We start from the raw sequence: 115343 nt of genomic DNA on the forward strand, positions 1-115343 counted from the left end.
TGTGGATGAATATGTGTTTGTTCCCGTGCACCCCTGGCAGTGGGAGCGAATAATATCGGTGGCGTGTGCGGAGCAACTCCGAACAGGAGAGATGATGTATCTGGGCCAGGCAGGTGACACCTACCGTCCTCAACAATCGATTCGTACATTGACGAATGTGAGTCATTGCGATAAACCGTATGTCAAACTGCCGCTGAATATGGTGAATACGTCTTCCGGACGAATTCTGGCACAGCACACAATCATGAATGCGGCCCGTATCTCGGACTGGCTTGGTCGTGTGGTGGAGGAAGATTCGTTTCTGCAGGATGAGCTTGGTCTGATTGTGCTGAAGGAGATTGCGGGGGTATCGTACCATCACCAGAAACTGCCTAATGTGCTTGAGCAAAAAATATACGGATCACTTGGAGCCATCTGGCGGGAAAGTTTGCATCCGCGCTTGCGGACAGGAGAAGAGGCGTTGCCATTCAATGCTCTGTGCCATCTCGATCAGCAGGGCACTCCGGTTATTAAACCGTGGGTAAGCGAATATGGCCTGGAGCGCTGGGCCCGGCAATTATTGAATGTTGCGGTGGTACCGCTGATACATCTGCTGTACGCACATGGAGCTGCGCTGGAATCGCATGCGCAGAATATGATCATCGTGCTGAAGCAGGGCTGGCCCAGCCGAATCGCGCTTAAGGATTTCCATGACGGTATCCGGTACTGCCCATCCATTCCTCACCCGCTTGGATACCCGGATATTGAATACCCGCCTGCCAACCATCAGCGGGTGAATCGCAATTCGTTTGTGGAGAAGGAAGATCCTTCCGAGGTGAAGGACTTTATGTTGGATGCAGTACTCTTTATCAACCTGACCGAAGTGGCATTTTTCCTGGAGAAGCACTTTGGCTTGGGCGAAAAGCAATGGTGGCGCATGGCTGCCGAAGTGATTTTGAATTACCAGAAGCGTTTCCCGGAGTTACAGGCACGATTTGAACAGTTTGACGTTTTTGCACCCGAGATCGAAGTAGAACAACTGACCAGACGGCGAATTCATGAAGGGCCTGGGGATTGTGTGCACCGGGTAAGTAATCCACTGCATGTCTACAGGCCAGTACGGCAGAATTAATCAGGAAGGGAGAGAGCGTATGCGCACGGAAAGCACGATAATATCTGAATATCAGAGCCATGACGAGGAACAGGATAGGCAAACGTTGTGCTTAAAGGAATCCTCTAACCACTCAGGAAATGGTGTTGCAAGCACTGGACTTGGAGTGGAGAATGAGCACAGGCAAGAGCAGCATAGAAAACGGTACACTTCAGCCCTGTCTTCATACCACTATACCGAAGCACGCAGGCGCGTATTCAGGCAATTGGTTGAATCTTTGATGTACGAAGGTGTTATAGAATATAGCTCAAGGGAGGAGCAGGGGTTCAACGTTTGGGAAATGGAGGGTGTTGGTCTGAACGGCGAACGGGTCATCTACACATGCAAGGGAACAAGGCATCTTACCTTTGGTCGTCTGAGGCTGAACCATGAACCGATGATAAGACGTGTCTGTGTGAATGGGACTCCAGCTTCGGAATGTAGCAGCATCCCAAAGGGAGAACGAATTCAGCCCGGAACTACGGCCGAACAAGAAGCGGAGTCGATTTCTCTATTTTTACTGGAAGTAGGGTCAGCTATAGGCGCGGATGAAGGGAAACTGCTGCATTTTATTAAAGAACTGGAGCAGACGCTGATCAATGACACAATGGCGCGATATGTACGAGCTGAGCGGCAGACCGATCTCCATGCTCTTCCCGATGAGGATTGGGAAAGCGGAATTATCGAAGGTCATCCGTACCATCCGAGTTATAAATCCCGTATCGGTTTTCGAATCGAAGATCAGCTTGAATATGGACCCGAGTTTGGCGGATGGATTAGACCGATATGGGTCGGAGTTCATAAGCAAAACGCACGTATAAGTCATGGCGCGAATGAACATGGACCGACTACAAGGGAATGGCTTCAGGATCAACTTGGCGAACAAGTGTTGGGGCGCTTCCTCACCACTCTACGGGAAATGGGTGCTGATCCGGCAGAGTATGTGCTGCTGCCAGTCCATCCGTGGCAATGGCGAACCACGATCAGTTCTGTTCTTGCGGAGGATATTCATAACAGGAGCCTCGTACTGCTTGGCAGCAGCGAAGACCGATATACTGCTCAACAGTCGATCCGCACTCTGGCTAACCGATCACATCCGAATTCACCCTGCTTGAAGCTGTCGCTTAGTATGATCAACACATCAACAGGGAGGGTGATCGCCCCGCATACGGTGGAGAATGCCCCTTTCATTACCGACTGGCTGCAGGGAATTAACAAGCAAGATCCTTACATGAGGGATGAGCTGCGTGTCATTCTTCTGGGAGAGATTGCAGGCGTTGCATACGACAATCATCAGATACCGGATGCGTTGAAGCCCCTTTCGTATGGTGTGCTGTCCTGCATTTGGAGGGAAAGTGTACATTCCCGGTTGGAGCCGGGCGAATCAGCGATTCCGTTTAATGCATTGGCTACACTGGACCATGCAGGGCGACCGGTGATTGATCCTTGGGTAAAAAGGCTGGGTTCTGATGAATGGCTGTCCGAGCTGTTGAAGACTTCGGTACGACCGCTCATTCACTGGTTATTCGCTCATGGAATTGCGTTGGAGTCTCATGCACAGAATATGCTGCTTATTCACCGGGAAGGACGGCCTTCGCGCATTGCACTAAAGGATTTTCACGATGGAATTCGATTTACAAGAGAGGCACTTGCCGATCCAAAGCTTTGTCCAACGCTTGTCGAGGTGCCCGAATATCATCGTCGTGTGAACCGCAATTCATTCCTAGAAACGGACAAACCGGCAGAAGTGCGGGATTTTATACACGATGCCTTTTTCTTTATCAATCTTGGAGAACTGGCTTTGTTCATGCAGGAGCATTACCAGATCAGAGAGCAGACGTTCTGGCACAGTGTGCGTAAGATCATTACCGACTACCAACAGCGATTCCCTGAATTTCACGAACGTTATGAGCTGTATTCCTTGTTTGATTCAGAGATCGGAGTAGAACAATTGACGAAGCGTCGCTTGTTTCTGGATGATGAATTGAGGATTCATCAGGTTACCAATCCACTGTCTCATACGTTTATGGATAATTATGGGCCAGATGAGGATGAATTAAAAAATAGTATATGAGATCAAAAGAATATTGCATGGACAGAAACGGGAATTGTGGGATATTGTTTTAATAATGATAATCATTATTGATTAGATTGTTAAAAAGAATCAGGGGGTTGGATGGAATGCAAACAGAGAGAAAGAGCATTGGACTTAAACCATGGATACATTTGGTTATGCTGGTGGTACTGATGCTGGTGCTTGCGGGATGCGGAAATTCCGGATCGGGTGCCGCTAACGGATCAGCATCGGAAACAGATCCGACGGAACCAAAGCAGGAAGAAACCGCAGCCAATACTGGAGATACACGTACCGTCAAGGATGCATATGGTGAGGTTCAGGTTCCGGCAAATGCGAGTCGAATTGTTGTACTGGACATCGGGGCCTTGGATAATTTGCTGGAGTTGGGCATTAAACCTGTAGGCGCACCTTCCATCCTGGCGGCAGGAGATCCGTACCCGGCTTATCTGAAAGGCACAGAAGGCATTGAGAATATCGGATCGGTGAATGAACCAAGCCTGGAGGCTATCGATGCACTGAAGCCGGACTTGATCATTGGTAATAAAGATACACATGATGCCATCCATGATCAGTTAAAACAAATCGCTCCTACGGTGTTTGTCGAAACGCTCGGGGTTACCTGGAAAGAAAATCTGCAGCTACATGCCGATGCGGTAAACAAGCTGGAAGAGGGCAAGAAGCTGTTGGATGCATATCAGCAGCGCATTGAGGAATTGAAGTCCACGCTTGGAGGCAAGGATGCCAAGGAAGTATCCCTGTTCCGTCCCCGTGAAGACAAAATTCAGGTCTATCTGAAAGAAACCTTTGCAGGTACGATTATGGAAGATGCCGGAATTGTTCGTCCTTCAGCACAGCAGGATGCAGGCTTCTCCAAGGATATTACGGAAGAACAGATTGCTGATCTCGATGGCGACGTAATCTTCTGGTTTAATCGTGAGCCGGATGCGTTCGCCAAGCTGGAGAAAAGTAAATTGTGGGCGACGTTAAAAGGAGTCCAAAATCAAGCTGTGCACCCGGTAGACTGGGAGTACTGGATGAGCGGACTGGGTATTCAGGCTGTAAACAAGGTCGTAGATGACCTGAACACGTATGTAGCCAGCTAAAGGCAAAACATGCTGCATTCTGCATTTTTCTCGGAAAGAATGGAATGGGAAATTAGAACATTAACCATTGCAATGATGCTTTCATGTGGTTATAGCTTAACTGTAAAATTGGGTCGTCGAATGTGACGATCCAATTTTTCTGATTTTTCTGCATATAGCTCGTACCACGTTGTATTCATGCCCCTATTCGTTACCTATTATAATAGAAGGAAAAATTTCTACAGGATCGAAATACTTCTGTACGTCTACATTTTGTACCCAGGGGCGAGTTGAATGGGGAATTATTAAACATGCTGAAGTACATCAATCAAGCAGCATGCAGGTCGGAGGCGTAAAAATGAACACAAACACCAGGTTTAAATTCACTGGTTTGGCAATAATCATCGTGTTAACAATTCTCGCGTTTCTATTCAGCATCATGTATGGCATCGTACAGATCCCACTGCGTTCTGTTGTCGATACGTTCTATGCCTTTGACGGATCGCGTGAACACCTTATTATTCAAACAGTCAGGCTACCAAGAGCGGTTATTGCCGCTGTGGTCGGCAGTTCGCTAGCTGTGGCAGGGTGTCTGATGCAGGCGATTAGCCGCAACGCCCTGGCAGGTCCTGAAATGTTCGGCATTAATTATGGCGCTGCGCTTACGGCGGTGCTGGCTTCCTTTTGGCTGGGAACGACATCTCTGCAATTATTTGCATGGTCTGCTCTGTTAGGGGCGGCGGTAGCAGGCGTACTTGTTTTTCTTCTCAGTTCCACGGGCAGACACCCCTTATCTTCAGTCAAATTGGTCCTGGCAGGAGCTACATTAAATTTGCTGTTTGCATCATTGACACAAGGTATTCTCATATTGAACGAGCAATCTCTGGATACGATGCGCTTCTGGTTGGCGGGTTCATTAACAGGAAGGGATCTGGATCTGTTTATTCAAATCCTGCCTTATCTGCTCATTGGAATCATCTGTGCGTTTGCAGTAAGCAGCCAGTTGAACATTTTTGGCTTAGGAGATGAAGTCGCTCAGGGGTTGGGTCAGCGCATGATGATGATCAGGATCATCTGTATTATTGCCATTGTACTGCTGGCTGGCAGTGCCGTGGCGCTTGCCGGACCGATTGGATTTATCGGCTTGGCCGTTCCGCATATTGCGAGATTAATAACAGGCAGTGACTATCGCTGGGTAGTTCCGTATTCTGCTGTTCTCGGGGCACTACTACTGCTCACAGCAGATATTGGGGCGAGATTTGTGCTGCCTGGGCAGGAAATTCCTGTTGGGGTGGTTACAGCCTTCTTCGGTGCGCCGTTCCTCATCTATTTGGCCCAAAGAAAGGAGAGATCGATATGATTTCTTCTATTATAAAGAGACGTGCATTCACCATTATTTTAATCCTTTTGCTGCTGAATGTGGGGGCGCTTGTGCTTAATGTGATGTTGGGAGATCGCTCCATCCCTCCGGGAGAAGTATTGCGCAGTCTGGTGGGCAGGGGAGACCCGGAATATCACTTCACCATTCATCAGTTAAGGCTGCCCCGGGTACTGACCGGTTTTCTGGTCGGCTCCGGTCTGGCCTTGGCGGGGACAATTCTACAGGTCATTACGAGGAATCCTCTGGCATCACCAGGTGTGATCGGGCTAAATTCGGGTGCGGCTGCGGCGGTGGTTGCCGTCATGGTGCTGGTTCCTGCTTTTCCGATGCGGCATATGCCTTGGATTGCCTTCATGGGAGCCTTTCTCGCGGCCACGGTAATCTATGGATTGTCATGGAGAAAAGGAGAGGCGAGTTCCACGGTACGCATGCTGCTGATTGGGGTGGGCATATCTGCAATGGCAGGTGCGTTAATTACATATTTGCTGACGGTAGGTAAAATATTTCGAGTCTCCCAGGCCTCCGTGTGGATGGCAGGCAGTCTATATGGGCGAACTTGGGAACACTTCTGGCCTTTATTACCGTGGTTGTTCATCCTGTTTCTACTATTAATATGGATGTCCAGAAGGCTGGATATGTTCTTGCTGGATGTCCAGTCGGCTGCTGGTTTGGGTCTGCGGGTAGAGACCATGCGGATTCTGTTCATTTTAATGAGTGTAGGACTTGCCGGGTCTGCGGTGTCGATGGCTGGCACGATTGGGTTTGTTGGCTTAATGGCTCCGCACATGGCTAAACACCTGGTTGGCACCCGGAGTCTGGTTCGCTTGCCGGTAGCGGCGCTGCTTGGAGGGCTGATCGTCATGCTTGCAGATCTTGCCGGACGGACATGGTTCGCTCCTTATGAGATCCCAGCGGGATTAATAACGGCAATGATCGGGGCTCCGTATATGATGTATTTGCTGTTGAGACGCAGAGAGATATAATGAAGAGAAGGATTCAGAATGGAAGAAGGGCTGGTGCATCTTTTCATGCCATCATATGTGAATGAAGCCAATCTAATCTATCTTTTATCTTCAGTTCGCAAACGAAAGTTTCCAATGACCCGACAAGCCAAACATGTTCGGGTTCCTGTATACATATTATGCTTTATTACAGAGGGCGAAGGTGTTGTTGTACTGGATGGTACGCTACAGAAGGTTCGTCCCCTACAGTTATATTTGCTTGTACCCGGCATGATTGTGGAATTCCCGGAACAAGGCAGTACATTTGAATATTATGGCATATGGTTTGAACCGATCCGGCTAACCAAAACCAGAGGTAGATATGAAGCATTGCCATCCCTGTCCTTATCCGGTGCGCTTTCACCAGGGCCTATTCCCGTGCATCATCCGCAACAGATCCTTCAACAGATCATGCAGCTGTATCATCACAGTCGGAAGGAACGAAACCGGGATTCGCTGAAGTTGAGAATTCAATTGGAGGAATTAATTCAGGTTATTGTGCAAAATGAACCGGAACAACCAGCAACAATAATGGATGAACGGGTTGAGCGGAGCATCCAATATATGGAGCAGCGCTATATGGATAAAGTAAGCATTGAACAGCTGGCTGAAGCAGCAGGTGGCATGCCGCCGGTTGCTTTTTCACGTTTGTTCCGAAATGAAACAGGTCTGCCGCCAGTGGAGTATCTGAGCAATGTGCGCATGAACCGGGCGAAGCAAATGCTGAACATGAAAAATAGCCGGGTGAAGGAAGTGGCAGCTGCGGTCGGTTTTCGGAGTGAATTTTACTTTAGCCGCATGTTTCAGCGCATGGTGGGCGTATCCCCTACATTATATATGAAGCGAGGCAAATTAAAGGTGGCTGTAGCATCCTCGCTGGGATTCGACGACCATCTAAAATCAGTTGGAATTGAGCCAGTCTGTGTAGTGGATTTGTTCCAGTACCCAGGTCAGAGTAATGGGCAGTATGAAGAACAATTGCACAGCCAACTGCTCGAATTGGAGCAGTCTAACCCGGATATGATTATCGCCGACCATTATCATACAGCGTTCAGAGAGCAGTTCAAACAAACGGCTGCGCCTGTATTTCTGGATTTCTCTGTGTGGGATTGGAAAGGGAATTTTGAGAAAATTGCCGAGTTGGTGAACCGGGAACGTGAAGCTTCGGAGATGTTGGCGCGCCTGGCAGTGCAGATTGAGACCACAGGACAGACATTGCGCCGCATACTGGGTCAGGAACGAATCACCATCATGCAAGTGAGCCACCGGACGATTGGCATTCAGGGCACGGTGAATCACCCGCTCAATGAGCTGGTGTACGGTGAACTCGGTTTGCGCCCTGGCAATCAGTCTCCAGCAGAACTGTGGCGGATGGAGCTGCAACCGGAGGCCATGCCTGTATTGGAGACGGAACATTTGTTAATTCATCATCATCATGTTATTGCCGGTAGTGACAACATGTATGACGAGTTGACGAGAACGCCCGTATGGCCCCAGATTCCGGCGGTGAAGGATGGAAAAGTCCAGCGCATTCCCAATTGGTTTGTGATGAGCTGGACTCCGCTGGGCAGACAGCGGATTATGAATGAATTGATGGCAGCCGTGGGTGAACATCAGCAGCGCTAACCAGCGCTGAGCTGCAGCGTTTCAATAAGGGATTGCACATTAATTAGGAAGTGTACTCATATCAGGGGGAATGAACAATGAGACGGATTGGGCAAGGAAGAACGGCTGAGATCTATGAGTACCCATCGAAACAGATTATGAAGTTATATCATGCGGATTTTCCAGCCGAAGCGGTTCAGAATGAGTTTCGAATTACCGAAGCGGTATACCGGAAGGGCCTGCCTGTGCCGCAGGCAAGGTTGTTTATGGATGATGTAACGCGCAAAGGGATTATATTTGAACGGATTGAAGGCAACACAATGTTATCCCTCATGATCCAGGAACCCGTGCTAATCGAAGAACTATCGCGTCAAATGGCAGTCTGTCATCATAGGCTTCACGCCCAGCAGGATGATGGAGGAGCACTCCCCTTACAAAAACAGGTTCTTAATGGAGCCATTCGGAATACCTCTCTATTGTCGGAAGAGGATAAAGCACTGGTAATTGCATATTTGTCGACTCTTCCAGAGCGAAAGCAAATTTGTCACGGTGACTTTCATCCCGATAATGTCATGTTGAATGAAACAAAAGATCAATATTGGGTTATAGACTGGATGACAGGCATGTCGGGTGATCCGGCGGGTGATGTGGCACGCAGCTGGGTAATTTTAATGAGCGGTACGTTGCCAGAGGATACGGACCCGGCTGTTCACAGGGGATTTGAATTGGCTCGCAATGTAATGTTGGATCATTATATCCAGCATTATATACAGATTTCCGGGATATCCCGTCAGGAGTTGGATGCCTGGATTCTACCTGTTGCTGCTGCACGTCTTGACGAAAGGTTACCTGCAATAGAAGCGGATCAGTTAATTAAGCTTGTGCAGGATCGTATTCGACTACTGTAATGACATATTTTAACTTAACTAACAAGGATAACGAGGTGAAGAGAGCAATGCTGCACTCATTAAAGGCCATACAATCGTACAACTCAGGTCATCTCAAGGAGGCGGAGCAGCCCGTTTGGTTGCAGCTACTGACCGCTGCGGAGCAGCCGAATATTAACCTGGAGCGAATTCATTCCATAGCAGAGCTGGAAGGAACGAATCCGGTACTGGATTATGTAGAACGCACACTTCAGGTGCTGGAGCAGCTTCAAGTTTCTTTTTGGGTGCGAGAAATTCTGGAGGACGTGCTGGTCTGGTCAGAAACGGCAAAGGCTGGATCACTGAAACAGCGGCGAATATGGCAGAAACAGGGGGTAAACCTGTTTGTGCACAATGTGGGTTCAGCACAGCTATACGACATGTATGGAAGTGTTGGGAATTTGCACGGCAATCAAGTCAATCTTGACGAGATACATTCATCTCGATCGGAATCTCTTTGTGACTTTTCAAGTGAGCATGCAAGTTCAAGTATTAGTAGACCAACTGCGTATACTGTATCTGGATCACCCACACCTCGGCAAGAGATCGTTCGAACGCTAGTTGCTACACACGGACTTATCGGTCAGTACATAAGAGGAGAAATCCCATTTGCTGAAAATGCCCCGCTGTATTCGTTTATAACGCTAGGGTGGCTGACCGCAGATGAATTGCAGGCCATCCTGATGGCGCTGAATGAATGCATCATTGCAGGCGTGGATTCAGCGCTGTGGAAGCAGGTTCAGGCTGAAGTGCAGCATATCGTAGGCTGGATCATCACAGAACCGAATCATACGGACTGGACTGTGAGAGAACGGCTTTCCCGTTTGCGGAGTTCGTCCATTCGTCAAGGAGAGGCGCTGAATGAATCATATACCAAACTTCAAGCCGAGCTAGAGCTGGAAAAGGCACTCGATCCTCTGTCTCATCGGACGTTATGGTATGTGGAGTCAGCGATGCACGACTTTTCGTTGCAGGAGATGGTTAAGATCTTCCTGTTAACACTGAATAGCGAAGCATTGATGCAGGCTGTTGATGATTCGATGACGGAGATCACAGGCAGAGCAACCGAAGAAGCGGACCGGAATTCGGCTTCGCAGGAGCAACAAATGGATGTGGTGAGACATATCAGCTTCGAGCCCTTAATGAACACGATGTATTATGACTACAAAGGTGTCAAGAAACTGAATATTTACAAGAAACGAATGATTGAAAAGTATTTGGAGCAATATTCATGGGTGCAGATTGAAGAAGGTGAGTCGATCACATACCCCCATCTGACACATCGGATTGAACGGCATCCGGATTTGCAGGATACGGTATTTGTGACATTTGAATTTTCCCCGGCCGCGGAGAAGCTGATTGCGTTCTGTATTGAGGCAGAAAAGTCTCCGTTATACGAGAAGGCTGTGCTGTTGTTATTTGACTTGTTTGGATTGCGCCGGGATGCCTATGATCGGTTCCATAATGAAGAGACGTATCTGGCCGATATGAACAGTTCAGGTGACTACAAAAAAGTACTGCTGGATTATATGGTTGGCAAACGTGTGCTGGATATCGGTCCCGGTGGCGGGATCTTGCTCGATCTCATTGAGCAGGAGCGGCCTGATATGGAGCCAATCGGTATTGATATCTCAGCAAATGTCATTGAGGCGCTGGAGCGCAAAAAGCAGCGGGAGGCACATCGCTGGCAAGTATTGAAGGGAGATGCTCTTCAATTGGATCAATACGTACAGCCGGGCACGGTGGATACGGTTATTTTTTCATCCATTCTACATGAACTGTATTCGTATATTGAACGTGACGGACGGAGATTTAACAGGGATACCGTCGTTGCTGCGCTGAGAAGTTCGTTTAATGTGTTGTCCCCCGGTGGCCGAATTCTGATCCGGGATGGCATTATGACTGAACCCGAAGCGCAAAAGCGCCGAATTCGTTTCCTTGAACCAGATGGGATGCTTTGGCTGGAGCGGTACGCACAGGATTTCCAGGGACGCAGCATTGAATTCGAGCGGATTTCTGAGAATGAGGCGGTGCTGGATATCAACGATGCCATGGAATTTCTGTACACCTATACGTGGGGCGAAGAAGCATATGTACATGAGATTCAGGAGCAATTCGGCATATTTACCCCGTCGGCATATGAGGACTGTATTCGCGAAGCACTGGGAGATCGGGCCGAGATTTTAACGTTTCAGCACTTTCTTCAGGAAGGATATACGGAGGCGCTTGGAGAACGAATACTATTTATGGAGGAACATGGTCAACCTGCACCTTTGCCAGACAGCACCTGCCTGATTGTTATTGAAAAAAAGAAAGGAATGGCGTACAGATGACGAATGAAGCCAATACGGCTTTATATTTTGTAAGACACGCGGAGTCTGAGTACATGGAGGGGCGGGAACGCGAGAGAGGTTTGACGGAACAAGGCAAAAGGGATGCTGCAACCGTTGCGGGCCTGCTCCATCGGGAGCAAATCCAGTTGTTTTATTCCAGCCCCTACAGACGGGCCGTGGATACCATTCATGGATTGGCCGAAGTGTCAGGCAGCATTGTGGTCACTGAAGAAGATCTGCGTGAGCGGGAGCTGTCAGGTTCTGAAGTGAAGCATGAACATTTTCGGGAAGCCAAAAAAAGACTCTACGATGATCCGGCGTTTGCTTATTCAGGTGGTGAATCCGGTGAAGCCGCCAGGGCACGAGCAATTGCTGTTATACAGCGAATCATGGATAGGCATCCTGGTCAAAAAATAGTGATTGGCACGCATGGAGATATCATGACCCTGATTTTCAATTATTATGATCCTTCCTATGGTTATGACTTCTGGGCAAATACAACGATGCCGGACATCTACAAGCTGGAGTTTGATCGTGAAGGCAAGCCGGTTCAGATAACAAGATTGTGGGATGAACACGGGGAGTTTCTGTGAGATATGCGTTCTACCGACGATAGGAGGCGATCATGTTGAACCTCAAGTTGATAGGGTCCATTTTGGAGCAACAAATCCGTTTTAATGACAATAAAAGTTTATTTTATAATGGGGGCAAGTCTGCATTAGGGCCATCTCCGCGAACGTTGTGCTGGCTTTTGGAATATCGCCCTCAAGTAGCAAAAACATTGGAACGTATTTTTGCAGATGGATTATTGAATCATTTTACAAATAAACTAGCAGAGCAAGGAATCAGCCATTTTATCCAGGTGAACCAGTTTATGCAGTTTACGAGCAAAGACAAGTTGCAATTGGCAGAATTATATAAAGATCAATTTATGCGGATCTGGTCTCTTTTGCAGAACGAGGGGGCAGGAGAAGAGGTAGTACAGCAATTTTTCCAAAAGCATTATCAACAGTTAAGAACATTTCTAATACAGACCAACGGCGAGGAATTGTTTAAGAAATATACGATGGACCCACATCTGTTCTGGGTGCCTTGTGAGCAGTATTCGGCGAATTTGCAGGTAGCTTGGCTCGGTTTGGATGTAGAGCATCTGCATCCGCCTGTGCTGGATCTTGGCTGCGGTCCGCAGGCCAATTTGGTCCAATTTTTACGTGAAAAGAAGATAGAAGCTTATGGGATGGACAGACATGTGGAGGAGTCGGAAGATCGGCCGTTTTTGCGATGCATGGGTTGGATGGAAGCTTCATTTGAACAGGAACAGTGGGGGACGATAATATCCCATTTGGCATTCTCCAACCATTTTACACATCATCATCTCAAGGCAGACGGCGAACCGGAAGCATACGCTCAGAAATATATGGAGTTGTTGAGAGCGCTAAAACCAGGAGGTTCATTCTTCTATGCGCCGAGTGTTGCTTTCATAGAGTCATTCGTAGATCAACTCCCCCAGTACTTTGTACGTCGAACCTGGATAACACCAACACAGCAAATGACGCGAATTACACGACTTACTAAATGAAAGGGGGAAACGACGAATGAAGATTACGTTTATGCCGGATACATACATTGTTGAAGAGCTGGAAGTTCCTCACTTGCACGATAGAACGTATTGCATATTAAGTGAATTCTTTTCGTTTGTATAAAAAAATAGCCTCGAATGTGTATTGTGGATTTTACACAGCATAAGGTACAATTCATCTAAGCATTGAGTGAGAATGATAATCATTATTTATAAAAGCTGTTCTCACCGATACAACAACAGATTACATAGGGGTGAAGGGTACCATGGTAAGATTCAGTAAAGGGTTTAAAGGGTGGACGATCATATTGTTACTCATGGTTGTAGTTATAACGGGCTGTAGTGCAAGTTCGGAGTCGAAGGTAGAGCAGGATCCTGCATCCGGAGCTGGAGCTTCAGGTGAGAGTACATCTGAAACAACAGAAAAAGAAGCAGAGACGCGTGTTGTTCAGGATGAATTCGGCGATGTTACGATCCCGGTGCATCCGCAGCGGATTGCTGGTATCTATGTGGAAGATTATCTCAAGGCTCTTGATATCACGCCTGTAGTACAGTGGTATAATCCGATGTGGGGCGTACAGGAATATCTGGATCTGGATGTGCCACGGTTCGATTTGACCGGGAGTATTGAAGCGTTGCTTCAATATGATCCGGATCTAATCATTGTGGATGGAGTGGATGCAGCGACATATGAGATGTACTCCAAGGTAGCACCGACGTATCGTTTGCCTGAGGAAATTTTGCAGGATTCCAATCAGATCTTGACAACCATTGCCGATGTTGTCGGTAAACCTGAAAAGGGTGCAGAAGTTGTGGCTGAATTTGAAGGCAAGATTGCAGATGCCAAGTCAAAGCTGCAAGAAGCGATTGGAAATGAGACAGTAGCCGTTGTACGCCTGAATGTGACTGAGAAGACGTTAGCTTTGTTTGGCGTGAAGAATCGTCTTGCAGGATTTATCTATTCAGATGTTGGATTAACACCTCATCCGTTGGCAGCTAACATGAAGGAATATCAGGAGTTACTGTCAGAAGAGGCGATTCCGGAGCTGGATGCAGACCACATTATTGTGTTCCCTTCCAATGGGAATTGGTCTTCCAAAGAGAACGAGGCGGCCATCAAAGTATTGGACGGAAAGTTGTGGCAGTCGCTCCCGGCCGTTAAAAACAAACATGTGTACATGATGGAAAGATCACACTGGCAATCGGGAGCCGTCATAGCGAATTCAATGAAGATTGATGATCTCTTGCAAAAAATGGTTCCATAAGCATACTCCTATAAGAAAGTTCTTCCCATAGGGTTGAAGAGCTTTCTTTTTTCGTTTACACTATTTTAAATGATAACAATTCTCAATTAAGGAAGATGAACATGTGGCCCACGATAAAACAATGGATTCCCAAGCCTTGGTTATGCTCACTTCGACATATAGAATATGTAGATCGCAATAAGCCCAATGTAGCGAAACGGCTCGCATACCCGATGTCTGACTCACAATCTCTATTCGTTGTAACGTGTGGAAATGGTTCAATGGCCTGCTTGGACAGGGAAGTCCGTATGGAAAAAGGAATGATTATTTTTGTTCCCGTTGGAAAATCCATTGTAATTGAAGATTCTACTGGGACAGAAAATGAATTGCAATTTTATAAACTGGATCTGACGGTGGCTGAGGTGAAAGAGGATACTTCGAACCGTATGAATATGAGAGACACGACTGAGCACCATAGATTTCTTAAAGGGATAGATATCCAAGGATCATTATCTCTTATCGAGCTAAATTACAGTCCGTGGAGTTCCTGTTTGGAACCCTTGGCACAGATATTACGCCAACAGACAGCTTGTGATTGGCTGGAACAGTGGGAGGTACAACTACGCTTCCAGGAATGGTTCAGGATCTTGCTTCGGCAAAGTGATCCCGAGACCGAGGAACCGAATGACCGCGTACGGCTTCAAAGTTCCATTCGTTATATTCACGAACACTATAATCAGGCCATAACGGTTGACGATTTAGCGGCTGATATCCGGCTTACCAGGGCCAGTTATACTCGGCAATTCAAAGAAAGTACGGGTAAGCTTCCGCTTGACTATGTGAATGCTGTTCGATTGGAACGCTCCAAACAGCTATTGCAACTGACGGATGATCGTCTGCATGATATTGCTCAGAATGTGGGATTTAATAACGAGTATTATTTCGGCCGTCGCTTTAAGCAGTATGCTGGCATTTCACCAGGATTGTATCGGCGTCATCATCGTCAAGACGCGCGTGTATTTGCACCTTATCTGGAAGACTTCGTACTGGCCCTTGGAGTAAGGCCGATGTTGCAATATTCCCATCGTTCCTGGGGCAGACAACACTATTTGGGATTGGATGATGTACCTGAATTCGATGTTACTCAGTTGGATGCAGGGATTAATGAGACGAATGTCCCCGAGTTTATTATGCTGAACGGCGGATACGAACGCTGGAACTTGGAGCGGTTTGAACAAGTAGCACCTACGTTTTATGTGGATCATCAGGGTGAGGACTGGCGTTCCATTTTGAAATCCACAGCGGATGTGCTTGGTAAAGTAAGCCGGGTGCAGGATGTAATAGGTGACTATGAGGAAAAGGCGCAGGAAGCCAAGAAACGATTGGCCCGTGTTATGCGTGGACAAACGGTTGCTTTTTTGCGAATTTCAGTATCGGAAATTATACTTTACGGAAACCAATATGGTTTCGTGGGGCCAGTACTTTATCAGGATCTCGGATTAACCCCGCATGTTCGAGTTCAGCAATGGGTGAGTCAAAACCGAAGAGTCGTCATTGGGCTAAAGCAGGTATGTCAACTTGAGGCGGATCATCTCTTTATTACATTTGACAAGGCGGATTCTGGCCATCCCGGAGAGGAGCGAAAGCTCTTGCAAAGAGAAGGGTGGAAACGGCTTCCAGCCGTGAAAAGCGGTCACGTATATGAGGTGGATTTTATGACTTGGATGAACTATGGTGTCCTATCTCATGGGAAAAAGATCGACGATATACTGCGGTTTATGGCTTGAAGGATGAAAAGTTAAGAGTCATTCATTTTATTGAAAATTACATTACCTGCAAAGGTACAATGAGATGATGTCTGAGAAATGTATTTTATTTTTTCATTTGCGTGTTTTTCATCAGCGGTAGCGTAATCCCTCCGCATGACAAAATCCCCCGGTAAAACTCGGCCGGGGTGATTAGCTGTACGCTTCAAACTTTGATTTTACGATGGTCCCTTAATCCGAGTATGCAACAGCATTAAAACTCTCAATACCTATTCGAGTCGCATCTGCTGTAGAAAAAAGATATAAGGTATAAACCAATTCATTTGATGGTGGTAGTGGGACATTAAAATCGGATGCATTAATGGTGACAACTTGTACAGCGTTCGGGTTTGCTTCAGAGACACTCACCGAATAGAGGGCGTAGGCAACAAGCGAATCAGTACCTCGTACAATAGAAAATGCAATCACGGAGTCAAATGGAGGAGTAGTAGGGAACGCGAGCTCAGCTATCCCTGATAATTGTACACGTATGTTTCCATTTGCGTCAGTTGCATCAAGGCCAACCTCCCCGATTGCAACAGGGGTATTAGCGGGCAAGGGAATTGAGATTGTGTTACCATAGCTTGCATTTTGAGAGGTTCGAGCATCCAGCAGTTTTGCCATAAAGTGCATACCCCCAATAGTTTTTGTGATATGGTATGCAGTTTTTTTGTAAGGTTCGTCCGCAGAATGGCAATTCATTTGATTGACTGGCACTTACTCCACGTATCGAATCCGGCTGCCGCATCGACAACATCAAAATAGTCGGTTTCTGAAAGGAACCGCGCTTGTGGAGCAAGGATCTGTTCAGACGGGACTTTGAACATGAAGAGTGGAACTAGGCAAGCATATTAACATGAAATATATAGAAAAAAGCCTGTTCACTACTGAACAGGCTTTTTAGAGTGGTATTAAGCTCAGCTGAGCAAGAAGTTTTACTTTTTCTCCATGACAGCGAAGTAATTGTTCTCAGTATCTGCAAAGTTAAATACTCTTCCGCCAGGCATCGTTACAATCTCGCCAACAGTAACTTCTTTATCCGATAAGTGAGTGTAAAGTTGATCCAGGTTATCTGTGAAAAGCATAAGAGAAGGTGTGCCCAGATTCAATTCAGGGGACATTTTGGCGACAAATTCCTTGTCGTGCAGGATGATAGTGGTTTGGGCACCCTTCACAGGAGCAATCTCGAACCAGCGCATGCCATCCCCATTAACTTCGGAAACAACATGAAAACCTGCTTTTTCCGTCCAAAATTGAAGAGCCTTGTCCTGATCGTTTACATACAACATAATTTGGCCGACTTGAGTAAACATTGATTTACACTCCTTATATACGTAATTGATCGTGGTTGAAGCAGTTATGGCTTTGGATGTAGCTTTTTAGATGGAGTCAAGCTATATATTACCATATATGAGCACCCGCTATACAACTTCAATTCAAGCACAAAAAGAGGGAAGCAAATGTCCTTGACTGCCGCATTGCGACATACCATTAGATAAAGGACAATTCAAGCGATCGAATTGCCTTTTAAGCACAGCCATGTAATGGCAGATGGGAGCGCTGTAATGACGAAACGGGTAGTTCTATTGGAAGAAGGTACAGCAGAGATGAAAGGGCTGATAGGTAGTAAAGGGGCTGGACTTGCAGCGTTGCTACAGGCAGGTTGGCCCGTTCCGGCCGGGTTCATTGTAACAAAGGAAGGCTGTCGCGGCTTCTGTACCCGTCTTGCACATCTTTCAACTGAAGGAGCCCAAGAGATTAACAGCGCAATTCAGCATCTTGAGAAGCAATCCGGCAAATTTTTCGGCGATTCTTTAGAACCACTGCTGCTTTCCGTCCGGTCAAGTGAAACGTGTTCCCGTGATATGGCTTCCCATGCTTTGCTTCATGTTGGACTGAATGATGTAACGGTGGAGGGACTCGCCAGGCAAACGAATGATCGTCAGTATGCCCTTAATTGTTATCGAATTTTATTGGAGGATTATGGTCAGCTGGTACACGACATTCCGTATGCCCTGTTTGAAGAAAAATTGGGAGACATCTCGATACTCGATGAAGCGAAGCTAGAATTCGCCATCGCGGAATATAAACGCTTAATAGAAGAAAGAGGACATCATCCTTTCCCCCAGGATGTACAGTTACAGTTAAAAGAAGCGATGCGTGTAGTTTCTGATTCACAGTGTGTGCTACACGCCAACTCCCGACAAGAGCTTCTTCGCAAATCTTCTCATTTCTCCGATGAAACTCAAGGAGCAGCTGTTCTTATACAGGTGACGGTCAATGGAGAGCGTGGTGAACACAGCGGGATCGGCACCGTATATTCCCGTCATCCGGGTACCGGGGAACGAGGCATGACAGGTGATTATATTTCATCTGCTATTTCCGGGGGTTCGAATGAAGGACTGGATCAGTTGCGGAGAGGAGACCCTGAACTGTATGGTCTTCTGCAGGATGCTTGCAGTTATCTGGAGTCCCGCACGAAAGAGATACAGGAAATCCAGTTTGTTGTGGATTCAGGGACCCTGTATCTTGTTGAAATCAGTCAAACGAGGTTAACCTCACAGGCGACGCTGAGGAGTACTGTAGATCTCGTGGATGAAGGGGTACTCACCAAAGAGGATGCAATATTGCGTATCCAGCCTTGTCATGTGACGGAAATGCTGCAGGTCTCTTCAACTTTATCACCGGAGCTGCAGCTTCTGCTCGAATGGGCTGATGAAATGAAGGGGCTTACAATCCTGTCGAATGTAGATCATCCCAAGGACGCCATGAAGGCACGCTCATTCGGGGCCGAGGGCATTGGCTTGTGTCGGACAGAACAGCTGTTGTTGTCTGCTTCAAGATTTCCTTTTGTACAGAAAATGATTCTGGCAGACAGTGAAGCTGAGCGCAAACGTGGACTGGAACGTCTGCTGCCGATGCAACAGGCTGATTTTGAACAACTCTTCGAATCGATGGATGGTTATCCGGTAACAATTCGATTGCTCGATCCACCGCTCCATGAGCTGCTGCCAGATATTGAAGGATTAAGAGAACAGCGTGAACAGTGGTCTCTCCGGAATTGGGAGGAAGAGAACACCGCCGAAGTGCAGGAGCTTGATCGTGTAATCCGCAGAGTGCTGGAATTGCATGAACAATATCCGTTGCTAGGACAACGGGATTGTCGACTGGGAACCGTGTTCCCGGAAATATATGATATGCAGCTTGAAGCAATCTTCCGTGCAGCGGTGAAAGGCATTCGTCAAGGGCTATGGGTGCGGCCCGAGATTATGATTCCTTTGGTGGGGCATGCCAGTGAACTTCAGGATATGAGAGATCTGGTGGATCATGTAGCGGACCAGGTGCTTGGAGAGGAGAAGCGTCACTGTCTTTACAGAGTGGGGGCGCGAATAGAAGTTCCACGAGCAGCACTGACCGCAGCGCAGATCGCCCGTCATGCCGACTTCTTCTCATTTGGCACCGATGACCTGACACAGATGACGTTTGGTTACAGTCGTCACAATACGGAGAAGTCATCCCTTCATTTTGCCGAGCAGCAACGCTTACTGCCCAGCAATCCATTTCAGGTACTGGATATTGACGGCGTGGGGCAATTAGTGGAGATGGCCCTCGTTCAGGGCCGAGTTCGGAAACCGCATCTAAAAGCAGGCATCTGTGGTGAGAATGCAGCCGATCTGGCTTCCATTGCTTTTTGCCACCGTATTGGTCTGGATTATGTAAGCTGTCTGCCAGAACAGGTGCCGCTTGCCCGTATCGCTGCCGCACAGGCGGCACTCCTCGCCCAGAAGCAGGATCACTACAAAAACAGACAGGGCAGAAATATATCGACGATTGCGTAATGCTCCTGGTTAACGATTAAAGGGGTAATTGGATCGGCAGCTGGTATAATACGGAAATGATAGAGAGGCATAATCTTTCGTGGACATAACTTGATTATGGTGTTCACTTGTCTGCTGCATCTCCTCATGGAATACAAACCTTAAAACTGTTATACTGAAATATGCGTTTTGTAAAAGAAACGTAAAAATTTCAGATAAGGGTTGAAAGCGACCATGTTTAATTCCAAAAATGAGCGGACCACTTCACGGACCTTATTTGCCGTGTTATTTATTCTTATGCTGCTGAAGCTGTCGCTTTTGCGGTATTTCTTTTTCCAGGGTCTGTCCGGCATCGGTTTCGTTACTGACGCACTCGGGGCTCTGACCGTGGTATGCATCCTCGATCTCATCGTGCCCAAAGGCTGGAAGCGTGCAGTGTACGCAGGTTTTAATGTGTTGTTCTCGCTGGTATTATTTGCGGCGACACTCTATAACGTACATTTCAGTTCGGTTCCAACATATACGGCACTCAGCGAACTGGGCCAAGTCGCCCAAGTGAGGGGAAGTATCGGACCATTGGTAAGACCTGCGCACTTCCTGTTTTTTGTGGATATCGTACTGGCTCTGCCGGTATGGTTTATCTTGCGCAGTCGTCGTGCCTCATCTCGTAACAGCAGGTATAGCGACACTGGACTTCATTTTGGCAGAAGTCGGAGACGATATTGGGGTAAGTTGGGTGTAGCTCTTACGGCTGCATTTTGCATCGTGCTGTCAGGCAGCTTCATTGTCAAAGGGGAAACGATTGATAATGAACTGGTTCGTGCCGAAAATCTCGGTTTCCTGAATTATCAGGTGTCATCGGCGATTCTGACGAGTAAAGAGAATGAAGCCATTGCGAATGGCAATATTAACGAAACCATCGACAAGATTAATCAACTGGTTAGCAAGTATCCGTATCAGGATAAATCGAGTCAGGGCACGTCTATCAAAGCCAAATATTTCGGTCAGGCCAAAGGAAGCAATTTGATTGTCCTCCAACTGGAGTCATTTCAAAACTTCCCGATGAATGCTTCACTGGATGGTCAGGTATTAACCCCGGTTCTGAATGATCTGGCCAAAGAAAGCTATTATTTCTCTCATTTTTTCCAACAGATCGGACAGGGAAACACGTCGGATGCCGAGTTTATGTCGAACACATCCATCTATCCAACCGGAGTTGTCCCCATGTCAGCAGGGTATAGTGACCGTGATCTGCCAAGTCTTCCAAAACTGCTTGGCAAAAAAGGATATGAGTCAGAGACGTTCCACGTCAATGACGTCACCTTCTGGAACCGGAACAAAATGTATCCGGCGCTTGGATTCAACCGGTACTTCGACAAGCCTAGCTTCGAGAATGACAAGTTCAATGATTTTGGACCATCGGATGAGGAATTATATCGTGTAGGTGTGGAGAAAATGGCTGCACATCAGGCTGCGAATCAACCGTTCTATGCTCAGTTCATCACGGCATCCAGCCATTCTCCGTTTACGATTCCTGCGGATCGCGCGAGAATTACCATACCGGCCACAATCACCAACACGTTGCTGCATGATTATTTGCAAGCGATCAATTATACAGATTATGCGGTAGGTCAGCTCATCAATGAACTCAAGGCAAACGGGTTATGGGATAAAACTACACTCGTTATATATGGCGACCATTTCGGTCTGCCGGCAAATGATGAGATTACTCAGCAGATCCAGACGAATCTCAATGTTCCTTATGACGGTAATGTTAGTCGTTTCAACATCCCGCTCTTGATCCACACGCCGAAACAGACGAAAGGTCAAGTCATTGAACAGCCTGGCGGTCAGTTGGATATTCTGCCAACGGTGATGAACCTGATGGGGGTATCTTTGAAGGAAGAGAAATTCACAGCCTTTGGACACGATTTGCTTAACATGGACCACAATGCGTTCGGTATTCGGTATTACTTGCCGACAGGCTCATTTGTGAATAATGACATTATGTTTATTCCGGGTGCAGGCTTTGATGATGGAACAGCCTACTCGTTAAAAACGTATGAACCCGTCACGGATTTGGAGCCGTACCGTTCGGATTACGAGCACGTGCTCAGCTTGATGAAGCTGTCTGATGAGTATGTGAAGCTGCTGCCCAAACGGGCACCGTAACTGAATTTTTTCATGTATGAACCACCATAACGCCATTAGCTCAAGAGCTGGTGGCGTTATTTGTTTATTCATCGTACATCTAAACGTGTAATGAAAAAGAGATATCCTTTGAAACTGTAATTAATAATGTTACAATGGAAGCTGCAACCATTCACGCAGATGACGAAAGGAATGAATATAGATGAAACTTAGTGTACTTGAACATGGACATATTAATGAAGGACGGACGGTACAGGATACTCTTCAGGAAACCGTAACGCTTGCCAAACATGCAGATGAGCTGGGCTTCTCCCGCTTCTGGATGTCGGAGCATCACGGCAGCGGGGCACTGTCATTTTCCAGTCCGGAAGTTATGATAGCGCACGTTGCAGCACATACAGATCGGATTCGGGTAGGTTCAGGCGGCGTGATGCTGCCTCATTACAGTGCATATAAAGTCGCCGAGAATTTCCGTTTGCTGGAGGCGCTGCACCCTGGACGGATTGACCTTGGAATTGGCAGAGCACCGGGTGGTATGCCGATTGCCAGCAGGGCTCTGAATGAAGGAAAGTCATCGAATGTGCAATTTTTCCCGCAGCAAATTGCCGATTTGGGAGGGTATTTTCATGAGCAGCTGCCGGAGGATCATCGGTTTGCTTCTCTGGTCGCCGGACCATCCGTACCCACCGTTCCGGAAGTTTGGCTGCTCGGTTCCAGTTCCGAAGGTGCGCGAATTGCGGCGGCACAAGGGACCGCTTATGCGTTTGCCCAATTTTTCGGAACGCCGGGTGGGGAGGAAGCGATGAAGCATTATCGCAGACATTTCAAGCCATCCATCCTGAATGATAAACCTCATTCCATGATTGCGGTGTCGGCATTCTGTGCAGAGACCGAGGAGGCGGCCGCTGAACTGGCTCGCAGCAATGAGTTATTCTTCCTGCGGCTTGGCCGGGGACTGGAGCAGAACTCATTCCCATCCCTGGAAACGGTGAACAACTATCCATTTACGGCCATGGAGATGGAGCAGATCCGTCAACGCCGTTCTTTTTCCATCGTGGGTACACCGGATCAGGTGAAGGACAAAATTACGGCAATGGCTGAACGCTATGAAGCGGATGAAGTTATTATTGCATCAGCAATTCACTCATTTGATGATCGTTTGCGTTCATTCAGTCTGATAGCGGAAGCCTTTGGTTTAAAGCAGGATTAATCGATATTAAACTGGAATTAGTATTCTGAAATGGCTGGAGCCTTGCCTTGCAAGGTTCCGATTATACTCTTGCGTGATCAGGGAGAGGAGAGATTCACATCCGCAGATGTGTCATTAGTGATATTCATGGCTGTTACGACGAATTCAATGCTCTGCTTGAGCAGGCAGGATACGATCCGAAGCAAGACGAGCTGATTTTGTTAGGTGATTATGTCGACCGCGGGCCGAAGAGCAAAGAGGTCGTGGAACAGATTATGCAGATGCATGAGCAGTACAACATTATTGTGATCAAAGGAAATCATGATGCGATGATGGTCAACGCGCTGAACCATGATGTCGAGGAATATGACAAACACTGGATTCGTAATGGAGGCTTACAGACGCTGGCCAGCTATGTAGAGGTCTCTTTGGACGATGAGCAGTTGGACTGGGATGTTTATACTGAAGCCAAACAGTGGCTCCGCACACACTATGAGCATCATCTTCGTTTTTTGGGACAGCTTCCCCTTGTATATGAAATTCCTGGTTATATCTTTGTACATGCCGGGATTAATCCGGATGTGGAGGATTGGCGGACCCAGTCAGAGCGTGACTTCATTTGGATTCGGGAGCCGTTCTATTCAAGACCAACTTCGCTCAAAGAGACAGTGGTATTCGGTCATACGCCAGTCAAAAATTTGCATCACGAGCCAGGTGTCTGGTTTGACCCAAGTGGGGACAAGATTGGCATCGATGGTGGATGTGCTTATGGTGCTCGATTGAACTTGCTGGAAATTAGCGAAGATGGAAGGGTACAGTCCTTTTTTGTGGAAAGGGGAGAGACCCGCGAGGGTCCCGAGGTTTAATCCACGCGGCGAATTTCAAATAAATCATTGGGTGTGATATCGAAGTATACACAGAGTTTAACAATGAGGGATGCAGAAATCTTTTTCTTATCCATATTGGTGTTGTGCAACAGTTCCATAATGGTTGTTCGGCGATGTCCAATTTCTTCTGACAACTTGAGGACAGACATATTGTTGTGCTTTTTCAAAATCTCATCGAGTTTGCAGTGTAGTGTGACTTTATCGAAATCCATAGTGATCCTCCAGCAAGAATTATTTAAAAGTTTTAGTTGGAGATAGGTTACCTTTAAACAAAAGTATAAATTAAATCCGATTGAAGCTCTAACCTTTTACTTTCTGGAGAATGTGGATTGGTTTACATACCGGCAATGGATCGAAGCTGGGGGAACAGCAGAATTGTGCATTCGTTTACGGAATGATAATCCATATATAAGCCTAACTGAAGCTATCGAAAAGGCGGAACAGAATTTATGCTCACTGTGAGTATAAAGGCAAAACCCTGACACGATTTTGTAATTAATTCGCTGTAAAGGGATTGGAATTAAGCCTTATTAACGCTATAATCAGTAAGGGTATGATTGAAATAGTACATTTTATTCATCTAAATCAGAATTGACGGAGGGCTATTAATATGGAAAAAGCATTAATCTTCGGTCACAAAAATCCCGATACGGATACGATCTGCTCGGCCATTGCCTATGCAGACTTGAAAACAAAATTGGGTCAGGACGTTGAAGCTGTTCGTCTCGGCGAAGTAAACGGCGAAACTCAATTTGCACTGGATCAATTCAAAGTGGCAGCGCCACGTCTGATCAAAACAGCAGCCAATGAAGTAAACAAGGTCATCCTGGTTGACCACAACGAGCGTCAGCAAAGTGTGAGCGATATTGAGGAAGTGACTGTTGTTGAAGTTATCGACCATCACCGGATCGCGAACTTTGAGACAAGCCAGCCTCTGTATTTCCGTGCAGAACCTGTAGGTTGTACAGCAACCATTTTGAATAAAATGTACAAGGAAAACGGCGTGGAGATCAGCGCACCGATTGCTGGTCTGATGCTGTCCGCGATTATCTCCGACTCCCTGTTGTTCAAATCACCAACATGCACAGAGCAGGATGTAGCAGCAGCACGTGAACTGGCTGCCATTGCTGGTGTTGATGCAGACAGCTATGGTCTGGATATGCTGAAAGCAGGCGCGGATCTGAGCCAGAAAACAATCGCTGAACTGATTTCCCTGGATGCGAAAGAATTCGCAATGGGCCAAGCAAAAGTGGAGATTGCACAAGTGAACGCGGTTGACGTGAATGATGTGCTTGTGAAGCAACCTGAGCTTGAAGCAGCGATTGAAGCGATTATTTCCAGCAAAGGTCTCGATCTGTTCGTATTTGTCGTAACCGACATCCTGAACAACGATTCCGTTGCACTGGCTTACGGTGCCTCCACCAAAGCTGTTGAAAAAGCATACAATGTGACATTGTCCGATAGCAGAGCGCTGCTCAAAGGTGTAGTATCCCGCAAATCGCAGATTGTTCCGGTTCTGACCGAAGCGTTCAACTCATTGTAAGATGCTGTAAACGGACGTATAACCATTACGTTCGGATACACGATGAATATTCAGTGACAACATCAAGCCTGCTCTGATCTGTTCATAGGTCAGGACAGGCTTTTGTTGTGAAGGAGGAGGACACACGATGATCAAAAATGAAAAGATTAAGGCAACCGAGGTCGAGCTAACGGGTCTGAACGGTGAAGATCTGGGCATCATGTCCACACGTGAAGCACTTGCTCTTGCCAAGCAGTACAAAGTGGATCTGGTATGCATGTCTCTGATGACCAGCCCGCCGCCATGTAAACTGATTGGAGCTGGAGCAGCCAGAGAGGAAAAGCAGCAAGAGAAGAAGAAGGCCGCAAAATCACCGGATAAACGTAAAGTGAAGGAGATTCGACTGAACCTCCAGATGGAAGATCATGACCGGGAGACGAAGCAATCTCAGGCCCAGCGCATCTTGACGAAGGGTGACTCGGTGAAGCTCGTCATCCAGGTCCATGGAGCGAAGGAAGGAACAGCAGGCAAGGAATGGGCAGAGCAGCTGTGCAAGTCTCTGGCTGAGTATGGCAGTAAAACGACCGGTATTCAGGTAAGCGGCAAACAGGTCGTTGTACAGCTGGACCCTATTGGATAATAACATAACGATAGAACGAAATTAGCCCTGTGAAGCAACATTTATTTGCTGCTCTACGGGGCTTTTGGCATCGAGACTCTTTAATGTATTTTCCAACTTTCGATCTGGGTTCACCTCACCGGTTCATGTCCGCAAATAGCGGCTGCCTCCAATACGTACATATAACTGTCCTGGCAAGACCGGAGTGGAAGAAGCAGCATGTGCGTTGATGTTACTGTTCTTGGCGTAGCGGGATAGATATAAAAAGTCCGGATAAATGACCGTATCCATTAAATAGGCTGACACGGTACTTCCGGGAATGCGGTTCTGATTCAGTGAACGAATCATTTCTTCTCCGCTTGCAACGCCAATTCCATGTCCATAGTATAAGTCCTCACGCAGCATAATGGTGTTTTCTCCTTGCCACTCTGGTGTTTCTGGTGATACGTCTGGGTTTTTGAAGTACAGTACATCTCCTGGAAGGGCAGAATGGCTTCCATTCTTTTCCGTTAATCGCAAATCGCTGTCATAATGCCAGTCATAGAGCAGCAGGTTGTGAAATAGTGAGTTGAAGTCATCCTCACGGATGCTCCCTAATACGCCACCATATAGCACGATTACTGTAGCAGTGGCACATTCAAAGGCATACAAATGACCGTTCTTCCAGATGTCCCGAATTCCATTTGCAGGGGTCACATCGGATCTTAATTCAAAGCCTCCTTCAGCATTTCGATTCCAAAAATCCGGATTACATCTGGATTTCTCGAATGAGGCAAAGCTGACCCCGCTTCGATCCAATGCTTCCGCTGCATCAACAAGCGATTTTCGCAAATCCCATTCAAAGTGAAGATGATCCATGGATTGATACGTATAAACTGTTGGACCTGGTTGCAGCTGCTGCAACCAGTGCCATTCAAATGCAGACCAATCCGAGCTCACCAGTTCAATGGGCTGATTCGCAACAATGATCATAATCCATTACCTCCAGTACTATTTGGATGTTCAGCCTTGTTTAAAAGGGTATGCACGCGTATTCTGTAGTATATGACCCCAGTTGTGCGGTTTTGTTTATATTTGTTTATATACAAAAGGAGCCAGTGTGGACATATGGTAAAACGTGTCGATTATTGCCCAGAATTTCGCTGATATCGTTTATACCTCATCACATTTGGGGTAGTACTCTTATAGATGAAGTTATGTTCAGGTCGATCTGTTCATACGGAATATATTCAGATTCCCGGTAAAGGAGGATATGCGGTGTCGAATTCACTTGCAGAGAATCGTTCTCTGTTCGAACAACTATACACACATGCACCAATCGGCATTGCTGTAGCGTCGCATGTGAACGGACGTTGGCTCCAGCTTAACCCGGCATTTTGCGAGATGTTGGGATTTATTGAAGATGAATTAATGAATTCTCCGATTGTACATATGATCTATGAGGAAGATGTGGACATGGAGGAATTTCGATCCGGGTTATTGGATATGACTAATGGGCTAAGTCTGATGTATGAAACCGAGTTGCGGCTTAAGCGCAAGGATGATTCTTTATTGTGGGCGACGGTAAGAGCCTGCATTGTTAGGGATGAGGTCAGCGGTGAGCCCCTTTACTTACTAGTACAGGCAAAGGATATTACGAAGCAGAAGGATGCTGAAAATCGACTGATTATCCAGCGTAAACAGCTGGAGGAGAGCAGCCAAATCTCCAGATTGCTGGCCGAATCTTCGCTTGACCTGATTGCCATACATCATGCTGATCCGGAGCGGACGTTCAAGTATGTATCTCCAGCCAGCAAAAGCATGTTGGGTTATGAGCCGGAAGAAATGATTGGTCAATCTGGCTTGTTCTGCATTTATCCCGACGATTTGCCTCTCGTCGAGGCTTACGTGGCTGGTCAAATTCAGGGTCTTGCTCCTGATCGTATGAGCTATCGGCTCCAGCATAAGGACGGTTCTGTTGTGTGGGCGGATACCATCTCTCATTATGTTTATGACAAACAGGGGAATCTTCAGGAAATGATCGCAGTGACACGTGATATTACAGCGAGCAAGCAGCAGCAGTTAAGTCTTCAGGAATATACATCGTTGTTTGACTGTAACCCGTTGGGAGTGACTTCACTCGATCTGGAGGGGAACTTGTTGAAGGCTAATGCAGGCCAGGAACAATTAACAGGTCATTCCAAAGATGAGCTGCTTAGCAGGCCCTTTGATCACCTCATTGATCCGGTAGATCTGGATAAGACGAGGTATCATTTTGAACAAACCGTGAAGGGAAAGGCACAGAGCTATGAGATCGGGCTGATTCACAAAGACGGACAGCGTATTGAAACGAGTGTCATTAATGTTCCGATTTTGCTTGAAGATCGAGTCGTCGGCGTTTATGGAATAACCAGTGATATTACAGAGTCCAAAAGATATGTAGAGGAAATTGAAAATCTCAGTTACGAAAGAGCGTTGATCCTTAATGCTATGTCAGAGGGGGTCATTGGCCTCGATCAGAATGGAAACGTGATATTTGCCAATCCCATTGCAGCGGAGATGATGAGTTTCTGCCCATCTGAAATAAATGGCAAGCCGCTTGATCAGATTATGTTACAAATGCAAAGCGAAGGTATTCCTTATCCGTCGAATGGCACTCCAATTCTTCAAGCGGTACGTGAGGGGCGAACCCTGCCGCGATCAGAGTCAGTATTTTGGAGGCAGGATGGCTCCAGCTTCCTGGCGGAGTTCCAGTTGAAACCGATGATGGATCTGGGTCACAACCGTGGTGCTGTACTCGTTTTCCGCGATATGACATCAGTGAATGACATCATTCGTGCCAAGGAATTAGCAGAACATGCGGACCGAGCGAAATCCGAGTTCCTGGCGATTATGAGCCACGAGCTTCGTACACCTCTGAATGGAATTATGGGAATGGCACATTTGTTAAAGGAAACAGAGCTGGATGAGGAGCAGAATGGCTTCGCTGATATCATCATTGACAGTGGTGAATCACTGTTGTATATCTTGAACGAAATCCTGGATTTCAGCAAGATTGAGGCAGGGAAAATGGACCTGGAACGCCAGCCCGTTGACATCCAAGCCGTTCTTGGCGGGGTCATGGAACTATTTGCGCTTAAAGCTTCGGAAAAAAATATTGAACTATACTGCGAGATGTCAGAACAAATTCCTGAGCGTGTAAGAGGCGATGAAACACGGATTCGCCAGATTCTTATAAATCTGGTAGGCAATGCTGTGAAATTCACGGAAAAGGGAAGCATTCAGGTTCAGGTAAACGTCGAACCTGCGGAGTGTTATGATGAGAATCACCTTATCATGTCATTTTCGGTCAAAGATACGGGGATTGGCATTCCATTCAATAAGCAGCATCAACTGTTCCAGTCCTTTTCACAGCTCGACCCGTCTATTAATCGCAAATACGGAGGCACAGGTCTGGGGCTCGCCATCAGCAAGAAATTGGTAGAACTCATGGGCGGTGCCATTGGTGTAGAAAGTGAGACTGGAGAGGGGGCAGATTTTCACTTCACTCTGCTACTTGAACGATGGCAAGATGAATCCACTGATCCGATTGAGAAGGTTCCTGACAACGACCTGAATCTGGATCGAACAAGCCTTGCATCAGGCATCAAAATTCTTGTGGCGGAGGATCAGGCACTGAACAGTCATTTGCTGGAGGAAATGCTACGTAAACTTGGTGGTGTATGTGACATTGTGGAGAACGGGGAAGAAGCGGTCAAAGCCATGGAAAGGGAGACATACGATCTAATATTTATGGATATTAAAATGCCTATTATGGACGGGATAGAAGCAACAGGCGAAATCAGGAAAACCCACCCTGAGATCCCCGTCATTGCTGCCATAACAGCCTTTGCAGGTCCGAATGACCGTGAAGCCTGTCTGAAATGCGGAATGCAGGATTTTATCAGCAAACCGTTTAGTTCCACGGAAATAAGTCGTGTACTCAACACCTGGGTCCCCTATATTCGATCCCATCATAATCCATGAAATCAATAAAAAATAACCTGTCCATGGAATCCAGGGGCAGGTTATTTTGACATACCATTCGTATTTGACCCTGACAGATGTCAGGACCATCCACCAATTAACCCCGAAAGGGTTACACACTCGTCATCTTCCAGTTCTGCGATCAGAGTGAGTTCTTCGTTGTCACTCGGGTCCACCGAGAACAATTCACGGCGTCCGTCTTCGTGGACAATAATGACCAGCTGATTGCCGCTTTTTGTATCAAACTGGTACTTTACTCCGATACCAGGCAATGGGCATTCCCGGATATTCATGAAACCTGTCACCTCTTTAACTTTTCCATAATTAAATTTAACCGTTCACACAGTACGGATGTATTCTACTATCCATAACACCATTTGGCAAGTCGGAAAAGAAAGAGCAGTTTTCTTATCCAAACTTGTTGAGCTGTGGATAGTTATATATTCCGACCCTGTAAGGTTCGTCTGCGACGGACGATGAACCAGATAAGTAATGCAATGATCAGCGCCAAGGCAATGCCCCCCGTAATAATGATGTTCCGAATATTCGGGACCTGTACGGTCAAATTCAGTTTATTCGGATTCATTGGGGAGACGTGCCAAATTAGCGTTTTTCCATGATCTTCGACCAGATCTGCGTTAGAATCCTGCGCTTTGATCGGCAGGGTCAGCTTGAAGTCAAAGTTTACATCTTTGAGTAACAAGTTTTTGAGAAAACGAGGCACATTGTTAATCTGGTCCTTGACCTCGCCATCAGGTATGGTTTCCATCAGGTCTGCTTCCGCTGCAATATGCAATTTGGATGTGAAGAAGCCGGGTGTAGTCGACTGCTCCACTTGAATTCCATCGGGTAAATCCAGCGTGCTAAAGGTAGAGACCGTGTTACTTTTCTCATAATGGGTTGTTGCTTTCAGCTGCTTCCGGTCGCCCTGATCCAAGACTTCGGCCTGGAAATGGTTACGTTGTAACGTATCTGCAAGCAGGGTCATGAGATTATCTTGTCCAATCTTGCCCAGAGCCGAGTCGGTTACGCTGAGATTCAGATCCAGATCGGATGATCCGTCCATATTAACCGTAACATGGGCCTCTCCATCTGCGCAGGCGGAAAGTATGGACAGCATAACAGTTAGTAAAATGGCAAGTAATAGCTGACGATAATAGGGTATTCGAGTCGACATTCATTTCAACCTTTCTGCTTATAATCCAATTCCATTTCATAGAAGTATAGTATACACCGTAAGTATGACGGATGAAACTTTGTTCATTCAAGAGCGGATGAATCTTACGATATGATTATGGACACAATTTGTAGTGTAAATTTGAAGATTTCGTATTTTTGTCAATGTTCAGTCAATTCAAAAGGGGCTTCACCGTGTAAACTGGTAGTAGTGTGAAGAAATACGGAGCAGGGGGGTTACATTCATGACATATATTATTATTATGGCTATCATCATGGTTGTGGGAATGGTCGGAATGGGCTGGTTCTACAAGATTATGGACAACGATCAACATTAGGGTGTATTGAAAAGAAACATGAAAAGACAAGCCTATAAGCTGGCTTCGCGATAGATGCGAGGCGAGCTTATTTGTATATAGCTTCCAAAAAGTCTAAAAATAGCATGAAATAATGTCGGATTTAAGTGGTATGCTTGGATATGGAAATGTTTTACACTTATATCTGTAAGCGTTTACATTAAATTACGGGAGGCTAACATTATGGGTTTGAAGATGAAAATGAGATCAGGAAAGAAAGCATGGATGCTGTTGGTCATGTCATTACTGATTGCCGCCGTTCCAATTACAGCCAGCGCAGCATCGGATTCCACAGCGTATGCCAAACTCAATTTCAGCAATAATAAGTACTACATATTTAATAATAGCTGGGGCAGTTCAAGTGTCAGTGGATGGTCCCAATCGGTGTACGTGAACAGCAATACCAATCTGGGTTACGTCTGGAACTGGCCGACAACTGCGGGTGGAGTCAAAGCTTATCCGTCTCTTGTCAGCGGATGGCATTGGACAGAGGGCTATACGCCGGGCAGCGGCCTGCCAACGCGATTGTCTGCCAACAAAAATATAAACACCGGTGTTAGCTATTCGAAGGCAGCAAGCACCAATGGGGAATATAATAACGCGTATGATATCTGGCTGCATGACATCGGCAATGCGACTTGGTCAAGCACACCTACTGAGGAGATCATGATCTGGAATGAATGGACCTCCGGTGTAGGTCCTATTGGTTCCAAAGTATTCTCGGATGTATCCATCGGTGGACTAACCTATGATCTGTATCGCGGTGAGATTACCGATAACGGTATTCATCAATGGTGGGTATATTCGTTCCTGAAAAAGTCAAAATCCCCTAACAATTTTAGCATCAACGTCAAAAACTTCACCGATTACTTGATTTCCAAAAATTACTTTACCAACAGCAAATATGTCAGCAGTGTTGAATATGGAACCGAAATTACCAAAGGCAGTGGCCAGATTAATTACTCCAATTGGTACGTGAATGTGCAGTAGCTGCTTTATTGATAACGAATACAACTGATTCTGATCCAGTGAGATGCTGCTTGGAGGGAAACCCGTTCCCTGCTGATGCAGCATCTTTTTACTTGCATGTTGTATCTAACATTATTACGTAACAAATGTAACGAGCAATGTTGGCTCCATTTGACCGATGGACAAATATTTTTCATAAAGTTGGGATTTTTAGGCTGCTCTTTTGTATAATAGGGTTTAGTTCAACTCGGGGAATCCCGAAATATGCCTAACAGGAAAGGGTGTACATAAATGAAATTTAGTGAGTATACGTATACACGTCCCGATCTGGAACATATCAAAACGTCATTTCGTCAGCTTCTGAGTGGTTTTGAAGCTGCGGCTACAGTTGAAGAGCAAAGCGGTTACATGGATAAAATTAACGCTTTGCGCAGTGATTTTGAGACGCAGGCACAATTGGTTTACATCCGTCATTCCATTGACACCAATGATACATTCTACAAGACAGAAAACGAATTTCTGGATGAAAGCTCCCCGATCATTCAAGAATACATCACCGATTATTATCGGGCATTGGTGAACTCTAAATTCCGTGCAGAGTTGGAACAAAAATGGGGTTCACAGCTGTTCCAGCTGGCGGATCTGTCCCTGAAAACATTTAGCCCGGAAATTATCGAGGATCTTCAAAAAGAGAACAAACTTTCCACGGAATACAACCAGCTCATTGCTTCGGCCAAAATTCCGTTTGAAGGTGAAGAACGCACCTTGCCGCAGTTGCATCCTTTTGAGTTGTCCACGGATCGCTCCATGCGGGAGCGCGCCTCAGAAGCCAGATATACGTTCATGGCTGAACATGAGGCCGAATTCGATCGTATTTACGACGAGCTGGTTAAAGTGCGTACACAAATCGCGAAGAAGCTGGGATATCCTTCATACGTTGAACTTGGTTATGATCGCATGAACCGTACGGATTATAACGCAGAGATGGTATCGAATTTCAGAGCACAAGTTCGTGATTATATCGTGCCTGTAGCAACGAAGCTTAGAGAACGTCAGCGCAGCCGGATTGATGTGGATACCCTCTATTATTACGATCAGGGTTTCAGCTTCAAAACGGGTAACCCGACACCGAAGGGTGACGCGGACTGGATTATTGACAATGGTAAAAAAATGTACGCTGAATTGTCACCGGAAACGGATACGTTTTTCCAGATGATGACCGACAATGAACTGATGGATCTGGTGAGCAAAAAAGGCAAACAGGGCGGAGGGTATTGCACCTTCCTGAATGATTATAAAGTGCCGTTTATTTTCTCTAACTTCAACGGTACATCCGGCGATATCGATGTATTGACTCATGAAGCAGGCCATGCTTTCCAGGTATATGAGAGCCGTGACTTTGCAGTGCCTGAGTATAACTGGCCTACGTATGAATCCGCGGAGATCCATTCCATGAGTATGGAGTTCTTCACATGGCCGTGGATGGAATTGTTCTTCAAGGAAGATACGGACAAATACAAGTTTGATCACCTGTCTTCCGGGCTGCTCTTTATTCCTTACGGTGTAGCAGTCGATGAATTCCAGCATTTCGTCTATGCCAACCCGGATGCAACACCAGCGGAACGCAAGCAGGCATGGCGCAACATTGAGAAGACGTATCTGCCACACATCAACTACAAGGATAACGCCTATCTGGAGCAGGGCGGATTCTGGCATAAACAGGGTCATATTTTCTCCTCGCCATTCTATTATATTGACTATACGCTTGCACAAATCTGTGCATTCCAGTTCTGGAAACGCAGCAATCAGGATATGAAGTCCGCATGGGCTGACTATCTGGCATTGTGCAAAGCCGGAGGAAGCCTGTCCTTCACAGGATTGGTAGAACTGGCAGGTTTGAATTCTCCATTTGAAGACGGCTGCGTGTCCTCCGTCATCGGCGATATCGAAGCCTGGTTGGACGCAGTAGACGATAAAGCACTGTAAGCGAGAAATAAAAAATAAAGGTCGAAGAGGTGAAAGGGAACGAGGAATAAACCTGACGTTACAGCATTCTGAGGCAGGGCGGATTTGAATGTATTCATTTACCTACCCTATACAAAGAATGTGAGGTTATACCATGTTGGTTTTATTGGATCAACTGTCCCAAAGGAAACAATTGGCGCCCTTCATCTCGGGTACGAACGGGCATGTGGTCATGGGTGGTGTGCTTGCAGGACTTCAATGCGGACGTGTCTATGCAGACCGGCTTCATGCTCCGGCAAGCGCACTGATCTGGGCAAAAAACGAAATGTTTTATCTGATCGGAAGTTCGGATAATGATCAGTTCAACAGGCGTGTCAGAGAAGTGCTTGTTCAGGAGCTTTTACCTGAAGCGTTAGATGCTGGCGAAGACATGCTGAATCTTGAGGTTTATCCTGAGCCAGGCTCGGACTGGTCTCCAGTCCTGCATCACATGTTCAATGGACGTCTGCGCGAAGGGTTGCGAGTTCCTTTTCAATTCAATCTTGCGAAGTATGAAAAGTGGCTGGAGAGCAGTTCCAATTCCTTATCTATTTTCCCGGGATATGCGCTTCAAGTTATTGATCGAGCTGTAATCGTGGAAGACAAAAGTCGTATCATTGAGCATGAGATCTTGAAGTTTTGGCATTCGGTGGACGACTTCATCCGGTATGGGGTTGGCACTTGCGCGGTATATAAGGGTAAAGTTGTAGGTACGTGCATCTCGGTGTTTGTCAGTGGCGTTCACCATGAAGCAGGTATTCATACCTACGATCTAATACACCGTGGCAAAGGTCTGGCTACAGCCATAGCAAGCAGCTATGTCCGCTTATTATTGGAACAGGGATGTGTTCCACATTGGACGACAGAGGATTTCCGTCATGATTCCATTGTGATTGCGGGTAAGCTTGGTTTTGAACAAGGCAGAGCCTATCCCGTCTATTATATGCCGATTCAGGAGCTTCTGCCTTAACGAATCGATGACACCTTATAGCGGGGATTAGCGCGGAATGAAAAGGCTAACGAACTCCAGACTCGTTATTCTGCGGAAAACCTGCATAAAGATTGGCGGAGTGAGCAAATAGAGGGTCTAAAATTCGTTAAATCGCCGAAGTTATAAAGTTTGACCGAATAACGCGTGCCAGGTTCGTTAAACGATCTCGACACGCTGAAGATCTGCAGGGGCTGTCCCAGGAGTCATGAACATGACCAGGGAGAGCCCTGTTTTTCGATTCGATTTGTGCAACCGAGTTCAACTTGTTCTTTTCTTTTCACACGCAGATGAGCAAGTTGCTGAAGAGCATTCATAATCAATTTCATTGAATAATTCCGTCCAAATGAAACATTTATCAATTTGGTTGTGATTTATTTCACTATATCTGAAAACGGATTCAGTTACAATAAAGACAGTAAATCAGGGGTAACAGGAGGCTGGTTCAGATGGCAACACACGCTTATTATGTTCCGCCCGTGAACTTGATGGGCAGAGGATGTTTACACGAAGCAGGCAAGATGATTGAGAAAATGGGTATTCGCAAAGCGCTTGTCGTAAGTGATCGTCGATTGATCTCTTCCGGCGTTGCTGAACAAGTGCTGTCTATACTAAGAAAATCAGGGTTAGACTATGTGATATATGATGAGGTTCAGCCCAATCCAACCTGTCATAATGTACATGACGGACTTCAAGTATTTCAGGATCATGGCTGTGACGCCATTATATCGATAGGCGGAGGTTCACCTCAGGATGCTGCCAAAGCCATTGGCATTGTAGCGACCAACGGTGGACATATCCGTGATTATGAAGGCTTGCATCAATCGAAACACAAATCCGTGCCGTTAGTTGCCATTAACACAACGGCTGGCACGTCGAGTGAGGTGACCATGAACTACGTGATTACAGATGAGGAACGCAAGGTGAAAATGGTGATGGTGGATCGAAACAGTCTTGTTGACCTGTCGGTGAATGATCCGGAACTGATGCTGAGCAAGCCTGCGAGTCTAACTGCCGCCACAGGCATGGATGCATTGACCCATGCGGTGGAAGCGATGGTGACGCCTGGCGGGTTTACTGTGACAAGTGCGACAGCGGCTGCTGCCGTGGAACTGATCTTTGAATACTTGCCCAGAGCCGTCAAGGATGGAAGTGATCTGGAAGCAAGAGAGCATATGACCTATGCATGTTTCCTTGGCGGGATTGCTTTTAATAATGCAGGCTTGGGTTACGTTCATGCGATGGCCCATCAACTTGGTGGAGTCTATGATCTGCCGCATGGGGTATGTAACGCGATGTTGCTCCCCTATGTAGAGGAATTGAATGCAAAGCATGTGCCAGGGAAATTCCGTCATATTGCCAAAGCAATCGGTATGGATGTGAAGGGTAGAAGTGATGAGGAATGCTCGGATTACGTCATTGAGGCCATTCGTCAGCTTTCCAAGGAAGTTGGCATTCCTGAGAAGCTGTCTGAATTAGGTGTGAAAGACCCTGATGTTGAATTGCTGGCCGATAACGCCATGAAAGATGCCTGTGCACCTGGCAATCCGTATCAGCCTTCCAAGGATGAGGTTATGGAGCTGTTCCGCAAAATCATATAAAGTTAATAATAAAGAGAGAGCCAGAATATATTCTGGCTTTTTTGGTGTTGTACGTGCTCCTGAGCAGCATAAATACGGAAGCATTTCCTCCATTGGAAAAATTTAATTTAATCCCGCTGCAACCTTCATTTTTTGTTTGACAGTGTGAATGCTTTAATCCATAATCAATCCATACTAAACACATAAGTTTTATTGGAAGGGGAGAGTCAGACATGTCACAGTTTAAATTATCAACCAGAAAGTCATTATGGATAGGAGCGTTAGCCGTTCTATTATTGGTGCTCGTTAGCGGTTGCTCCGGGTCGACCAATGATCCCGCTCCCAATGCAGCAGCCCAACCAGGGACGAGCCAAGGTACGGATGGGAATTCCAAGACAGACGAGACTGCCACGGGAGGGACTTTTGTATATGGTCGGCCGGCTTCCGTAACCTCGTTTGATTTGCATAATCAAATTACGTCCAATAACGCTTTTGCCATTGATAAAGTATTTGAATCTCTGGTTGCTTTTGATAGCAAGGGCGAGATTGTGGATTGGCTTGCCAAGTCGCATAACATTAGTGATGACGGCCTGACGTATACGTTTGTGCTGCGTGATGGCTTGAAGTTCTCCAACGGTACAGATGTTACGGCAGAGGATGCGGTATTCTCACTTGAGCGGCACTTAAAGGTTGGTGGCCCGCTGGCAATATCCGCGAAGGTGGATACGATCAAAGCCAAAGATAGCCACACCCTGGTGATTACGCTTAAAGAGCCGTATACGCCGTTTATCTCCGAACTTTCCAACTTCTCGAACGGTATTATTCCGAACAATTTTGGCGGAGTTACCGAGGAAGAGTTTTTCAAGAAGCCCGTAGGTACTGGACCGTTTGTGGTTGAGCAGTGGGACCCTGCAGGGGATGTGACCTTTACGAAGAACACTCACTACTGGCAAGAAGGAAAGCCATCGGTTGACAAGCTTGTTTACAAGCTGATAGAAGATGACAGCCAGGCAATCAACCAATTGAAAGCAGGAGAAGTGGATGCCATTGAGTCGTTGGCTCTGCAAAATGCTGATGAAATCAAAAATGGTGCAGATACAACCGTTGCAACCAACGGCAGCTGGGTGACAGAGCAATTGTTCTTTAATACGCTGGATAAGCATTTTTCCGATGTGCATGTTCGTCGGGCATTGGCTCTGGCACTTGATCGTGATGGTCTGACCAAGGCGCTTACCTTTGGTTATGCACAGACCGCTAATTCATTGTTGCCGACAACGATTCCTTACAATTCAAATGATACGCTCAAGGCACTGAATTTTGATGTGAATGCAGCCAAAGCAGAACTGGCCAAATCGGCCTTCCCGGATGGATTTACAACAAAACTGCTTGTAGCTTCAGGCAACAGCACACGAGCGCAAGAAGCGCAAATCATTCAGGCAGCGGGAAAACAAATTGGCATTAACATCGAGATTGAATCGATTGAACTCGCTACCTTCCGTGAACGATTCTTTGCTTATGATTTCGCAGCGATGCTGAACAGTGGGCAAGCCGATTCTCCGGAAGCGAACTCGATCATTGCGTTCCAGACTGACCCTGACGGTTTCAGCAAATCTTACTGGACACATTACACCAATGATGAAGTAACCAAGCTTCTCTATAAAGGCCAACAAACACCGGACGGCGCTGGCCGTGCCGAAATATACTCCAAACTGCTTCAAACGCTTGCCGATGAAGTACCTTACATTCCGCTTTATTATCCGGATATTCTGATTGGCGTTCGTTCTTCAGTAGATGGCATTGTTGTATTGCCTAACGGCAGTGTGCGTTTTGAAGACGCTCGTATTCAGAAATGAAGAAGTTCTGGTTGATCAATACGGTGGGAAGAGCATTGGCAGTGATCCTTTGTGTGATGACAGCAGTCTTTTTTCTCATCAGAATGGTACCAGGAGATCCTGCCAAAATGATTCTTGGCGAGTACAGCACCCCCGAGGCCGTTGAGAGCATGCACCATGCTCTCGGGCTGGATCTGCCGCTGGGGGAACAATTCATGCGGTTTGTGAAGACACTGTTCACTCAGGGGGATACCGGCAATTCCATTATTAACGGAACCTCGACTAGAGAGTTGATTGCTGATCGTGCACCCGTTACCTTGCTGCTCATTGGCATGGCATGTGCCTTGGCAATTATCATTGCACTTGTGCTTGCTACACTGGCCGCTACACACAAGGATAAGCTGCTGGATCATTTGATACGTATTTTTCCTACGGTAACGCTAGGTATGCCAATCTTCTGGGTTGGCATCCTTTTGATTCTGCTGCTGAGTGTTCGTCTTCACTGGTTTCCCGTTGGTGGAGTCGGCGAAGGGTGGTGGGGTACCTTATACAGTTTGACACTTCCCGCCATTACCGTAGCTTTTTCACAGATTCTAACATTGGTTCGTTCATTAAGAGCCCAGATGCTTGAAGTACTGGAATCTGATTTTGTAGTTACATTGAAGGCTGCCAGATTACCGAGCCGGGTCATTCTGTTCAAACATGTCCTGCGCAATGCTGCGCTTCCGACACTGATCCTTCTTGGCGTTAATATTTCTTATCTCATTGGCGGTACATTGGTCGTTGAACAGGTATTTGGTATCAAGGGAATTGGCAGTCTTTTGTTTAGTTCCATTTCCAAACGGGATTTCCCGGTCATTCAAGGCATAGCCCTTTACTGTGCTGTATCTGTCGTGATCATCAGTCTCCTGATAGAGCTTCTGTCCAGGTGGCTTGATCCCAGAACGAAAGGAAAACCATGAAAACGATACAAATAGAACCACAGTTATATGAAGACAGCAAAAACACCAGTCTTATGAATCGCATATTGAAAACTCCTTCCCTGCTTGTGGGAAGTGTGATGTTTGCCGTGCTGATCATCTTGGCTGTGATCATACCCTGGATTAGTCCTTATGACCCTTCGGAGCAAAATTTGAGTGCCTTTTTGCAGCCTCCGTCTGCTGAACATTGGTTGGGTACAGACCAACTGGGACGTGATTTGTTCACTAGACTGATTTATGCCGCGCGAACCGATTTGAGCATTATGGTGCTGGCGGAAATTGTACCTTTTTGCATGGGTGTATTTCTAGGGATGCTTGCAGGGTATTACGGAAAATGGATTGATAAGGTTATATCGTTAGTTACTGATACACTTATCGCTTTCCCTTTTTATCTCATCGTCATTATCGTGGCTTTTGCCAGCGGAGCAGGTGAGCGGGGGATTTATATTACGTTTATGCTCGTTGGCTGGATTGTCTTTGCCCGTGTCGTCAGAGGGCTGAGTGCATCGTACCGCAAGCAGGAATGGATCGCATCCGCACAGACGTTGGGCTTGCCGGGAATACGGATTATCCTTCGTCATCTCCTGCCCAATGTATTGCCTCAGGCGATCGTTGTCCTCATGACAGATATGGTGGGGCTGCTGGTGGCGATTGTTACGCTTGGATATCTGGGCATTGGCATCGCACCACCGACCCCGGATTGGGGCACGATGATCTCGGATGGGCAATCCTTTATCACGACAGCCTGGTGGCTCTCGGCAGTTCCGGGATTTGCAGTCGTTTACACGGGAATTGCTTTGTCGCTTGTCGGTGATGGATTGGCCGATGTATGGAGGAAAAAATAATGTCCACAGAACCGATTCTTGAAGTCAAGGCAATGTCTCTGTCAACCAAGTCAAATCAAACATTAGTGCAAGACGTACATTTCTCGCTCGGCAGAGGGGAGAGCCTGGGATTAGTAGGTGAATCCGGCTCAGGTAAATCACTAACTCTTCGTTCGATTCTGGGACTGTTGCCAAGCGGTGTAGAGCAGACGGGCGGAACCATTCGGAGTGACGTGAACAGCGCCATGGTATTTCAAGACCCGAGAGGTGCGCTTGATCCGCTCTGTCCCGTTGTTAAACAGCTGGCGGAAGTTGTCTATTACAGGCAAAAGTTAAGCAGGAAGGCCTCCAGGGTAGCAGCGCTGGAATTACTTGAACTGTTGGGTCTCCCCGACTCGTTGAAGCGTGAGGACCGATACCCTAGCCAGCTGTCAGGCGGGCAGTGTCAGCGGGTAGTCATTGCACTGGCCCTGGCGTGCAAGCCAGGCATTCTGCTCTGTGATGAGCCAACAACGGCGCTGGACGTTACTGTACAGCGTCAAATTATGGAGACGATCCAACGTTTGCAGCGTGAACTGGGATTCGCCATGGTCTTTGTAACACATAATCTGGCGATTGCAGCGACGCTGTGCTCGAAGCTGTGCGTGATGAAGCAGGGACGAATTGTGGAGCACGGGGATTCGTCGGGCCTTTTGCAGAACCCTCAAGATCCTTACACCCAGATGCTTATTAACTCGGTGCTTCCTTTACCGAAGCTTGAAGGGAGCGAATAACGATGGAACTAGCTTTGCAAGTTCAGAATGTAACGGTTCAATATGGTGACTTTACTGCGCTGGACAGCATCAAACTAAATCTTAAGAAGCATACCACGCTTGGTCTTGTTGGTGAGTCCGGTTCGGGCAAATCTACCCTTGCAAGAGTCATTGCCGGGTTAATTACGCCGGATGAGGGGCAAATTTTGCTGGGGGATCAGCCATTAAAGAAGAAGAGAAGTCGTGAGCAGTATAAAAGCATACAGATGATCTTCCAAAATCCGGATGCTTCACTGAATCCCAAACATTCCATTCGGCAGATTCTTGCTGAAGCGCTGTTGTTTCATCGCATCGTAGACCGTTCACAGGTGGAGAAAAGATCGAGAGAGCTCCTGGCCCGTGTCCAGTTGGAAAGCAGGGCACTGGACAAGTATCCGCATGAATTCTCCGGCGGTCAGCGCCAACGGATCGCCATTGCACGTGCTTTAAGCGTAGAGCCGAGTCTGCTGATTGCGGATGAGCCGACGAGTGCACTCGATGTTTCTGTGCAGCGGAGTGTGCTCGATCTGTTCAATTCACTTAAGCGGGAACTTAATCTTACGCTACTGTTCATTTCCCATGATCTTGGAGTTATCCATGCTATTAGTGATACGGTAGCAGTCATGAGGCAGGGTCAGCTTGTGGAGATTAGCCCGAAAGAGCAATTCTTCACACGACCTGAGACGGCCTACAGCCGGGAGCTGCTGTCCGCAGTTCCTAAGATGCCGAAATCAAGTTCTTTAGGAGGTTTATATGAGCCAACAATATAAAGGAAACATACCCCTTACCCTGTCGGAATACGATACACTTACACAATTGCTCTCCAGGCTCTTGTCTACGAAGTATCCTCCGGTGATCATCCCGGGAGAGGCGATCTTGGGCATAGAGGCCGTGGCAGCTGGAATATCTGCAGCGGGTCGTACGATTGTCAATGTCGTGACAGGGCCTTATGGCAGTTTGTTTGGTCAGTGGCTTGAACGCGGAGGGGCAACGGTGATTGAAGTCAAAGTTCCTTTTGATGAAGTTGTACCTGTAGAGAAGGTAGCTGCTGCGATTGAAAAGTATCAACCGTCCGCACTATCCTTTGTTCAAGCAGAGGTGGTTACAGGCGGGTCGAATCCCGCAGAAGAAATGATAAAGATTGCGCGTGCCCATAACCTGATTACGGTGAGCGACTCTGTCTCAGCGATTGGGGGGGAGCCTCTGCTGGTAGACGAATGGGGTGTTGATTTTGTAGCTGTGGGTGCACAAAAAGCCCTAGCCGGGCCTAACGGCATCAGCGCAGTAAGCATTTCGCCGCGTGGATGGGAATTTCTCGAATCCAATCCACATGCACCGCGCAACTCCATCCTGTCTTTGCTTGATCTGAAGCCATCCGCCGATGGGGCTGCACCCGTCCGCGTTCCTCCCAACATTCCAACGCTGGAAGCCAGAGCACTGATTTTGGCTTTGACAGCTATTGAGTCTGAAGGCTTGGAGCAGGTGATCAAGCGTCATGAACAGGCAGCGTTATCTGCTATAGCGGGAATTCAGGCCTTGGGTCTGGAGCCTTGGCAAAAAGATAACAGAACATATTCGACTCTCACAACGACGGTTCGAATTACAGGGGAGGCGAAGTTGCATATCGATCAGCCAATCGGCATCGTTGCTCCAGGGGATGGAGAACTTTTTGGTCAGCTTCTGCGAATTAATCATTTCGGAGTTAATGCGTCCTTGGCAGGTGTGGAGGAAGCTGTTGCGACCATTGCGGCATTATTGAATCAGGACCATGAGCAAGCAGTCCAGGCTGCTCGCCTCGTTTGGGGGAAATGAATATGACCCAGTTAAAATCGGAAGATCAAAACTTCAAACATATTTTTATAGCAGGCATTGAAGGCAAACGGTTCGATATCTCGATCCAGAATGGCCGGTTTGCATCTGTTACAGAATCCGTGCCGCAGAATGATAACTCATCGCTTCCGGATACAGATTTATGGATAAGTCCCGGAGTGATTGATCTTCATACTCATCTGGCCTGGACAGACTTCGACCACGCGGATCAATTAAAGCGTGATAGCCATGAGATCGAAGTGATGCAGGCGCAAGCTTTTGCAGCTACCCTCAAGACGGGGGTAACCACGGCGCGAGATGCAGGCGGATTGTTGCCAAGCACCGCTCGACATCTCGCTCAGCACTATCAACATCCCTTAAGGGTTGAAACCAGCAGTGAAATGCTGGGAGCGGCAGATGCCCGTGGTGTAAAGCATCTGGAGCAACGGTTGAACGGAATTTTTGATACAGGCGCGGGATGGGTTAAAATCATGGCGACAGGTGGGCTGGGAGCCCCTACGGAACAAGTGCTCGACCCTGTATTTTCGGAGGAAGAGTTTGCGTTCATCGTTCGCTATGCCCATGCTAACCATAAAAAGGTGCTGGTTCATACCTGGGGTGGCGTGACGATAGACTGGTCTATTCAGGCGGGCGTGGAATCGGTGGAACATGGCATGTTCTTATCGGAGGATCAGGCGGGCAGACTTGCGCAGTCACGAACGGCCTTTGTGCCCACCACATCGATCTATCGTATTGCCGCAGATCCAAAAGGTGTGCTGGCGTTGCCCACTGTTATCAGTGATCGTGCTGCGCGCGCTGCTGAAGCTCATTCTACAGCCATCGGATATGCCAAAAGAGCAGGAGTCCGTTTCGGCTTCGGTACCGATTACGCCACACCTTCACTGCACGGCTATAACCTGCAAGAGCTGGATACGCTGATTGACTATGGCTTGACCCGGGCAGAAGCGTGGCAATCTGCGACGATCAATGCTGCTGAGATTCTGGGTCGTGGCAACGAATTGGGGCAGATTGCAGAAGGTTATATTGCGGACGCTATTATTTTCAATGCCGGTCCGTATCAAACGAAAAATGCAGATCAGCTACGGGAGAGTATTGTTTCCGTAATTATTGGGACGCAGAAACCATGAATTGGTTTTTGCGTTTTTTTCTTTACTCGTGAGTGCAGTGAGCGCTATGTTGCTTCGAAGGACCAGGTGTCTGGCGAATGTTGAGCAATAATTAAATCCCCAAAAGTTTTCCAAAAGGATTTTCAAGACCCATCAGCGAATACAATATTTAATAACAGCGGCATAAAGGAAGGAGCGATATCTACTTAAACTTTTGTCGAAGTTTTCCAGCAAGATTCCTCAGCCCGTTTCGTGTTTAATGTTATATAGGAGAAGTGTATTGCATTTTACACGGGGTACACCTTAATTTTTACATCCACCTATCACCTCTACACAACAAGTACAGGCAATTCTGCATGGTTCATCTACTTTCAGACATCACAAAGAACGACGTTTGGCTGCAATTTTAATGTAACACAGTCTGTACAGCATGCTCCTAATCATGACAAAAGTGTCCACACAACAGCATATCGGATTATGGGCTCTGAAATGAATTAGAACGAATGCACATGGAGGAGGCTGTAATGATGGCAAAAAAAGAAGTTGTAGCGATGCTGCTCGCTGGAGGGCAAGGCAAAAGATTAAAGGGATTGACCAAATCACTGGCCAAGCCCGCTGTTTATTTTGGCGGAACCTACCGTATCATAGATTTTCCTCTTAGCAATTGCTCCAATTCAGGCATCGACACAGTCGGTGTGTTAACTCAGTACGAACCTCTGGTGCTGCACTCCTATATCGGCATTGGCAGTGATTGGGATCTGGACCGCAAAAATGGCGGTGTATATGTACTTCCTCCTCATGAACGTGAAGACGGAAGTAACTGGTATCGAGGCACAGCGGATGCGATCTACCGTAACCTGAATTTTATTGAACAATTCGATCCTGAGCATGTGCTCATTTTGTCAGGGGATCATATCTATAAAATGGATTACGAGAAAATGCTTCAATACCATAAAGAAAAGGATGCAGATTGCACCATATCGGTCATTGACGTTCCGCTGGAAGAAGCCAGCCGGTTCGGGTTGCTCAACACCCACGATGATTATCGCATCTATGAATTCGAAGAAAAACCTCCTGAGCCCAAGAGCACACTCGCTTCCATGGGTATCTATCTCTTCAAGTGGGATGTGCTGAAACGCTTCCTGATCCAGGACGAACAGCAGGCATCCACCTCCTATGATTTTGGCAAAGACATCATTCCCTTGCTGCTTGAAAATGAAAAATCATTATATGCTTATCCGTTTGAAGGCTATTGGAAGGATGTCGGTACGATCCGCAGTCTGTGGGAATCCAATATGGACCTGCTGGATGAGGATACGCCGTTTAATCTGAACGACCCGGACTGGCGTATTTACACCCGAAATCCGAATCAGCCTGCGCAATATATTTCACCGTCAGCGAAGGTGCGGAATTGCATCATCAGTGAAGGCAGTGTTGTACATGGCGAGGTTAAGCATTCGGTGTTGTTCTACGGAATCGAGGTAGGGGAGAACAGTTCCGTAACCGATTCAGTAATCATGCCAAAAGTGAAGATCGGACAAAATGTACGCATTCACAAAGCTATTATTGCCGAAGGATTGGTGATCCCGGATGGAGTACATCTGTCACCCGCCCCTGAGGATGAAAGTGATATATTACTAGTCGATCAGGAAGAACTGGAACGTCAGCTTCACGAGGGAATGACAAGCAAAGCCTAATCTAAACCCCAAAGGACGGTGCATGCGATGAAACCATTGATCGGAGTTATTAACCTTGACCATGAGCTTGAGGAATTGAAGGAATTAACGTACTTTCGCTGCGGAGCCGCGGTGCCTTATGCCGGGCGTTACCGTCTGATTGATTTTGTATTATCCAATATGATGAATGCTGGCATTGAGAGTATCGGTGTATTTGTCCGCCGCAAGTACCGTTCACTCATGGATCATCTGGGTGACGGCAAGCCGTGGGATTTGGACCGGAAGCATGGAGGCATGTTTATTTTGCCACCGGACTGGAATGATCCGACCGATACGTCACAAGGGGATTTGCAGCATTTTCACAATAATCTCGATTTTTTCCGCCGGGGTTCCGGACAATATGTCGTTCATGCGGGGAGCCGGCACGTGACCAAAGCGGATCTGCAAGACGTGTACAGGTACCATATAAGCAAGGGAGCGGATGTAACACTGGTCTGCAAAAAAGTGGATCAACTGCTGCCTGAACATGACGCTTGTGTCAAAGTTGAAGATGACGGGAGCGGTAATGTGGTGGACATTCACCAAAGCGCCGATCACCCGAATATATATACAGAAATTTTCATCATGGAAAAAGAACTGTTCCTGCGCCAGGTACAGCGCTGCATCGATCATGGGGAAAGCCATTTCTTCCGTGATGTGATTCAGAAAAACCCGGATGGTTTGAACATTGCGGCGTATGCCTATGATGGCTATCACGCTGTAATCAATTCGGTCGACAGCTATTACCGCAACAGTCTTGAATTGCTGAATACGGGACTGTATGAACAATTGTTCAAGGAACAGCCTGTTCAGACCAAGATCAAGTACGAAGCACCGGCCAAATATCTGGACACCGCCGAGGTGAAACATTCCCTGCTTGCGAACGGCTGCATCGTTGGCGGAGAAGTGGAAGATAGTATCCTCTTCCGGGGTGTGACTGTGGCAAAAGGCGCCAAAATCAAGGGCTCCATCATCATGCAAAAGTGCTACATCGGAGAGGGCGCCGTCCTAGAAAATGTCATTCTCGACAAGGATGTGAAACTGAGCGGTGGCCAGACGCTGATTGGCGATCCATCGAACCCGTATATTCTGGCGAAGAGCACTATTATCTAATATCGACCCTTAACCGATATCATCTATAAAAATATAAAATAAAAATCCTGTAGGATGGATTTAAGGTTCATGGGCGAAAGTTGAAATGCAACTTCGATTGTGCTTGCCAACGTGCAAACGTAGTGGAGGGAACGAAATCGATTCTGGAGAAGCGTAGCGTTCGCCTTTATCACTGTATTTTCACATCTGAATAATAGAATTGAGAAAATACAGGGATAACAGCGATCGAAAGAACGATTCGTGCCCGTAACGGCCACTTTCCTGGATGTTCGAGCACTTAAGTGTATGAACCGCCACGATCCTACAGGATTTCACCGGGAGGAACCTTCTTTTGTTTGACAACAAGGAAACGTTCAAGAGTATTTTTAGGCGGAATCTGGTTAGCAAATTAGGCAAACCGCTTGAAGAGGCAACGCAGGAAGATGTCTATCACGTACTTGGTAGCATGATCCGCGAATATGCGGGTCAGGATTGGGCGGCGTCGAATCAGGGGTTTAAGCAGCGCCAGGATAAACAGGTTTATTACTTCTCGCTGGAATTCCTGATTGGACGTCTGCTCGGCAACAATCTGCTGAATGTGAATGAATTGGAACTCGTTCGTGACAGTCTGGCTGAATTGGGCTTCTCTTTGGAAGAAGTGGAAGAACAGGAGGCGGATGCAGGTCTCGGTAACGGAGGTCTGGGACGACTCGCAGCCTGTTTTCTGGATTCATTGGCATCCCTGGGTTACGCGGGACATGGGTGTGGTATTCGATATAAATATGGTTTGTTTGAGCAAAAAATTATCAACGGCAATCAGGTGGAATTACCCGATAATTGGCTTGATAAGGGTAATGAATGGGAAGTGCGCCGTCCGGAAAAAAAGGTGGAAGTGCAATTCTGGGGCCATGTTGAGGCCTATGAACAGGATGGACAATACCAATTTGTCACAAAGGATGCCGAATCGGTTGTAGCTGTGCCTTATGATGTGCCTGTTATTGGTTATGGTCAGCCGCATGTGAACACATTGCGATTGTGGAGCGCGGAGCCCAAGCGGGGGACCTCGCTGGATACCCCCTCGAACTATTACGGATATCTGGATTACGGTCGTTCCGTAGAATCGATCTCAGAGTTCTTGTACCCGGATGATTCCCAATACGAGGGCAAGCTGCTCCGTCTGAAACAGCAATACTTTATGTGTTCTGCTGGCGTGCAGAGTGCTCTGCGTACTTTTAATAAACTGGAGCTTTCCTATGATCGATTGCCGGATAAAGTAGCGTTCCATATCAATGATACACACCCAACGCTCGTCATTCCCGAGCTGATGCGGATTCTGATTGATGTCAAAGGATATGGATGGGATGAAGCTTGGGATATCACAACCCGCACCGTATCCTATACCAACCATACAACGTTAAGCGAGGCGCTTGAAAAGTGGCCTGTAGCCATGATCAGCAAGCTGCTGCCACGCATTTACATGATTATTGAAGAGATCAACAAACGATTCTGCGGCATGCTGCTCGAGCGTTATCCCGGAGACCCGGATCGAATTCAGCATCTGGCGATTATTGCATACGATCAGGTGCGGATGGCGAATCTGGCCATTGTGGGCAGTCATAGCGTGAATGGTGTCGCGGCATTGCATACTGAAATATTGAAGGAACGGGAAATGGCGCCGTTCTATGCGCTCTATCCAGAGCGCTTTAATAACAAAACCAATGGCATCACCCATCGCCGCTGGTTGATGCATGCCAACCCGAAGCTGTCAAATCTGATCACAGATACGATTGGAAGGGATTGGATTACGGAGCCGGGCAGACTGAATGAGCTGGTAGGTGCTGCGGATGATGCTTCATTCCAGCAGCAATTCCATTCGATCAAACGCCACAATAAAGAGCGGCTGGCTGCGTATATCCTGGATCATACCGGAACAGCCGTCAACCCGGATTCCATTTTTGACGTACAGGTGAAAAGGCTGCATGGCTACAAACGGCAGTTGCTCAACATTCTGCATGTCATGCATCTGTATAACCGACTCAAAAGCGACGCTTCGTTTGATATCGTTCCGCGCACGTTCATTTTTGGAGCAAAGGCGGCGCCGAGTTATTATTTTGCCAAGAAAATCATCAAGCTGATTAACACGGTGGCAGATAGGGTGAATCGCGATGCGGCCGTGAAAGATCGCCTGCAGGTATTTTTCCTGGAAAACTATTCAGTCTCTCTTGCCGAGAAAATTATTCCGGCCGCAGACGTCAGCGAACAGATTTCAACTGCAGGCAAGGAAGCCTCAGGTACGGGCAACATGAAGTTCATGATGAACGGTGCGTTAACCATAGGTACAATGGATGGCGCGAATGTGGAGATGGCTGAGCAGGTCGGTCAGGACAATATGTTCATCTTTGGTCTGAGCGCAGACGAAGTAATGGATTATTACCGCTCCGGCAGTTATCGGCCGAGTGAGATTGTGCAGCAGGATGAACGGATTCGCGAGGTAGTAGAGCAACTGGTACATCCGGGAGCGTTCTGTGAGCGTGATGGTGAATTCTGGGACATCTATGATTCCTTGCTGGCTCATGGTGACGAATACTTTGTGTTACGTGACTTTGCTGCCTATGCGGATGCCCATGATGCCATCGATTTGGCTTATCGTGATATACCGGGCTGGACGCGTAAGGCTGTACTGAATACGGCTCATTCCGGTATTTTCTCCAGTGATCGCACTATCAGTGAATATGCAACAGATATCTGGGGCATTCATCCGGTGTCCGGAAACTGGAAGGGCTAGAACCCTTTTGATCTATTTATAAAACAAAATTGCCTTGTGCACAGGGATAATTTCTGCGAAGTTAACAATCCTTCAAGCGGAGATTTGTCCTTGTTGCGCAAGGTTTTTTTGCATATAGGGACTTGTACAGAGGAACGATGAACGAAGCGAGAAACCGTATTTCGAGGAAACATATGTAGGGGAATCCGAGCCTGAACAGCTGGACATAAAGATCTATATCCCTATAAAATAGACCTTACCGCTCGGCGGAAATAAAGGTCGGAGGATTTCAGGATATGAATAAAGGATCGTGGCTCCGCTCCAGATGGATCCTGGCCATAGTCGCCTGTATGGCGGCACTGTATATGCTGTTCATGGGCAACTTGCTCTTCGTCAGTGGTAGAACGCCTGGCATGAACTATCAATATAATTTGGTACCCTTAGAGACAATCAAGCCGCTTCTTTTTGAAAGGTATCGATATAATACAGAAGCCTGGGTGAAGAATCTGTTTGGCAATATTGTCTTGTTTATTCCGCTTGGCATATGGATACCCTGGTTATTTCGCCGGTGCCGAAAGTTTTTCCCATTCACAGGCACAGTCGTTGTACTTCTGTTTGCAGTCGAGTTCACACAATTCATTACTCGTGTTGGTTCGTTTGATGTCGATGACATTATTTTGAATACGCTGGGAGCCTGGATGGGGTACATAGGGTTTACTTTACTCAAGTTTAAGTACTCACAGAGAGAGGCTCGATATTAGACTGCGATGGGCGGTCAATAGAGGGCCCTTTTTGTGTTCCGTCTTGATTTCTTGTGTTTATAAGGGGACCTTTTCGGATAAAACATATTAACGGGTAATATAGTAAGGTGTAATGTGATGAAAGCGAGGTGGGCAATATCGTTTGGTGGAAAGAGAGTGTAGTGTATCAGATTTACCCCAGCAGTTTCAAAGATTCGGATGGGGATGGTCAGGGTGACTTGCAAGGCATATATGACAAACTTGATTATTTGAGTCAACTGGGTGTGGATGTCATCTGGATCTGTCCGATCTATGATTCCCCCGGACATGATAACGGGTATGACATCCGGGATCACTACGCTATTTTACGAAAGTATGGCACAATGGAGGATTTCGACCGTCTGCTCGACGAGGCACACAAGAAAGGTCTCAAGATCATGATGGATCTGGTTTTGAATCATACGTCCGATGAACATCCATGGTTTGTCGAATCGCGATCATCGTTGGTGAATCCGAAACGGGATTACTACATTTGGCGTTCAGGCAAGAACGGTCAGGTTCCAAACAACTGGGAATCTTACTTCGGGGGCTCCGTATGGAAACATGATCCAGAAACGAATGAATATTATATGCATTTATATTCCGAGCATCAGCCGGATCTCAACTGGAACAATTCACAGATGGCCGAAGAGATGTATGAGATGGTACATTGGTGGCTGCAAAAAGGTGTTGATGGTTTCCGACTCGATGCGGTAGCGCATATTGCCAAGGCGGAGGGTCTGCCGAGTGCTCACAATCCGGACAATTTGCCTGTCGTCCCGGCGTACCAGCTTTTTTCCAATCTGGAGCAGGTACACTCCATCCTGAGCAAACTGAACAATATGATCCTGAAGCCATATGGTCCAATGACGGTTGGAGAGACTTCAGGACTTGGCCCCGAACAGGCGCTGGCCTATGTTGGGACAGACCGGAATGAGCTGAATATGGTGTTCCAGTTTGAACATATGTTTGTGGATGCCAAATCCACTGGAATCGGCAAATGGAACTATCGGGAGTGGAAGCTTCCTGAGCTGAAAGAAATCATGAGCCGCTGGCAAACCGTGCTGCATGGCAGGGGCTGGAATGCCAACTATATGGGCAATCATGATCAGCCGCGTCCGGTATCCCGCTTCGGTGATGATGGCAAGTACAGAGTCCGCTCTGCCCAGATGCTCGCTACCTGGATGCTCACCCTGGAAGGCACACCGTACATCTATCAAGGGGAAGAGATCGGCATGACCAACGTTGCTTTTCCTAATATTGAGGATTATCGGGATATTGAGACGATGAATTATTATCGACAGCATATTGGTCAGGGGCGTTCAAAACATGAAGTGATGCAGGCGATTTGGCTTAAGAGTCGTGATAATGCCCGTACGCCGATGCAGTGGGATGATACGAAACATGCAGGATTTACCAAGGGTGAGCCTTGGATTCAGGTGAATGAGAATTATACTGAGATTAATGTGGCTGATGCCGAACGTGATCCCCAGTCCATTCTGCATTATTACCGCAAACTGATTGCACTTCGCAAACAACATAAAGTACTCATCTACGGGGCCTATGAGCTGCTTTTGCCGGATGATCCTGACATCTATGCTTATACCCGTACGTTGGACGATGAACAAATGCTGGTCATAATGAACTTTCGTGAGCATGAGCCCGAGATGCAATGGCCGGAAGGATGGGGCCCGAAACAGGCCAAACTGCTCATTAGCAACGTAAGCAAACATTATTCCACTGATGAGGGCGCAATTCTTCTTCAGCCTTATGAGGCAAGGGTTTATCAAATGCGTCGGTAAGAGCGTTATTTTGCTCTGGTAAAGAGATTTGAATTATAATATAGGTTGAAAATAAAAATAATGCATAGGTCAGGAGGATGCCAATTTGCTGAATATTACCTACCATGGTCACTCTAGTGTACAACTGGGCACAGAAGAGAAATCTTTGATTATTGATCCTTTTCTTCGTGGGAATGAACTTGCTGTCACCAAACCGGAAGACATTAAGACGGATGCCGTTTTACTGACACATGCACATATGGATCACATTTTGGATGCTGAACCCATTGCCAAGGCCAATCATGCCAAGGTGGTCGCAATTGTGGAACTGGCTACATATATGTCATGGAAGGGTCTGGATACCCTTGGCATGAACATGGGCGGAACGGTGGATCTTGGCTTTGCCCAAGCTAAAATGATTCAGGCTTTCCATACGTCCGGGATCGTGCTGGAAGAGGAGCAACGGATCATGTACGCAGGTGTACCAGCAGGATATATCATTCACATTGGCGGTAAAACCATTTTGCACGCCGGAGATACGAGCCTGTTCGGTGATATGAAAATGATTGGTGATCGCCATGATATCGATGTAGCTTTCCTGCCTATTGGCGGCCATTTCACCATGGGATCGGAAGATGCCCTGCAAGCAGCTGAATGGTTCAACGCCAAGCTGACGATTCCGGTACATTATGATACATTCCCGGTGATTCGTCAGGATGCCGAGAAGTTTGTGGAACAGCTTGCTTCCAAAGGACTGGAGGGCCATGTACTGGCACCGGGAGAGTCTCTCACGCTATAATGACTTCTTAACCACTGTTTAATTACAAAAGCAAATATAAAGCTAAAGACGAATAACACGTCAAGATAACTGACGTGCTATTCGTCTTTTTCGGTTTTGAGTTCAATTTTGAACCATTAAGTTGGTACAAATGACAAAAAGTTCGCAATGCCATTGTTGAACTAGGGGCGATAATGTTATAAAAAGTTACACGGAAGCCATACAGAAATCCAATTTGATCGAAAACTGGGGGATATGTTCATGTCATTTGTGAGATCATTATTTTTTCAGATTATTGTAGCGGTTATTATCGGGATTGGTGTAGGGATTCTGTGGCCTGATCTGGGCAGCCTGCTGCAGCCGCTTGGAACTGGTTTCATCAAGTTGATCAAAATGATCATTGCTCCGTTGATCTTTATGGTCATCGTTACAGGCATTGCCAAAATCGGTGATCTGAAATCGGTTGGACGCATAGGTCTTAAAGCCATCCTATGGTTCGAGATTGCAACGACAATCGCTCTGATCCTTGGACTGGGCACAGCGAATCTGCTTCGTCCCGGTGCAGGAATGAACGTGGACCCTGCCACTATAGACACCAGTGGCATAGAAGCAAAAACGAATGGTTCCGAACTCCCGCACACCGTTGACTTTATTATGAACATTATTCCGACAAGTGTTGTGGATGCTTTTGCACAAAATGCATTACTGCAAGTGCTGCTCGTTGCCTGTTTATTTGGGGTAGCCTTGGCAGCAACGGAAAATAGGGCGAAGGAGAACGTGCTGACGCTGATTGAGAATGTGCTCGGAGTTGTGTTTCGCATTATCGGTTATATCATGAAACTCGCACCCATCGGAGCATTTGGAGCCATGGCGTATACGGTAGGTGCCTATGGGGCTTCAACACTTTCTTCTTTTGGGTTGCTTATTGTTGCCTGTTACGGGGCGGCTCTGCTGTTCCTGGTCATGCTGGCATTGGCTGCCTGGTGGATTACCGGACTGAACTTTTGGCAATTCGTTAAATATACTCGTTCTGAAGTGATGCTGGCGATCGGGACCGGATCATCGGAGGTCGTCATGCCACGTATGATGGATAAGCTAACCAAGGCTGGCTGTGATCGGGCAGTTGTAGGACTTGTGGTACCAACAGGGTATTCGTTTAATCTGGATGGAGCTTCAATTTATTTATCATTAGCGACTGTTTTTGTAGCTCAAGCGGTAGGCATTGATTTGACACTGTGGCAGGAGATTACGATTCTGCTGGTATTGATGTTAAGCTCTAAGGGTATGGCAGGTGTTCCAGGCTCAGCATTTCTGGCTTTGTCCGCTACGGCTGCAGCCGTCAATGCATTCCCGGTAGCAGCAGTTGCTTTACTGCTCGGAGCGGATCGTTTCATGGATACCATGCGTGTATTTACCAACCTGATGGGCAACTGTGTTGCGGCATTTGTAGTGGCCAAATGGGAAGGGTTACTGGATCAAACACGAATGAGGGCAGTGCTCTCCGGCGAGATTAGTACCGAGGATCTGGAGAGAGAGGAGCAGATCGCTGCTACTTCGTTAAAGCCGAATCCACGAGAGCAGGGAAAAGGAATCGTTTCTACTGAGATGCTGTAAGTATAGGTAATAGAAGAGAACAGGGCGTAATGGTAACCTGATCAAGTATAGAATTGAATTCAAACCGTCTGTTTTCCCGAATCAGCGTATCGGGAAAACAGGCGTTTTTTTTCGTCCAAGCTACTTCTATCATGGAGTTATCGAACGCATAAATTGAAAAAAGTGTTACAGAGGCGGCACTTATGGGGAATGTGTAGAAGAGGTAAATTATAGTCATATTGAAGTTTCAACTTGTATATACATGTTTAGTTATGTAATATAGAAATGAAGTTAGTTCGAGATCATCACTTAGGCAATACAATTTATTGGAGGCGTTAACATGAGTTCAACGAATACAACTTCCTCATCGTGGTGGAGAACCTCCACGGTGTATCAGGTATATCCCAAGAGCTTCAATGATACGACCGGTTCGGGCACCGGAGATATTCGAGGTCTGACCGAAAAGCTGGACTACTTGCAGCATCTGGGTATTGATATAGTTTGGCTGCAGCCAGTATATGTATCGCCGCAGCATGATAATGGATATGACGTAGCGGACTATTATCGGATTAATCCTGATTTTGGAACCATGGAGGATTTTGACGAATTGCTTAAAGGGCTAAAGGCTCGTGGTATGAAGTTGATGATTGATATCGTGGTGAATCACTCGTCTACGGATCATGAGTGGTTCCAGCAATCTCGCTCTTCCAAGGATAATCCGTATCGTGATTATTATGTTTGGAGAGATCCTGCTCCAGATGGCGGTGTGCCGAATAACTGGCAATCCAAGTTTGGTGGACCGGCATGGCAGTATGATGAGCAGACAGGGCAGTACTTTCTGACGCTGTTTGACAAGACGCAAGCCGATCTGAATTGGGAGAACGAGCAGGTGCGCAAGGAAATACGTGACATGATCAAGTTCTGGGCGGAAAAAGGCGTTGACGGTTTCCGTATGGACGTCATTAATCTGATCTCGAAGGATCAGCGCTTTCCGGACGATGATGGCAGTGTGTTACCCGGTGATGGACGCAAGTTCTACACTGACGGACCACGTGTGCATGAGTACATTACCGAGATGTATGAAGAGGTCTTTGGACCACATAATATGGTAACCGTAGGGGAGATGTCCTCAACGACGCTGGAGCATTGCATCCGATACTCCAATCCTGCCTCCCGCGAATTCTCAATGACCTTCAACTTTCATCATCTGAAAGTGGATTATCCGAACGGACAAAAATGGGAACTTATTCCATATGATTTTGAAGCACTGAAACAGCTGTTCAGCCAGTGGCAGACAGGTATGCAGGCAGGTGGAGGCTGGAACGCTCTGTTCCTGAACAACCATGATCAGCCGCGGGCATTATCCCGTTTTGCGGATGATGGAGATTACCGTGCCGAGAGTGCCAAAATGCTGGCAACTACGATCCATGGCATGCAAGGTACACCTTACGTTTATCAGGGCGAAGAGATTGGGATGCCTAATCCGGTCTGGAACGATGTAAGCGAATTCCGCGACATTGAGTCGACGAATATGTATCGGTTGCTCCAGGAAGAGCGAGGCAAATCCGCCGAGGAAGCATTCCGTATTGTGAAGGAACGCTCCCGTGACAATTCCCGCACACCCATGCAATGGGATGGAAGTGAAAATGCCGGATTTACAACGGGTACGCCTTGGATCAAAGTGGATGAACGTTATCCGTCGATTCATGTGGCCCAGCAGCTGGCTGACCCGGATTCGATCTACTATCATTACCGCAAACTGATTGCACTTCGCAAACAGCTTAAAGTGCTGACGGACGGATTATATGAACGTCTGGACGACGGACATCCGGATGTATTTGCTTATGCGCGGTCGAATGGAAGCGAAACGCTGCTTGTCGTTTCCAACTTCAGCAAGAGAGACGTGACGTTTACTCTTCCAGGTGCTGTATGGAATGATCACATTGCGGGTAAATCAGCAGAGCTGCTGATTGGCAATACAAAGGCGACGTCTGCACTAAATCAAGAAATATCCCTTAGCCCGTATGCATCCTATATGTGGCTTATACCGCAACAGGACTAATTCACATTATATAAGTGGGAAGTGAAAATATGGCGATCGATAAAAAACAGGTTGAGGAAATTGTACGCGCGGTCGGCGGCAAAGAAAACATTGAAGCTGCAACGCATTGTGTGACACGCCTACGGTTTGCCTTGTACGATGAGAGCAAAGTGGATGCGAAAAGTCTGGATCAGAACGATCTGGTCAAAGGACAGTTCTCCTCCCAAGGACAATTTCAGGTGGTCATCGGACCTGGACTTGTGGACAAAGTCTATGATGAGATGATTGAGATCACTGGAGGTGACCGCGCTTCCAAGGATGACGTAAAGGCAGTGGCTGGTAAAAAGCAAAATCCAATCCAGCGAGCGATCAAGACACTTTCGGACATCTTTATCCCTATTCTGCCAGCCATCATCACGGCCGGTCTCTTGCTAGGTATTAATAACATCCTGACGGGTCCAGGCATATTCTTTGATGGAAAATCACTGGTGGATGTCTATCCGGCATGGAAGGACCTCGCATCTATTATCAATACGATTGCGAGTACCGCCTTTACCTTCCTGCCTGCGTTAATTGGTTGGGCTGCTGTAACCCGGTTCGGCGGCAGTCCGCTGCTCGGGATTGTGCTCGGTCTTATTCTGGTTCATCCCGATCTGCTGAGTGCTTATGGTTACGCCAACGCAGTCAACGAAGGAACTGTGCCTACGTGGAATCTGTTCGGCTGGCATATTGAGAAGATCGGTTATCAGGGGCAGGTTTTGCCGGTACTGGTATCAGCCTATCTGCTCGCCAAGCTGGAGATTTTCCTGAACAAAAGGGTACATGATTCGATCAAACTGCTGGTTGTTGCACCTGTCACGTTATTGATTACCGGATTCCTGGCATTTACGATCATTGGTCCGGTGACATTTGCCATTGCGAATGGAATTACATCCGGCTTGATCTATATTTATGATTCATACGCGGCTCTGGGCGGTCTGATCTACGGTGGACTGTACGCATTGCTTGTTATTACAGGAATGCATCATACGTTCCTGGCGGTAGACGTACAGCTGATTGGTAGTCAGGGCGGAACATTCCTGTGGCCGATGCTGGCACTGTCCAATATCGCTCAAGGTTCTGCCGCCCTTGCCATGATGCTCGTGCTGCGTGAGAAGAAGATGAGAGGACTTGCGGCAACTTCATCCGTCTCGGCCTTCCTCGGAGTAACGGAGCCGGCCATCTTCGGGGTGAATATCCGTTATCGTTATCCGTTTATCTTCGGTATGGTTGGTTCTGCCATCGGCGGTGTGCTACTGACCATGAACAATGTGCAGGCAACCTCCATCGGTGTAGGCGGGGTACCTGGATTCTTGTCCATCTTCCCGAACAAATGGGGAGTGTTCTTTATCGGTATGGCGATTGTATTGATTGTACCTTTCGTTCTGACTGTTATTTTTGGTAAAGCAAAATTGAAAAAAGAAGACCGAAACGCAGATCGCACAGTTGTCACTGGAGGCCAAACGGCAGCAAACGAATCTGACGCAGCCACTACTGCGGCAACTGATGCAGATCTGAATCAGCGCTCGCACAGCGCAGCTCAGGTGGGGAATGACCCTGTTAACACGCTGGAAGTATTGGCACCATTAACAGGTACAGCGGTTCCGCTGGAACAGGTGCCTGATCCGGCGTTCGCAGAGAAGCAAATGGGAGAAGGGGTTGCCATTAAACCTTCGGGCAATCAGGTTGTGGCCCCGTTTGATGCCCAAGTAGCCCATGTGATTAAGAGCAAACATGCTGTCATTCTTGAACACGCGAGTGGCTTGCAGATTCTGATTCATGTCGGAATCAATACGGTTTCACTCAAAGGCGAAGGCTTCAACATGTTTGTGGAAGCTGGAGATAAGGTAAGAGCCGGGCAAACGCTGCTAGAATTCAACCGCAAAGTCATTGAAGCTGCGGGCTATCCGCTTATTACGCCAATTATCATTCCGGACGGTCAGGATATGGTTGAGCGGGTGGAGGTCACGACAGGTGATGTCACATCCAATCAGAACGGCGTGCTTAAGGTTCATTTGAAAGGCTAGGTTATAAAAGTAAAGGAATTCATGTGGGGCTGCGATAATCGCAGCTCCTTTTTCATGCCGAGACCGGGATAAGCTGAAGGCATACCAACTTGTATGAGTGACTCTTTATGCAGTTCGTTTTTTTTCGCTGGTATCATGGTAAACTGTACAATAGGAAGAATCTACAGAGGCTTATGTTCACAGCAATCGGAAAGCAACATCAGGTCCAGGCATGTTCGGCTGGAGATGTTCATATGGTTCAAAAGAGAGTTCCTAGTCGAAGGACGGAGGAGGAGAGCCATGACTCGTGTTGCGGTGATGGTCATTCATGGTCTGGGTATGCAAAAGGAAGATTATGCCGATACGCTCATTTCGCGATTGCATAAGGAATTCGATCAGGTTATGGTGTGGCCGGGAGCAGCCAAGCAGGTGCTGGATATCGAGCCGGTATACTGGGCTGACGTATTTGAGGAGCGCGAAGAGGCACTGTTTCAGCAGCTGGTCAGCTCTCAGGGATTAAATTATCAGGTGCTGCGACGTTTTGTTATCCATTATCTGGCAGACGCCGTAGCTTATCAGCCTGTGGAACATCAGGGCCATAACTACGATGCAGTTCACCGTACACTGAACCGGGCGATGCATGCACTTGCTCAACGGAACGGGCCCGAAGCTCCGCTCTGCATCATTGCTCACAGCCTTGGCGCGGTGATTGCAAGTAATTTTTTCTATGATCTGCAATATCCGTCCAGTCGCATACCCTCCATCGTGGATGTTACGTCCGCATTGGAACGGGGAGATACCTTAACGAACTTTTATTCCTTTGGTACGACGTTGCCGCTGTGGAGCTTGCGTTATCACGACTTCAGTCGTCCGATTCAGGTCCCTTCGCCACTGGCAGGGCAGTATTTCCCTGGGCTGGAAGGGGAATGGGTTAACTTTTATGATCGGGATGATATTCTGGGTTACCCGCTGCGTCCCATTGATCCGGCATATGAGGCGGCGGTCAAGGAAGATATGGAAATTAACTCCGGTGGGTTGATCGGGAGCTGGAATCCGCTAAGCCATGGGGGTTATTTCTCGAATGGAACCATGAATCGGAGAATTGCACAGGGATTGGCTCGAACATGGACGTGGGTGAATCGTGATTTATATTAAATGTTATATGTGGGGAGGAGGATCATTATTATGGAATGCAGGACAGGCTGTGCCGCATGTTGTATCGCGATTTCCATCTCATCGCCCATACCGGGCATGGCTGAGGGCAAGCCCGCAGGTGTGCGCTGTGTACAGCTGACGGAAGACAATCGCTGCGGAATTTTTGGTCAGAAGGAGCGCCCAGCTGTATGCAGCGGATTGCAGGCTTCGGAGGAGATGTGCGGCAGTACGGACCAGGAGGCCTTTGAACGATTAAGCTGGCTGGAGCAGGAGACTGCACCAAGTTCAGCGTAACAGCTTGTGTTGGGTTAAAAGGATAATTATACTTCATATGGAAGGTGATTGAAGTTAGAAAGGGGAGGTTGTGGTTGATGGGACTTGCCAAACGGTTTGTCACGGTGGTCGTGAATATGGTTGGGGAGTTATGGATGGGATTCTACAGGCGAAACTCGGACTTCTACGATGAGCAGACAACAGGGTCAAAGAGCAAACTTGGGTATTTTTCATTTATTATGGCGGCGGCTGCTGTAACCGTAGGCATCGTAAGCTGGATGTACAGTCGGATGTATTCATAATTCAAGTCAGAACATAGAAGAGAGTATCCGCAGTGTGAAAATCAGGCGGATACTCTCTTTGCTGAGTTCATCTACTTCACTTATCTGTTCGCCACGAGAACACGGGCAGAAGGCTTCGGTTCTTTGAACATCATATAGTACATCAGCGATGATATCACGTATAGACTGCCAGTAATACTGAACGTGATTGCATAACCCCAATACGTGCCATAAGTGGTCACGAGGTAAGATTGTACAGGGCCCATGGTAGCCCATCCAATCATAAAGGCGGTCTGCATTAGTGAATTGGCGATTCCACGACGTTTGTCCGATACTCGGTCCACCAGAATGGCGGATTGAATCGGATTGGCTGCATTCATCAAGGCTTGTCTAAATAAGAAACTTACCGAAGCGATGAGCAGCATATTCGTGAAGCCAGTCAACAGCAGGAAGGGCAGTGACATGACCTGGAAAATGACAACTGCCCGAACACTTCCCACCTTGGCCGCGAGTGTAGGTCCGATCAGCATCGATACAATGGTCATGATCTGACCCAATGAAATCAGCAGACTCATGGCGCTCAAGGATACCGAGAATCGGTTGGTAAAGTACAGATTCAGATAAGGGACAACCAGTCCCGAACCAAATCCGATTAATAATTGGGTCACTACAAATTGACCAATCAATCGGGAATCTTTCTTTTGGCTGTAGGTGTCGTTATTCCTGCCTTGTTCCGGGGGTTGATCGACCCCTTGTTCGCCGCCTGTTGCTGATGCTACAGATTTAGAAGCGGATGGCACCGGAGTATCAACTTGAGGTGCCTTCTTATCCTCGGACACAAACAACATCGGGATAAATGCGACAAGTGTAGCAGCGCCGCCCATGAACAATACGGTCTGCAGTCCTGTGACTTTGGCAAGGCCTGCTGTATGAAGCAGGTCTGCAAACACTCCGCCACCCAAGCTGCCTAGTACCTGAGAAGCAAGCACGAGGGAGGAGTAATAGCTGAACATCTTTAGCCGTTGACTTTTCTTCACATTCTCAGCGAGGAAAGGAATGGCCAGCACCTGAAATACACCAGCGAAAAGTCCTGAAAATACAGCAAACCAGATCAGTCCGCTGGCAGAATAATCGAAGGAACGGCCAATCAGGAAGATTCCACTGAACAAAGCGCCGGTAATCAGCAGTCGCTTGCGACTGAAGAAATCGCCGCAAAGTCCAATGGGAACAAACATAATCGCTGTCGCTAATGATTGAATACTTACAATCTGGCCGTTCATTGTATCATTGTAGCCCAGACCCTGAATGTACAGATTGTACAAGACAGAGAACATGCCATTTCCGATCTGATACAAGATGCTTGCCAGAAAAAACAATTGAATATTGCGGGACCAGCCCCGAATTTCAGCATGAATCTGTTGTAGAAGTCTCAAGTGGTTTCCCCCAGTCTGCCTGTACAGTAAATTTAGTTTAACAGGAATGGGGGATTTGCGGAAGAATTGACCACTGTTTATTTTGCGGTGGGGGTTTCCAGCACTCGGGCAATCACGAATCCATCGTAGCCTTTACTGCCTACAGTTTGCAGTGCCGTAGCTTCAAGGCGAGGATTGTCAGCAATTAATTTCAGGAAAGAGCGAACGCCCTGAACTCTGGAGTCTGTGCTTTCTTTATTTATAACTTCACCGTTCCTGACGATGTTGTCACCAATAATAAGACTTCCCGGACGAGCCAGACGAAGCGCCCATCGCAGATAATCAGGATTACTCGGTTTGTCCGCATCGATGAAGATAAAATCAAAGGGTTCCCTGTACTCTTCCTGAACGTCGGGAAGGGTAGTCAATGCAGGGCCAACTCGAAGATCAACCTTGTGAATTAGTCCTGCACGCGTAAGGTTGGTTCGTGCCATGTCTGCATGATGTGGTTCAGCCTCCAACGTGACGATATGTCCATGTTCGGGAAGGGCTCTAGCCATCCAGATTGTGCTGTATCCGCCAAGCGTACCGATTTCCAGCACACGTGTTGCGCCCTGTATTTGAAGCAGGAGTTGCAGCAGTCTCCCTTGATTGGCTGCAACATCATGAGCAGGCAAACCGGCCTCGGCATTGGTACGCAGAGTTTGCTCCAGCAGGGAGTCGGAGGGAATCAGCAGATCATTCAGGTAATCGTCAACTTGACTCCAGGTATGTTGGTTAGAAGCATTTACACTTTTCATAGTCACATGTTCCTTTCCAATTGCATGTATTGGATTTCATGCTTCAACTATAAGATGAACAAATATATAAATAAAATATATATTATGTATGTTAATATAACTTTAGATTATATATGTGTGATATGAAGGAGGCATAACGGTTGAATTTGCACGGATTACGATTGTTTCATGCCATTGTGAGATATGGGGGAGTCACGCGTGCAGCAGAAGAACTCAACATTAGTCAGCCTGCGGTATCCTCCCAGGTGAAGAAATTTGAACGGGAACTGGGCATTCCATTATTCGCTGCGGAGGGGAGGAGACTGGTTCTAACGGATGCTGGGGTACAGTTAACGGGCTATGCGGAACGTTTGTTCATGCTGGAGCAGGATGTCGAGAACTTTGTGCAGGATTTTCGGGCGGGTAAGAAAGGGCTGATTCGTCTTACTGCAACCTATTTGCCCTCGAATTTTTTGCTGCCTGGGTGGATTGCCCGTTTCAAGCAAATGCATGAGGAGGTGGAACTGGTTGTGAGCACAACCAACACCCGGATGGCTTTTGACCAGTTGCTGCGTTATGAGGCAGAGATCGCAGTTTATGGTGGCAGTGGAATAACACATCAAGGCGTCCATTGGGACGAATTGTTTGAAGATGAAATGTGGTTTGTGGTACATCCCGATCATCCTTATGCGGGAAAGGAAATTGAGCTGCATGAGATGGTTGCGGAGCCCTTCATCATGCGCGAAGAAGGCAGCGCTACGCGTGAGCGTCTGGTCTCTCTTTGCACAACCAATAACCTGGCTGCTCCCCGCATTGCCCTTCAGTTCAATGGACTGAACGAGACGATCAGTGCGGTGAAAGCAGGTTATGGGGCTAACTTTATTTCTTCTCTGGTCGTGAAGGAAGATGTACAGCAGGACAGGCTTGCACGAGTATTCGTTCGAGGTGTACAGCTGAAAAACACGGTTGCTGTATGTACACGAGCAGGGGAAGTATTGTCTCCTGCCGCACAGCATCTGGTCGAACTTATCAGACAGGAAGCATCATTGATCAGATAATATAGTTCAATTTTAATAGGGCTAGCTCCCCGTGTTGTTCGTCTCTTCTCTGGCTGCTCCCCAGGAGTATAATCGGGCGTACAGGGTTACTACACCTATGATCAGGACAGGTATCCAGACTGCCATCATTGGCACATGATGGAACAGCAGTGCAGCTAGAATAACGCCGGTCAGATAGATCACAACAGCACCTGCACGGAGGTAGGCATCTGGTGACAGCTCTTTGGCCAGCGAGCGGATATTGGCGTGACGCAGTCGCTGTAGGATGCTAACGGCATCCTCAACCACGGCCGCCAGATTATTAGTGAGCACGGTTGTTGATATGCCGGCAATACCTATTCTGCGTGCGGCTGTCGTCTGCATCCCCATGGCGGCGGCCAGCATGGCAATTAGCAAATAGGATAATTGTTCCGAATACGGACTGATCATGGCAATGGCAAAGAGCAGAAGCAATATGCTTTCTACAGTGAACACGGCTGTGACCCGGGAAGACCAGCCATTTTTTGTTTGCACATGACCAATCATGTGTGCCGCGATGGCATTTCCGGCAATAAAACCAATGAGGGCAAGGAGCGAACGAAGTACGACAAATTCCTGGGCACGGGAAACCGCAATTCCCAGCAACACAATATTGCCCGTCATATTGGCTGTAAGCACATGTCCGAGTCCAAGATATCCGATCACATCGACCATTCCGGCAGACATACAGAGCAGCAGCAGTGCATATTTTTGGAGGGTGTATTGGTTCATAGTGATCTGTCCTTTCAAAAAGAGTAACCCCTCCAGTATACAGCCATATCGCTTGTTCCTTCAAAATGAAGTTCATGTGTAATACGAACTTAATTATAGTAGAACTTTGTTCAATTCGCCCAAGTTGAATTAAGGTCCCGCGAGCCAGTCAAACATATTGTTCACTGCTGCCCTATGCATCCTCTCATGAAAACGATGATCCTGTCCTCCATAAGCGTGAAACGTTACGTTAGCGCCTCTGCGCTTCAACCAATGGTACATCCGGGTTCCATGACTGTAATCCACCTGCGTGTCAGACGTGCCGTGCATGATCAGCACCGGACAGCGAAGTTTATGTGCACTCGACAGGGGGGAACGTGCAAGATAAGCTTCGGGAACTGCATGTGGGGAACCACCGAGCACTCGTTTCAATGTGCGTCTCAGGTCAGTTCGTTCATGATAGGTGCGCTCCACATCGGCGACACCGCTCCAAAGCACGAGCTTATGCACTTGGTCCGGTCCCTCATTGTAGGTGGTTGCTGTATGTACGGCATTAATAGCTCCTCGGGAGAATCCCATTAGGGATATCCGTGTTGGATCGGCAAAAGGCCACCCTTGCACAAGCCGATAAGCGGCATGCACATCCTCGGCATCACTTCCTCCGTACTCGTCACGTCCTTCACCGCCCTCGTTGCCACGATAGGATGGAGCGAACACGATATAACCCTTCTGGACAAATTGCTCAAGCCAAGCGGTATTTACCCCTCCATAGTTACCCAGTCCGCCTCGGCAATAGATCAGAACTGGCCATCGTCTAAGACGATCGTCCACAGTTTGTTTCGTTACAGCAGGATAGCGGCTTGCGAGCGGTTGCAGCTGCATGCATTCTGACATGAAATGCACGTCAGGGAAAGAAGAGAGGGCATGAGAACTTTCATATGCCGGGAAGGTGGATAAGGAGCATCCGTCAGGGAGGCATAAATAGCCTTTTACCCGAAGCGAATCAGACGAATACGTCACTAGATAGAGCAGGGCTATCGACCTCTTTTCTCAGTGATGGCGTGGTAAACGACGGTGATACTTCTTTAGGATGCGCGTAAAACAAGTTCCCATACTCTCCAGGCCGCAACGTCTGTTACGGGTGAGAAATTCGTTTATTGGCTCCATATGATTTATAATGGTTCAGAAGACATGTGGATTGCTCCACAGTACTCTTTACTTATAAAACAATTTTAGTGTGCACGAAGAAAGGAAGAAAGCTATGATGAACGCTCCACATCCGATTGATCAATTCAAGAAATTCAAATATGAAATTACGAGATTTATGATGATCTATAAATTTGCTTTGGATCAAATGGAGACCAAAATCGAGGTGCTGAAGGAAGAGTTTCAGTCCCTGCATGATTACAGCCCGATTGAACATACCAAATCCAGGTTGAAATCACCTGAAAGTATTATGAACAAGATGTTCCGCAAAAATCATGAGTTAACCTTTGACAGCATCAAGAAAAATATTAAGGATATCGCCGGCGTTCGTATTACCTGCTCGTTTATCTCCGATATCTATCGGATTAAGGATATGTTGTGCAATCAAAGTGACCTGCGTGTTCTTGAAGTAAAAGATTATATCGAGAATCCGAAGCCCAACGGCTACCAAAGTCTTCACCTTCTGGTGGAGGTGCCAGTCTACATGTCCAATGGGGAGGAACGGGCATGTGTGGAGATTCAGATTCGTACAATCGCGATGGATTTCTGGGCAAGTCTGGAGCATAAGATCTTTTATAAATATAATAAAGATGTTCCCGAACGTTTGACCAGGGAACTGAAAAGTGCGGCAGATTCTGCCAACGCACTGGATCAACAAATGGAGAGACTTCACCGGGAGATTCAGGAGATCAAGGACGCCGAGAATGAGCGGGACGAAGAAGAACTGCGCCGTATTATTATTAACAATCAACAGTTCACCTTGCCATCCAACCTGCTCAAGTTGTTGGGAGACGGGGAACACTAATTCATATGAAAAGTACACCAGCTTCTTTAAGTACCGATTCTACATCCCGCGTACGTATGGCATTAATTCTGGGGACACTGTCAGCCTTCGGGCCGTTGTCCCTGGATATGTATTTGCCAGCATTGCCTACCCTCGCTGATGAATTCCAGTCATCAACTTCCTATGCCCAGCTTAGTCTTACGGCATGTATGGTCGGACTGGCGGTAGGACAACTGCTTGCCGGACCTTTAAGTGATGTGCGTGGCCGCCGTACGCCGCTTATTGCAGGTCTTGTACTTTATACGATCGCTTCCATACTCTGCCTGGTCAGTCCGACGATGGGTTCTTTTGTAGCCCTGCGCTTTATTCAGGGGGCAGCGGGGGCTGCCGGAATTGTCATCTCGCGTGCGGTTGTAAGGGACGTATATTCCGGGCCGGAGCTGACACGCTTCTTCTCCCTGCTAATGCTGATTAATGGTGTCGCTCCGATTGCTGCACCCATTATTGGTGGACAATTGCTTGTGTATACGTCATGGCGTGGCGTATTTATTTTGCTGAGTATTATCGGCATGTTGACTTTGGTAGCCGTGGTGCTTGGTCTTGGAGAGACGCTGCCTTCAGAACGCAGATCCAGCGGAGGACTCAAGCAGACTCTGACGACATTCCGCAAAATTGCCGGGGATCGTTTATTTATGGGATATGCTTTAACCCAGGGGTTCGTAGCAGCTGGCATGTTTGCCTACATATCGGGTTCACCCTTCGTTTTGCAGAAAATATATGGCATCTCCCCGCAAATGTTCAGTGTCTGCTTCGCCATTAACGGGCTGGGTATCATTCTGGCAAGTCAGATTGCCGGGAGACTTGCAGGTAAAGTATCTGAGACCCGGTTGTTAATCGCCGGCCTGTTAACTGCTGCTCTGGGAGGAACATCGCTGCTCGTTGCGATTTTGGTTGGAGGCAATCTGATCTCGGTTCTGATCCCTTTATTCCTGGTCGTATCCAGTGTAGGGTTGGTCAATACGGCTTCTTTTGCACTGGCGATGGCCAATCAGGAGAAATCGGCAGGCAGTGCTTCTGCACTTATTGGGGTCATGACGTTCCTGTTCGGTGGCATTGTCGCTCCACTCGTAGGTCTGGGAGGAGAAGGAACGGCTGTGCCGATGGGAATGGTTATCGCCTGTGCTGATCTGGGCGCATTGCTGCTGTATGTAGTTATGGTGGGCAAGAGCGGTAGACTTCAGAATAAACAGCGTCTGAATTGAAATGTTGATGCGTTAATGTTCTGGCTAACAAATTAACTCGCTCTTATAAAAAATATCATAAAAAAGCGCTCCAGATGAAGGCTCGTTCTTTCAACTGGGGCGCTTGTTCTATGTCCGATCAGGTTTAGCAGAGAGCGAACAGAATTTGAGTGTTGAGCAGGATACCTGGAGTTAGGAATGGATAGAAGTATCCCACGACAAACCCGAACAAATTAACGGCTGGCCACATCAGGTAAACATCATTGTACGTAAATACAAGAGACCAGCGGTTGTAACAGAAATTTTGCAATACACGCTGCTCTGGATTACGTGGCGTTGCAACACCCGATTGGGCGAATTGAACGGCTTGACTCAGGCTCTGCGGTTGTTGCTGGATAAACAGCGGAAGAAGACCGGGACTGCTTTTGATCAGGTTATACAGAAAAATCATTTCTGCAGGGGGTTGACCTACTGGGCGTGGATAAGCACTGAGCAGAGTGGGCAGATTGCCCTGTGTTAACTGAGCGGGGATACCTGGTGCTGTACTGGGAACGCCCCCAGGAAAGTACGGAAGTTGACCTCCACTGCCTCCGCCTGGAATGAATGGGGGTAATTGAAACGAGCAATCTTCATCATATCCTGAATAGGCGTTATAGACGTAACTCATATACGAACATCCTTCCTGTCGTCGTATTCTGGAATCAGCATATGGCGGCATCCGCCTAGATGTGAATTATAGGAATGAAGAGCCCGTATGATTATAAACGCCACAACCCATTGACAACTTCATTGATAACAATTATCATTGTCAATGGAATTGGACAAAAATACATACAAGTATTTTATGCATGAGCAATGTATAAACGTCTACATTTGTCATAACAACTCAATGAATTGAGTTGTTCATCTTGAAAGGGGACAGTCACGTGTTTAAGAAAAATAAAAAAATGATCTTGCTTCTGATTACCGTCATGTTCATGTCCATTTGGCTGGCAGCATGCGGGTCGAAGCCAGGTACGGCAGCTAGTGAGAACAATGCAGCAACGGAGGCTGAGACACAGACAGAAGCTCCGGCAGAACGTACATTGACAGATGCCATGGGCCACGAAGTGAAAATCCCTGCAAATCCGGAACGTATCATCGCTTCGTATCTGGAAGATAATCTGGTTACACTCGGCGTTAAGCCAGTTGCCCAATGGTCGGTAGCCAACGGAATCCAGGAATATCTGCAAAAAGATCTGGAAGGCATTCCTACCATTGCATTCGATCTTCCGTTCGAAGCGGTAACAAGCTTCAATCCTGATCTGATTATTATCGGTTCGGAAAGTGTGGTAGAAGGCGAGAAATACGCGCAATACAGCAAGATCGCGCCTACGTATGTGCTTGGTGATGAGATCAACAGCGACTGGCGTAAAACATTGCTGAAAATCGGCGAGATTTTGAATAAAGGCAATGAAGCACAAAAAGCGCTGGATGATTACGAAGTTAAAGCTACAGAGATCAAGGAGAAGATCAATACCGTTACAGGTGGAACGAAATCGGCAGCGGCCATTTGGTTGGTTAGCGGCAAGTTCTTCATTGTAAGTGACAACGTATCAAGTGGAGAAGTGATGTACAAAGAACTTGGACTTGCTGAGCCCGAAGTGGTGAAAGAAATCTCTGCCAATGCGACAGGTAACTGGTCTTCCATCTCGCTGGAAAAATTGGCTGAAATGAATGTAGACTACTTGTTCTTTGTAAACAGTGATGAAGGTACTGCCTCAGAAGCACTAAAAGATCCGGTATGGCAAAGCATCCCGGCAGTGAAAAATGGTAACTTGTTTGAATTTACCCGTTCGAGAAGCTGGTTGTATAGCGGAGTTCAAGCGAACCTTCAAATTATGGAAGACATTCAGAGCAGCATCGTTAAATAATGTTCGTGCATTTGAATTGCATGTTCAAACTCCTAGGTGCAATGAGTACCCGGGAGTTTTTTTTTGTTAGTCTAGCATTTTACGATATATAATAAAGAGGCATTGTCGTGCAGGTGAGGTGTTACTTCACGATCAGGAAAGGGGATAGTTGGAAATGTTCACATTGGATCCGCGGGAATTAACAGGCAGAGATAATTACAAACTGATGAGTGGATCGGTGGTACCACGCCCGATCGCTTTTGTTACAACACGTTCTCAAGATGGTAATGTCATTAATGCAGCGCCATTCAGTTTCTTTAATGTGGTCAGCTCTGATCCGCCGCTGTTATCCATTTCGATTGCTCGCAAGGATGGCGTTATGAAGGACACAGCGCGCAATGTGCTTGCCGGGAAGGAACTGGTTGTACATATCTGTGATGAATCGATTGCTCTTGATATGAACGAGACAGCGGCTATGCTGGAACCTCACGAAAGTGAGCTGGAACGGACAAATCTGACGACTGTGCCAAGCACTGTGGTCTCTGTACCGGGTATTCAGGAAGCGCTGATTCGGATGGAGTGCAAGTTGTATCAACATATTCCGATATCGAACGATGAGGGACAACCTGTCAGTGATCTGATTCTGGTTCGTATTGTACAGTATCATTTCAGTGAGAAAGTATATGATCCTGCTACCAAATATATATTAATGGATCAGCTGAAACCGATCAGCAGGCTGGCCGGGAATGACTATGCCAAATTGGGCGAGAGGTTTACGGCGATCCGACCTGTGTAGATTTTTGGACAGGTCCCAGGGCCATTGAGGCGTCTGGATCAAAATATACATAGAATCGTCGTTTGGTTAAGGCGGGCAACATGTGCGTATATTCGCATGTGTTGCCCGCCTTTGCTTGTGTGGTGAACATAAACGGGACTAGCCATGAATAGACTTGTACTATATATCCTGCACATGTGACATGAACCTATTTATATATAAGGAGGTTGGAGCCGATGAACCATCTAGATGGAACAGCAGCGGTAAGTATCATGGGAATAGGAACGGCATTGCCTGTTCATCGCATTGATCAAAAGGATGTGTCTGCCCGGCTTGCACAAGCGCTGGAGCATGAGCCGGATTCCAGACGGTGGGCCAAGCGAATCTTCAACCAGTGCGGGGTGGAGACGCGTTATACGTGTGAACCGAACCTGTTAGAGCCTGTAGATTCCTGCCGTTATCTGCCCTTTACCCAGACGGAGAACGTTCCGACCACTGCCGAACGTATGGCCAAATATAAGGAAGCTGCCGTTCCGCTTGGAATTAAGGCCGCACGTCAGGCGCTTGACGACGCCGCGGTGACGACTTCAGAGATTACACATCTCATTACGGTCAGTTGTACAGGACAATTCCTGCCCGGTCTCGATGTTCGGCTGATTCAGCAGCTTGAACTGTCACCACGTGTAAACCGGATTCCGCTTGTATTTCAAGGTTGTGCTGCGGGTCTGAAAGCAATTCAGTTGGCGAATTCGATGGTAACAAGTGATGAATCCGCCAAGGTTCTTATCGTATGTGTGGAACTGTGCACCCTTCATTTCCAGCCATCCGCCGAGCGGGACGATCTGTTTGCAGCATCCTTTTTTGGGGATGGTGCATCTGCCTGTGTTGTTGGCCTGGCCGAAACGGGACAGAAAGAACTATTCCGACTGGGGAGTGGACACTCGGTGTTGCTGTCAGACTGTGCGGAAGAGATGATCTGGGAAGTGGGCAATACCGGCTTCGATCTGTATCTCTCACCACAGATTCCGAAGCTGCTCGGCCTTCATCTGGGTCCAGAGGTTGAACGATTGCTGGGTAGCCGTGATTTACCGGAAATCTGGGCAATCCACCCTGGAGGCAGAGGTATCGTTGATGCAGTACAGAAGCTGTACCAACTCTCGGATGAGCAGGTCGCTTACAGTCGAAACATTTTAAGGGATTATGGCAATCTGTCTTCTGTGACGATTCTGTTTGTCTTACAAGCGATCCGGAATGATTACTGCCAGAGGGAAGTGGCATCCAGCGGAATTGCACTTGCATTTGGACCAGGTCTGACCGCGGAATTGCTTCCTTTTACGTACGTTCCAGAATTCGTTAAGAAAAGAGAACCTGTGAATTATGGCATGATTTAAGCCGATTCGCCAATAAAACTTCATTTACCATTCTGATACAGAGGAGCTTGGGTATGGGATATCGCAGCCTTGTTGTCCTCATTAGCCGATATCCGCGATTCATCATTCTCTGCTGGGTATTTATCATCGGGATGTCAGCCATCTGGGCGTGGAAATTGCCTGGTATTGTTCAGGACCATGGACTGAACTTGAACCAAGGAGAGGCTCATGCTGTTGAGCTTATTCTTGAGAAAGAGTTCCATGTGCCTACTGATCCGGTAATTCTTTTATTTGAAAAAAAGACAGGCACTACCCCCGCTGAATTCCGAGGCTGGATGAAAGAACGTCTGCAACAGGTTCGAACGATATCAGGTGTAACGGCCATAATCTCTCCACTTGAAGCAGGTGGAAGCCATATGCTGCGTGGGGATGTGGCCTATGCTCTCCTGGGGTTTGATGTACCCTCTCACAAAATGGGCCCGCCGCTGGCACAGCTGCGTTCCATGTTTGCAACACCAGAGGGTCCGGGAACGGTCCAAATCACGGGCAAATCGGTTGTACAGCAGGATGTAAACCGTTTGAGTTTTCGCGATTTGGAGCAGGCAGAGATAGTGGGCTTGCCGCTTTCCTTCGTCATTTTGTGTTTTGCATTCAGAGGCCTATATGCGGCACTGATTGCAGTCATTATGGGAGTATCTGGCGTCATAACGGCAATGGGAGTTACATCCCTGATGGGTTACCATCTGGAACTCTCCAACTTTGTTATCAACGTGATTCCCATGGTGGGAATGGCGCTCAGCATAGATTTTGCACTTATTATTTTGAGCAGGTACAGGGAGGAGCTTCAGCGAGTTCAGAAAAGGGAAGAAGCAGGTGCAGGAGAAGAGGAAGTCTTGCAAAGAACGCTGCGTACAGCAGGAAGAGCCGTATTCTTTTCTGCTGCTTGTGTTCTGCTGGGATTGCTCGGTTTGCTCTGGATCAGGCTGCCCATGTTCCTGAGCGTATCTTTGGGAGCCATTATCGTTCTCGTAATATCGGTACTGCTGAATATAACCCTGCTGCCAGCGATTCTATCGCTATATTCTGTACGGATCTTTAGACAAAAGTCAGGGTATTCATCCCCTTTCAGGCGGGAGCCGCTTGAGCAAACGTTGCCGTCACGTTCGTTCTGGTCACTCTGGTCAGGCATCATTATGAAACGACCGATTCGCATGACATTGCTTGGAACGGGTGCATTGCTTCTTTTGGTCCTACCAGCTACCCGATTAGAGCTGGCCATCCCGGATGCTGCTTCCTTGCCTGTCCGCTTGGAGTCTCGCCAGGCGACCGAGCAGTTACAGCGCATCTTTGGACAAAAGAATGTCTCCGCTGTAGAAATTGTGATTGGTGGAACGACAGAGCCGCTAACTGCCTCCCACTGGCGGATTGCGTTGAATAAAATGCGAGAGCTTGAGCAGGATTCGAATGTAGTGAGTGTTGAATCCGCATGGGGAATCATGCTGCCGGACAAGCTCTCCGACCAAGCTCCATCTCAAATGAACATTTTATCACCATCTCTGCGTGAAGCACTGAAAGAAACCAAATCTCAGCCCCCTGCATGGCTGCGTTCATATATGTCTGACCACTCCATTCGTATTGTGGCGACCATTCACGGAGCATCGGGTTCAGATGAGACTGCATCCTGGCTCGAGCAGATGAGGGCGAAGGACGCCGCTGACTCCTCATCCTTCATACCGCTGCGTTATGGCGGGGAAGCAGTCAAGCAGCATGAAATCATGGAAGAGGTTTCAGGGCAGCTGCCTAAAGTGCTGGCGTTTGTTGTGGTATCCAATTATTTGGTGTTGCTCGCAGCATTCCGTTCACTGCTTATCCCCATAAAGGCCATTCTGATGAACTTGCTCAGCTTGGCGGCTTCATTCGGTGTGCTGGTCCTGATCTTCAATCAGGGACACTTTGGTATGGAGCCATCTGCCATTGCCATTATGATTCCCGTATTCATCGCCGGGCTGGTCTTTGGTATTTCGATGGATTATGGTGTATTCATGCTCACCCGCATTCAGGAAGTATACAAACGAACTGGCGACAGCGAACTGGCTGTACAGCAAGGACTGGCTACAACCGGGCGATTGATTACCTCGGCGGCTGCGATCCTGCTGGCAGTGACTGTGCCATTTGCCTTTGCTGACGTGGCGGGTGTGAAGCAACTGGGGATCGGGATTACCTCGGCGGTACTGATTGATGTTACAATCATCCGTCTCGTACTGGTGCCTGCGCTGATGAAACTGATGGGCAGATGGAACTGGTGGCTTCCGGGGCAGAGGGCATGAAGAGGATAACCATCAGGGGTGTCAGGATAAAGAAGGGTATTCACGTAACCTGAGTTCAGGTAGGCGGAGAATATCCTTTTTTCATCAAAATAGATTGAATTCAGGCCAAAACAGGCAATAATATTCAATTCATGCCCTGTATGCTGTTTTATAATGATTGGACAAGCCTAACATTTCTTTTTTTATTACATACAACTATCATTTGAACCAACTGGAGGGATGAACAGTAATGTCGGATATTGAATCCTATCTGCAAAAGCAGACAAGCCCGCGTGGACGCTCCGCGTATCAAAAGGGTCAATCCCTTGAGCAATGGCGCAGCCAGTTGCGAACACGAATTAAAGAGCGGCTGGGCGGTTTCCCAAGTGTAGCGGCCGAGCTAAATCCCGTATTGCTCGAACGCATCTCATGTGACGGCTACATCCGGGAGCGGGTTGAGATTACGACGTATGCGGGATTGCGCATGCCCATTTATGTTTTGATCCCTAATGAAGTAAGCGTTACCAATGAGTTGCGGCCAGCTATTGTAGCCTGTCATGGACACGGGTACGGCAGCCGGGAGATCTCCGGTATGGAGCCAGACGGTTCACCGCGCAGGGGAGAACCCGGCTTGCATAAAGACTTCGCGGTCGCCCTTGTACAGCGTGGATATGTGGTTGCAGCTCCTGAATTACTTGGATTTGGTGACCGAAGGTTGCAGGAAGATCGGGATGCACCCCCTGGCACAAGCTCCTGTACCAAAATTGCCGCCCATCTGCTGATGACAGGGCAGACCCTTGCCGGACATCGAATCTATGAGACGATTCGAGTGATGGATTACGTAATCACTCGTCCCGAAGCGGATCCGTCGCGTATCGGCAGCATGGGCATTTCGGGCGGCGGGCTGGTGACGGCATTCACAGCTGCGCTGGATGAACGGTGTCGTGCGGCTGTAGTGAGTGGCTATGCAAGTACATTCCATGGCAGCATACTGGATCGGAATCATTGTCTGGACAATTATATCCCGGGTATTCTGCGGGAGGCGGAGCTGCCGGATATCATCGGTCTGATTGCACCTAGGCCACTATTGATTGAAGCGGGAAGTGAAGATCAGGTCTTTCCGCTACAAACTGCCAAAGAGGCGTATGCACGACTGACAGAAATCTATGAACATGCGGGAGCACGGGGATCGCTTGATGCGGACTTTTTTATCGGTGCACATGAGATCAGCGGAGCAAAGGCCTATGATTGGCTTAAGAACGTTCTGTAGGTCCGAATTGACATACTGAGAGGCTTAGGATATGAAAATCTGCAAGGGTATATAAGCGGGTTGCATCATTTCATTCGGATTGTTGTTTGCATACATGCATCATGTTTGGTCAAATCAATGGAATGAAAGGAGTGTTTAGTTATGAAATGGTCAAAGTCCGTGCGATATTTGTTCTGTCTCACTTTGTTCACAAGCCTGATTGGAGGTGTTCTGGCAGCTACTGGCGGACCAGTCGCCGAAGCAGCAGCAAATGAGTACAAATTTGATTTTGGTGCTGGTGCAGTTCAGAGCGGTTACACAGGTGTTCCGGCAACGGATGCCTATACTTCAGCGAAAGGCTATGGATTCAATACACCTGCCAATATGCGTAATGTAACGGCCTCTGGAACGGGCGTTGCAAGCGATGCCGTACAATTTGTCACCTTTGGCACGAAGAGCACAAACACGTTTAATGTGGACTTGTCCAACGGTCTCTATGAAGTCAAAGTGGTCCTGGGCAATACAGCCAGATCCAGTGTGGCAGCAGAGGGCGTATACCAGATTATCAATATGACAGGTAACGCTGCTACGGATCAGTTTCAAATTCCGGTAACGGATGGGCAGTTAAATCTACTGGTTACGGAAGGTAAGGCAGGCACTGCATTTACACTTAGCGCACTTGAAATCCGGAAAATATCGAATCAGACGGTGACGAACCGTACGATTTATATTGGCGGCGATTCGACGGTCTGCAATTATTATCCGCTCAGCAGCAGTATACAGGGTGGATGGGGGCAGCTGCTTCCTTCCTACGTGAATACCAGTACATTTCAGGTTCGCAATATGGCCTCAAGCGGTCAAATTGCAAGAGGCTTCCGTAATGATGGTCAGATGGAAGCGATTTTGAAGTATATTAAGCCAGGGGATTATTTTATTTTGCAATTAGGGATTAATGATACGAATGCCAAGAACAATACAACCGAAGCGGAGTTCAAGGAGATCATGCGCGACATGGTCCGTCAAGCCAAAACCAAAGGAGCTACCGTGATTCTGTCGACGCCTCAGGGCCGGGCAACCGATTTCAATTCAGCGAATGTACACTCGGCGGAGAATCGCTGGTACAATGCATCCACACGCGCGTTGGCTCAGGAAGAGGGAGTGACGCTGGTAGAACTGAACAAACTCAGTTCGGCCTATTTCACTTCCATTGGGCCGGCTGCAACACTGGCGTTGTACATGACAGGAGACACGCTGCATCCGAATCGTGATGGTGCTGCCCAGCTTGCACGAATCGTTGCTGCGGATCTGAGAAGACAGGGACTGGATGGATTTTGATATGGTTAAAATAGAGCTTATCTCCACTTCTCCTCGAAGCTAGATTGGACGGAGACAAATCGTAAAACCCAAAAATACCCCCGGGACGGCCACTTAATGGCGGCGTGTCCCGGGGGTATTTAATGATGGACCAAGTGACTACTCCATCATGTCCTTGGCCTCATGGTTGACCTTTTTACCTTTCAGCAGCGGTTCAAGTTCATCCTGGACACTCTGTTCCCACAGGGGTACGTCTGTGCGATAGGCTGCCCGTCCATTCAGGTGTCCGGCAACCGGTGCCGTGATGAAGACAAACACAATGCCAAGCAATACCCGAGCGCTGATATAGTTGTCGTAATACCAGAAGAAGAGAAACGTTCCACTTAGCACACACAGTACACCGAGCGTAGTACTTTTGGTAGCGGCATGTGCACGCAAATATACATCGGGCAGTCGAATCAGTCCAAACGCACTGAATGCGCTCAGTAGTGCTCCCAGCAGGACAATGAGTCCGATGACAATTCCGGCGGTTCCATCAACGATCTCCTTCATTTTTGAATACCGCCCCCCGTTCAATGTATCTTGCGAATGCAACTGTACTTAGAAAAGCGAGAATGCCGATCAGCAGAATAATATCCAGATAAGCTTGTGTATGAAGCATCATGGATAACACAGCAACGATGGCAATCACATTAATACCGATCGTATCCAATGCCGTTATTCGATCAGCCATGGAGGGGCCCCGCAGCACTCGATACAGACAACCCAGGATCGCCAGGGACAGAATTAGCAAGGAAATGAATAACAGTGAGGATAACATTATCGCGTCACCTCCATAATGGCTTTTTCGAACGTATTTTTGATATCATCACTCATTTTCTGTTCGTCTTTGATATCCAGCGCGTGTATATACAATTTGCGTTGATTGCCCGAAACTTCAAGTGGCAGGGAACCTGGTGTGAGTGAGATCATCAGACAGAGGAGTGTTACTTCCCAGTCAGAGGACAGCTGTGTCTGATAGGAAAATATGCCTGGACGAATATCAAGCTTGGGCTTCACAATCTGGCGAATAACCTCAATACTGGCCCGCACCAGTTCCTTGAACAGCAAGGCAATCAACTTGATGATCGCCCAGACACGAACGACGTAAAAACGTTCTGGAAAGAATCGCCGCATGCCTCCGATCAACAGCAGTCCCAGTAGATAACCTATTATAAAGCCAACGCCATTCCACGCATTATTCAGAAACATCCATACAAAGGCAATGATAAGATTAAGCACAATCTGAAAAGCCATACGTATCTACTCCTTCAATACTGCATCAATGTAAAGATTGGGATGCAGCAGAATGTCGCCTGCGCGGGAGGTCAGTTGGAACATGCCCTCAGCCCCCACACCCATCACGATGATGAACACACACAGAATTCCCGCAGGGATGAGCAGACCGTTCACGGCATAGGGTCTTCTCACTGTGCCTGCTGGTGGTTCACCCCAGAATGCTTGAATGAAAATGCGCAGAACCGAATATAACATCAGCAGACTGGACAGGACGGCAATGCCTGTCAGACCATACAACCCTGCCTGCAACCCGCCTTCGAACAGCAGCAATTTCCCAGGAAATCCACTGAATGGGGGAATGCCGGCCAAGGCAAGTGCGCTAATGAAGAACATCCAGCCAAGCAGTGGATAGCGATGGATCAGCCCGCCCATATTGTCAAGTTTGGAGGTTCCTGCGACCGCGATCAGAGCACCCCCGAGCAGGAAGAGCAGTGTTTTGATCAACATATCATGCAGCATGTAGAAGAGTAGACCTTCCAGTGACGGACGGCTGGCAGCGGCCATGCCGAAGGCTACAAATCCCACCCCTGCGATAACGTTGTAGATGAGAATTTTATTAACGTCACGATAGGACATGGCCCCGATTACCCCGAGTACCATGGTCGCTCCAGCCATCCAGCCGATAAGTGCATGGAAGAAATCCGGATCATGATAGAAGATCAGTGTGAATGTTCGCACAATAGCGTACAGGCCAACTTTGGTCAGCAAACCTGCGAATAGGGCGGTGACCACTGCCGGAGGGGCCGCGTAAGAGCCGGATAACCAGAAGAACAGGAATAGTCCGGCCTTGATGCTGAATACGATCAGGAAGAGGACAGCGATTAGGGTGATGACTCCACTCTGTCCGACTTCAGCGATCCGATTGGACAAGTCGGCCATGTTTAGAGTGCCGGTAATCGAGTATAGAAAGCCAATAGAGGCTACAAACAGTGCGGAAGAGACAATGTTAATCAATACATATTTAATCGTTTCCCGCAGTTGTCTCTCCGTACCTCCCAGTACAATCAGGGCATAAGAAGAGATGAGCATCAATTCAAAGCAGACAAACAGGTTAAACAGGTCTCCTGTAAGAAATGAACCATTTACACCCGCAATCAGAAAATGAAAGAACGGGTAAAAATGATGCTCTTCCCGCTCCCTGTTTACACTGCGGAAGGCGTAGAGCAGGCAGGCCAGCGCAATGATGGATGCAGCCACCACGAGCAAGGCCGATACCATATCGGCAACAAGCACAATGCCGTAGGGAGGTGCCCAACCTCCCATATTAAGCGTCTGAATCCCCGACTGTGCCACTTGGGTAATCAGTACGCTTGAAGCCGCTGCTGTTAGCAAAAGGCCAATAACGCTCACCAACCGTTGAATATCTGTCCGTCGAAAGAACAGGAGAGCAATAACTCCGGTAATCAGTGGCAGCAGAATGGGCAGCACAACGAGATTATTCATACGGGCGCCTCCTAACCTCTTCCATATCATCTGTTTTCAGCTTCAGATAGGAACGATAGGAGAGAACAAAGAAGAAAGCAGTTAATCCAAAATTGATGACGATGGACGTTAATATCAATGCCTGGGGAAGCGGATCGACATAGCGTTCAGCCTGCTCCCCAAGCAGTGGTGGTGCACCTGTTTTGAGTCGAGACATCGTGATCAGCAGCAGATGCACCCCATGAGTGAGTATGGACATGCCGAGCACGATCCGGAGCAGGCTCCGCGATAAGATTAAAAAGACGGCGACCGCAAACAATATGCCAACGGCCACGCACATCAATATTTCCATATCAGCGATCCTCCCCGATCTGTAGAATGATATTCATGGTGACTCCCAGGACAGCCAGATACACGCCCAGGTCAAACAGCATCGCGGTTGCCAGTTCTGTTTTTCCAAGTACAGGAAGTTCGAAGTAACCAAAGGTTTGACTTAAGAAGGGTACACCGAACAAAAAGGAGCCCGCTCCGGTTAACAAGGCAATGCCCAGTCCGATGCCTGTCAGGGTTCGAAAATCAATAGGTAATGCTTTGCGTACGGTATCTGTACTGAACGCCAGTGCAATTAGAACCAGTCCGGCAGCCGTTACGAGACCGCCGATAAATCCCCCACCCGGATTATGGTGTCCAGCAAAGAATAGATGTAGGGCAAAGGTCAGGATGATAAAGACGACAACTTTGGTCGTCGTTTGCAACAACACATCGTTGCTTTGGAGGGGTACGGTATCCCATGTTGAAGAACTGCGTTCACGGTTGCCGTACTTTTTCGTATTGTCTGCTTCGTCATCCGACGCAGGATCCTGATCTTCAGTCTGTTCTTTCTTGCGGAATTTCAGTCTGGCGCCTAGGTCCCTTGCTTCGAGATTCAGATTAATCATGGAGTAGATGGACAAGGAAGCTACCCCAAGTACCATAATCTCCAGTAAGGTGTCGAAACCACGGAAGTCCACCAGCAGTACATTAACGACATTTTTGCCGCCAGCCAGATGGTAGCTTTCCTGAATGAAAAAGTCGGAAATGCTCTCCAGTGATGCGGTTCCACTCGCGGCTAATGCGACAAAGGTCATAACCACTCCGACAGCAATGGCCACAACCATATTCACAGTGAGATACCGTTGGCTTGATCTGCCTCGTTGCAGCTCAGGCAGGTGGTAGAAGCAGAGCAGGAACAAGGCAACCGATACCGTTTCGACAATCATTTGGGTCAATGCCAAATCCGGGGCTCTGAACAGAACGAATAACAACGTCACGAGATAACCAACTGCGCCTGTCATAATGACTGCGGATAGCCTGTTCTTGGCAAATGGGATCGAAATCGCTGCCGCGATCAGCGCGACAAGCAGCACGGCCTCATAGAATGAAAAGGGGGCATTACCCTTGAAATTCCAGGTGATATTTTCCCCTGAGCGGAAAAAGGCATAGACCAGCAATGCAACGGTGAACGAGAAAATGTATACCAGATAATTACGAACTGAACCGTTCATATAGGCTTCGGTCCATTTGCGTGCATAATGCTGAAGATTATCAAGCACGACGTGATACATATTGTTTATCGTCAGCCCTTGTGGGTAGTGCTCATATATATTTTTCCAGCGGGGCAGCAATTTGTATAAGGTTACCCCCAAGGCCATTACACCGACGGTCATGATCAATTCCGGTGTGATACCATGCCATAACGAGAAATGAACATCAAAGTGCTCATTTCCGCTTAGCAGAGAAGGAAGCACTCCTGCCATCGCCGGTTCAATTAATGATCCAGCCAGCAGATTCGGGAATAGCCCGAATGTAATCACGAGTATGCCGAGAATGACTGGAGGAATCAGCATGCCAACAGGAGCTTCATGGAGCTTCTCGGCAGGAATCTCACTGCGAGTGTGACCGAGGAACGTTTTGAACACAATAATGAGCGCATAGATCAGAGTGAATACACTTGCGAGCCAGGCGAACACAGGCAAGAGTACACTCCATGACCCGAGTCCAAATATACGGAAGTGTGTCACTTCCACCATGGCCTGGAAGAACAGTTCCTTGCTCAGAAATCCGTTAAACGGCGGAATTCCGGCCATGGCGAGTGCTCCGACGAGTGCTACCGTAAAGGTCACAGGCATAAATGAAGCAAGTCCGCCGAGTTTCCTTATGTCCCGCGTACCTGTCTCATGATCCACAATACCAACGACCATAAACAAAGCGGCCTTGAAGGTAGCGTGGTTGAACAGATGAAGCAGAGCTGCCGTAATGGCAACGGTGTACATCGCGGAGGATTCGCCATATCCGAAATAGAGGGCTGCTGAGCCAACGCCGAGCAGAGACATGATTAGACCAAGCTGTGAGATGGTAGAATAGGCCAGAATGGCCTTAAGATCATTTTTTTTCACGGCAAGGAAAGATCCATAACAAAGGGTGAACAGCCCAACCCCGGTGACGAGCCAAAACCATACTCCCTGTCCACCAAAGATCGGTGTGAACCGGGCTATGACATACAGTCCTGCCTTGACCATCGTAGCCGAATGCAGATAGGCGCTGACGGGCGTGGGAGCTTCCATCGCGTCAGGCAGCCAGATGTGGAACGGGAACTGTGCCGATTTGGTAAAAGCACCGACCAGAATGAGCACAAGTGCAGGCAAGAAGAGCGCACTTTCCTGAATCTGTCCCCATTCTGTAATCGTTGCGCGGATGCTGAACGTACCCGTCATGAGGTACATCAGCATGAACCCGGCAAGCATGGCAAAACCACCAAAAACAGTAATGAGGAACGACTTCTGTGCGCCCGAAGTGGACGCTTTGCGTTTGTAGTGAAAAGCGATCAAGAGAAAGGACGTAATACTGGTCAATTCCCAGAATCCATACAATACAATCATATTATCTGACAGCACCACGCCGAGCATGGCTCCCATAAACATCAACAGATACAGGTAGAAGCGATTCAAGGCTTCTTTGGTATCCATATAGAAAATGGAATAAAGGACCACCAAGGTTCCTATTCCCGTGATTAAGAGTGTCAACAGCAGACTTAGACCATCCAGATATAGATTAAATCCAATGTCCAGTGAAGGAATCCATGGAATATATCCGGATACCGTATTCCGCTGGGACACGGCGGGTATGAGGCTCGCAAAATAGACAAATAACAGGGCCGGGACAAGCAAGACCGGCCATCCCATATGTATTTTACGGAAAAATTGATGCAGCATGGCAAGAATAATACCAGCGGCAAAAGGCAGAATCACAGCAACATGAAGCAGGCTCAACATTACACCCCCAATGACTGAATTTCTAATGCGTTCTGTTATAACAAACAAGTCCATCATTACCGATATGGCATGCTTGCTCTCTATATTCATAACCCAAGTATGTATATACAGAATCGTGACTATTCTTTGAATGGGAGAAACACGATGCCGATCATGTCCTCCTATTGTAGGACATGTAGTTTAAACCTGCCGGGGTCCAACTGCTGCTGAATCAGTTTCAATATAGCTTTCCCACTTTCTCATGGGTTGGATTCATTGCGCGGTGAAAACATCTCGGGACGACCTGTGTAACAGGAGGGAATTAAGGGTAAATTTATCGTATATGTCTATGATGCAGTCCTGTGGAAATGAACCCAAGAGGAGAAGCATGTGCTTATGTAGAAGATATAATACAGAGCCTGAACAAACCGTTTATTATAGATGTTGAGCGGATTCATAGGGGTTGATGCATTGGCTGCGCGGAATATCCAGGCAACAACAATCCGAGTGAAATGATCCGCATGGTTGATGAGTCACTGTATGAATCGAGACGTGCGGGCCAAAATAGAGTAACTTTCTATCTCAAGTTAAGGACATAGATTGAAACAATAGCGCATTACGAATCATAGAACCGGGTTCGGACAAGGAGCGATGAAATGTCAGGAAAATATACAACCGTACCATACGGTTACGAGCCGCCCGCGGCCAGCCGGAAAGGCACGCTGACTTTTTATGATTCATTCGAGCATGTAACTGATGAACAACTTGAACGCGCGGCTGCAACGGCGGATACACGTTCTTTCGAACAGCTTGTGTTATATCCATTGCATGAAAGTACAGTTAAACGAATAAGCCGGGATGCCGTACAGGCTTATTACAAAAGAGAAGATCGTCTTCATGACTGGAGGAGGGAGCATCCTGCGTCCCGCATAAGGGTGGAATCATTGGAGGGCAAAAGGAAGAAATATACGCCGATCGATACAGCTTTGCGGCATCTTACAGCAGAATACAAGGCTCCTCACTTCTTGTATCTGACTTCGGAGATGGCGAATCAGTTCGCTTCGTTCGACTCTTTTAACGATTGGATCAAAGAATTGCGTCTGATTATTGATGGGCAGCCGGTTAAGCTCCACCCGAAGCTGGAGCAAAATGCACATCGATGGGAATGGGCAGAGTGAACCAATCTGGTTCGGAGTTACGATTAGTAATAAAAAAAGTAGTGTCGCACAACCGGATTATCGGTGAGCAGCACTACTTTTTTTACGTTTTAGAGGAAGCTTAAACCGGATCAAGGGACGTCATTGTTTTATTTTTCCCCGTTCGTTTGGCGGCATACAGACAGGCATCCACTTCTTCAAACAATATGTCCTTCGTCAGATGGGGACTGTAGCTTTTGAGGCCAACAGATACTGTAATATAAGCTCCTTCGAGTTCTTTATGAACGCTTCGGGCAATTTTCTTCCGAATCTGCTCCACCATGGCATAAGCCTGCTCGAAAGATTGCTCAAACATTAACAGCGCGAATTCTTCTCCGCCATAACGTGCGGCGATATCGCTTGATGTGATGTTCTCCTGAATGACCCGAGACACTCTTTCCAGAATGGCGTCTCCCACCCGGTGTCCATATGTATCATTAATGGATTTGAAGTTGTCAATATCCAACAGCGCCAGGTGAAGACTCATGCCATTCGTGGCATACTCAAACGCTTTTTCATAATAGTCCTTAAAGGAGCTTTGATTATACAGCTTGGTTAACCCGTCAGTCTTGGATTGTTTGCTCATAATCGCGTTTCGCACAATCAGATCCTGTTTGGCAAGCATATTGGCCTGAAGCTCATCCAGCACCTCGACGCCGCTCGTAACAATCAGTTGCGCAACATATGTACCTACAATGAGAAAAGCCGGAATGGAAATCATATCAAACGAGGACAAATAGAGCCGATAGGCTGGGTCGCAGAGGACGATGAGATAGCCAGTCATCTGCATGAGGCATACCATCCATACCTTTTTCTTGCTGAAGAACAGAACAGAAGCGAAGATCGGCAGCAGACAAATGGCTAGTATGATCCGAATATCGTAATTAACATGAATAATGGTCCAGGCTATGATCGTGCTGGCGATGGACATGGAATAGAAGGAAAATGAACTGAAATGGCGTTCCACCCAATTGGCGATCAGAATAGCTAGAGTGCTGGCTAAGGTAGGCCAAAATAAAACATGGATCATAAAATCTTCCGGAGTGCGATCATAATCCAGAAACTGAAAGCAGCCTATTTGAATGACAACATGCGTTAAAACGACAACCCAGTATGCACGAAGCATTTTTTTGATCCAGTTGGAATGATTTGATTCGTAACCGGTTGGAATATGGTTGCTATGTAAGTTGGGAATCTTCAAATTATCACCGCTGACTGCATCATAATGATACGACAGACACCGCTCTCGTATAATCTGATTATAGAACACATTGTGCGAAACGCAAATCATTTAATTATGAAAATGGAAACTAAGATTACATAAGTGCAAAGAGTACTAAGTAATTATCAGGGACAAACAAAAAAACAAATTAGGCTCATAGACTGTAACTGAAAGCTCCAATTCATATGACTGCAATTATGATGAAGGGGAGGTGAGATCAATTCCTCTTATCGTTCGTTCAACCGTTAATGCTACGGGAGCAATTACATTTACAGGCAATACGCTTGGACTGAGCCGTTCGGAAACCGCAGGAGTGCCGGGAACGCAGGACAGTATTGGAGCTTTTACTACAACTAACGCCAGCGTCCAGTACGGCACCTATCCCCTCGGAACCACAAGCCTGTATCAGAGCAACAGTTCAGCGGCTATACTCGTCCTTCCTGCTGGCAGCACCGTCTTGTATGCAGAATTGATCTGGGGCGGCAGTTACATCAATGGAACAATCAATCTAAGTGCTGCAATCAACAACCCGGTTACGTTTATTACACCCACAGGAACTTTCAGTGTTACCCCTGATCCACTTACCTACAATCAGTTCGATCTGGGGAATAATGCTGCTGGATATGTCCGCTCAGCCAATGTAACGACATTGGTTCAGAATGGCGGGGCGGGTACGTACATAACAGGGGCAGTGGTAGGGACTATTGTTATTCCTAGTGACTCCACGGCTAATCATGCGGGATGGACGCTTGGTGTCATTTACCAGAACCCCAGTCTACCCTTTCGCAACATGTCCTTGCGTGCTGGTGGGGTACTGGTTCAATCCACCTCTGCACCAGTTGTTACTACACTGACTGGATTTGCCACTCCGCTTTCGGGTGCATTGGGAGGGAGAGCCCTGTTCAGTGCGCAGGAGGGGGACGCGAACCGGACCGGGGACCAGGCATTATTCGGTCCGACCTCGGCAACATCGGTTGCCTTGTCCGGCCCCAATAATCTGGCTGCAAACTTTTTTGCCTCCCAAATCAATGGAGATACCGGAGCACTTAATACGACAGGAACGTTTGGGACACGAAATCAGATCAACGGGGCTCCAAGCACCAATATTATCGGTGGACGACAGGGTTGGGATATTACGAATGTGGATGTGTCAGCGAGACTGATTAACAACCAATCTTCTGCGGTGCTAACGCTGACGACCTCCGGGGATGCTTACATTGTTAATGCCAATGCGATTCAGGTTGATATTAATGCGCCCAAAATTACAGTGGCCAAGGCATCGGTTGCCTCCGGTGCGGTAGCGGGCGATAGTATTCTCTATACCGTGACCGTCAGCAATGCAGGTACAGCCAGTGCGGCCAGCGTGGTGTTATCTGATTCACTGCCTGCAGGGCTTACCTTCATTCCAGGGAGTGTAACGGTCGCTGGTGTGTCGCGCTCAACACTCGACGTGACGGCCGGCATTCCGCTGGGCTCATTAAACCTGTCCAGCAGCATCGTAATAACTTATCGTGCGCTCATTAGCCAGGATGCAAGCATATTGCAGCTGGTGAATTCAGCGAATGCCGCTTTTACGTTTCAAAGTGTGGCAGGGGGGTCAGTGATTACGGGAGTTATTCCGTCCAATAACTCTACACTTCCTGTTTATTCGCCAAACCTGTCCATTGTGAAGTCGGCGAGTACAACCAACGCCACGGTGGGTGACCAGGTCACGTATACGCTTCAGGTGAACAACGGAGGAAATGTGTCAGCCAACGTTACAGTGACGGATAACATTCCGAGCGGCAGTTCGTATATAGCAGGCAGCTTCCGTCTGAATGGAAATGTGATTGCAGGGGCCAATCCGGCGACAGGCGTTAATTTGGGAAGCCTCGCAGCAGGAAGTACAAATACAGTGACCTTCCAGGTACTTGTAACAAGCTTACCGACACCGCCCACTCTAGTGGAGCAGGCTACGGCTTCCTACTCCTTTAGCTCGCCTGACGGCCGGACTATTACAGGCACAATTGCCTCGAATACCTTAACGATCCCGGTAACATTGCCCAATGTGACGACGGTAAAATCAGCATCAGTCACCGATGTTGCTGTGGGGGAGACGTTCACGTATACCATAGTTACCACCAACAGCGGCATCGAGGTGATTAACAATGTGGTACTCACAGATGCTCTCCCTGCAGGAACAACATTTGTGTCTGGCAGTGCAACCGTAAGGGGAACGGCCGTACCTTCCGCAAATCCGACCAGTGGCATCTCTATTGGTACCATCGCAGCCGGAAGTTCTGCGACGGTGACGTTTCAGGTGAATGTGCAGTCTCTGCCTGCTTCAGGGTCGTTAGCCAACCGAGCGGTAGTTTCTTATAGCTCGGGTTCGTTCACGGGGATATCCAACTCCAATTCCATTACAACCCCTGTATACCAGGCAGTAATCGGCATCAACAAGTCCGCGAGCCAAACCAACGCGACATTGGGCGATCAGCTTGCATACACACTTGTGGTGACAAACAGCGGAAACATAGCAGCTCAAGTGACGGTAACCGATACCATTCCGGCTGGACTAACGTTTGTTCCGAATTCAGTAACGGTGAATGGTACTGCGCGTCCGGGAACCAGCCCTTTGACCGGGATAACATTGGGCAGTATTCTGCCGGGAGCTACGGCCACGGTGGTGTTTCGCGCTACACTCAGCACACTCCCGTCTCCGCCAACGCTGGAGAATCAGGGGACTGCAAATTATACGTACCAGCTTCCGAGCGGACGGAATCTCTCAGGCAGCAGTCAGTCCAATATCGTTCGCATACCTGCATCGGCCCCCAATATCTCCATTAGCAAAACCGTAAATACACCAGATGCGACGGTAGGCGACATCCTGACCTATACCGTTATTGCAACCAATGCGGGCATTAGTGCGGTCCAAAATCTGGTGATCTCCGATACGCCGACCGGTTCGGAATTCGTCTCCGGCAGTGTCACAATTAATGGAGCTGCTGCAAGGAATGCAAGTCCACTTTCGGGCATTGCTGTCGGTGCATTGAACAGCTCGAGCAGCGTTACGGTGACCTATCAAACAAGAGTGACATCCGTTCCGTCCACAGGTTCAGTCAGCAACCGAGCAAGTGCAGCATTTACGTCAGGCAGTTTTAATGGCGTTTCTTCGTCTGTCACGGTGAATACAACCATATATCAACCAGTGATCCAAGTAGCAAAAACAGCTAGCACCTCTAATTTGACGGTAGGGGATTCCTTTAACTACTCCATTCAGATCAATAATTCAGGCAATATTGCCGCGACGGTTACCTTGACGGATCCGATTCCTGCGGGAGCTGTGTTCAGTACGAACAGCGTCATTATTAATGGTGTACCTACACCAGGTGTAAGCCCGGCAGCAGGCATTAATTTGGGGTCGATCGCTGCAGGCTCAAGCGTAACAGTCACCTTTGTTGCAACGGTCACCAGTTTGCCTAATTCTAGGCAGTTGACTAACCAAGCGGTTGCATCATTCACCTACAGTCTTCCGAGCGGGAGAACGGTTGCCGGTTTTTTGTCATCGAACACGATTACCATTCCCGTATCTCTGCCCAATGTAACCATTGTAAACAGTGACAATGCAGAGTACGGCGTGGTCGGGGATGTCATTCAATACACATCTGTTATTCGAAATAACGGTACAGTAGCTGTAAATAATGTGTTATATGTCAACCCTCTTCCTGCGAATACCCCATTTGTACCCGGAAGCGTCATTGTGAACGGGACTTCATTCCCGCTCTCCAATCCGACCGCCGGCATTCCAATCGGTACGTTGGCTCCAGGAGCCGAGGTTACCGTAACTTTTGAGGTGACGATTACTATGCCGATCCCTTCACAGATTAACAATCAGTCGACGGTCAGCTTCACATCCGGTTCATTTTCGGGGTCATCATCATCCAATACAACACAGACTCCGGTAATACAACCGCAAATTTCACTCGTCAAAACAGCCAATACAGTAAATGCGACCGTAGGTGATACGGTGGTATATACGGTAACGGTAAGCAACACAGGCAACCTTCAGGCAAATGTTACGGTGACAGATACCATTCCTGCTGCGACTACTTTAGTAGCCAACAGTGTGGTGGTATCGGGTGTGCCGCAGCCTGGAGCGACGCCAGGAACAGGCATTCCGGTAGGTATTGTGGCAGCGGGAGCGACGGCTGTGGTCACATTTGCTGTTGTTGTGGATTCACTTCCATCTCCGCAGCAGCTTAGCAATGTTGCTACGTCGTCCTTTACATTTACACCTCCTGACGGACGTACGTTAACTGGCTCCGCCACTTCGAATACGCTCACGTTCCCGGTCTCGTCACCAAACGTCGCTGTCGTCAAAAGTACAGCTTCCACCGCGGCTACTGTAGGCGATACGGTGACCTACTCTATTCTGGTAACGAACAGCGGAATAGAACCGGTAAACAATATTCATTTTTCGGATCCGATTCCTGCCGGAGCCTCCTTCGTCGCAGGCAGTGTTACCGTGAATGGGGTGGTACAGCCCGGAGCCAATCCGGCAGGAGGGATATCGCTCGGCACACTCGCTCCCGGAACTTCCGCTACCGTCACTTTCAATATCAATGTTAACGCGATCCCGCCAAGTGGTCAGTTGAGCAATCGATCCACGGTCAGCTTTACCTCTGGAGCATTCTCAAGCACAACGTTCTCTAATACTGTGGTTACACCGGTATTCCAGCCCATCCTTTCGGCACAAAAAACAGCCAGTACACAAAATGCTACCGTTGGGGATACCGTCAGTTATACGGTAACCGTCACCAATCAGGGGAATTATGGTGCCCAGATTAACCTGACGGACAATATCCCTGCAGGGACCCTTCTCGTTACTAACAGTGTCATCGTGAATGGCCAGCCATTGCCTGCCGCCAATCCTGCAACAGGCATTCCCGCAGGCACTGTCGCTGCCGGGGCAACTACAACGATTACCTTTTCGGTTGTTATTGATTCCCTGCCATCTCCTCAACGGCTGGTGAACCAGGCCTCGGTCGCTCTTTCCTTCACGCTGCCTGACGGCCGCAACATCACGGGATCTGTTTTGTCTAACGTACTTACTATTTCGGTGTCGGCACCCGATGTCGATGTAGTTAAATCGACGACATCTATAGCTGTATCTGTTGGAGATGTCGTCCCGTACAGCATCGCAGTAACCAATAACGGCATTGCGACGGTCAGTAATGTGGTGTTCACGGATGTTTTGCCGGCAAGTACTGTTCTTAGAGCAAACAGCGTCTTTATTGATGGTGTTCTTCGAACAGGTGCCAATCCTTCAACCGGAATAACGCTTGGTTCTATCGCACCTGGAGTTACCGTGACTGTTCTATTTAGTGTGCAGGTGACAGCACTCCCGGCCAGTGCAATTCTAAACAATCAATCTACGGTGAGCTTTACATCAGGTGCCTTTTCAGCTACCACATTTTCGAATACGGTCACTACGCCTGTGTATCAGCCAATTCTCTCGGCTGTTAAAACGGGAAATCAGGCTTTAGCCACCGTCGGGGATACCGTTGTGTATAGCATTGCCATCTCCAATACGGGAAACTATGGGGCATCCGTCACGTTGACAGATACCATTCCAGCCGGAACAGAACTTGTCCCGAATAGCGTCATTATTAATGGAGCTTCAGCACCAGGAGCCGATCCGGCTTCAGGCATCCCGCTCGGCGTAGTCTCCACAACAACCACGGTCATATTCTCGGTCGTGATTGTTACTCTTCCCTTGAGTCAGTCGATAACCAATCAGGCTTCAGCAACCTATTCCTTTACCTTGCCAGACGGAAGAACACTGGGAGGCAGCATATCATCCAATGCTCTCAATATCCAGGTATCTTCTCCGAATGTCAGTGTGGTGAAGACGACTCCGGCAGTGGATGCTGTCGTTGGCGATACAATTGTATATGAAATGGTTGTGACCAATAATGGAATTGAACCGGTTAACAACGTCGTATTGACCGATCCAATCAGTTCAGCCACAACGTTTGTCACTGGCAGTGTTCTGGTGGACGGTGTTCCGCGTGCCTCGGCAAACCCGGCACTGGGCATTTCGCTTGGTACCTTGGCGCCTGGAGCATCTGTAGCAGTATCGTATGCAGTACGGGTTAAAACGCTGCCTTCACCGCCGCAAGTGAGCAGTCAGTCATCCGTAAGTTTCACATCGGGTGTTTTCTCGGGGGCAGCCTACTCGAATACGGTGATAACGCCAATTTATCAGCCGATTATTGGCTTAACCAAAACAGCGAGTACCTCCAATGCGACCATTGGTGACAACATCGTCTACTCTTTTTCCATTAACAACAGTGGGAATCTTGCAGTGAATTTGACATTAACGGATAACATTCCAAATGGAGCAGTATTGCTTCCAAACAGTGTCCTGATTGATGGTGTTCCACAACCAGGTGCCAATCCGGAAGCAGGAATTGTGGTTGGCACCATACCACCCGGAGGGTCTGTTAATGTAACGGTCTCGCTTGAAGTTACTGTGGATTCACTGCCGCAGAATCAACAGCTGGTCAATCAGGCAGTGGCAGACTATACCTTTAGTCCGCCGGATGGCCGTCAGCTGACGGGAACGGTGTCCTCCAACGTTCTGGTGATTCCTGTATCTGCACCGAATGTTAATGTTGTCAAAAGCACAAGTGCGATTGATGCTGTTGTTGGTGACGTGATCACCTATACCGTGGTTGTAACCAACAGCGGCATTGAAGTGGTTAATAACGTGGTCATGGTAGACCCTGTGCCAACAGGCACTGTATTCGTGCCGGGAAGTGTAACAGTAGATGGCGTCGCAAGACCTACCGGGAATCCAAATACAGGGATAACGCTCGGTTCAATTGCTGTCGGGGGTTCAGTTACCGTTACATTCAGAGTAGAGGTTGTGGTGATATGAGCCCATCTTCCGGTCCGTTGTCCCACTTGTTACAGAATCAGTCATTGGTTCGTTTCAGCTCGGGTACGACTGAACTGGAACAAGTGGCCTACTCCAATACGGTAGTTACACCATGGATCGGCCCCAGGTTGGAGGTTCGTAAGTTCTGCAACACCGCTGAGGCTGCTCTGGGGCAGACACTGACCTACCTGATTGAAATTGAGAACTCCGGTAATTGTTCTGCCATGGTACATGTGCTGGATTCACTTTCATCAGAAACTTCACTTCTTCCCAATAGTGTACTTTTGAATGGGGCTCCACTACCCGGAGTATCGCCGGAGAGCGGGATACCGGGGCAGGAAGTCGTGCCCGGAACGACGTTACGCATTCATTTCCAGGTGATTATCGTCGGTCTCCCACCGACCTTGAAACTGGTGAATCAAGCGAAGGTTCGATATGACTTTGTGACACCGGAAGGACGGACGGTTGAGGGAGAAGAGAAATCCAATGTGGTGGAAGTAAGTCTCATTTCCTCAAGTCTGTCGTTGGTTTTGAATGCAGATCGTGTACAGACCTTTGTCGGGGATATCGTCACGTACAACCTTCTGGTGAGCAATCCTGGTTTTTTGATAGGTAACAATGCGTGGGTGACCATTCCATTGCCCAAAGGTATTGAATTTCTACCGGGAAGTGTCATTGTAAATGAGATTTTTGTTCCCGAAACGACGCCTGATTCCGGAATTGCGATAGGTGATGTTCTACCCGGGCAATCGGTCCCTATCCAATTTCGGGTACAGGTCATGGGAGGAAGCATGGCAGAGAGTATAACAACCCAGGCTGTGCTGGAGTACACTTCAGGTGACAAGTTGGAAGTTGTGTATTCGAACGTAGCAACGCTGCAGATCATTCAGCCCCAGATTTCAATTGTAAAAAGTGTAAATCCGTCCATCGCTGCTCCTGGGGATACCGTTCAATACCAGATCACAGTACACAATGAAGGTTCATTTGCAGTCGATGCTATCGTAACGGATTTTCTCCCGCCAGGCCTGCTTTATGTCGAGGGAAGTCTCGGATGGAATGGCGTGAAGCGCGGTGGAACAAATCTGGTTAAAGGTATCAATCTGGGCACGCTGACTGCACGATCTACAGTTAACATCCAATTTGATGTGATCCTTTTAGAGCAGAAACAGGAGGAGGATGTACCTCCAGTCTTCGAGCTGATGAATCAGGCTCGCCTGATTTATACATTTCGCTTACCTGATTCTCGGTCCGTGCAGCGAATCATATCCTCCAATACAGCTGTTATTCTGTTGAAGTACCCTATCATCTCTGTCCATGTGGAAGTGAAGCCTGACCTGATCGAACGAGGAGGGAATGTAACCTTTTATGTGCATGTGACCAACACAGGATCCTGGTCTGCGCGAGTGCAGTTGGCTGATGTGCTTCCGTCAGGTGCCAAATGGATTGGGAAGGCAGAAGTAAGCGAACAAGCGGTCATTTCAGGGTTCTCTACCCCAAGATATTTACATGTGGGAGAGTTGGAACCTGGAGCAGAAAGAGCAATCACCTACGTTGCTCAAATTTCCTCCGCTGAACAATTGGGAATCCAGCAGGGTTCCGTAACTGCAATGTACACCTACGAGTGGAACGGGCAGAGGCATTCAGGAACGTCCATTTCGAATGTATACACCATTATTGTCGAAGATGGCGATGAATAATGGGAGACAATAGCTTTTAGCTGTAAATGTAAGTAATTTTTTGCTTCATTAAGGAGTCATGACATTACACGAACGTAAATGAATGGTATACTAATTGAAATTGACCTCGGCAAACAACCCGTGAATCGGGACGTCGGATTAGCTATAGAGGAGGCCGCTACATTGGCAAAAGCAAAAGTTGCAAAAAGACCTACCCGGGATGAGTTTGAACTTGAAGAGTTGGGGAATCGGTTAGTTGAAGCATTTCATGAACGTTCGGAAGTATTGCTGACTGTATGGGGGAAGGAAGACCAGGTTCATGGGATCATTATTAAGCTGGATTCACGTACCCGGCTTGTGCATGTGGAGTATACAGAGGAAGAATTGACGGCCAAAGTGCCGTTCCTTGATATTATGCGTATTGATTCTCCACGTTATTAAACGGAGATGATAAACTGGGTCTGAATAATTAGGGCATCCGCCCTGTCAAAAACGTTCTCCCTGCATAAGATAACCCATACCTGTTGCAGAGGAGGTACGGTCAATGAGCGAAGTATTAGGTGGAGAAACAAGAGGCTACGGATACGGAGGTTTCACTTCTGTAGGTGCCATTTTGGTTCTGTTCATCCTGTTGGTTATCATCTCCAAAGCGTTCCTGGTATAATACGTCATTCTCATTGAATGAAAGAAGCTCTGCCATGATGGCAGAGCTTTTTTTGTTCATATTCAGAATTGCCGTTTGCGGCTGAAGAGTCCGTAGAGGACAACAATGACGACAGGATATAGAACAGCCCATCCCGCAAACGGGAATACGATTGCTGTCGCCACAAAAGAAATCCAACTGATCAATACTCCAGTACGACTGCCCTTGAGTAATCGAATTCCAGCTGCACATCCCCCAAGATAGGTGAGAATGAACGTTGCATTGGGAAGCTGAATGAGTGTAGTCAGTGATACAAGCCCGGACCCATAAATGCAGAGGACCAGAGTGAAGCAGACTGCTAGGAACCCGATTGCTGCTACCGGTGTATGGTACCGACTGGACAAGTGTGACATCCATTGTGGGGCGGCTCCTTGTCTTGCAAGTGCATAGGCAACCCGTGATGCGGCTCCAGCATAAGCAATAACCGTAGCGGTGCAGATAAATATGCCAGTCAACCCGGCAAGAATCCCTCCCCAGGAGCCAAGTGCCTGACTAATAATCCATACAAGGGAGACATCAGCTCCGCCATGAAGGTAGCTTTGGGTACCTACAGTTGCCAGGGCAGTCAGGAAATAGAGCACTCCCACGATGATGGCTGCGATGGTTACGCCCTTAATGGCGGCCTTTCGCGGGTCCGTGAATTCTTCTGATAAGTGCGATACGGCTTCCCAGCCGATAAAACACCAAAACAAAATGGCTCCGGCCTGACCAACGCTTACCCAACCATTCGGCATAAATGGTGTGAAATGTGTGGATTCCATGTTTGGAATTGCGAACACAAATGCCATGACAAGCACGACAATAATCGCCAGCACAACACCGATCTGCACCTTGCCAGCGACCTGCATGCCCACGATATTAATGATCAGTCCAGCTGCGAGCATCAGAGCAGCGATAGCTGTTCTGTATCCTTCACCGAGGCCCAGTGCAGCCGTCATATAACCTGCTCCTGTCAGAGATGCAACGGGAGCGCCGATCGGAACGGACATTAGAAAGAACCAGCCAACTAAAGCTCCTGCCCGTTGTCCGAAAGCGAGAGTAACAAAATGGGACACGCCACCTGCGTTGGGGTAACGTGCCGAGAGTAGCCCCATGGACAAGGCAAGCGGAAGAATCAGTAACACCATGCCTCCCCAGGCGAGGAGTGAAGCAGGGCCTGCCAGTTCGGCAGCAAGTCCGGGTACAATCAGGACACCTGAACCGAGAACTGCACTTATATAAAGCGCAACAGCTTGCGGCATACCTATGGTTTTTTTGAGCTGCGTAGATGAGTTCATGAAATATAAAGGCCTGCCTTCCAGAATGAAATGATATTGGATAGAGAACTATGTAATTATATAGGAAGAGACTCATTCAGTCATTGGCGAATTATGTAGAAAAATCAATGTAAGTCCAGTTGTCGTTATGATAGAATAAAACCATCCCTAGAGAAAGAATGAGGTGTAATTCTGATGAGTAAAGAGCTGACACAATCTTTAAATGAACAAATGAACTTTGAGTTTTATTCGGCACATGTATATCTTGCGATGGCTGCATACTGTTCCAGCAAAAGCCTGGATGGATTTGCGAATTTCTTCATCGTGCAGGCGGAGGAAGAGCGGTTCCATGGGATGAAAATATACAAATTCCTGAATGACCGTGGACAACGGGCAACTCTTGATGCATTGCCAGAGCCGAAGAATGAATATTCCTCGATGCTGGATGTATTCGAACACGGATATGCACATGAGCAGCAAAACACAAAGAAATTCTACAATTTGGCTGATATTGCCCTGAATGAGCGCGAACATGCCACGATGTATTTCCTGAAATGGTTTATTGACGAGCAAGTCGAAGAGGAAGCTTTGTTTGACAATATCATTCAGAAATTACGCCGTATCGAGAAAGACAGCAATGCCTTCTACATGCTGGACGCTGAGTTTGGCAAGCGTTCGTTCACCGCTCCTGCGGAGTAACAGGGGACGAATGCAATTACGACATGGATTATCCGTGTATGAAATAAATCGATTTACATATGAAAAGTCTGCCTTTGGCAGGCTTTTTTTGTTATTCCAGTATAGGTGTAATTCCGACTTGCGTTAAATTAATTCCTGGCATCCATCTATCAGAATCCACAATTTGGGTTAATAGAAAATATGTCAACATGGAACTATCCCGTCGGATGTTCTTTTTCGAGCAAATCTATCAAATTCGTTTTATTTTTTTGGCTAATCTGACAAAAGTGTAACTCGAACGTAGTATTTGAAACGAGAATGGGACGCAACCTTTTTGATAGAATTAGGATTATCGCCAAGGGCTGCAATGAGAGAAACATAGACACCCGGGGAAATACAAGACATAAGGGAGACTTTTATTATGCTACATATTCGTAAAACGTTCATCACCGCACTCGCTATTCTATTCATCATTCCATTTCTATTGCCGCAATCGGCTTCAGCTGCATCATCCACATCCAAGAATGCTGGAAATAAAGCGAATGCCAAAATCATATATTTGACGTTTGATGATGGGCCAACAGCCCATACGGGACAACTGTTGGATATTTTGGATCAGTATAAGGCCAAAGCGACATTCTTTATGCTCGGACCTCAGATGGAGAAGTTTCAAAAGGCCACCAAACGCATTGTTGCAGATGGACATGGACTGGGCCTGCATGGTGTAACGCATGTTCCTGGGAAATTTTATAAATCTGCGTACAGTGGACTGAGAGAAATGCAACAGGCAAATGAAAGTCTGAATAAGGTAGCTGGAGTCAAAACAAGTCTGGTTCGTACCCCGTACGGTAGCAAGCCGTATCTCAAGTCCGCATACCGCAATGTATTGCTGGGACAGGGGGGATTCCATCTGTGGGATTGGAATGTGGATTCCGAGGATTGGAAGTATAAGAAGGATCATCAGAAAGTTTACAACAGCGTAATGAAACAGATTCACAATGTGCAAAAGGGTGGAACAACTCCGGTAGTACTGATGCATGACCAGGAAGCGACATTGAAGGTACTTCCACAAGTGTTAAAGACACTGAAAGCAGAAGGGTACCAGTTTGAAGTGCTGACCAAGAAAGTACAGCCAGTGAATTTTTGGAATGACAAACGCTAATACGTGCAGACTTGAAATAGATATACGGATTCCAATACAGGCTTCAAGGAGGACAACAACATGAGTAAACCTAAACTATGGAAAACCATTCCTGTGACGACAGCGGTGCTGCTTGCTCTTGCGGGGTGTGGAGGTCAGGATACCAAGTCATCCTCGCCAGACAACACTCCTCCTGCGGTTGGTGAACAGGCACAGTCGGGCAGTGGGGGAGCCGATTTCTCCAACGGAACGAAAGATAGTGGAGCAGATACAACCGGAACAACGGGCACGGAGGGTTCTGCAGGAAGCGGGACATCGGCATCGAATTCGGAAACAGGCAGTAATGGTCAAGTCCAGCAAAGTGTGAACGAGGTCATTAAGGATATTCGTAGTCAGTTGAAAATGAAAAACGCTTTATTGCCGACTTCGTTTACTCTGGCTAAAGGAAAAAACCTGACTGCATCGATCCCTTCGAATGATTCAGAAGCTTTTCGGATAAACTTCTATACTACTGATCAACCTGTTGCAGTTAATGATGCTTCGTTGACGGTTTCTGGCAGCAAGGTGCCGGTTCTGGCTTCTTATGAAGTGAAGACGTATAAAGACCCGAACAGTACAGATATCTTCCCCGAGACAGACCTGAAAGACATTCCAAAGGACATGACGGTGGATCTGGGACATGGTATTAAAGGAATGGTTGAAGGTGCAGCGGGCACCCAGTATTTAACCTGGGAGGAAGGCCGATGGACGCTTCAGATCCGTTCTGTTTCCGAGGACAACATGAATAATCCTAGTATTGCGAAGAAGATGGTAGAGTACCTTGAATCACATACGCTGCCAGTGCCGAAGAACAAAGGCTTCGTAAATGTGGAGTATCCAAGTGGTGGCAAAAGCGTTAATGTAACCATTTCCTGGCAAGATGGCAAGCAGATTCATCAGCTTCAGACCCATCAGGTGCCACTTGATGCACTGGGTATGGTTGTTTCCGTTAAGTAACCTGGTTTCCAAAGAAATAGAAATGGGCTGGCCTGGAGTGAGTGCTCCAGGCCAGCCCATTCATGTATTAGGCAAATTGCATCATACTATGATGTAGCTTGCTTATTTGTGTTTCAGTGGGTTAAAGCGGTACTTTCATTTGAACCACCCTTTTTCCTTCGAACGGGTAATCGCTTCGATACGGTTACTCGCGTTTAACTTGTTAAGGATAATAGAGATGTAATTCCGCACCGTGCCGGTTGTAATAAAAAGATGTCCGGCAATTTCCTTCGTGTTCTTGCCGTCTGCCATGAGTCCTAATACAGCATGCTCACGTTCGGTCAGCGGGTTCTCCTGAACATAAGCCTCGTCTACCAGGTCAGGGGCGAAGATGCGTCTTCCACTCATGACCTGACGAATGGTTTCAGCCAGTTCTTCAATCGGACTATCCTTAAGCAGGTATCCGCGAACACCACCTTTAAGCGCACGTTCGAAATAGCCGGTTCGGGCAAAAGTGGTTAGAATAATGACTTTACAGTTCAAACCTTTCATCTCTTCTGCCGCTTCCAGTCCACTTTTGACAGGCATTTCGATATCCATCAGACAGATATCTGGAGTCAGTTCCCTGACAAGTGTCAGAGCTTCCTCTCCATTGCTAGCCTGCCCTACCACCTGCATGTCTTCTTCCAGATTGAGCAGGGAAGACAAGGCGCCCAGCATCATACGTTGGTCTTCGGCGATTACGATTCTGATCATGTTGCATCCTCCTTCATTGGTTTTCGCGTCAGCTTGGGCACCTGAATGACGATTTGTGTACCTGTTCCGTTTGCTCCGGAGCGAAGGTCCAGACAACCGTTCACAAATTCGAGCCTTTCCTTCATACCTAAAATGCCGGTACCGCGCCGATCCTTGTTGCGTGTGCGTTCCATGCCTACACCGTTATCCTGAACCGTTAAAATGTTATCCGACAGTGTCTCTTTAATGGTGATGGTGCATACCGTGGCCTGACTGTGTTTGACGACATTCGTGACGGCTTCTTTCAGACACATGCCGAGCACGTTTTCATTCAGCTGGGACGTATCCTGCAATTTCGGATTGCCTTCCAGTACAAATTCAATCGAAGCGGCCTTCAGAATCTGTTCAGCACGGAAAAGTTCGTCCACCAATTGGGTACCACGCATGGTCGTAACCATTTCACGAACTTCCTTCAGAGCCGTGCTTGCCGTTTGTCTCAGGTCGTTCAATTCAATCTCGGCTTGATCAGGATTCATGCGGAGCAAACGTTTGGCCAGATCGGTTTTCAGACCGATGAGAGAGAGCTTTTGTCCAAGCGTATCATGCAGATCGCGTGCGATACGTTGCCGTTCTTCCATTTTCACAAGATCATCCAGCCGTTTGTTGGCACTTTCCAGTTGGCCTTCAAGTTGTTCACGCTTGTTTTTGTTATACGTGCTAATCGGGAGCAGGATGGATGCCATCAGACTGATGAATACAAATGGAAACTGACTGAGTAACAGGGTGCTCTGTTTGATGAAACTGTAATTGATAGTTAGAAAACTGGCAGCCAGATTCACCGAATAGAGAGTAAAGAAGCCGGCTTTATTTTTAATATTCCCAATAAAAAAAGCAAGAAACAATGAGAAATAGGCATAATCATAAGCGATGGTCATCGTGATCGAGATCGCGATCAGCAGTCCAATCCACATATAGACCTGCCATCCCTTCGTGATGAAGGCAAGCAGATAACATACGAAGAAGAAGAGGATGATGAAAATCCCTGTGACCATCGGCCATAATTTGGAATATTGTGAGATATAGTAGAAAGGCAGGATGAAAAAGACGAGCCATACATATGGATTTAAACCTGTATTTTTATAAAAGAGCTGCATCCACTTTTGAATGAAAATTCTCCTCCTCAAACTTTTGCATTTGTACTCCAACTTAGCCTGACTGTAGCATAAACTTCAGCCTGAATACAAGAAAACGAATCCGACAGAGTTAAGGCTTCTCTGTCAGACCCGCTTGGTTGTTTACTCGAATTGGCGGTTGAACGTAAGGCTTGCGGGATGAGCGTTTAATTTCTTTAAAGCTGATAAATTGCTTCGATTCTTCGTCCCACAGACGGAAGCGCAGGGCAGCCAAGCTGGAACGCAACGTAATCGTCGTTGCTTTCTGCAAAGGCGGTGTTGCGTTATGTGCTTCTTCCAAATAATAGTTGGGAACACGGGGACTCAAGTGATGCACATGATGGAATCCGATATTTCCGCTGATCCATTGCAACAGTTTTGGCAGTTTGTAATATGAACTACCTTCTACGGCTGCTTTTACATAACTCCATTCGTCTTCATGTTCAAAGTACGTATCTTCGAATTGATGCTGTACGTAGAACAGCCAGATGCCGAAGAAACCGGAGAAGAAAAAGACGGGTGCCTGCACCAATACAAAAGCCTGCCATCCGATTAACCAGCACATGAAGGCATAGAGCGCAACGATCAACACCGTCGTCAGGTGAGTATTGATGCGTTCTTTACGTCTTGCACCTTTACGATTAAAACGGTAGGCGAACAAAAATACATAAATGGGTCCAATACCAAACATGACCAGCGGATTACGATAAATACGGTAGAAGAGGCGGCCCCAAGGAGAAGCTGCTTTGTATTCATCGACTGTCATCACCCAGATATCACCTACACCACGTTTGTCCAGATTACTGCTGGTTGCATGATGAATGGAATGTTCGTTTTTCCATTGCAGATAAGGCGTCAGGGTTAATACACCTGTAATCGTGCCGAGAATGTCGTTGGCACGTTTGCTTTTGAAGAATGAACCATGACAGCAGTCATGGAAGATGATAAATGTTCTAAGTACAAATCCCGAGGCTACGAGGGCAATGGGGAATGTCAACCAGTAGGACACGGACAGGCTATAGTACGCGGCGGCCCATAATAGTAATAGTGGCAGTATGGAATTCACTAATTGTTGGATACTTAGTCGAAGATTATTTTTTTCGTAAGGGGTAACTTCTTTTTTTAGCGCCATCTCTTTGGATCTGCTCATAGACGTACGTCCTCCTTCATCGTTACAGCCATGGTTGGTGGTAACGCGGCGTTTCCGGGGATGATGATCATCTCTCCGTGTTCGCCTTTGTCTCATTGTAAAATAATCTAGCCATGACAGTAAGTCATAAACGTCAGTTCTGTGTAGTGACAAATATCCATGACGACACATGACATTTGTCATGGATGAAGGTTAATCCTGCCTTTGAATCAGGAGCTTTGAACGGAATGGCTTCAGATTCCTTTGTACAATTCGCGCAACAATTTGTATTATGTATACAAATTTTGTTCGTGGCATGGTAGAATCTATCATTGAGTGATTATGACAACTTATGAAAATGGTTGATAGGTTGATTTTCTGATGGATTGGATGGAGTGCATGATGAAAAAAAAAATAACGGATATTCTATTTATTATGGCGGGTGCATTTCTGTTTGCACTTGCAGTAAACCTGTTCGTCATCCCGAATGATCTGGCTGAAGGCGGCGTTACGGGGATTACTATTATTTTGTATTACCTCTTTGAATGGTCTCCAGGACTAATGAACTTGCTCCTCAATGGTATTTTGCTACTTGTGGGATACAAGTTTCTGGACAGAACGACAACGGTGTATACGATTATTGCGGTGGTATTCAACTCGCTGTTCCTGCACTTGACCGAGAGCTGGACGATTGCATCGGACGAGCTCTGGATCAATACTATTTTTGGTGGATTATTTGCTGGTCTGGGTATCGGCTTGATTGTTAGAGTAGGCGGCACAACGGCGGGGACGGTTATTCTGGCTCGGCTTGCCAACAAATATCTGGATTGGAATATCAGTTATGGGCTGTTATTCTTCGATCTGATCGTGGCGTTCTCTTCGTTCTTCATTATAGGGCCGCAAGGGTTGATGTGTACGATTGTCATGCTGTTTGTCGGCACCAAAACGATGGAATTCATTATTGAAGGACTCAATCCGAAAAAAGCAGTCACTATTATATCGACCAAACAGGATGCCATTGCCCAGCAGGTCATTGAGAAGATGGATCGGGGAGTCACCGTCCTGTCTGGTCATGGATACTATACGAAGAACCCGAAAGAGATCTTATATATTGTCATCAGCAAACAAGAAGTTCCAATGCTGAAAAAGATTGTGCGAGCGGAAGACGAAATTGCTTTCATAACGATCCATGATGTGCGTGACGTATTTGGCGAAGGGTTCATCGAACTGTCCAAATCATAATGAAACATATATAAGGAAGCGGGGAGCTGCGGTGAAATTCACTGCGGCTTTTTTGTTTTATATTTTAAACCCGTTCGCACAGACAAAAAGCTGTACACCTGTAAAAGGCAATGATATATTGAAATTAATTCGTTAATAAAGTTAACTAACTATAAAAGGGAGGCGATAAAGTGGCGGGTTCACCGCGATATATTCGCAATCTGAATGAGAATCTGATCCTGGAAGCGCTGATCGCAAATGGAACGATGTCCAGAGCAGATATCAGCCGCCATACTGGACTCAGCAAACCCACAGTGTCGTCGGCGGTGGAACATCTGATCGAACGCAATCTTGTTCTGGAGACTGGCAGAGCCGACAATGCGCAAGGGCGGAAAGCAACACTGATCCGTTTCAATGAAGCAGCTTATTATGTTTGTGGTATAGATGTGGGGGCAACCCGAATTCGCATTGCTCTATCCGACCTGAATGGCGAAATCCTAGACTATCGTTCATATCCGATGCAGATGGACCATAGTGGTGAGTCGGCGAGGATGTCAATTCTTGATGTTCTGCAAAGTCATATGGATGAATTGCTCGACAAAAATCATTTGAATTGGGAGCAGATTCAATGCATCGGTTTTGGTATTCCCGGCGTTGTATTGCCGGATTCAGGGGACATTGACCGGATTGTCGCTCCATTAGCGGGTTTGGAAGAGGCACTTTCACTTGAATCATTATCGGGGAAGTTTTCCTGTGAAGTAATTCTGGAGAATGATGTGAATTTGGCAGCGCTGGGTGAGTACACATATGGGGCAGCTTTGGAATCGAATCTGTTTGTTTTTATCTCTATCGGAACAGGAACCGGAGCAGGCATTATGGTTAATGGTCAATTGCTTCGAGGCTTGGGCGGATTGACGGGTGAGCTTGCGGAAATGCGGCTGGGTGACGACCGACGATTGGAGGATGTATTGTCAGCAGATGGTCTGATGCAACTCGCCAACCATCAGCTGGATGCGTATCTTCTTACAGAGAATGATTCTGGAGCAACGGACCTTTGTAAACATCTGACTCCAGAGAGGTTGTTCGAAGCTGCCCGGAGTGGAGATGTGCAGGCCATGCGGATTCTGAAGCAGTACAGCGAAATGATTGCATCTGCCCTGCGGCATATCTGTGTCATACTCGCTCCTCATCTCATTGTGCTAGGCGGTGGTGTTGGGGGCAACGGGGATGTGTTATTACCGTTGCTTAGACAGATCCTTTCTGAGCAGTTCCCTGCGAAGCCTGACCTTACCTGTTCGGAGCTTGGCGAGCGGGCTGTAGTGATTGGGGCAGTGCAGGTGGCGTTGCAACAAACAATGTTGAACCTTAAGCATGAGGCATCGGAGTAAATGGAGGCTTATGTCTCAGGAGGGAAAGAAATCATGTCAGGTGCCAGAGCCTTCTTTTCTTTTCTATTCTATGAGAATCATGCTGAAATCATCTATCGTTATATTTCTGGCGTAACTGCTAACAAAATAAGATTTGAATTGAACATCGGCCAGACCGAGAGGCTGATGTAAAATAGAGAAGAAACAGTAGACATGGTAGGGGCGAATATCGCATATAGGAGGAACACAGCTATGTTTACCGACAAAAAGGAATATTCATTTTCGACTTGCTGGAACATCAAACGTCACACTACAGGCCAGGGCATGATGGAGGAGATCAAATCACTGGGATTCAGACAGGTAGAGCTGAACTATAATGTAACTGACGAGCTGCTGCAAACGATTGAACCGATGATTGAAAGGGGAGAAATCGGCATATCCAGTGTGCATAACACGTTCCCGCATGTAGCTGATCCCGATTACGGAACCGATTCGGTTCTGCTCGGTTTTGACGATGAGCCGCGCCGGAAGCGGGCAATTGAACTGCTGCTCCGTTCAGCCGAATATGCCCATCGGTATGGCGCAAAAGCGGTTGTGGTGCATCCAGGCGAAGTACCTTTCGAATATAATATTGATGAAGCGTTAAAAAAGATATATCACGATCAAGGACCGGATTCCCCAGCTTATCAATCGTTATGGCAGGAGATGTTTGAGAAGCGGGAGGCGGGCAGCACACACTACCTGAAACGAATTCAGGAGAGTCTGGAGGAAGTGTGTGAGTTGTCTGAACAGCGCGGGTATGGGGTGAATTTCGGGATTGAGACCCGATCACGCTGTTACCAGATGCCGACGCTGCAGGAAGCGGGCACGATCATCGGACGAATGAAAGGGGCTCCGCTCGGCTTGTGGTATGACATTGGTCACGGCATGATGATGGACCGAATGGGACTCTATGACAATGTACGTGAAGCGAATGAGTTAATTGACCATGTGGTTGGCGTGCATATTCATGAAACGGTAGGTTTGTCGGATCATTGGTGTCCTTATATACATAGTAAGGACATGAAATTCTTTGATTCATTTCTGGATATCATCGATCGTTCACCGGTCAAGGTATATGAGTTGAAAGCAGCCTGCACACCCGAAGAGATTGATGAGAGTCACAAGTTAATTACAGCACGTATTGCGGAGCGTCAAGCGGCACGTCTGCGCAGTTAAGTTGGGCAGACATTCTTAATTCAAAACTTTAAATGGGATCGGTAACCATATAGAGAGCGGTACAGAACGACCTTTAACTTTGGGGTGAAGAGGTGTTCTGCCGCTTTCTTTGGTATTTAAAAGTAGGGGTTTACCGCTTCTCAGGGATTGTTACGTCACCGAGAATGCCAGCCTGATAGCCTTTCACTACAGCACCAATTCTGGATTTAACGCCAAACTTCTGTGTAATGGAGGTGATGTGATACTCAACAGTGCGCTGACTGATCGCCAGATCCTGTGCAATTTCCTTATTGCTCATTTCCAGTGCAATACGGTGAAGCACTTCGCGCTCCGTTGCAGTGAGTGATTCCTCTAAATTGGGAGAGAGCATTTTCTCTGGAATAAGCACATGGCCCAGCATACTTTGCCGGATGGCATTGATAATCTGTCCATACGTCGCTTGCTTAGACAGGTAGGCATGAACACCCAGGTCGTAGGCTTTTAACTGGAATTCGTGATAGTTGTACCCGGATAACAAAATGATTTTGACAGTAAGTCCAAATTGTTCTTTTAATCTTTTGGCAACCTCAAAACCATCGAGCTGGGGCATGCGGATATCCATTACAACCACGTCAGGTCGCAACGCCTCTTCTTCGGACAAGAACAGCATAGGATCGTTAAATGTTTTCAATACCTGTATGCCGGGTTCGCGGTTTAAACGGTTGTTGAGACCTTCCATAACCAGGGGGTGATCATCAAGCAGTACGACTTGAATGGGTTCGCTCATTGTACAGTTACTCCTTTGGTTAAAGGCAAACGAATGCTTATGTAGGTTCCTTTGCCAGGGCTGGAATTGACGGTGATGTCGCCACCGAGATGCTGGATGCTGCTTTGTATGGATATTAAACCGAAGTGCCCGGATGCTGAATTTGAAAAATCATATGCGGAATGAACATTAAAACCCGAGCCATCATCTTTTACCTTGAAAATGAGATCCTGATCCTGCGTGTGCACCTCAATGGAACAGAACGAAGCCTGGGCGTGCTTCATCACATTGATGACAAGTTCGCGTATGGTCCGAAACACCATGGATTTCAGTGGTTCTTGTTCCAGTACAGCAGGCGGCGCAGTATAGCTGAGTTCCATCTTGATCCCGCTCTGCACTTGAAGCGAACGAACAAGCCATTGCAGCGCCTCCTCAAGATCGCTTCGATCTATAATATGAGGGTACAGATCATCACACAATTGGCGTATATCCTTCTGGGAAGCATACAGGCACTCCAGCCAAACAGCCGTTTGATCCATATGTGTCTCTCCGGTATCATGAAATTCCTCCAAATCACGAGACAGAAAAATCAAGTTTTGGAGCAGCTGGTCATGAAGGAAATAGGAGGTTTTCATACGCTCTGCTTGCTGGGCTTCCATCAAAATATCATTGAACTCACGATGACGGCGCATCTGTTGTTCATGGAGAGCCGTTTGATCTACACGGTGTTCATATCGTTTCTGCAGATCGGATAAAAGTTTGCCATTCACGAGCATTCGGATCGCTTCGAGCCGTCCTTTATCAATGATATCCTGCTCTTCTGCTGAAAAAAGGGTACCATTTCGTTTGTGACCAATGCCCAGAAAACATGCCATCTCCGTCGTTGGTTCACCTGACAGCTCCCATACCTGCGCCAAGTTGTATCTCTGTCGTAAACCTTCAACATGTAACGCCTCGTCTTCGATATCCTGAATGGAAGCAAAAACTCCTGTACCTGCTTGAGAATAAGGGTGCTTATCATCGATCCAGATGATAACTACGCCTTCAATATCCAACAGCTTGTGAAACATCTCGGCAAACAGATGAATCATGTCCCGCATGTTTTGCTGCTCAGCCATGCGAACAGTCAACCGCAGTTGCTGGTGTTCAAGCCAATCCTTGTTACGTTTGTTTTTCTTGCGGGAGCGTGTGAGCGTATACTGATACACCCATGTGATGAGCAAAAAAAGGACAAAGAGCAAGCTGATCTGCACGAACGTATGCAGGTTTGAAGCAGCCATGAACAGTACAAATGCGATTAAGGCATACAATCCATGAATCAACAATCTTGGCATAACCAGTTTGAAATCAAGCATACTCCGCTGCACGAGTACATAAGTGAACATCCATGATAAAGGAAGGAAACCGATTAATGTGTATTCAACAGGTAATAACGGTGCACCTTGCAGCAGGGTTGGAATGGCAAAACAGAAGATGAAGGGAATCAGGCTAACGATAATGCCTGCTGACATGAGCAAAAGCTGATTCTGCTCCTTGCGATTATAGCTTAGACGATTAGACCATGTAATCCAGATTAATACCAGAAGGGTGGCACAAAGAATAAAGTTAATCAGATTGGTTGGACCAGACGATGCAACAGGTGTGCTAACGATAGTAACGTCTTGATTGAACTGAACTTCGGTCATAAGCCATCGTTTAATGTACAGAAATGTGAGACCAGTGGAATAGGCTATGGCAATACATCTGCTGATCCATAATAACCATCGGAAGTGATGCAGACGGCTGCGGAATACAAAAGAAACATAAAATGCGGTTAGACAATAAGGTAACCATGCAGCACAAAAGGCCAAAATATAGTTGGATAGCGGAAGTTGGGAATGATAAATCGTCAATATACATAAGGCCATGGACAGGTTAAGCAGGTAGAATAGACGCATCACACGGGAACTTGGTTGGCTAAACAAGGCATAACTTCCAGTTAATAGTAAAAACAATTCTGCAATGGAAGAGAAGCCGAGGTTAAACCACTCTCGCATTCCAGGCTTCATGATATATTCTACTGCTACGCTACTAGACTTCTCTACGCCAATGGTGTAGGCTTCCGTCACTGAGAATATACCTTGCTGATGGAGTAATCGGACGTTTCCTTTTGGCTCCAGAGAGATAACGGTGTCACCGGACCTGATCCCTGATGCATAAGCTACACCTTGCGGATCTGCTTCGTCTACCACCCACGAGTTGGAGACATCCGGTATCAGTGAAAGACCGATATAAGGGTGTAAAAATGAAGAGATATGAATATAAATGGCTGTCAGTATAAAACACAACATCGTTATAAGCCATGCGAAACTAAATTTATATTTTATGAATCTACTTAATGAAAGTTTTAATCCCATGGAAGAAATCATCCGTTCTTATGATGTGCATCATTGGTATAGGCTGTGAAAAAAGCAAGCCATGCAGCAATGGCATGGCTTGCCGTCGATCATGATATTAATGTAGCAGAGTTCCCAACATTTTGTACATCAAAACCGATGATTCCTGCCTGAGCATAGGCCGCTTCGACTTATAATCGACAGCGCCGCTGCTTGATACAGTCACTTCCGGACCGTAGAGACCCAAAGCAACCACAAACTGGACACCTTCTTGCGCCCAACCATCCTGTGAACCTGTCAGGATGGCAGAGACTGTATGTGCTCCGAGTAGTTGTTGTGCAGTTCTCGAAATAATTACCGCGGCCTCTTGCCGGGTTATAGCTTGCTCGGGATGAAACCATCCACGAGTATTACCTTGCACAATGCCTAGTTCAAGAGCGGTTTGAATATAGGCGGCATAGGGGCTGGATTGGGTATCTTTAAATTTTGGCGATTGATTTGAAAGGGTCATTCCGCTGATGCCCACGATCTGTGCTACGAATTCACCACGACTTACAGGTTTCTCCGGTTCAAAAAGGGATTGATCCTGTGGATACAGGCCAATCTGCGCCAAACGATAGATGTAAGGAGCATAGGGATGGTCTTCTGGTACGTCTGTATAAAGTTTAGCTTCAGGCAATTTTTCAGACCAGCTATCCGCTTTGTTGTAATAGAAATATGTGATTTCCCCTGACTTATTTTTTTTGAAGCCAGCGAGCTTACCATTCTCATCCCTAAACAGCATGTCCTTAACCGGTGTTAAGGTGTGAGTACCGTATGCATCTATGACCTGAAGTCCCTTCTCTGTTGCTGAAATATCATATAACCATGCGGGTAAACGGACATCACGATACAGTCCTTCGTATGATCGGAGTGCTGCCCCAGATACGGTGTAATCGGCATCCTTGGTCTGGTTAACTGGATAATAATGATCCATGAATACGTGAAAGAGTGCTTCTCGCAGGTCAGGACCATCACTATTGGATACGATAAAGAGGCCGGTCTTTTCGTCAGGTAACAGCCACAGATTGGAGTGGAAGCCTGCAAGATCGCCTGCTTTACTCACCACGTTTCGTCCATGATTATACTGTGAATAGGTGGATTCGAATCCGTAACCCGTGCCGGGTAGATCAGGATGAATGGAGACATCCAACGTCTGCATGGCTTGTACGGATGAGGACTCAAGAATGCGTGCGCCTTGGTACAAACCTTGGTTGAGCTGTGCAAGCATAAACTGAGCCATATCCCGTCCAGTTGTAATTAATCCGCCCTCAGGGGAGCTGTCAGGCACATTGGGATATTGGGAAAGTTCCTGTCCATCTGAATCATATGGAACCGCCAGTTTCCCCACAATATCTTTGCTTAGTGTGAAGTGGCTATCGGACATACCGAGCGGGTTGAAAATATGCTGTTTTACATAATTCTCAAATGGCATCCCCGACTGTTTTTGAACGATATAGCCCTGTAGGGTGTAGCCGTAGTTGTCATATCGGAAAACTTCTCCGGGTGTACGGACAACGGATGGTTTGTGGTCTTTGATGAATTGGTCAAGTGGATAAGAGCTGTTCAGGTCCCTGGCTGTAGTTGCTGTATCGGTGAAATCAAATCCGCTGGTATGGGTCATCAGTTGTTTTAAAGTCAATGATGTCCCGGTGTGATTAGTCAGTTCCAGATCATCTGTGTACGCGCTGATATCCTGATTAAGCTTTACTTTACCATGCTCTGCCAATTGCATGATGGCTGTTGCGGTAAACGTTTTGGAGATCGAGGCTACACGAAATAGGGTGGAGTTGGCATCGACAGGGATTTCTTTTTTCACATTGGCATAACCATACCCTTTATTAAGAACAATCTGTTGGTCCTGAACTACAGTGACTACAGCACCTTTCAGAGTGGACTTAATTTCATCCAGGGCAAAGAAACCATCGATGAACGATTCCGTTTCCTGAGGACTTAAAGGGTTGTAGGATGGTTTGCCTTCTGCTGATACACTTGTAAATGTAGTAAAGCTCAGGGATGCAATCAACATGATGCTGGCTACGGTTTGTTTCCACTTGTAATTCAGTTTGTAGCTCTGATGTTGTGGGCTTTGGCTGGTTGCGGAATGGGGTTTCATTTTCATGGAAAACTCCTTTGTGATGTTGAGATGTGTACAGTAATATGTGTTGAGATGTGGTCAGACCTATATATACAGCCTGTATCTATAAGCTATCAGCTCCAGTGCTTCTGAGCCCCCGTAATAAGCGTGTATTTACGAGGGAGGTTCCGCAAATTTTTTGCGTGATCCCGCAATGAGGCATTATACTAATTTGTTCATTTGCCAATATCGAAAATTCTGGGCTATAATATGGAATAATCAGGCTATGGCGTCCCTTCCTTCTAAACCTTTCGTTCAGTATTAGGGGTGCCGCTCTCCTGATTTTTGTTTTTTTATACAGAATGATAAATTTGATCGTTAGCTGGTCGCAAGTTAGAAGTAGGATGGAAAAGAAAGTAGACATATATGATCTTCAGGGAGATTACAGGCGATGGACTTATTTTCAATCTATCTGAATAGGGAACTTAAGGTAATCATTACAGAGAGCGATGGCATGTTGCCAGAGTGTGTTCTGGCGACAGCACTGAAACATCTGGAGTTGCTGGGATATACATTTTCGACCAGGCTAATTGATATGCTGAGTACGTGGGAACAAGAATCATTTATGCTCTGGTTTGATCAAGTAATGGAGGAACTCCGTCAGATGACGAGTGGGCATCTTATGGGGAACTTTAGCGTTCCCACGTATCCTGATCAGCTGATGAATATTCATGAGAGCGAGCTTTACTTGAACGCATTGATGCATTATTGGACACTTCAGCTGCAGGAAAGCAAACCAGATGAACGGATATTATGGCTTGGCCAGACCAGACTTCGTGTGATCGACCTCGGTGATCACGCTGAATTTCATCGAATCGGACTGAACTTGCTCGCAGCCAAAGCGCCAAAGTCACCCGCTGCACAAAAGCAGTTCATTTGGTTCGCGACGGAGTATGATGGATGGGATCTGTTCGAGCTGGATCAAATACTTGTAAACGAGCAAGCAGCAGTCTATTGTGCCGCATGGTTAAGTGCAGGACGAGCTTCATTGGCGCATTTCCAGCGGTATTTGCGAACAGCAACAGACATACTGCGGCTGGCTGTAGCTTGTTCCGATGGTGATGTCAGTCTGAAGCGGAACGCGCGCTTTCGTTCATTCAACCGATCTGAGCGTCGTTTGATGCTTGCTTTGTTAGAGTCTGTTCCCGAACCGTTGGAAGAGCTGTTTCGTTACAAAGGACGTTGGCTAAGATTAACTGAACGACTACATCCGGGAGAATATCGGCAACGTTATCCAAAAGCGGTGAAAGCCATTGAACAGTTACGCTCTGGAGAACGCCCGTTTACTTTTTCAGGCAGGGTGGAGCATGCTTTTAAACAAATGGATAGTCCACTCATACTGACTACACTGGCTGAACGGCCAGATGTAATGGTACGGCAATTGGATCGGATGATTCGTTCGGGTGTTGCGGTGCGGGATGTGGTGAGCAAATTGGAAGCTGTGGCAGACAAACTTTCTACGCCTGCATTGCTCCATGTACTTACTCATTTTCGGACCAGAGTGAATGTTCAAGAGCGGAGGTACTTTTTTCCGAAAGGAAATATAGCCAAGCTGTATGTTTCTGCACAGACGTTACCACCCATGGATGCTCAGGATGTTCATGTAATCATCTCAGCAGTGGAGGATGTTTTGCTGAATCGCTTTGCGAAGTTGCCCTCATTCGGAAATGTCTACATTGACGAAAGACTGCAAGATTACACCATACCGCAGGGGAGTGGCTCAGTAAGCAAATCGCATAAATTTCTATCTCGTGGATCATGGGTCCCTTTACCAGCCGGTGATACGGTTCGCTTTTTTATTTGGTGGGGAGAGGGCGGTGGGGCCTCCGTTTCTACCAGAAGTGTGAAAATCGATCTGTCCGGTGTGGTATACGATTCGGATTGGTACTATCTGGATCAGGTTTCCTATGTCCATCCCATGTCGGATAATGTTCAGGCTTTACATAGCGGCGATATTGTAGTTGTACCGGATGGTGCGGCGGAGTACATCGATATACATATGCCTTCTGCATGTACGTTTGGGGCACGTTATATTGTAATGAGGGTAAACCTTTTTGCGGATCACCCATGCAGTGAAGTGTCCGAGTTTTATGCAGGATGGATGATGCGAAAGGCGCCGCAGTCTGGTGATATCTTTGAACTGTCCCCAGTACAGGACCGGATTGATCTGGCGATGGGTGCACATATAGGTATGCCAGCTATTATAGATTTGCAGGAGCGCCGTATGTTATGGTGTGACCTTGGACTGGAGCAGTTCCCTAGTATACATAGTGATGTAGAGAGCATGAAGTCAGGTCTCGCATCGATCGCAAGAGCCATGACCGAGCTGCGACGTCCTGATCTGTACACCTTATTCATGCTGCATGCCACCGCGCGTGGAAAATTGGTGGAGACGCTGGGTGCAGCGAATGTTGTGTTTACGGCGGAACTGGAGTCCAATCGTGTAGCTGAAGTAGCGGAATATCTGACCAAAGGACCTGCTGTGGATCGTACGGTGATTACACCATTGGCACAGGGACGTATTTTGGAGCATTTTTTGTAAGGATGGAGTGCGTGAAGCCTGGTCTCGTATTATATAAATGGTATGAGGTATTTATCATGTTGGCCCATCAAGGTCTTCTTGGCAAATACCTCTTTTAGCTGTGTCTTTATATTTCTTGGATGCAACAGTCGATACCTTATAGCTTGCTTGAATTTGGAAATGTGGCCTAATGGATTCTTCATGTTATTCATACATACACTGTTCCACTTCAGTCAGCGCAATATGGTAATCTTCTATTGAATTATCGATATAAGCCACGGCTGAGTCGGGCAGCGGCCAGGCCACTTGTTTACGGGTAAGTGAGGCTGTGAAGGTGTCCCAGTTCTCCAGCTTCCACTCATCCAGTGGGGATTGTCTGGCTGTAATTCGCTCGCGATACAATGCTTCGTTGGCCAGATAAATATAGGCCACACGTACATCCGTATCATCCAGGGAACGTCCGATCCGTGCGAGTTCCTGTTCGATCCAATTCGGAGTTCCGATTTCTTTGGTAAAGGGCCCCACAACAACAGTATCGATACCCAATTGCACGTTGTCCAGTGCGGCATCCATCGTAATACGGTATCCCAGGTCACGGCACAGCCGCTTGTATTCCGGTGAATCCCGATCGGATGGATCGAGTCCCTGTAGGGTCATTATTGCTTCGGCAGCTGGACGCAGCAGAATATCCATATCAAAAAAAGCAGCTTTATGTTTATGCGAGAGGGCTTTGGCAAGGGTTGTTTTGCCGCTCCCGGCCCCGCCGAGAAAGAAAATCAGTTTACTCATGGTTTGAATTGCCTCCTCATAGTGGTTGGAACGAATATGTAAGATGAAAACTAAAAATAAAAAGATTCATAATGATATTTCAGATGTGAAATGACTTGTTTATTTTATCATAAACGGCTTCAATTGATAGCTAGACAGAAAAGGAAGAATCAGGTAATATAATACCTAGTTTTACTATGCATAGATTTCCGATGTATATAGCCAAGTGATTTTATGTAGGTTCACGTTGAATTTTAAGAAGTAGTAAAAGTGTAGTTATTGTTTTTGGACGTGAAAGCATGAACAAAAGGGAGTGACAGCTTTGCAGGTAAACAAACAAATGATTAAAGGCAGTACGGAGACATTGATTCTTACGCTACTGAAGGAACAGCCGCTTTACGGATATGAATTGATTAAGGAACTTCATCGTCAATCCGAAGGTGTGTTTAATTTGAAAGAAGGCACGTTATATCCCATTCTGCACGCGATGGAGATTGAGGGTTGGGTGGAGTCCTACTGGATGGAAGTTGAAGGTAGGAAACGTAAATATTATTCCATATGTGATAAGGGTGTGGAGGCGTTACAACATAAAAAAGCTGAATGGCTTTTATTCCGTGGTGCCGTAGATCGGGTGCTTGGGGAGGGAGGCTTAACATGACGGATCGACATGAGAAGATTAAACAGTATCTTGATCAAATGTGTATTCAGGTAAAGGCACGTGAAGTACATACGGATCTGCGTGATGAGCTTGGTAACCATATGGAAGAAATGATGTTGGACAAGGAGCAAGAGGGACTGAGCCAAGAGGAGGCAGCTGCATACGCCATTGAACAGATGGGTGATCCCGCAGTCGTGGGCAAAAGCATGCACCGGTTGCATCGTCATCGTATGCATTG

General features: G+C 47.3%; 92 protein-coding genes (2 of these 92 running past the window's edge). 66 read left to right on the plus strand and 26 right to left on the minus strand.

Annotated elements, in window-relative coordinates; translation table 11 throughout:
- The 12 genes from ACFTRD_RS08820 to ACFTRD_RS08875 all read left to right on the plus strand — a co-directional run.
- On the plus strand, positions 1–1111 hold the 3' portion of the coding sequence (locus ACFTRD_RS08820; protein ID WP_379378917.1) for an IucA/IucC family protein. It extends 767 nt beyond the left edge of the window; only the last 1111 of its 1878 coding nucleotides appear in the window; its start codon lies beyond the left edge, outside the window; it ends in the stop codon at positions 1109–1111.
- 19 nt (positions 1112–1130) lie between these two features.
- Complete coding sequence (locus ACFTRD_RS08825) at positions 1131–3203, plus strand: IucA/IucC family protein (RefSeq protein ID WP_379378919.1); 2073 nt, start codon at positions 1131–1133, stop codon at positions 3201–3203.
- 107 nt (positions 3204–3310) lie between these two features.
- The gene (locus ACFTRD_RS08830; protein WP_379378921.1) at positions 3311–4309 is read left to right on the plus strand and encodes an ABC transporter substrate-binding protein; all 999 of its coding nucleotides are present in this window, start codon (positions 3311–3313) and stop codon (positions 4307–4309) included.
- Positions 4310–4646: 337 nt separating this feature from the next.
- Positions 4647–5648, plus strand: coding sequence for a FecCD family ABC transporter permease (locus tag ACFTRD_RS08835; RefSeq protein ID WP_379378923.1), 1002 nt, complete (start codon positions 4647–4649; stop codon positions 5646–5648).
- A complete protein-coding gene (locus tag ACFTRD_RS08840) occupies positions 5645–6652 on the plus strand; it encodes a FecCD family ABC transporter permease (protein ID WP_379378925.1) in 1008 nt (335 codons plus the stop codon). Before ACFTRD_RS08835 ends, ACFTRD_RS08840 begins: the two co-directional genes overlap by 4 nt.
- An 18-nt stretch (positions 6653–6670) precedes the next feature.
- Positions 6671–8296, plus strand: coding sequence for a helix-turn-helix domain-containing protein (locus tag ACFTRD_RS08845; RefSeq protein ID WP_379378927.1), 1626 nt, complete (start codon positions 6671–6673; stop codon positions 8294–8296).
- A 77-nt stretch (positions 8297–8373) separates the two neighbouring features.
- Entirely contained in the window at positions 8374–9183 is an 810-nt protein-coding gene (locus ACFTRD_RS08850; protein ID WP_379378929.1) for a phosphotransferase family protein, read from the plus strand.
- Between the two features lie 47 nt (positions 9184–9230).
- Positions 9231–11534, plus strand: a complete 2304-nt coding sequence (locus ACFTRD_RS08855; protein ID WP_379378931.1) for a class I SAM-dependent methyltransferase — start codon at positions 9231–9233, stop codon at positions 11532–11534.
- Positions 11531–12127, plus strand: a complete 597-nt coding sequence (locus ACFTRD_RS08860; RefSeq protein ID WP_379378933.1) for a histidine phosphatase family protein — start codon at positions 11531–11533, stop codon at positions 12125–12127. The genes ACFTRD_RS08855 and ACFTRD_RS08860 overlap by 4 nt, the downstream gene beginning before the upstream one ends.
- A gap of 32 nt (positions 12128–12159) precedes the next feature.
- Positions 12160–13113, plus strand: a complete 954-nt coding sequence (locus tag ACFTRD_RS08865) for a class I SAM-dependent methyltransferase (RefSeq protein ID WP_379378935.1) — start codon at positions 12160–12162, stop codon at positions 13111–13113.
- A gap of 266 nt (positions 13114–13379) precedes the next feature.
- A complete protein-coding gene (locus ACFTRD_RS08870) occupies positions 13380–14378 on the plus strand; it encodes an ABC transporter substrate-binding protein (protein ID WP_379378937.1) in 999 nt (332 codons plus the stop codon).
- A 287-nt stretch (positions 14379–14665) separates the two neighbouring features.
- Entirely contained in the window at positions 14666–16144 is a 1479-nt protein-coding gene (locus ACFTRD_RS08875; protein WP_379378939.1) for a helix-turn-helix domain-containing protein, read from the plus strand.
- Positions 16145–16354: 210 nt separating this feature from the next.
- Here the strand turns inward: ACFTRD_RS08875 and ACFTRD_RS08880 are convergent, their stop codons facing one another.
- Together ACFTRD_RS08880 and ACFTRD_RS08885 are read right to left on the minus strand one after the other, a co-directional pair.
- Positions 16355–16786 carry a hypothetical protein gene (locus ACFTRD_RS08880; RefSeq protein WP_379378942.1) on the minus strand — a complete coding sequence of 144 codons (432 nt, stop codon included), beginning with the start codon at positions 16784–16786 and terminating at the stop codon, positions 16355–16357.
- A 311-nt stretch (positions 16787–17097) separates the two neighbouring features.
- Complete coding sequence (locus tag ACFTRD_RS08885) at positions 17098–17475, minus strand: VOC family protein (protein WP_379378944.1); 378 nt, start codon at positions 17473–17475, stop codon at positions 17098–17100.
- A 252-nt stretch (positions 17476–17727) separates the two neighbouring features.
- Between ACFTRD_RS08885 and ACFTRD_RS08890 the strand changes: the two genes are divergently transcribed.
- The 4 genes from ACFTRD_RS08890 to ACFTRD_RS08905 all read left to right on the plus strand — a co-directional run bounded on the left by ACFTRD_RS08890 (position 17728) and on the right by ACFTRD_RS08905 (position 24186).
- Positions 17728–20001 (plus strand): putative PEP-binding protein, encoded by a 2274-nt coding sequence (locus tag ACFTRD_RS08890; RefSeq protein ID WP_379378946.1) that lies wholly within the window; start codon positions 17728–17730, stop codon positions 19999–20001.
- 213 nt (positions 20002–20214) lie between these two features.
- A complete protein-coding gene (locus tag ACFTRD_RS08895) occupies positions 20215–22152 on the plus strand; it encodes an LTA synthase family protein (RefSeq protein ID WP_379378948.1) in 1938 nt (645 codons plus the stop codon).
- A gap of 181 nt (positions 22153–22333) precedes the next feature.
- Positions 22334–23341 carry an LLM class flavin-dependent oxidoreductase gene (locus tag ACFTRD_RS08900; protein ID WP_379378950.1) on the plus strand — a complete coding sequence of 336 codons (1008 nt, stop codon included), beginning with the start codon at positions 22334–22336 and terminating at the stop codon, positions 23339–23341.
- A 113-nt stretch (positions 23342–23454) separates the two neighbouring features.
- Complete coding sequence (locus ACFTRD_RS08905) at positions 23455–24186, plus strand: metallophosphoesterase family protein (RefSeq protein ID WP_379381244.1); 732 nt, start codon at positions 23455–23457, stop codon at positions 24184–24186.
- Here ACFTRD_RS08905 and ACFTRD_RS08910 read toward each other — a convergent pair.
- Positions 24183–24419 carry a helix-turn-helix domain-containing protein gene (locus tag ACFTRD_RS08910; RefSeq protein WP_053779901.1) on the minus strand — a complete coding sequence of 79 codons (237 nt, stop codon included), beginning with the start codon at positions 24417–24419 and terminating at the stop codon, positions 24183–24185. The genes ACFTRD_RS08905 and ACFTRD_RS08910 overlap by 4 nt on opposite strands.
- 398 nt (positions 24420–24817) lie before the next feature.
- Here ACFTRD_RS08910 and ACFTRD_RS08915 point away from each other — a divergent pair, with 398 nt between their 5' ends.
- Entirely contained in the window at positions 24818–25750 is a 933-nt protein-coding gene (locus ACFTRD_RS08915; RefSeq protein ID WP_379378953.1) for a manganese-dependent inorganic pyrophosphatase, read from the plus strand.
- A 127-nt stretch (positions 25751–25877) separates the two neighbouring features.
- A complete protein-coding gene (gene infC, locus ACFTRD_RS08920; RefSeq protein WP_379378955.1) occupies positions 25878–26369 on the plus strand; it encodes a translation initiation factor IF-3 in 492 nt (163 codons plus the stop codon).
- A 123-nt stretch (positions 26370–26492) separates the two neighbouring features.
- Here the strand turns inward: infC and ACFTRD_RS08925 are convergent, their stop codons facing one another.
- Positions 26493–27320 (minus strand): protein-glutamine gamma-glutamyltransferase, encoded by an 828-nt coding sequence (locus ACFTRD_RS08925; protein WP_379378957.1) that lies wholly within the window; start codon positions 27318–27320, stop codon positions 26493–26495.
- Positions 27321–27605: 285 nt separating this feature from the next.
- Between ACFTRD_RS08925 and ACFTRD_RS08930 the strand changes: the two genes are divergently transcribed.
- Positions 27606–30353 carry a PAS domain S-box protein gene (locus ACFTRD_RS08930; RefSeq protein WP_379378959.1) on the plus strand — a complete coding sequence of 916 codons (2748 nt, stop codon included), beginning with the start codon at positions 27606–27608 and terminating at the stop codon, positions 30351–30353.
- An 80-nt stretch (positions 30354–30433) separates the two neighbouring features.
- Here ACFTRD_RS08930 and ACFTRD_RS08935 read toward each other — a convergent pair whose 3' ends face one another.
- On the minus strand, positions 30434–30646 hold the full coding sequence (locus ACFTRD_RS08935; RefSeq protein WP_062324587.1) for a cation:proton antiporter regulatory subunit: 213 nt from the start codon (positions 30644–30646) through the stop codon (positions 30434–30436).
- 143 nt (positions 30647–30789) lie between these two features.
- Positions 30790–31530 (minus strand): hypothetical protein, encoded by a 741-nt coding sequence (locus tag ACFTRD_RS08940; protein WP_192266716.1) that lies wholly within the window; start codon positions 31528–31530, stop codon positions 30790–30792.
- A 538-nt stretch (positions 31531–32068) separates the two neighbouring features.
- On the opposite strand from ACFTRD_RS08940, the gene ACFTRD_RS08945 reads away from it, so the two are divergent.
- The 23 genes from ACFTRD_RS08945 to ACFTRD_RS09055 all read left to right on the plus strand — a co-directional run bounded on the left by ACFTRD_RS08945 (position 32069) and on the right by ACFTRD_RS09055 (position 61107).
- Entirely contained in the window at positions 32069–32875 is an 807-nt protein-coding gene (locus ACFTRD_RS08945) for a glycoside hydrolase family 12 protein (protein WP_379378962.1), read from the plus strand.
- A gap of 270 nt (positions 32876–33145) precedes the next feature.
- Complete coding sequence (locus tag ACFTRD_RS08950; RefSeq protein ID WP_379378964.1) at positions 33146–34840, plus strand: M3 family oligoendopeptidase; 1695 nt, start codon at positions 33146–33148, stop codon at positions 34838–34840.
- A gap of 133 nt (positions 34841–34973) precedes the next feature.
- The gene (locus tag ACFTRD_RS08955; RefSeq protein ID WP_379378966.1) at positions 34974–35828 is read left to right on the plus strand and encodes a GNAT family N-acetyltransferase; all 855 of its coding nucleotides are present in this window, start codon (positions 34974–34976) and stop codon (positions 35826–35828) included.
- 467 nt (positions 35829–36295) lie between these two features.
- Complete coding sequence (locus ACFTRD_RS08960) at positions 36296–37447, plus strand: iron-containing alcohol dehydrogenase (protein WP_379378969.1); 1152 nt, start codon at positions 36296–36298, stop codon at positions 37445–37447.
- A 212-nt stretch (positions 37448–37659) separates the two neighbouring features.
- Positions 37660–39279, plus strand: coding sequence for an ABC transporter substrate-binding protein (locus tag ACFTRD_RS08965; RefSeq protein ID WP_379378971.1), 1620 nt, complete (start codon positions 37660–37662; stop codon positions 39277–39279).
- Positions 39276–40220, plus strand: coding sequence for an ABC transporter permease (locus tag ACFTRD_RS08970; RefSeq protein ID WP_379378973.1), 945 nt, complete (start codon positions 39276–39278; stop codon positions 40218–40220). Before ACFTRD_RS08965 ends, ACFTRD_RS08970 begins: the two co-directional genes overlap by 4 nt.
- Positions 40217–41083 (plus strand): ABC transporter permease, encoded by an 867-nt coding sequence (locus ACFTRD_RS08975; RefSeq protein WP_379378975.1) that lies wholly within the window; start codon positions 40217–40219, stop codon positions 41081–41083. The genes ACFTRD_RS08970 and ACFTRD_RS08975 overlap by 4 nt, the downstream gene beginning before the upstream one ends.
- The gene (locus ACFTRD_RS08980) at positions 41083–41835 is read left to right on the plus strand and encodes an ABC transporter ATP-binding protein (protein WP_379378977.1); all 753 of its coding nucleotides are present in this window, start codon (positions 41083–41085) and stop codon (positions 41833–41835) included. Before ACFTRD_RS08975 ends, ACFTRD_RS08980 begins: the two co-directional genes overlap by 1 nt.
- A 2-nt stretch (positions 41836–41837) precedes the next feature.
- On the plus strand, positions 41838–42623 hold the full coding sequence (locus ACFTRD_RS08985) for an ABC transporter ATP-binding protein (protein ID WP_379378979.1): 786 nt from the start codon (positions 41838–41840) through the stop codon (positions 42621–42623).
- Positions 42607–43665, plus strand: coding sequence for a pyridoxal-phosphate-dependent aminotransferase family protein (locus tag ACFTRD_RS08990; protein ID WP_379378981.1), 1059 nt, complete (start codon positions 42607–42609; stop codon positions 43663–43665). The genes ACFTRD_RS08985 and ACFTRD_RS08990 overlap by 17 nt, the downstream gene beginning before the upstream one ends.
- A 2-nt stretch (positions 43666–43667) precedes the next feature.
- Positions 43668–44810, plus strand: coding sequence for an amidohydrolase family protein (locus ACFTRD_RS08995; RefSeq protein WP_379378984.1), 1143 nt, complete (start codon positions 43668–43670; stop codon positions 44808–44810).
- A 506-nt stretch (positions 44811–45316) separates the two neighbouring features.
- The gene (locus tag ACFTRD_RS09000; protein WP_323374402.1) at positions 45317–46486 is read left to right on the plus strand and encodes a glucose-1-phosphate adenylyltransferase; all 1170 of its coding nucleotides are present in this window, start codon (positions 45317–45319) and stop codon (positions 46484–46486) included.
- A gap of 27 nt (positions 46487–46513) precedes the next feature.
- Positions 46514–47617: a glucose-1-phosphate adenylyltransferase subunit GlgD gene (gene glgD, locus ACFTRD_RS09005; protein WP_379378986.1), complete on the plus strand. Its 1104-nt coding sequence runs from the start codon at positions 46514–46516 to the stop codon at positions 47615–47617.
- A 331-nt stretch (positions 47618–47948) separates the two neighbouring features.
- Positions 47949–50381, plus strand: a complete 2433-nt coding sequence (locus ACFTRD_RS09010; protein WP_379378988.1) for a glycogen/starch/alpha-glucan phosphorylase — start codon at positions 47949–47951, stop codon at positions 50379–50381.
- Between the two features lie 275 nt (positions 50382–50656).
- The gene (locus tag ACFTRD_RS09015) at positions 50657–51121 is read left to right on the plus strand and encodes a VanZ family protein (protein ID WP_379378990.1); all 465 of its coding nucleotides are present in this window, start codon (positions 50657–50659) and stop codon (positions 51119–51121) included.
- 128 nt (positions 51122–51249) lie between these two features.
- Positions 51250–52941, plus strand: coding sequence for a glycoside hydrolase family 13 protein (locus tag ACFTRD_RS09020; RefSeq protein WP_379378992.1), 1692 nt, complete (start codon positions 51250–51252; stop codon positions 52939–52941).
- A gap of 85 nt (positions 52942–53026) precedes the next feature.
- Positions 53027–53719, plus strand: coding sequence for a metal-dependent hydrolase (locus tag ACFTRD_RS09025; RefSeq protein WP_379378994.1), 693 nt, complete (start codon positions 53027–53029; stop codon positions 53717–53719).
- A gap of 240 nt (positions 53720–53959) precedes the next feature.
- Complete coding sequence (gene dctA / locus ACFTRD_RS09030; RefSeq protein ID WP_379378996.1) at positions 53960–55312, plus strand: C4-dicarboxylate transporter DctA; 1353 nt, start codon at positions 53960–53962, stop codon at positions 55310–55312.
- A 319-nt stretch (positions 55313–55631) separates the two neighbouring features.
- Positions 55632–57353, plus strand: coding sequence for an alpha,alpha-phosphotrehalase (treC, locus tag ACFTRD_RS09035; RefSeq protein ID WP_379378998.1), 1722 nt, complete (start codon positions 55632–55634; stop codon positions 57351–57353).
- A 29-nt stretch (positions 57354–57382) separates the two neighbouring features.
- Positions 57383–59398: a PTS system trehalose-specific EIIBC component gene (gene treP / locus ACFTRD_RS09040; protein WP_379379001.1), complete on the plus strand. Its 2016-nt coding sequence runs from the start codon at positions 57383–57385 to the stop codon at positions 59396–59398.
- Between the two features lie 279 nt (positions 59399–59677).
- On the plus strand, positions 59678–60532 hold the full coding sequence (locus ACFTRD_RS09045; protein ID WP_192266728.1) for a chemotaxis protein: 855 nt from the start codon (positions 59678–59680) through the stop codon (positions 60530–60532).
- 30 nt (positions 60533–60562) lie between these two features.
- Positions 60563–60826, plus strand: coding sequence for a YkgJ family cysteine cluster protein (locus tag ACFTRD_RS09050; protein ID WP_379379003.1), 264 nt, complete (start codon positions 60563–60565; stop codon positions 60824–60826).
- Positions 60827–60903: 77 nt separating this feature from the next.
- A complete protein-coding gene (locus ACFTRD_RS09055) occupies positions 60904–61107 on the plus strand; it encodes a hypothetical protein (protein ID WP_379379005.1) in 204 nt (67 codons plus the stop codon).
- 80 nt (positions 61108–61187) lie between these two features.
- Here the strand turns inward: ACFTRD_RS09055 and ACFTRD_RS09060 are convergent, their stop codons facing one another.
- Both ACFTRD_RS09060 and ACFTRD_RS09065 read right to left on the minus strand, forming a co-directional pair.
- Entirely contained in the window at positions 61188–62519 is a 1332-nt protein-coding gene (locus ACFTRD_RS09060; RefSeq protein WP_379379007.1) for an MFS transporter, read from the minus strand.
- A 77-nt stretch (positions 62520–62596) separates the two neighbouring features.
- Positions 62597–63298 carry an O-methyltransferase gene (locus ACFTRD_RS09065; protein WP_379379009.1) on the minus strand — a complete coding sequence of 234 codons (702 nt, stop codon included), beginning with the start codon at positions 63296–63298 and terminating at the stop codon, positions 62597–62599.
- A gap of 140 nt (positions 63299–63438) precedes the next feature.
- On the opposite strand from ACFTRD_RS09065, the gene ACFTRD_RS09070 reads away from it, so the two are divergent.
- Positions 63439–64335 (plus strand): LysR family transcriptional regulator, encoded by an 897-nt coding sequence (locus tag ACFTRD_RS09070; protein WP_379379011.1) that lies wholly within the window; start codon positions 63439–63441, stop codon positions 64333–64335.
- A 21-nt stretch (positions 64336–64356) separates the two neighbouring features.
- On the opposite strand, the gene ACFTRD_RS09075 is transcribed toward ACFTRD_RS09070, so the two are convergent.
- The gene (locus ACFTRD_RS09075; RefSeq protein WP_379379013.1) at positions 64357–65103 is read right to left on the minus strand and encodes a YoaK family protein; all 747 of its coding nucleotides are present in this window, start codon (positions 65101–65103) and stop codon (positions 64357–64359) included.
- Positions 65104–65214: 111 nt separating this feature from the next.
- The gene (locus ACFTRD_RS09080) at positions 65215–65958 is read right to left on the minus strand and encodes an alpha/beta hydrolase family protein (RefSeq protein WP_379379015.1); all 744 of its coding nucleotides are present in this window, start codon (positions 65956–65958) and stop codon (positions 65215–65217) included.
- A 370-nt stretch (positions 65959–66328) separates the two neighbouring features.
- Here ACFTRD_RS09080 and ACFTRD_RS09085 point away from each other — a divergent pair, with 370 nt between their 5' ends.
- Both ACFTRD_RS09085 and ACFTRD_RS09090 read left to right on the plus strand, forming a co-directional pair.
- Positions 66329–67075, plus strand: coding sequence for a GTP pyrophosphokinase (locus ACFTRD_RS09085; protein WP_192273398.1), 747 nt, complete (start codon positions 66329–66331; stop codon positions 67073–67075).
- A 5-nt stretch (positions 67076–67080) separates the two neighbouring features.
- Positions 67081–68316 (plus strand): multidrug effflux MFS transporter, encoded by a 1236-nt coding sequence (locus ACFTRD_RS09090; RefSeq protein WP_379379017.1) that lies wholly within the window; start codon positions 67081–67083, stop codon positions 68314–68316.
- Positions 68317–68440: 124 nt separating this feature from the next.
- Here the strand turns inward: ACFTRD_RS09090 and ACFTRD_RS09095 are convergent, their stop codons facing one another.
- Complete coding sequence (locus ACFTRD_RS09095; RefSeq protein WP_379379019.1) at positions 68441–68962, minus strand: hypothetical protein; 522 nt, start codon at positions 68960–68962, stop codon at positions 68441–68443.
- Positions 68963–69221: 259 nt separating this feature from the next.
- Here ACFTRD_RS09095 and ACFTRD_RS09100 point away from each other — a divergent pair, with 259 nt between their 5' ends.
- The 6 genes from ACFTRD_RS09100 to ACFTRD_RS09125 all read left to right on the plus strand — a co-directional run bounded on the left by ACFTRD_RS09100 (position 69222) and on the right by ACFTRD_RS09125 (position 77222).
- Positions 69222–70208: an iron-hydroxamate ABC transporter substrate-binding protein gene (locus tag ACFTRD_RS09100; protein ID WP_379379021.1), complete on the plus strand. Its 987-nt coding sequence runs from the start codon at positions 69222–69224 to the stop codon at positions 70206–70208.
- A 154-nt stretch (positions 70209–70362) separates the two neighbouring features.
- Complete coding sequence (locus ACFTRD_RS09105) at positions 70363–70983, plus strand: flavin reductase family protein (RefSeq protein ID WP_379379023.1); 621 nt, start codon at positions 70363–70365, stop codon at positions 70981–70983.
- 215 nt (positions 70984–71198) lie between these two features.
- The gene (locus ACFTRD_RS09110) at positions 71199–72353 is read left to right on the plus strand and encodes a type III polyketide synthase (RefSeq protein ID WP_379379025.1); all 1155 of its coding nucleotides are present in this window, start codon (positions 71199–71201) and stop codon (positions 72351–72353) included.
- A gap of 53 nt (positions 72354–72406) precedes the next feature.
- Entirely contained in the window at positions 72407–74659 is a 2253-nt protein-coding gene (locus ACFTRD_RS09115; protein WP_379379027.1) for an MMPL family transporter, read from the plus strand.
- 229 nt (positions 74660–74888) lie between these two features.
- A complete protein-coding gene (locus tag ACFTRD_RS09120) occupies positions 74889–75908 on the plus strand; it encodes an alpha/beta hydrolase family protein (protein ID WP_379379029.1) in 1020 nt (339 codons plus the stop codon).
- 141 nt (positions 75909–76049) lie between these two features.
- Positions 76050–77222, plus strand: coding sequence for a rhamnogalacturonan acetylesterase (locus ACFTRD_RS09125; RefSeq protein WP_379379031.1), 1173 nt, complete (start codon positions 76050–76052; stop codon positions 77220–77222).
- Between the two features lie 138 nt (positions 77223–77360).
- Here the strand turns inward: ACFTRD_RS09125 and mnhG are convergent, their stop codons facing one another.
- Genes mnhG through ACFTRD_RS09155 form a run of 6 tightly spaced genes read right to left on the minus strand, consistent with a single transcriptional unit; the run spans position 77361 to position 83269 of the window.
- Positions 77361–77753: a monovalent cation/H(+) antiporter subunit G gene (gene mnhG / locus ACFTRD_RS09130; protein WP_113052387.1), complete on the minus strand. Its 393-nt coding sequence runs from the start codon at positions 77751–77753 to the stop codon at positions 77361–77363.
- Complete coding sequence (locus ACFTRD_RS09135) at positions 77737–78021, minus strand: Na(+)/H(+) antiporter subunit F1 (RefSeq protein WP_053782045.1); 285 nt, start codon at positions 78019–78021, stop codon at positions 77737–77739. Before ACFTRD_RS09135 ends, mnhG begins: the two co-directional genes overlap by 17 nt.
- The gene (locus tag ACFTRD_RS09140) at positions 78021–78497 is read right to left on the minus strand and encodes a Na+/H+ antiporter subunit E (RefSeq protein WP_379379034.1); all 477 of its coding nucleotides are present in this window, start codon (positions 78495–78497) and stop codon (positions 78021–78023) included. The genes ACFTRD_RS09135 and ACFTRD_RS09140 overlap by 1 nt, the downstream gene beginning before the upstream one ends.
- Before the next feature lie 6 nt (positions 78498–78503).
- A complete protein-coding gene (locus ACFTRD_RS09145) occupies positions 78504–79982 on the minus strand; it encodes a Na+/H+ antiporter subunit D (protein WP_379379036.1) in 1479 nt (492 codons plus the stop codon).
- The gene (locus tag ACFTRD_RS09150; protein ID WP_192266744.1) at positions 79975–80313 is read right to left on the minus strand and encodes a Na(+)/H(+) antiporter subunit C; all 339 of its coding nucleotides are present in this window, start codon (positions 80311–80313) and stop codon (positions 79975–79977) included. The genes ACFTRD_RS09145 and ACFTRD_RS09150 overlap by 8 nt, the downstream gene beginning before the upstream one ends.
- A gap of 1 nt (position 80314) precedes the next feature.
- Positions 80315–83269, minus strand: a complete 2955-nt coding sequence (locus tag ACFTRD_RS09155; protein WP_379381247.1) for a Na+/H+ antiporter subunit A — start codon at positions 83267–83269, stop codon at positions 80315–80317.
- A gap of 638 nt (positions 83270–83907) precedes the next feature.
- Here ACFTRD_RS09155 and ACFTRD_RS09160 point away from each other — a divergent pair.
- Positions 83908–84429, plus strand: a complete 522-nt coding sequence (locus ACFTRD_RS09160) for a hypothetical protein (RefSeq protein WP_379379038.1) — start codon at positions 83908–83910, stop codon at positions 84427–84429.
- 100 nt (positions 84430–84529) lie between these two features.
- Here the strand turns inward: ACFTRD_RS09160 and ACFTRD_RS09165 are convergent, their stop codons facing one another.
- Positions 84530–85648 carry a GGDEF domain-containing protein gene (locus ACFTRD_RS09165; protein ID WP_379379040.1) on the minus strand — a complete coding sequence of 373 codons (1119 nt, stop codon included), beginning with the start codon at positions 85646–85648 and terminating at the stop codon, positions 84530–84532.
- Between the two features lie 232 nt (positions 85649–85880).
- On the opposite strand from ACFTRD_RS09165, the gene ACFTRD_RS09170 reads away from it, so the two are divergent.
- The 4 genes from ACFTRD_RS09170 (at position 85881) to ACFTRD_RS09185 (ending at position 94931) form a co-directional block, all read left to right on the plus strand.
- Positions 85881–92591 (plus strand): DUF7507 domain-containing protein, encoded by a 6711-nt coding sequence (locus ACFTRD_RS09170; protein WP_379379042.1) that lies wholly within the window; start codon positions 85881–85883, stop codon positions 92589–92591.
- The gene (locus ACFTRD_RS09175) at positions 92588–94288 is read left to right on the plus strand and encodes a COG1361 family protein (protein WP_379379044.1); all 1701 of its coding nucleotides are present in this window, start codon (positions 92588–92590) and stop codon (positions 94286–94288) included. The genes ACFTRD_RS09170 and ACFTRD_RS09175 overlap by 4 nt, the downstream gene beginning before the upstream one ends.
- A 162-nt stretch (positions 94289–94450) precedes the next feature.
- Positions 94451–94708 carry a YolD-like family protein gene (locus tag ACFTRD_RS09180; RefSeq protein WP_192266749.1) on the plus strand — a complete coding sequence of 86 codons (258 nt, stop codon included), beginning with the start codon at positions 94451–94453 and terminating at the stop codon, positions 94706–94708.
- Between the two features lie 103 nt (positions 94709–94811).
- A complete protein-coding gene (locus ACFTRD_RS09185; RefSeq protein ID WP_017688846.1) occupies positions 94812–94931 on the plus strand; it encodes a hypothetical protein in 120 nt (39 codons plus the stop codon).
- Positions 94932–94993: 62 nt separating this feature from the next.
- On the opposite strand, the gene ACFTRD_RS09190 is transcribed toward ACFTRD_RS09185, so the two are convergent.
- Positions 94994–96247 (minus strand): amino acid permease, encoded by a 1254-nt coding sequence (locus ACFTRD_RS09190; RefSeq protein ID WP_379379047.1) that lies wholly within the window; start codon positions 96245–96247, stop codon positions 94994–94996.
- Between the two features lie 174 nt (positions 96248–96421).
- Between ACFTRD_RS09190 and ACFTRD_RS09195 the strand changes: the two genes are divergently transcribed.
- From ACFTRD_RS09195 to ACFTRD_RS09205, 3 genes are all read left to right on the plus strand, one after another.
- The gene (locus tag ACFTRD_RS09195; RefSeq protein ID WP_192266751.1) at positions 96422–96925 is read left to right on the plus strand and encodes a ferritin; all 504 of its coding nucleotides are present in this window, start codon (positions 96422–96424) and stop codon (positions 96923–96925) included.
- A gap of 400 nt (positions 96926–97325) precedes the next feature.
- Positions 97326–98066, plus strand: coding sequence for a polysaccharide deacetylase family protein (locus tag ACFTRD_RS09200; protein ID WP_379379049.1), 741 nt, complete (start codon positions 97326–97328; stop codon positions 98064–98066).
- A 60-nt stretch (positions 98067–98126) separates the two neighbouring features.
- Positions 98127–99041, plus strand: coding sequence for a hypothetical protein (locus ACFTRD_RS09205; RefSeq protein WP_379379051.1), 915 nt, complete (start codon positions 98127–98129; stop codon positions 99039–99041).
- A 135-nt stretch (positions 99042–99176) separates the two neighbouring features.
- On the opposite strand, the gene ACFTRD_RS09210 is transcribed toward ACFTRD_RS09205, so the two are convergent.
- The 3 genes from ACFTRD_RS09210 to desA form a co-directional block, all read right to left on the minus strand.
- Positions 99177–99776: a response regulator gene (locus tag ACFTRD_RS09210; protein ID WP_379379053.1), complete on the minus strand. Its 600-nt coding sequence runs from the start codon at positions 99774–99776 to the stop codon at positions 99177–99179.
- A complete protein-coding gene (locus ACFTRD_RS09215) occupies positions 99773–100921 on the minus strand; it encodes a sensor histidine kinase (RefSeq protein WP_379381249.1) in 1149 nt (382 codons plus the stop codon). The genes ACFTRD_RS09210 and ACFTRD_RS09215 overlap by 4 nt, the downstream gene beginning before the upstream one ends.
- A 97-nt stretch (positions 100922–101018) precedes the next feature.
- Positions 101019–102077, minus strand: a complete 1059-nt coding sequence (desA, locus tag ACFTRD_RS09220; protein ID WP_379379055.1) for a Delta(5) desaturase DesA — start codon at positions 102075–102077, stop codon at positions 101019–101021.
- 381 nt (positions 102078–102458) lie between these two features.
- On the opposite strand from desA, the gene ACFTRD_RS09225 reads away from it, so the two are divergent.
- From ACFTRD_RS09225 to ACFTRD_RS09240, 4 genes are all read left to right on the plus strand, one after another.
- Positions 102459–103298 carry a YitT family protein gene (locus ACFTRD_RS09225; RefSeq protein WP_379381251.1) on the plus strand — a complete coding sequence of 280 codons (840 nt, stop codon included), beginning with the start codon at positions 102459–102461 and terminating at the stop codon, positions 103296–103298.
- Positions 103299–103468: 170 nt separating this feature from the next.
- Positions 103469–104665 (plus strand): ROK family transcriptional regulator, encoded by a 1197-nt coding sequence (locus ACFTRD_RS09230; RefSeq protein WP_379379057.1) that lies wholly within the window; start codon positions 103469–103471, stop codon positions 104663–104665.
- A gap of 33 nt (positions 104666–104698) precedes the next feature.
- A complete protein-coding gene (locus ACFTRD_RS09235) occupies positions 104699–104836 on the plus strand; it encodes a hypothetical protein (protein WP_379379059.1) in 138 nt (45 codons plus the stop codon).
- A gap of 60 nt (positions 104837–104896) precedes the next feature.
- Positions 104897–105862: a sugar phosphate isomerase/epimerase family protein gene (locus tag ACFTRD_RS09240; protein WP_379379061.1), complete on the plus strand. Its 966-nt coding sequence runs from the start codon at positions 104897–104899 to the stop codon at positions 105860–105862.
- A 130-nt stretch (positions 105863–105992) separates the two neighbouring features.
- Here the strand turns inward: ACFTRD_RS09240 and ACFTRD_RS09245 are convergent, their stop codons facing one another.
- From ACFTRD_RS09245 to ACFTRD_RS09255, 3 genes are all read right to left on the minus strand, one after another.
- Positions 105993–106628: a response regulator transcription factor gene (locus ACFTRD_RS09245; protein WP_379379063.1), complete on the minus strand. Its 636-nt coding sequence runs from the start codon at positions 106626–106628 to the stop codon at positions 105993–105995.
- Positions 106625–108937, minus strand: a complete 2313-nt coding sequence (locus tag ACFTRD_RS09250; RefSeq protein WP_379379065.1) for a sensor histidine kinase — start codon at positions 108935–108937, stop codon at positions 106625–106627. The genes ACFTRD_RS09245 and ACFTRD_RS09250 overlap by 4 nt, the downstream gene beginning before the upstream one ends.
- Before the next feature lie 163 nt (positions 108938–109100).
- Positions 109101–111143 (minus strand): serine hydrolase domain-containing protein, encoded by a 2043-nt coding sequence (locus tag ACFTRD_RS09255; RefSeq protein WP_379379067.1) that lies wholly within the window; start codon positions 111141–111143, stop codon positions 109101–109103.
- Between the two features lie 406 nt (positions 111144–111549).
- Between ACFTRD_RS09255 and ACFTRD_RS09260 the strand changes: the two genes are divergently transcribed.
- Positions 111550–113700, plus strand: a complete 2151-nt coding sequence (locus ACFTRD_RS09260; protein ID WP_379379069.1) for a cytoplasmic protein — start codon at positions 111550–111552, stop codon at positions 113698–113700.
- 183 nt (positions 113701–113883) lie between these two features.
- Here ACFTRD_RS09260 and ACFTRD_RS09265 read toward each other — a convergent pair whose 3' ends face one another.
- Positions 113884–114468 carry a P-loop nucleotide/nucleoside kinase family protein gene (locus ACFTRD_RS09265; RefSeq protein WP_379379071.1) on the minus strand — a complete coding sequence of 195 codons (585 nt, stop codon included), beginning with the start codon at positions 114466–114468 and terminating at the stop codon, positions 113884–113886.
- A 301-nt stretch (positions 114469–114769) separates the two neighbouring features.
- On the opposite strand from ACFTRD_RS09265, the gene ACFTRD_RS09270 reads away from it, so the two are divergent.
- Both ACFTRD_RS09270 and ACFTRD_RS09275 read left to right on the plus strand, forming a co-directional pair.
- A complete protein-coding gene (locus tag ACFTRD_RS09270; RefSeq protein WP_379379073.1) occupies positions 114770–115105 on the plus strand; it encodes a PadR family transcriptional regulator in 336 nt (111 codons plus the stop codon).
- Positions 115102–115343: the beginning of an FtsW/RodA/SpoVE family cell cycle protein gene (locus ACFTRD_RS09275; RefSeq protein ID WP_379379075.1), read on the plus strand. 1111 nt of this gene lie beyond the right edge of the window; the window shows 242 of its 1353 coding nt (coding positions 1–242); its start codon is at positions 115102–115104; the stop codon falls past the right edge of the window. The genes ACFTRD_RS09270 and ACFTRD_RS09275 overlap by 4 nt, the downstream gene beginning before the upstream one ends.

It is taken from the genome of Paenibacillus sp. NPDC056933, assembly GCF_042674385.1.
Classification (GTDB): Bacteria; Bacillota; Bacilli; order Paenibacillales; family Paenibacillaceae; genus Paenibacillus.

What these genes read in the sequence shown, in the direction of transcription:
- ACFTRD_RS08825 (WP_379378919.1), top strand. Translation starts at nt 1,131, where the DNA reads ATGCGCACGGAAAGCACGATAATATCTGAATATCAGAGCCATGACGAG.
- ACFTRD_RS08830 (WP_379378921.1), top strand. Translation starts at nt 3,311, where the DNA reads ATGCAAACAGAGAGAAAGAGCATTGGACTTAAACCATGGATACATTTG.
- ACFTRD_RS08835 (WP_379378923.1), top strand. Translation starts at nt 4,647, where the DNA reads ATGAACACAAACACCAGGTTTAAATTCACTGGTTTGGCAATAATCATC.
- ACFTRD_RS08840 (WP_379378925.1), top strand. Translation starts at nt 5,645, where the DNA reads ATGATTTCTTCTATTATAAAGAGACGTGCATTCACCATTATTTTAATC.
- ACFTRD_RS08845 (WP_379378927.1), top strand. Translation starts at nt 6,671, where the DNA reads ATGGAAGAAGGGCTGGTGCATCTTTTCATGCCATCATATGTGAATGAA.
- ACFTRD_RS08850 (WP_379378929.1), top strand. Translation starts at nt 8,374, where the DNA reads ATGAGACGGATTGGGCAAGGAAGAACGGCTGAGATCTATGAGTACCCA.
- ACFTRD_RS08855 (WP_379378931.1), top strand. Translation starts at nt 9,231, where the DNA reads ATGCTGCACTCATTAAAGGCCATACAATCGTACAACTCAGGTCATCTC.
- ACFTRD_RS08860 (WP_379378933.1), top strand. Translation starts at nt 11,531, where the DNA reads ATGACGAATGAAGCCAATACGGCTTTATATTTTGTAAGACACGCGGAG.
- ACFTRD_RS08865 (WP_379378935.1), top strand. Translation starts at nt 12,160, where the DNA reads ATGTTGAACCTCAAGTTGATAGGGTCCATTTTGGAGCAACAAATCCGT.
- ACFTRD_RS08870 (WP_379378937.1), top strand. Translation starts at nt 13,380, where the DNA reads ATGGTAAGATTCAGTAAAGGGTTTAAAGGGTGGACGATCATATTGTTA.
- ACFTRD_RS08875 (WP_379378939.1), top strand. Translation starts at nt 14,666, where the DNA reads ATGGAAAAAGGAATGATTATTTTTGTTCCCGTTGGAAAATCCATTGTA.
- ACFTRD_RS08880 (WP_379378942.1), bottom strand. Translation starts at nt 16,786, where the DNA reads ATGGCAAAACTGCTGGATGCTCGAACCTCTCAAAATGCAAGCTATGGT.
- ACFTRD_RS08885 (WP_379378944.1), bottom strand. Translation starts at nt 17,475, where the DNA reads ATGTTTACTCAAGTCGGCCAAATTATGTTGTATGTAAACGATCAGGAC.
- ACFTRD_RS08890 (WP_379378946.1), top strand. Translation starts at nt 17,728, where the DNA reads ATGACGAAACGGGTAGTTCTATTGGAAGAAGGTACAGCAGAGATGAAA.
- ACFTRD_RS08895 (WP_379378948.1), top strand. Translation starts at nt 20,215, where the DNA reads ATGTTTAATTCCAAAAATGAGCGGACCACTTCACGGACCTTATTTGCC.
- ACFTRD_RS08900 (WP_379378950.1), top strand. Translation starts at nt 22,334, where the DNA reads ATGAAACTTAGTGTACTTGAACATGGACATATTAATGAAGGACGGACG.
- ACFTRD_RS08910 (WP_053779901.1), bottom strand. Translation starts at nt 24,419, where the DNA reads ATGGATTTCGATAAAGTCACACTACACTGCAAACTCGATGAGATTTTG.
- ACFTRD_RS08915 (WP_379378953.1), top strand. Translation starts at nt 24,818, where the DNA reads ATGGAAAAAGCATTAATCTTCGGTCACAAAAATCCCGATACGGATACG.
- infC (WP_379378955.1), top strand. Translation starts at nt 25,878, where the DNA reads ATGATCAAAAATGAAAAGATTAAGGCAACCGAGGTCGAGCTAACGGGT.
- ACFTRD_RS08925 (WP_379378957.1), bottom strand. Translation starts at nt 27,320, where the DNA reads ATGATCATTGTTGCGAATCAGCCCATTGAACTGGTGAGCTCGGATTGG.
- ACFTRD_RS08935 (WP_062324587.1), bottom strand. Translation starts at nt 30,646, where the DNA reads ATGAATATCCGGGAATGCCCATTGCCTGGTATCGGAGTAAAGTACCAG.
- ACFTRD_RS08940 (WP_192266716.1), bottom strand. Translation starts at nt 31,530, where the DNA reads ATGTCGACTCGAATACCCTATTATCGTCAGCTATTACTTGCCATTTTA.
- ACFTRD_RS08945 (WP_379378962.1), top strand. Translation starts at nt 32,069, where the DNA reads ATGGGTTTGAAGATGAAAATGAGATCAGGAAAGAAAGCATGGATGCTG.
- ACFTRD_RS08950 (WP_379378964.1), top strand. Translation starts at nt 33,146, where the DNA reads ATGAAATTTAGTGAGTATACGTATACACGTCCCGATCTGGAACATATC.
- ACFTRD_RS08955 (WP_379378966.1), top strand. Translation starts at nt 34,974, where the DNA reads ATGTTGGTTTTATTGGATCAACTGTCCCAAAGGAAACAATTGGCGCCC.
- ACFTRD_RS08960 (WP_379378969.1), top strand. Translation starts at nt 36,296, where the DNA reads ATGGCAACACACGCTTATTATGTTCCGCCCGTGAACTTGATGGGCAGA.
- ACFTRD_RS08965 (WP_379378971.1), top strand. Translation starts at nt 37,660, where the DNA reads ATGTCACAGTTTAAATTATCAACCAGAAAGTCATTATGGATAGGAGCG.
- ACFTRD_RS08970 (WP_379378973.1), top strand. Translation starts at nt 39,276, where the DNA reads ATGAAGAAGTTCTGGTTGATCAATACGGTGGGAAGAGCATTGGCAGTG.
- ACFTRD_RS08975 (WP_379378975.1), top strand. Translation starts at nt 40,217, where the DNA reads ATGAAAACGATACAAATAGAACCACAGTTATATGAAGACAGCAAAAAC.
- ACFTRD_RS08980 (WP_379378977.1), top strand. Translation starts at nt 41,083, where the DNA reads ATGTCCACAGAACCGATTCTTGAAGTCAAGGCAATGTCTCTGTCAACC.
- ACFTRD_RS08985 (WP_379378979.1), top strand. Translation starts at nt 41,838, where the DNA reads ATGGAACTAGCTTTGCAAGTTCAGAATGTAACGGTTCAATATGGTGAC.
- ACFTRD_RS08990 (WP_379378981.1), top strand. Translation starts at nt 42,607, where the DNA reads ATGAGCCAACAATATAAAGGAAACATACCCCTTACCCTGTCGGAATAC.
- ACFTRD_RS08995 (WP_379378984.1), top strand. Translation starts at nt 43,668, where the DNA reads ATGACCCAGTTAAAATCGGAAGATCAAAACTTCAAACATATTTTTATA.
- ACFTRD_RS09000 (WP_323374402.1), top strand. Translation starts at nt 45,317, where the DNA reads ATGGCAAAAAAAGAAGTTGTAGCGATGCTGCTCGCTGGAGGGCAAGGC.
- glgD (WP_379378986.1), top strand. Translation starts at nt 46,514, where the DNA reads ATGAAACCATTGATCGGAGTTATTAACCTTGACCATGAGCTTGAGGAA.
- ACFTRD_RS09015 (WP_379378990.1), top strand. Translation starts at nt 50,657, where the DNA reads ATGAATAAAGGATCGTGGCTCCGCTCCAGATGGATCCTGGCCATAGTC.
- dctA (WP_379378996.1), top strand. Translation starts at nt 53,960, where the DNA reads ATGTCATTTGTGAGATCATTATTTTTTCAGATTATTGTAGCGGTTATT.
- treC (WP_379378998.1), top strand. Translation starts at nt 55,632, where the DNA reads ATGAGTTCAACGAATACAACTTCCTCATCGTGGTGGAGAACCTCCACG.
- treP (WP_379379001.1), top strand. Translation starts at nt 57,383, where the DNA reads ATGGCGATCGATAAAAAACAGGTTGAGGAAATTGTACGCGCGGTCGGC.
- ACFTRD_RS09045 (WP_192266728.1), top strand. Translation starts at nt 59,678, where the DNA reads ATGACTCGTGTTGCGGTGATGGTCATTCATGGTCTGGGTATGCAAAAG.
- ACFTRD_RS09050 (WP_379379003.1), top strand. Translation starts at nt 60,563, where the DNA reads ATGGAATGCAGGACAGGCTGTGCCGCATGTTGTATCGCGATTTCCATC.
- ACFTRD_RS09055 (WP_379379005.1), top strand. Translation starts at nt 60,904, where the DNA reads ATGGGACTTGCCAAACGGTTTGTCACGGTGGTCGTGAATATGGTTGGG.
- ACFTRD_RS09065 (WP_379379009.1), bottom strand. Translation starts at nt 63,298, where the DNA reads ATGAAAAGTGTAAATGCTTCTAACCAACATACCTGGAGTCAAGTTGAC.
- ACFTRD_RS09080 (WP_379379015.1), bottom strand. Translation starts at nt 65,958, where the DNA reads ATGTCAGAATGCATGCAGCTGCAACCGCTCGCAAGCCGCTATCCTGCT.
- ACFTRD_RS09085 (WP_192273398.1), top strand. Translation starts at nt 66,329, where the DNA reads ATGAACGCTCCACATCCGATTGATCAATTCAAGAAATTCAAATATGAA.
- ACFTRD_RS09090 (WP_379379017.1), top strand. Translation starts at nt 67,081, where the DNA reads ATGAAAAGTACACCAGCTTCTTTAAGTACCGATTCTACATCCCGCGTA.
- ACFTRD_RS09095 (WP_379379019.1), bottom strand. Translation starts at nt 68,962, where the DNA reads ATGAGTTACGTCTATAACGCCTATTCAGGATATGATGAAGATTGCTCG.
- ACFTRD_RS09105 (WP_379379023.1), top strand. Translation starts at nt 70,363, where the DNA reads ATGTTCACATTGGATCCGCGGGAATTAACAGGCAGAGATAATTACAAA.
- ACFTRD_RS09110 (WP_379379025.1), top strand. Translation starts at nt 71,199, where the DNA reads ATGAACCATCTAGATGGAACAGCAGCGGTAAGTATCATGGGAATAGGA.
- ACFTRD_RS09115 (WP_379379027.1), top strand. Translation starts at nt 72,407, where the DNA reads ATGGGATATCGCAGCCTTGTTGTCCTCATTAGCCGATATCCGCGATTC.
- ACFTRD_RS09120 (WP_379379029.1), top strand. Translation starts at nt 74,889, where the DNA reads ATGTCGGATATTGAATCCTATCTGCAAAAGCAGACAAGCCCGCGTGGA.
- ACFTRD_RS09125 (WP_379379031.1), top strand. Translation starts at nt 76,050, where the DNA reads ATGAAATGGTCAAAGTCCGTGCGATATTTGTTCTGTCTCACTTTGTTC.
- mnhG (WP_113052387.1), bottom strand. Translation starts at nt 77,753, where the DNA reads ATGAAGGAGATCGTTGATGGAACCGCCGGAATTGTCATCGGACTCATT.
- ACFTRD_RS09135 (WP_053782045.1), bottom strand. Translation starts at nt 78,021, where the DNA reads ATGTTATCCTCACTGTTATTCATTTCCTTGCTAATTCTGTCCCTGGCG.
- ACFTRD_RS09140 (WP_379379034.1), bottom strand. Translation starts at nt 78,497, where the DNA reads ATGGCTTTTCAGATTGTGCTTAATCTTATCATTGCCTTTGTATGGATG.
- ACFTRD_RS09145 (WP_379379036.1), bottom strand. Translation starts at nt 79,982, where the DNA reads ATGAATAATCTCGTTGTGCTGCCCATTCTGCTGCCACTGATTACCGGA.
- ACFTRD_RS09150 (WP_192266744.1), bottom strand. Translation starts at nt 80,313, where the DNA reads ATGGAAATATTGATGTGCGTGGCCGTTGGCATATTGTTTGCGGTCGCC.
- ACFTRD_RS09160 (WP_379379038.1), top strand. Translation starts at nt 83,908, where the DNA reads ATGTCAGGAAAATATACAACCGTACCATACGGTTACGAGCCGCCCGCG.
- ACFTRD_RS09175 (WP_379379044.1), top strand. Translation starts at nt 92,588, where the DNA reads ATGAGCCCATCTTCCGGTCCGTTGTCCCACTTGTTACAGAATCAGTCA.
- ACFTRD_RS09185 (WP_017688846.1), top strand. Translation starts at nt 94,812, where the DNA reads ATGAGCGAAGTATTAGGTGGAGAAACAAGAGGCTACGGATACGGAGGT.
- ACFTRD_RS09190 (WP_379379047.1), bottom strand. Translation starts at nt 96,247, where the DNA reads ATGAACTCATCTACGCAGCTCAAAAAAACCATAGGTATGCCGCAAGCT.
- ACFTRD_RS09195 (WP_192266751.1), top strand. Translation starts at nt 96,422, where the DNA reads ATGAGTAAAGAGCTGACACAATCTTTAAATGAACAAATGAACTTTGAG.
- ACFTRD_RS09200 (WP_379379049.1), top strand. Translation starts at nt 97,326, where the DNA reads ATGCTACATATTCGTAAAACGTTCATCACCGCACTCGCTATTCTATTC.
- ACFTRD_RS09205 (WP_379379051.1), top strand. Translation starts at nt 98,127, where the DNA reads ATGAGTAAACCTAAACTATGGAAAACCATTCCTGTGACGACAGCGGTG.
- ACFTRD_RS09210 (WP_379379053.1), bottom strand. Translation starts at nt 99,776, where the DNA reads ATGATCAGAATCGTAATCGCCGAAGACCAACGTATGATGCTGGGCGCC.
- desA (WP_379379055.1), bottom strand. Translation starts at nt 102,077, where the DNA reads ATGAGCAGATCCAAAGAGATGGCGCTAAAAAAAGAAGTTACCCCTTAC.
- ACFTRD_RS09225 (WP_379381251.1), top strand. Translation starts at nt 102,459, where the DNA reads ATGAAAAAAAAAATAACGGATATTCTATTTATTATGGCGGGTGCATTT.
- ACFTRD_RS09235 (WP_379379059.1), top strand. Translation starts at nt 104,699, where the DNA reads ATGTCAGGTGCCAGAGCCTTCTTTTCTTTTCTATTCTATGAGAATCAT.
- ACFTRD_RS09240 (WP_379379061.1), top strand. Translation starts at nt 104,897, where the DNA reads ATGTTTACCGACAAAAAGGAATATTCATTTTCGACTTGCTGGAACATC.
- ACFTRD_RS09245 (WP_379379063.1), bottom strand. Translation starts at nt 106,628, where the DNA reads ATGAGCGAACCCATTCAAGTCGTACTGCTTGATGATCACCCCCTGGTT.
- ACFTRD_RS09250 (WP_379379065.1), bottom strand. Translation starts at nt 108,937, where the DNA reads ATGTTGTGTTTTATACTGACAGCCATTTATATTCATATCTCTTCATTT.
- ACFTRD_RS09255 (WP_379379067.1), bottom strand. Translation starts at nt 111,143, where the DNA reads ATGAAAATGAAACCCCATTCCGCAACCAGCCAAAGCCCACAACATCAG.
- ACFTRD_RS09260 (WP_379379069.1), top strand. Translation starts at nt 111,550, where the DNA reads ATGGACTTATTTTCAATCTATCTGAATAGGGAACTTAAGGTAATCATT.
- ACFTRD_RS09265 (WP_379379071.1), bottom strand. Translation starts at nt 114,468, where the DNA reads ATGAGTAAACTGATTTTCTTTCTCGGCGGGGCCGGGAGCGGCAAAACA.